Origin of the sequence: Flavobacterium sp. W21_SRS_FM6, assembly GCF_052119645.1 — a bacterium.
Classification (GTDB): Bacteria; Pseudomonadota; Gammaproteobacteria; order Enterobacterales; family Alteromonadaceae; genus Paraglaciecola.
This window is the reverse complement of record NZ_JBGQOM010000001.1, coordinates 403,700-518,111: the sequence shown is the minus strand read 5'-3', so window position 1 is coordinate 518,111 and position 114,412 is coordinate 403,700. Positions and strand designations below refer to the sequence as shown.

The 114,412-nt window shown below is 41.6% G+C and carries 117 protein-coding genes and 1 pseudogene (2 of these 118 cut by a window edge); 52 read left to right on the top strand and 66 right to left on the bottom strand.

The annotated features are described in order from the left end of the window. On the top strand, positions 1-265 hold the final stretch of the coding sequence (locus tag ACEN2L_RS02340; RefSeq protein WP_441741552.1) for a serine hydrolase domain-containing protein. Its footprint begins 908 nt before the window's first position; only the last 265 of its 1,173 coding nucleotides appear in the window; the start codon falls outside the window, past its left edge; the stop codon is at positions 263-265. A 49-nt stretch (positions 266-314) separates the two neighbouring features. Here ACEN2L_RS02340 and speA read toward each other — a convergent pair whose 3' ends face one another. Continuing rightward, complete coding sequence (gene speA, locus ACEN2L_RS02335; RefSeq protein ID WP_306021349.1) at positions 315-2,240, bottom strand: biosynthetic arginine decarboxylase; 1,926 nt, start codon at positions 2,238-2,240, stop codon at positions 315-317. A 113-nt stretch (positions 2,241-2,353) separates the two neighbouring features. Next, positions 2,354-3,694, bottom strand: a complete 1,341-nt coding sequence (locus ACEN2L_RS02330) for a magnesium transporter (protein ID WP_306021350.1) — start codon at positions 3,692-3,694, stop codon at positions 2,354-2,356. Positions 3,695-3,817: 123 nt separating this feature from the next. Between ACEN2L_RS02330 and rimK the strand changes: the two genes are divergently transcribed. From rimK to ACEN2L_RS02310, 4 genes are read left to right on the top strand one after another with little or no spacing between them, the layout of a single operon-like run. Next, complete coding sequence (rimK, locus tag ACEN2L_RS02325; RefSeq protein WP_306021351.1) at positions 3,818-4,723, top strand: 30S ribosomal protein S6--L-glutamate ligase; 906 nt, start codon at positions 3,818-3,820, stop codon at positions 4,721-4,723. Between the two features lie 2 nt (positions 4,724-4,725). Further along, on the top strand, positions 4,726-5,760 hold the full coding sequence (locus ACEN2L_RS02320; protein ID WP_306021352.1) for a succinylglutamate desuccinylase/aspartoacylase family protein: 1,035 nt from the start codon (positions 4,726-4,728) through the stop codon (positions 5,758-5,760). An 18-nt stretch (positions 5,761-5,778) separates the two neighbouring features. Then, positions 5,779-6,231 carry an ATP-dependent zinc protease family protein gene (locus ACEN2L_RS02315; protein WP_441741551.1) on the top strand — a complete coding sequence of 151 codons (453 nt, stop codon included), beginning with the start codon at positions 5,779-5,781 and terminating at the stop codon, positions 6,229-6,231. 22 nt (positions 6,232-6,253) lie between these two features. Next, positions 6,254-7,813, top strand: a complete 1,560-nt coding sequence (locus ACEN2L_RS02310; protein ID WP_306021354.1) for a bifunctional GNAT family N-acetyltransferase/carbon-nitrogen hydrolase family protein — start codon at positions 6,254-6,256, stop codon at positions 7,811-7,813. A 121-nt stretch (positions 7,814-7,934) separates the two neighbouring features. On the opposite strand, the gene ACEN2L_RS02305 is transcribed toward ACEN2L_RS02310, so the two are convergent. The 6 genes from ACEN2L_RS02305 to ACEN2L_RS02280 form a co-directional block, all read right to left on the bottom strand. Further along, positions 7,935-8,153 (bottom strand): helix-turn-helix transcriptional regulator, encoded by a 219-nt coding sequence (locus ACEN2L_RS02305; RefSeq protein WP_306021355.1) that lies wholly within the window; start codon positions 8,151-8,153, stop codon positions 7,935-7,937. Between the two features lies 1 nt (position 8,154). Continuing rightward, a complete protein-coding gene (locus ACEN2L_RS02300) occupies positions 8,155-8,625 on the bottom strand; it encodes a hypothetical protein (protein WP_441741550.1) in 471 nt (156 codons plus the stop codon). Between the two features lie 106 nt (positions 8,626-8,731). Then, positions 8,732-9,169: a nucleoside deaminase gene (locus tag ACEN2L_RS02295; protein ID WP_441741549.1), complete on the bottom strand. Its 438-nt coding sequence runs from the start codon at positions 9,167-9,169 to the stop codon at positions 8,732-8,734. Positions 9,170-9,240: 71 nt separating this feature from the next. After that, on the bottom strand, positions 9,241-10,383 hold the full coding sequence (locus ACEN2L_RS02290; protein ID WP_441741548.1) for an ABC transporter substrate-binding protein: 1,143 nt from the start codon (positions 10,381-10,383) through the stop codon (positions 9,241-9,243). A gap of 152 nt (positions 10,384-10,535) precedes the next feature. Next, positions 10,536-10,928, bottom strand: a complete 393-nt coding sequence (locus ACEN2L_RS02285) for a GNAT family N-acetyltransferase (protein WP_306021359.1) — start codon at positions 10,926-10,928, stop codon at positions 10,536-10,538. An 85-nt stretch (positions 10,929-11,013) separates the two neighbouring features. After that, the gene (locus ACEN2L_RS02280) at positions 11,014-11,499 is read right to left on the bottom strand and encodes a MarR family winged helix-turn-helix transcriptional regulator (RefSeq protein WP_306021360.1); all 486 of its coding nucleotides are present in this window, start codon (positions 11,497-11,499) and stop codon (positions 11,014-11,016) included. Positions 11,500-11,656: 157 nt separating this feature from the next. Here ACEN2L_RS02280 and ACEN2L_RS02275 point away from each other — a divergent pair, with 157 nt between their 5' ends. From ACEN2L_RS02275 to ACEN2L_RS02245, 7 genes are all read left to right on the top strand, one after another. Beyond that, positions 11,657-12,406 (top strand): phosphatase, encoded by a 750-nt coding sequence (locus ACEN2L_RS02275; RefSeq protein WP_441741547.1) that lies wholly within the window; start codon positions 11,657-11,659, stop codon positions 12,404-12,406. Positions 12,407-12,952: 546 nt separating this feature from the next. Next, positions 12,953-13,348, top strand: coding sequence for a DUF3718 domain-containing protein (locus tag ACEN2L_RS02270; protein ID WP_306021362.1), 396 nt, complete (start codon positions 12,953-12,955; stop codon positions 13,346-13,348). A gap of 168 nt (positions 13,349-13,516) precedes the next feature. Continuing rightward, a complete protein-coding gene (locus ACEN2L_RS02265; RefSeq protein ID WP_306021363.1) occupies positions 13,517-13,918 on the top strand; it encodes a MerR family transcriptional regulator in 402 nt (133 codons plus the stop codon). 1 nt (position 13,919) lies between these two features. Continuing rightward, on the top strand, positions 13,920-14,954 hold the full coding sequence (locus tag ACEN2L_RS02260) for an SO_0444 family Cu/Zn efflux transporter (RefSeq protein WP_441741546.1): 1,035 nt from the start codon (positions 13,920-13,922) through the stop codon (positions 14,952-14,954). 189 nt (positions 14,955-15,143) lie between these two features. After that, a complete protein-coding gene (locus tag ACEN2L_RS02255; protein WP_306021365.1) occupies positions 15,144-15,926 on the top strand; it encodes a RhlG family 3-oxoacyl-ACP reductase in 783 nt (260 codons plus the stop codon). Between the two features lie 204 nt (positions 15,927-16,130). Beyond that, complete coding sequence (locus ACEN2L_RS02250) at positions 16,131-17,735, top strand: putative bifunctional diguanylate cyclase/phosphodiesterase (protein ID WP_441741545.1); 1,605 nt, start codon at positions 16,131-16,133, stop codon at positions 17,733-17,735. Positions 17,736-17,933: 198 nt separating this feature from the next. Further along, positions 17,934-18,698, top strand: a complete 765-nt coding sequence (locus ACEN2L_RS02245) for a substrate-binding periplasmic protein (RefSeq protein ID WP_441741544.1) — start codon at positions 17,934-17,936, stop codon at positions 18,696-18,698. A gap of 732 nt (positions 18,699-19,430) precedes the next feature. Here ACEN2L_RS02245 and ACEN2L_RS02240 read toward each other — a convergent pair. Continuing rightward, on the bottom strand, positions 19,431-19,769 hold the full coding sequence (locus ACEN2L_RS02240) for a YggL family protein (protein ID WP_306022392.1): 339 nt from the start codon (positions 19,767-19,769) through the stop codon (positions 19,431-19,433). A 218-nt stretch (positions 19,770-19,987) separates the two neighbouring features. Between ACEN2L_RS02240 and ACEN2L_RS02235 the strand changes: the two genes are divergently transcribed. Next, positions 19,988-20,158 carry a DUF2986 domain-containing protein gene (locus tag ACEN2L_RS02235; protein ID WP_441741543.1) on the top strand — a complete coding sequence of 57 codons (171 nt, stop codon included), beginning with the start codon at positions 19,988-19,990 and terminating at the stop codon, positions 20,156-20,158. A gap of 244 nt (positions 20,159-20,402) precedes the next feature. Here ACEN2L_RS02235 and ACEN2L_RS02230 read toward each other — a convergent pair whose 3' ends face one another. The 7 genes from ACEN2L_RS02230 to mads1 form a co-directional block, all read right to left on the bottom strand. Continuing rightward, a complete protein-coding gene (locus tag ACEN2L_RS02230) occupies positions 20,403-20,840 on the bottom strand; it encodes a cytochrome b562 (protein ID WP_441741542.1) in 438 nt (145 codons plus the stop codon). Positions 20,841-20,984: 144 nt separating this feature from the next. Continuing rightward, entirely contained in the window at positions 20,985-21,605 is a 621-nt protein-coding gene (locus tag ACEN2L_RS02225) for a hypothetical protein (protein WP_441741541.1), read from the bottom strand. A gap of 451 nt (positions 21,606-22,056) precedes the next feature. Further along, positions 22,057-23,691, bottom strand: a complete 1,635-nt coding sequence (locus tag ACEN2L_RS02220; protein ID WP_441741540.1) for a type I restriction-modification system subunit M — start codon at positions 23,689-23,691, stop codon at positions 22,057-22,059. A 1-nt stretch (position 23,692) separates the two neighbouring features. Further along, positions 23,693-24,877, bottom strand: coding sequence for an AAA family ATPase (locus ACEN2L_RS02215; protein ID WP_441741539.1), 1,185 nt, complete (start codon positions 24,875-24,877; stop codon positions 23,693-23,695). After that, positions 24,874-26,181 carry a restriction endonuclease subunit S gene (locus ACEN2L_RS02210; protein ID WP_441741538.1) on the bottom strand — a complete coding sequence of 436 codons (1,308 nt, stop codon included), beginning with the start codon at positions 26,179-26,181 and terminating at the stop codon, positions 24,874-24,876. Before ACEN2L_RS02210 ends, ACEN2L_RS02215 begins: the two co-directional genes overlap by 4 nt. Continuing rightward, on the bottom strand, positions 26,174-29,269 hold the full coding sequence (locus tag ACEN2L_RS02205; protein ID WP_441741537.1) for a type I restriction endonuclease subunit R: 3,096 nt from the start codon (positions 29,267-29,269) through the stop codon (positions 26,174-26,176). The genes ACEN2L_RS02210 and ACEN2L_RS02205 overlap by 8 nt, the downstream gene beginning before the upstream one ends. Continuing rightward, entirely contained in the window at positions 29,262-29,453 is a 192-nt protein-coding gene (mads1, locus tag ACEN2L_RS02200) for a methylation-associated defense system helix-turn-helix domain-containing protein MAD1 (RefSeq protein WP_441741536.1), read from the bottom strand. Before mads1 ends, ACEN2L_RS02205 begins: the two co-directional genes overlap by 8 nt. A 693-nt stretch (positions 29,454-30,146) precedes the next feature. Here mads1 and ACEN2L_RS02195 point away from each other — a divergent pair. The 4 genes from ACEN2L_RS02195 to ACEN2L_RS02180 all read left to right on the top strand — a co-directional run bounded on the left by ACEN2L_RS02195 (position 30,147) and on the right by ACEN2L_RS02180 (position 33,642). Further along, positions 30,147-30,335, top strand: coding sequence for a helix-turn-helix transcriptional regulator (locus ACEN2L_RS02195; RefSeq protein WP_441741535.1), 189 nt, complete (start codon positions 30,147-30,149; stop codon positions 30,333-30,335). Between the two features lie 2 nt (positions 30,336-30,337). After that, positions 30,338-31,831 carry a hypothetical protein gene (locus tag ACEN2L_RS02190; RefSeq protein ID WP_441741534.1) on the top strand — a complete coding sequence of 498 codons (1,494 nt, stop codon included), beginning with the start codon at positions 30,338-30,340 and terminating at the stop codon, positions 31,829-31,831. A 189-nt stretch (positions 31,832-32,020) separates the two neighbouring features. Next, complete coding sequence (locus ACEN2L_RS02185; protein WP_441741533.1) at positions 32,021-32,419, top strand: hypothetical protein; 399 nt, start codon at positions 32,021-32,023, stop codon at positions 32,417-32,419. A gap of 197 nt (positions 32,420-32,616) precedes the next feature. After that, on the top strand, positions 32,617-33,642 hold the full coding sequence (locus ACEN2L_RS02180; protein ID WP_441741532.1) for a hypothetical protein: 1,026 nt from the start codon (positions 32,617-32,619) through the stop codon (positions 33,640-33,642). A gap of 92 nt (positions 33,643-33,734) precedes the next feature. On the opposite strand, the gene ACEN2L_RS02175 is transcribed toward ACEN2L_RS02180, so the two are convergent. The 3 genes from ACEN2L_RS02175 to ACEN2L_RS02165 all read right to left on the bottom strand — a co-directional run bounded on the left by ACEN2L_RS02175 (position 33,735) and on the right by ACEN2L_RS02165 (position 37,138). Beyond that, positions 33,735-34,943 carry a tyrosine-type recombinase/integrase gene (locus ACEN2L_RS02175; RefSeq protein WP_441741531.1) on the bottom strand — a complete coding sequence of 403 codons (1,209 nt, stop codon included), beginning with the start codon at positions 34,941-34,943 and terminating at the stop codon, positions 33,735-33,737. Positions 34,944-35,157: 214 nt separating this feature from the next. Next, a complete protein-coding gene (groL, locus tag ACEN2L_RS02170; RefSeq protein WP_306022388.1) occupies positions 35,158-36,804 on the bottom strand; it encodes a chaperonin GroEL in 1,647 nt (548 codons plus the stop codon). 43 nt (positions 36,805-36,847) lie between these two features. Then, on the bottom strand, positions 36,848-37,138 hold the full coding sequence (locus ACEN2L_RS02165; RefSeq protein ID WP_306022387.1) for a co-chaperone GroES: 291 nt from the start codon (positions 37,136-37,138) through the stop codon (positions 36,848-36,850). 411 nt (positions 37,139-37,549) lie between these two features. Between ACEN2L_RS02165 and rpsF the strand changes: the two genes are divergently transcribed. The 3 genes from rpsF to rplI are packed head-to-tail and all read left to right on the top strand — an operon-like array spanning position 37,550 to position 38,657. Next, positions 37,550-37,948: a 30S ribosomal protein S6 gene (gene rpsF, locus ACEN2L_RS02160; protein WP_441741530.1), complete on the top strand. Its 399-nt coding sequence runs from the start codon at positions 37,550-37,552 to the stop codon at positions 37,946-37,948. Between the two features lie 11 nt (positions 37,949-37,959). Further along, positions 37,960-38,187, top strand: coding sequence for a 30S ribosomal protein S18 (gene rpsR / locus ACEN2L_RS02155; protein WP_306022386.1), 228 nt, complete (start codon positions 37,960-37,962; stop codon positions 38,185-38,187). A gap of 17 nt (positions 38,188-38,204) precedes the next feature. Continuing rightward, entirely contained in the window at positions 38,205-38,657 is a 453-nt protein-coding gene (gene rplI, locus ACEN2L_RS02150; protein ID WP_306022385.1) for a 50S ribosomal protein L9, read from the top strand. A 79-nt stretch (positions 38,658-38,736) separates the two neighbouring features. Here rplI and ACEN2L_RS02145 read toward each other — a convergent pair whose 3' ends face one another. Further along, positions 38,737-39,357, bottom strand: coding sequence for an MOSC domain-containing protein (locus ACEN2L_RS02145; RefSeq protein ID WP_441741529.1), 621 nt, complete (start codon positions 39,355-39,357; stop codon positions 38,737-38,739). 94 nt (positions 39,358-39,451) lie between these two features. Here ACEN2L_RS02145 and ACEN2L_RS02140 point away from each other — a divergent pair, with 94 nt between their 5' ends. Genes ACEN2L_RS02140 through ACEN2L_RS02130 form a run of 3 tightly spaced genes read left to right on the top strand, consistent with a single transcriptional unit; the run spans position 39,452 to position 41,474 of the window. Further along, complete coding sequence (locus tag ACEN2L_RS02140) at positions 39,452-40,018, top strand: RNA polymerase sigma factor (protein ID WP_441741528.1); 567 nt, start codon at positions 39,452-39,454, stop codon at positions 40,016-40,018. Then, a complete protein-coding gene (locus tag ACEN2L_RS02135) occupies positions 40,008-40,502 on the top strand; it encodes a hypothetical protein (RefSeq protein WP_441741527.1) in 495 nt (164 codons plus the stop codon). The genes ACEN2L_RS02140 and ACEN2L_RS02135 overlap by 11 nt, the downstream gene beginning before the upstream one ends. An 18-nt stretch (positions 40,503-40,520) precedes the next feature. After that, on the top strand, positions 40,521-41,474 hold the full coding sequence (locus ACEN2L_RS02130; protein WP_441741526.1) for a DUF4097 family beta strand repeat-containing protein: 954 nt from the start codon (positions 40,521-40,523) through the stop codon (positions 41,472-41,474). 59 nt (positions 41,475-41,533) lie between these two features. On the opposite strand, the gene ispB is transcribed toward ACEN2L_RS02130, so the two are convergent. Beyond that, a complete protein-coding gene (gene ispB / locus ACEN2L_RS02125; RefSeq protein ID WP_306022393.1) occupies positions 41,534-42,505 on the bottom strand; it encodes an octaprenyl diphosphate synthase in 972 nt (323 codons plus the stop codon). Positions 42,506-42,747: 242 nt separating this feature from the next. On the opposite strand from ispB, the gene rplU reads away from it, so the two are divergent. The 5 genes from rplU (at position 42,748) to tpx (ending at position 45,855) form a co-directional block, all read left to right on the top strand. Beyond that, on the top strand, positions 42,748-43,059 hold the full coding sequence (rplU, locus tag ACEN2L_RS02120) for a 50S ribosomal protein L21 (RefSeq protein WP_306022380.1): 312 nt from the start codon (positions 42,748-42,750) through the stop codon (positions 43,057-43,059). Between the two features lie 15 nt (positions 43,060-43,074). Next, on the top strand, positions 43,075-43,332 hold the full coding sequence (rpmA, locus tag ACEN2L_RS02115) for a 50S ribosomal protein L27 (RefSeq protein ID WP_306022379.1): 258 nt from the start codon (positions 43,075-43,077) through the stop codon (positions 43,330-43,332). A gap of 115 nt (positions 43,333-43,447) precedes the next feature. Further along, positions 43,448-44,626, top strand: coding sequence for an Obg family GTPase CgtA (gene cgtA, locus ACEN2L_RS02110; protein ID WP_441741525.1), 1,179 nt, complete (start codon positions 43,448-43,450; stop codon positions 44,624-44,626). A 17-nt stretch (positions 44,627-44,643) separates the two neighbouring features. After that, complete coding sequence (gene folA, locus ACEN2L_RS02105) at positions 44,644-45,135, top strand: type 3 dihydrofolate reductase (protein ID WP_441741524.1); 492 nt, start codon at positions 44,644-44,646, stop codon at positions 45,133-45,135. 225 nt (positions 45,136-45,360) lie between these two features. Further along, positions 45,361-45,855, top strand: coding sequence for a thiol peroxidase (gene tpx / locus ACEN2L_RS02100; protein WP_441741523.1), 495 nt, complete (start codon positions 45,361-45,363; stop codon positions 45,853-45,855). Positions 45,856-46,650: 795 nt separating this feature from the next. Here the strand turns inward: tpx and ACEN2L_RS02095 are convergent. The 13 genes and pseudogenes from ACEN2L_RS02095 to ACEN2L_RS02035 all read right to left on the bottom strand — a co-directional run. After that, a pseudogene (locus ACEN2L_RS02095) lies at positions 46,651-46,839 on the bottom strand (transposase domain-containing protein); the annotation flags it as partial. Between the two features lie 281 nt (positions 46,840-47,120). After that, a complete protein-coding gene (rpoS, locus tag ACEN2L_RS02090) occupies positions 47,121-48,104 on the bottom strand; it encodes an RNA polymerase sigma factor RpoS (RefSeq protein WP_306024176.1) in 984 nt (327 codons plus the stop codon). Positions 48,105-48,172: 68 nt separating this feature from the next. After that, positions 48,173-48,841 (bottom strand): peptidoglycan DD-metalloendopeptidase family protein, encoded by a 669-nt coding sequence (locus ACEN2L_RS02085; protein WP_441741522.1) that lies wholly within the window; start codon positions 48,839-48,841, stop codon positions 48,173-48,175. 203 nt (positions 48,842-49,044) lie between these two features. Continuing rightward, the gene (locus ACEN2L_RS02080; RefSeq protein WP_306024175.1) at positions 49,045-49,989 is read right to left on the bottom strand and encodes a DUF368 domain-containing protein; all 945 of its coding nucleotides are present in this window, start codon (positions 49,987-49,989) and stop codon (positions 49,045-49,047) included. 30 nt (positions 49,990-50,019) lie between these two features. After that, a complete protein-coding gene (locus tag ACEN2L_RS02075; RefSeq protein WP_306024174.1) occupies positions 50,020-50,658 on the bottom strand; it encodes a protein-L-isoaspartate(D-aspartate) O-methyltransferase in 639 nt (212 codons plus the stop codon). Between the two features lie 245 nt (positions 50,659-50,903). Beyond that, positions 50,904-51,950 carry a tRNA pseudouridine(13) synthase TruD gene (gene truD / locus ACEN2L_RS02070; RefSeq protein ID WP_441741521.1) on the bottom strand — a complete coding sequence of 349 codons (1,047 nt, stop codon included), beginning with the start codon at positions 51,948-51,950 and terminating at the stop codon, positions 50,904-50,906. 8 nt (positions 51,951-51,958) lie between these two features. Then, positions 51,959-52,444 carry a 2-C-methyl-D-erythritol 2,4-cyclodiphosphate synthase gene (ispF, locus tag ACEN2L_RS02065; RefSeq protein ID WP_306024172.1) on the bottom strand — a complete coding sequence of 162 codons (486 nt, stop codon included), beginning with the start codon at positions 52,442-52,444 and terminating at the stop codon, positions 51,959-51,961. A gap of 2 nt (positions 52,445-52,446) precedes the next feature. Continuing rightward, positions 52,447-53,151 carry a 2-C-methyl-D-erythritol 4-phosphate cytidylyltransferase gene (gene ispD / locus ACEN2L_RS02060; protein WP_441741520.1) on the bottom strand — a complete coding sequence of 235 codons (705 nt, stop codon included), beginning with the start codon at positions 53,149-53,151 and terminating at the stop codon, positions 52,447-52,449. A gap of 6 nt (positions 53,152-53,157) precedes the next feature. Continuing rightward, on the bottom strand, positions 53,158-53,436 hold the full coding sequence (ftsB, locus tag ACEN2L_RS02055; protein ID WP_306024170.1) for a cell division protein FtsB: 279 nt from the start codon (positions 53,434-53,436) through the stop codon (positions 53,158-53,160). Between the two features lie 122 nt (positions 53,437-53,558). After that, complete coding sequence (locus ACEN2L_RS02050) at positions 53,559-53,759, bottom strand: hypothetical protein (RefSeq protein ID WP_441741519.1); 201 nt, start codon at positions 53,757-53,759, stop codon at positions 53,559-53,561. A 133-nt stretch (positions 53,760-53,892) separates the two neighbouring features. Then, complete coding sequence (locus ACEN2L_RS02045) at positions 53,893-55,665, bottom strand: TIGR03545 family protein (RefSeq protein ID WP_441741518.1); 1,773 nt, start codon at positions 55,663-55,665, stop codon at positions 53,893-53,895. 4 nt (positions 55,666-55,669) lie between these two features. Further along, complete coding sequence (locus tag ACEN2L_RS02040) at positions 55,670-56,173, bottom strand: TIGR03546 family protein (RefSeq protein ID WP_441741517.1); 504 nt, start codon at positions 56,171-56,173, stop codon at positions 55,670-55,672. Positions 56,174-56,215: 42 nt separating this feature from the next. Next, entirely contained in the window at positions 56,216-56,854 is a 639-nt protein-coding gene (locus ACEN2L_RS02035; protein WP_441741516.1) for a LysE family translocator, read from the bottom strand. 178 nt (positions 56,855-57,032) lie between these two features. Here ACEN2L_RS02035 and ACEN2L_RS02030 point away from each other — a divergent pair, with 178 nt between their 5' ends. From ACEN2L_RS02030 to ACEN2L_RS02020, 3 genes are all read left to right on the top strand, one after another. Continuing rightward, positions 57,033-57,173 carry a hypothetical protein gene (locus tag ACEN2L_RS02030; RefSeq protein ID WP_441741515.1) on the top strand — a complete coding sequence of 47 codons (141 nt, stop codon included), beginning with the start codon at positions 57,033-57,035 and terminating at the stop codon, positions 57,171-57,173. A gap of 114 nt (positions 57,174-57,287) precedes the next feature. Beyond that, positions 57,288-57,413: a hypothetical protein gene (locus ACEN2L_RS02025; protein WP_441741514.1), complete on the top strand. Its 126-nt coding sequence runs from the start codon at positions 57,288-57,290 to the stop codon at positions 57,411-57,413. A gap of 59 nt (positions 57,414-57,472) precedes the next feature. Further along, complete coding sequence (locus tag ACEN2L_RS02020) at positions 57,473-57,847, top strand: DUF6768 family protein (RefSeq protein ID WP_441741513.1); 375 nt, start codon at positions 57,473-57,475, stop codon at positions 57,845-57,847. A gap of 28 nt (positions 57,848-57,875) precedes the next feature. On the opposite strand, the gene ACEN2L_RS02015 is transcribed toward ACEN2L_RS02020, so the two are convergent. Next, complete coding sequence (locus tag ACEN2L_RS02015) at positions 57,876-58,484, bottom strand: TIGR04211 family SH3 domain-containing protein (RefSeq protein WP_441741512.1); 609 nt, start codon at positions 58,482-58,484, stop codon at positions 57,876-57,878. A 178-nt stretch (positions 58,485-58,662) separates the two neighbouring features. Here ACEN2L_RS02015 and ACEN2L_RS02010 point away from each other — a divergent pair, with 178 nt between their 5' ends. The 5 genes from ACEN2L_RS02010 to ung all read left to right on the top strand — a co-directional run bounded on the left by ACEN2L_RS02010 (position 58,663) and on the right by ung (position 65,489). Then, positions 58,663-59,721, top strand: a complete 1,059-nt coding sequence (locus ACEN2L_RS02010; RefSeq protein ID WP_441741511.1) for a CYTH domain-containing protein — start codon at positions 58,663-58,665, stop codon at positions 59,719-59,721. A gap of 331 nt (positions 59,722-60,052) precedes the next feature. Then, positions 60,053-62,515, top strand: coding sequence for a bifunctional aspartate kinase/homoserine dehydrogenase I (gene thrA, locus ACEN2L_RS02005; protein ID WP_306024161.1), 2,463 nt, complete (start codon positions 60,053-60,055; stop codon positions 62,513-62,515). Continuing rightward, positions 62,515-63,504, top strand: a complete 990-nt coding sequence (gene thrB / locus ACEN2L_RS02000) for a homoserine kinase (RefSeq protein WP_441741510.1) — start codon at positions 62,515-62,517, stop codon at positions 63,502-63,504. The genes thrA and thrB overlap by 1 nt, the downstream gene beginning before the upstream one ends. A gap of 36 nt (positions 63,505-63,540) precedes the next feature. Continuing rightward, positions 63,541-64,824 (top strand): threonine synthase, encoded by a 1,284-nt coding sequence (gene thrC / locus ACEN2L_RS01995; protein ID WP_441741509.1) that lies wholly within the window; start codon positions 63,541-63,543, stop codon positions 64,822-64,824. A 5-nt stretch (positions 64,825-64,829) separates the two neighbouring features. Next, positions 64,830-65,489, top strand: a complete 660-nt coding sequence (gene ung / locus ACEN2L_RS01990; RefSeq protein ID WP_306024158.1) for a uracil-DNA glycosylase — start codon at positions 64,830-64,832, stop codon at positions 65,487-65,489. A 24-nt stretch (positions 65,490-65,513) separates the two neighbouring features. On the opposite strand, the gene ACEN2L_RS01985 is transcribed toward ung, so the two are convergent. Both ACEN2L_RS01985 and ACEN2L_RS01980 read right to left on the bottom strand, forming a co-directional pair. Continuing rightward, positions 65,514-66,692 carry a GNAT family N-acetyltransferase/peptidase C39 family protein gene (locus ACEN2L_RS01985; protein WP_441741508.1) on the bottom strand — a complete coding sequence of 393 codons (1,179 nt, stop codon included), beginning with the start codon at positions 66,690-66,692 and terminating at the stop codon, positions 65,514-65,516. Further along, positions 66,661-68,118 carry a RimK family protein gene (locus ACEN2L_RS01980; RefSeq protein ID WP_441741507.1) on the bottom strand — a complete coding sequence of 486 codons (1,458 nt, stop codon included), beginning with the start codon at positions 68,116-68,118 and terminating at the stop codon, positions 66,661-66,663. The genes ACEN2L_RS01985 and ACEN2L_RS01980 overlap by 32 nt, the downstream gene beginning before the upstream one ends. Before the next feature lie 195 nt (positions 68,119-68,313). On the opposite strand from ACEN2L_RS01980, the gene ACEN2L_RS01975 reads away from it, so the two are divergent. From ACEN2L_RS01975 to ACEN2L_RS01960, 4 genes are all read left to right on the top strand, one after another. Then, on the top strand, positions 68,314-68,481 hold the full coding sequence (locus tag ACEN2L_RS01975; RefSeq protein ID WP_441741506.1) for a hypothetical protein: 168 nt from the start codon (positions 68,314-68,316) through the stop codon (positions 68,479-68,481). A 155-nt stretch (positions 68,482-68,636) separates the two neighbouring features. After that, complete coding sequence (locus ACEN2L_RS01970) at positions 68,637-68,858, top strand: hypothetical protein (protein ID WP_306024155.1); 222 nt, start codon at positions 68,637-68,639, stop codon at positions 68,856-68,858. Between the two features lie 85 nt (positions 68,859-68,943). Then, a complete protein-coding gene (locus ACEN2L_RS01965) occupies positions 68,944-69,846 on the top strand; it encodes a LysR family transcriptional regulator (protein WP_441741505.1) in 903 nt (300 codons plus the stop codon). A gap of 52 nt (positions 69,847-69,898) precedes the next feature. Continuing rightward, a complete protein-coding gene (locus ACEN2L_RS01960) occupies positions 69,899-70,378 on the top strand; it encodes a TlpA family protein disulfide reductase (RefSeq protein ID WP_441741504.1) in 480 nt (159 codons plus the stop codon). Between the two features lie 121 nt (positions 70,379-70,499). Here ACEN2L_RS01960 and ACEN2L_RS01955 read toward each other — a convergent pair whose 3' ends face one another. From ACEN2L_RS01955 to ACEN2L_RS01940, 4 genes are all read right to left on the bottom strand, one after another. Continuing rightward, positions 70,500-72,728 carry an ATP-binding protein gene (locus tag ACEN2L_RS01955; protein ID WP_441741503.1) on the bottom strand — a complete coding sequence of 743 codons (2,229 nt, stop codon included), beginning with the start codon at positions 72,726-72,728 and terminating at the stop codon, positions 70,500-70,502. Beyond that, the gene (locus ACEN2L_RS01950) at positions 72,725-73,915 is read right to left on the bottom strand and encodes a sugar ABC transporter substrate-binding protein (RefSeq protein ID WP_441741502.1); all 1,191 of its coding nucleotides are present in this window, start codon (positions 73,913-73,915) and stop codon (positions 72,725-72,727) included. Before ACEN2L_RS01950 ends, ACEN2L_RS01955 begins: the two co-directional genes overlap by 4 nt. 89 nt (positions 73,916-74,004) lie before the next feature. Then, positions 74,005-74,979, bottom strand: a complete 975-nt coding sequence (locus tag ACEN2L_RS01945) for a D-cysteine desulfhydrase family protein (protein WP_441741501.1) — start codon at positions 74,977-74,979, stop codon at positions 74,005-74,007. Positions 74,980-75,010: 31 nt separating this feature from the next. Further along, positions 75,011-76,345, bottom strand: a complete 1,335-nt coding sequence (locus tag ACEN2L_RS01940; RefSeq protein ID WP_441741500.1) for a mechanosensitive ion channel family protein — start codon at positions 76,343-76,345, stop codon at positions 75,011-75,013. Between the two features lie 120 nt (positions 76,346-76,465). Here ACEN2L_RS01940 and ACEN2L_RS01935 point away from each other — a divergent pair, with 120 nt between their 5' ends. Beyond that, positions 76,466-76,783, top strand: coding sequence for an EthD family reductase (locus ACEN2L_RS01935; protein ID WP_441741499.1), 318 nt, complete (start codon positions 76,466-76,468; stop codon positions 76,781-76,783). 18 nt (positions 76,784-76,801) lie between these two features. Continuing rightward, the gene (locus ACEN2L_RS01930) at positions 76,802-77,263 is read left to right on the top strand and encodes a DUF2127 domain-containing protein (RefSeq protein ID WP_441741498.1); all 462 of its coding nucleotides are present in this window, start codon (positions 76,802-76,804) and stop codon (positions 77,261-77,263) included. Positions 77,264-77,287: 24 nt separating this feature from the next. Here the strand turns inward: ACEN2L_RS01930 and mdoH are convergent, their stop codons facing one another. The 11 genes from mdoH to ACEN2L_RS01875 form a co-directional block, all read right to left on the bottom strand. Further along, positions 77,288-79,435, bottom strand: a complete 2,148-nt coding sequence (gene mdoH / locus ACEN2L_RS01925; protein ID WP_441741497.1) for a glucans biosynthesis glucosyltransferase MdoH — start codon at positions 79,433-79,435, stop codon at positions 77,288-77,290. Beyond that, a complete protein-coding gene (locus ACEN2L_RS01920; RefSeq protein ID WP_441741496.1) occupies positions 79,411-80,919 on the bottom strand; it encodes a glucan biosynthesis protein in 1,509 nt (502 codons plus the stop codon). Before ACEN2L_RS01920 ends, mdoH begins: the two co-directional genes overlap by 25 nt. Positions 80,920-81,336: 417 nt before the next feature. Continuing rightward, a complete protein-coding gene (gene nspC / locus ACEN2L_RS01915; protein WP_441741495.1) occupies positions 81,337-82,488 on the bottom strand; it encodes a carboxynorspermidine decarboxylase in 1,152 nt (383 codons plus the stop codon). A 94-nt stretch (positions 82,489-82,582) separates the two neighbouring features. Further along, positions 82,583-83,785 carry a saccharopine dehydrogenase family protein gene (locus ACEN2L_RS01910; RefSeq protein WP_306024143.1) on the bottom strand — a complete coding sequence of 401 codons (1,203 nt, stop codon included), beginning with the start codon at positions 83,783-83,785 and terminating at the stop codon, positions 82,583-82,585. Positions 83,786-83,893: 108 nt separating this feature from the next. Next, complete coding sequence (locus ACEN2L_RS01905) at positions 83,894-84,439, bottom strand: ATP-binding protein (RefSeq protein WP_306024142.1); 546 nt, start codon at positions 84,437-84,439, stop codon at positions 83,894-83,896. After that, on the bottom strand, positions 84,436-84,939 hold the full coding sequence (locus tag ACEN2L_RS01900) for an adenylyltransferase/cytidyltransferase family protein (RefSeq protein ID WP_306024141.1): 504 nt from the start codon (positions 84,937-84,939) through the stop codon (positions 84,436-84,438). The genes ACEN2L_RS01905 and ACEN2L_RS01900 overlap by 4 nt, the downstream gene beginning before the upstream one ends. Further along, positions 84,940-85,566 (bottom strand): nicotinamide riboside transporter PnuC, encoded by a 627-nt coding sequence (gene pnuC / locus ACEN2L_RS01895; protein ID WP_441741494.1) that lies wholly within the window; start codon positions 85,564-85,566, stop codon positions 84,940-84,942. It lies immediately after the preceding gene. Continuing rightward, positions 85,566-86,528 carry a Kelch repeat-containing protein gene (locus ACEN2L_RS01890; RefSeq protein ID WP_441741493.1) on the bottom strand — a complete coding sequence of 321 codons (963 nt, stop codon included), beginning with the start codon at positions 86,526-86,528 and terminating at the stop codon, positions 85,566-85,568. Before ACEN2L_RS01890 ends, pnuC begins: the two co-directional genes overlap by 1 nt. A gap of 69 nt (positions 86,529-86,597) precedes the next feature. Next, positions 86,598-87,554 (bottom strand): 1-aminocyclopropane-1-carboxylate deaminase/D-cysteine desulfhydrase, encoded by a 957-nt coding sequence (locus ACEN2L_RS01885; protein WP_441741492.1) that lies wholly within the window; start codon positions 87,552-87,554, stop codon positions 86,598-86,600. After that, on the bottom strand, positions 87,554-88,267 hold the full coding sequence (locus ACEN2L_RS01880; RefSeq protein WP_441741491.1) for a ZIP family metal transporter: 714 nt from the start codon (positions 88,265-88,267) through the stop codon (positions 87,554-87,556). The genes ACEN2L_RS01885 and ACEN2L_RS01880 overlap by 1 nt, the downstream gene beginning before the upstream one ends. Positions 88,268-88,307: 40 nt before the next feature. After that, the gene (locus ACEN2L_RS01875) at positions 88,308-90,359 is read right to left on the bottom strand and encodes an ATP-binding protein (RefSeq protein WP_441741490.1); all 2,052 of its coding nucleotides are present in this window, start codon (positions 90,357-90,359) and stop codon (positions 88,308-88,310) included. Between the two features lie 211 nt (positions 90,360-90,570). On the opposite strand from ACEN2L_RS01875, the gene ACEN2L_RS01870 reads away from it, so the two are divergent. After that, on the top strand, positions 90,571-90,960 hold the full coding sequence (locus ACEN2L_RS01870; protein ID WP_306024135.1) for an MAPEG family protein: 390 nt from the start codon (positions 90,571-90,573) through the stop codon (positions 90,958-90,960). Positions 90,961-90,969: 9 nt separating this feature from the next. Here the strand turns inward: ACEN2L_RS01870 and aceK are convergent, their stop codons facing one another. The 3 genes from aceK to ACEN2L_RS01855 form a co-directional block, all read right to left on the bottom strand. Beyond that, entirely contained in the window at positions 90,970-92,724 is a 1,755-nt protein-coding gene (gene aceK / locus ACEN2L_RS01865) for a bifunctional isocitrate dehydrogenase kinase/phosphatase (RefSeq protein ID WP_441741489.1), read from the bottom strand. A gap of 261 nt (positions 92,725-92,985) precedes the next feature. Beyond that, positions 92,986-93,660 (bottom strand): DNA mismatch repair endonuclease MutH, encoded by a 675-nt coding sequence (mutH, locus tag ACEN2L_RS01860; RefSeq protein ID WP_306024133.1) that lies wholly within the window; start codon positions 93,658-93,660, stop codon positions 92,986-92,988. Then, complete coding sequence (locus ACEN2L_RS01855; RefSeq protein WP_441741488.1) at positions 93,650-94,300, bottom strand: lysoplasmalogenase; 651 nt, start codon at positions 94,298-94,300, stop codon at positions 93,650-93,652. Before ACEN2L_RS01855 ends, mutH begins: the two co-directional genes overlap by 11 nt. Before the next feature lie 132 nt (positions 94,301-94,432). Between ACEN2L_RS01855 and rppH the strand changes: the two genes are divergently transcribed. The 8 genes from rppH (at position 94,433) to ACEN2L_RS01815 (ending at position 103,265) form a co-directional block, all read left to right on the top strand. Then, positions 94,433-94,963 carry an RNA pyrophosphohydrolase gene (gene rppH, locus ACEN2L_RS01850; protein ID WP_306024131.1) on the top strand — a complete coding sequence of 177 codons (531 nt, stop codon included), beginning with the start codon at positions 94,433-94,435 and terminating at the stop codon, positions 94,961-94,963. Positions 94,964-94,969: 6 nt separating this feature from the next. Beyond that, a complete protein-coding gene (ptsP, locus tag ACEN2L_RS01845) occupies positions 94,970-97,258 on the top strand; it encodes a phosphoenolpyruvate--protein phosphotransferase (protein ID WP_306024130.1) in 2,289 nt (762 codons plus the stop codon). Positions 97,259-97,290: 32 nt separating this feature from the next. Beyond that, positions 97,291-98,091, top strand: a complete 801-nt coding sequence (locus ACEN2L_RS01840; RefSeq protein ID WP_306024129.1) for a sulfite exporter TauE/SafE family protein — start codon at positions 97,291-97,293, stop codon at positions 98,089-98,091. A gap of 10 nt (positions 98,092-98,101) precedes the next feature. Continuing rightward, positions 98,102-98,938, top strand: coding sequence for a prolipoprotein diacylglyceryl transferase (gene lgt, locus ACEN2L_RS01835; protein ID WP_441741487.1), 837 nt, complete (start codon positions 98,102-98,104; stop codon positions 98,936-98,938). Positions 98,939-98,964: 26 nt separating this feature from the next. Further along, positions 98,965-99,798: a thymidylate synthase gene (locus ACEN2L_RS01830; protein ID WP_306024127.1), complete on the top strand. Its 834-nt coding sequence runs from the start codon at positions 98,965-98,967 to the stop codon at positions 99,796-99,798. A gap of 25 nt (positions 99,799-99,823) precedes the next feature. Continuing rightward, positions 99,824-100,834: a response regulator gene (locus tag ACEN2L_RS01825; protein WP_306024126.1), complete on the top strand. Its 1,011-nt coding sequence runs from the start codon at positions 99,824-99,826 to the stop codon at positions 100,832-100,834. A 15-nt stretch (positions 100,835-100,849) separates the two neighbouring features. Beyond that, positions 100,850-101,806: a GGDEF domain-containing protein gene (locus tag ACEN2L_RS01820; protein ID WP_306024125.1), complete on the top strand. Its 957-nt coding sequence runs from the start codon at positions 100,850-100,852 to the stop codon at positions 101,804-101,806. Between the two features lie 94 nt (positions 101,807-101,900). Then, positions 101,901-103,265: an AmpG family muropeptide MFS transporter gene (locus ACEN2L_RS01815; RefSeq protein ID WP_306024124.1), complete on the top strand. Its 1,365-nt coding sequence runs from the start codon at positions 101,901-101,903 to the stop codon at positions 103,263-103,265. Between the two features lie 4 nt (positions 103,266-103,269). Here the strand turns inward: ACEN2L_RS01815 and ACEN2L_RS01810 are convergent, their stop codons facing one another. The 4 genes from ACEN2L_RS01810 to rapA form a co-directional block, all read right to left on the bottom strand. Beyond that, entirely contained in the window at positions 103,270-103,602 is a 333-nt protein-coding gene (locus ACEN2L_RS01810) for a hypothetical protein (RefSeq protein WP_306024123.1), read from the bottom strand. Between the two features lie 140 nt (positions 103,603-103,742). Further along, entirely contained in the window at positions 103,743-104,588 is an 846-nt protein-coding gene (locus tag ACEN2L_RS01805; RefSeq protein ID WP_441741486.1) for a DUF3530 family protein, read from the bottom strand. 59 nt (positions 104,589-104,647) lie between these two features. After that, positions 104,648-105,304 (bottom strand): pseudouridine synthase, encoded by a 657-nt coding sequence (locus ACEN2L_RS01800; RefSeq protein ID WP_306024121.1) that lies wholly within the window; start codon positions 105,302-105,304, stop codon positions 104,648-104,650. Beyond that, positions 105,304-108,135 carry an RNA polymerase-associated protein RapA gene (gene rapA, locus ACEN2L_RS01795; RefSeq protein WP_306024120.1) on the bottom strand — a complete coding sequence of 944 codons (2,832 nt, stop codon included), beginning with the start codon at positions 108,133-108,135 and terminating at the stop codon, positions 105,304-105,306. The genes ACEN2L_RS01800 and rapA overlap by 1 nt, the downstream gene beginning before the upstream one ends. Before the next feature lie 400 nt (positions 108,136-108,535). Here rapA and ACEN2L_RS01790 point away from each other — a divergent pair, with 400 nt between their 5' ends. Beyond that, entirely contained in the window at positions 108,536-109,933 is a 1,398-nt protein-coding gene (locus tag ACEN2L_RS01790; RefSeq protein ID WP_306024119.1) for a PhoH family protein, read from the top strand. A gap of 106 nt (positions 109,934-110,039) precedes the next feature. Here ACEN2L_RS01790 and ACEN2L_RS01785 read toward each other — a convergent pair whose 3' ends face one another. The 7 genes from ACEN2L_RS01785 to ACEN2L_RS01755 form a co-directional block, all read right to left on the bottom strand. Beyond that, positions 110,040-111,161, bottom strand: coding sequence for a hypothetical protein (locus ACEN2L_RS01785; protein ID WP_441741485.1), 1,122 nt, complete (start codon positions 111,159-111,161; stop codon positions 110,040-110,042). Positions 111,162-111,178: 17 nt separating this feature from the next. Continuing rightward, positions 111,179-111,610, bottom strand: coding sequence for a hypothetical protein (locus ACEN2L_RS01780; RefSeq protein WP_441741484.1), 432 nt, complete (start codon positions 111,608-111,610; stop codon positions 111,179-111,181). A gap of 202 nt (positions 111,611-111,812) precedes the next feature. After that, positions 111,813-112,652 carry a hypothetical protein gene (locus tag ACEN2L_RS01775; RefSeq protein ID WP_441741483.1) on the bottom strand — a complete coding sequence of 280 codons (840 nt, stop codon included), beginning with the start codon at positions 112,650-112,652 and terminating at the stop codon, positions 111,813-111,815. 154 nt (positions 112,653-112,806) lie between these two features. Next, entirely contained in the window at positions 112,807-113,499 is a 693-nt protein-coding gene (locus ACEN2L_RS01770) for a mechanosensitive ion channel domain-containing protein (RefSeq protein WP_441741482.1), read from the bottom strand. A 57-nt stretch (positions 113,500-113,556) separates the two neighbouring features. Then, positions 113,557-113,913, bottom strand: coding sequence for a hypothetical protein (locus ACEN2L_RS01765; protein ID WP_306024114.1), 357 nt, complete (start codon positions 113,911-113,913; stop codon positions 113,557-113,559). A gap of 74 nt (positions 113,914-113,987) precedes the next feature. Further along, positions 113,988-114,182, bottom strand: coding sequence for a CPXCG motif-containing cysteine-rich protein (locus tag ACEN2L_RS01760; RefSeq protein WP_306024113.1), 195 nt, complete (start codon positions 114,180-114,182; stop codon positions 113,988-113,990). 100 nt (positions 114,183-114,282) lie between these two features. Next, positions 114,283-114,412, bottom strand: the 3' portion of a protein-coding gene (locus tag ACEN2L_RS01755; RefSeq protein ID WP_306024112.1) for a glutathione S-transferase family protein. 530 nt of this gene lie beyond the right edge of the window; only the last 130 of its 660 coding nucleotides appear in the window; the start codon falls outside the window, past its right edge — the gene reads right to left on this strand; it ends in the stop codon at positions 114,283-114,285.

The window sequence follows — 114,412 nt, the reverse complement described above, 5'->3', positions numbered from 1 at the left end:
GCAATATCTCAATGATGCCCATTATGGATTAGGGTGGCGTATTTATGATTTTAACGGTCATAAACTGAATTATCATGGTGGTTGGGTGCAAGGATATCGCGCAGATGTAGCGTTTACGCCGGATTATGATGTGGGATACGTGATGCTAATGAATGCAGAATCTAACTTAATTAATCAATTTAGTGCTGATTTTTGGGCCGCGTGTTTTGCAGCCTTAGAGTTGCAATCTAAACAAATCCAAGGGTCTTTAGCCGCGGCAAAATAGGCCCCTAGTTTCGAACACCTCATATGGCGCAGAAACTAGGGGTAGACGATTAGTCGGTGGTTTTAAGGTAGGTATAGCCTTTTAAGCAGGCTTCATAGAAGTCAGTCCATTTTACCCCTTCTCTAGGGTTTAGCTGCCCCTTAGATACATGGCTGTCAATCATACGCTTCACTGATTGCGCCATCGCACCTGGGTTGTATTGCATAATGGATAATACATCTTCTACCGACGAGCCTTTAACCACTTCTTCAATGTAAAAGTCTTCTGGGTCATCATCATAACTAAATATGTGCACTTCGTTTAAGCGCCCAAATAAGTTGTGCATATCGCCCATTACGTCTTGATAAGCACCGGTCAAAAATAAGCCAAGATAATAATCTTCGTCTTTTTTCAGCTCGTGCATTGGAATAACATCAGCGATTCCATTAGCACTGACAAATTGATCTAATTTACCATCACTGTCACACGTAATATCGACTAAAGAGCAGTTCACCGTGGGTTTTTCATTCATTCGAGTTAATGGAATAACCGGTAATACTTGGTCAATGGCCCACGTATCTGCTGCTGATTGAAACACCGAGAAGTTACACAAATATTGTGATGACAAATCGTAATCCAGCTCTTTCATTTCTTCAGGAATAAAGTCAAATTCCTTCAGACGCTGCTGCAGTACTACCATGGTTTGCCAATATAGCGTCTCAATTTTGCCTAGCTCTTCTAGCGAAATAACACGTAATTTAAACGCAGTAAGTGCTTGCTCTTTCCACTGTGACGCGTCGTTGAAGATCTCTTGTAAGTTGTTCTGGTTTTGAACTTCAGAAGTTAATTCACGCATATTGGTTAATAGCACATGATCATCTTCGAGCGGCGTCGTATCTATCTCCATGCCGTTGGCTTTGATTTCGCCAACGACTTGCGTGACCACACAACTATGGTGAGCGGTAATCGCACGGCCACTTTCACTCACCAAGGTAGGATGAGGTACTTTTTCGAGATCGCACACTTGCTTCATACCAAAGACAATATCAGCAACATACTCTTCCATACTGTAATTTCGAGAAGAATCGCTGGTTGACTTGCTGCCGTCATAATCGATGCCCAAACCACCACCTACATCGACGTAGTTTAATTTAAAGCCCATGTTATATAAGTCGGCATAAATCATTGCGCCTTCTGTAATGGCTTCTTTCACTGCGCGGATATCGGTAAGTTGACTGCCGATATGAAAATGCAAAAGCGTTAGGCAATCGGCCATATCGTTTTCTTGAAGGTAACGGGCAGCTCTGATAATTTCGCTAATCGTCAGGCCAAATTTAGCGCGATCGCCGCCTGAACCTTCCCATTTACCCCGGCCTTTCACTGTCATTTTTGAGCGAACGCCTATCATAGGCTTTATGCCGAGTTCTTTTGACGTTTTGACTAATAGCAGTAGTTCAGAGTATTTTTCGATAACGATAATAAATTTGCGGCCCAATTTATTGCCCAACAAGGCGAGTCGCATGAACTCTTTATCTTTGTAGCCGTTTAACACCGTTAATGATTCTTCATTGGTATTGTAGGCCATGACCGTTAATAGCTCTGCCTTTGAACCTGCTTCTAATCCATAATTAAAAGGCGCGCCTGCGTCAACGATTTCTTCAACCACTTCACGCATTTGGTTAACTTTAATGGGGTAAACACCCATGTATTTGCCTTGGTATTCAGCTTCTTTCACCGTTTTGATGAAAATTTCATTCAGCATCGCTACCTGAGAACGCAAAATATCGTGGAAGCGCACTACCACTGGAAACTGAATGCCCTCGTCTTTGATCTCATCTATAACGGCTTTGAAATCAATGCGAATATCTTTGTTTGAAGGGTCGGGTGTAATGTTTAGATTACCATTTTGACCGATTTCAAAATATCCTGCGCCCCACCGATTAACCCGGTAAAGGTTTTCAGAATCCTCGATTGTCCACTTCTTTTTATTAACCATTAATGTAGTTTAACCCTGAGTTGTCGCATACAAAGTGCGGAATTATAGAGAACAAAACATGACAACGCTATGACCATAAGGGCTTTATCTGTATTGATTCATTCTATTAACCATTAAATCAGTAATAGTGAAGCGGAACCTAGGAAGATAAAAAAGCCAATAACGTCGGTAACTGTAGTGAGTATTACGGAGCCTGCTAGGGCGGGATCAACGCCGATTTTGTCTAAAAATACCGGAATAGCGATACCCGCAAAAGCAGCCACTATCATGTTGATCACTAACGATACGGCTATAATGGCTGATAACCACGGGTTTTCGAACCAAAACGAGGTAATCACGCACACCACGGTTGCCCAAAGTAGTCCGTTGAAAAACGCAACCAGTACTTCTTTATTGCCAAGTGCCCGTAAATTTGAACTCGCCAGTTGTCCGGTGGCTAAGCCTCGTATAGTCAGGGTCAAGGTTTGACTACCTGTTATGCCACCCATGCTTGCCACAATTGGCATCAGTACTGCTAATGCGACCACTTGCGCTACAACCGCATCAAATACCCCGATAACAATTGAGGCGGCAAAGGCAGTAACGAGGTTAATGCCTAACCAAACTGCGCGGCGTCGTGAGCTGGTAAATACCGGGGCAAATAAGTCCTCATCACTGACCTTACCCATATGGGACACTTGTGCTTCGTAGTATTCTTGAAACACATCGATGGCATCTTTTAGGGTAAAGCGGCCTATCAGCCTGCCGTCTTTACTCAGCACCGGTAACATCGATACACCGCTACTTTTCACTGCGTCAGCAGCGTCATACAAATCAAGGTCGGCAGATAAAATACGGTCTGAAAACTCGGCCAATTGCATGACGCTCACATCTTGCGAACTTTTAAATAAGTTATTTAAGTCTATTTGTCCTAGGTAATGATTGGCTTCATCAACTACCAGTATGCTGTCGGTATAAGGGGGCAATAAGGTTTCTTTTATTTCGGCCAGTAACTCGCTGACATTGACACGCTTGTTGACGGTATACACATCATGGTTAATATAACGTCCGAGCTGAGAATCGTCATAATTGAGTGCCGCTTGAACACGTCCTGACTCCTCTGAATTGAGCTTTTTAATTAAGCCTTTAGCAATACGATTTGGCAAGACATCTAATATTTCGACTAAGTGTTCTGCGCTACTGCTACTGACCACGTCTTCTAATTGTTGAGGGCTGAGTAGGGATATTAATTGCTCACGGGAGTCATCCCGCATTGCCGCTAAAATGGGCGCCTTTTTATCTTCTGTTAGGGTTTGCCAGAGATCAAAGCGCAGTACTTTAGGCAATCCTTCAAAGATAAACGCCCAGTCTTCTGGGGTAAATTCACGGGCGATAATGGGCACCGCAATCTCTTCATTCTTAAGTGCATCTAAAGTCCACAAAAAGGCACTTTCGCGTTGCTCTTGATTTACCATCTGAAAGGCTCCATTGCCGCATCTATATTTTCAATCTTACGGTATTTCTCAATCATTAAACTATATAATGGGGTTTATTTTGAATATTTATCGAATACGTAAAGTGTTCGGCGGAGAAATTTTATGCGTATCGCCATTTTGTCTCGTAATGCCAAGCTCTACTCAACTCAGCGCCTCAAGGAGGCAGGTGAGAAGCGTGGCCATATAGTTGACATCATTGATACAATGCATTGCTACATGGATATTACCAGTAGCCGTCCATCAGTTCGTTATAAAGGTGAACCTTTACCAAAATATGACGCGGTCATCCCCAGAATAGGTTCATCAGTGACCTTTTATGGTACGTCAGTCGTCAGGCAATTTGAGATGATGGGAACATTTTCAATCAATGAATCTGTCGCTATTAGCCGCTCTAGAGATAAATTACGTTCTTTGCAATTACTTTCTCGTAAAGGCATTGGCTTGCCCAGAACAGGCTTTGCAAACCATCCGGATAGAATCGACGATTTAATCAAAAACGTGGGTGGTGCGCCGGTGGTCATTAAGTTACTAGAAGGTACCCAAGGCATCGGTGTGGTGTTGGCTGAAACACAAAAAACCGCAGAAGCCATTATCGAAGCTTTCATGGGCTTAAATGCCAATATATTGGTGCAAGAATACATTAAGGAAGCGGGCGGGGCAGATATTCGGTGTTTTGTGGTGGGCGGCAAAGTGGTTGCAGCAATGAAACGTCAAGCCAACGAAGGCGAATTTCGTTCTAATTTGCACCGCGGCGGCACCGCCAGTGTCGTACGTTTATCACCCGCTGAACGCAAAACTGCGGTCGATGCAGCTAAAACCATGGGTTTAAATATGAGCGGTGTCGATATATTGCGCTCAAATAATGGCCCTGTGGTGATGGAAGTGAATTCTTCACCCGGCTTAGAAGGAATAGAAAAAGCCACCGGTAAAGATGTTGCGGATATGATTATTGAATTTATTGAAAATAATGCTCAACCTCATAAAAATAAAACTGTGGGTAAGGGGTAATTTTGACAGTAAACAAATTAATCATCGCAGGCGTTGAGATTCTACCTGGTGAGTCTAAGCAGATTCAGTTGCCCACACCACGTTTGTTCACCGATAACAAAATTCCGATTCCTGTGCATGTGCACAGGGGAAAGCGACCTGGTCCTACTTTATTTGTCAGCGCTGCAATTCACGGTGACGAGTTAAATGGTATCGAAATTGTCGCTCGATTATTGAAAAGTAAGGCCATACAGCGCTTGCGAGGTACGCTCATTGCTGTGCCCATGGTTAATGTTTACGGTGTTTTAAACCAAAGTCGCTATTTGCCTGACCGGCGCGATCTCAATCGCTCTTTCCCCGGATCGGCAAAGGGCTCGTTGGCAGGCCGGATAGCTCATTTATTTTTAACTGAAATTGTATCCAAATGCGATTACGGAATAGATCTTCATACTGGCGCCATTCATCGCAGCAATCTACCGCAAATTCGAGGGGACTTTGCTGACGAAACAACACTAGCCATGGCCAAGTCATTTGGTTTACCTGTATTACTGAATACTGATATTCGCGAAGGCTCACTGCGCCAATGCGCTGCAGATATGGGCGTCAACGTGATTTTATACGAAGCCGGTGAAGCCCTACGGTACGACGAAATGTCGATTCGAGCCGGTTTGAAGGGGGTTATCAATGTGATGCGTGAAGTGGGTATGTTAAACAAACGAAAATCCAGTAAAGAACACAGTATTCAACCTTTTATTGCCCGTCAAAGTGGCTGGGTGAGGGCTTCTGAAAGTGGCTTTGTAAACCACGTCGCACAATTAGGTGATCACGTGCAAAAAGGTGATGTATTGGCCCTAATATCAGACCCTTATGGCAATGAATTGGCCAAAATATTAGCACCAGCTCAGGGGGTAATTGTAGGTAAACAAAATATTCCACTAACCCAAACCGGCGAGGCAATGTACCACGTGGCATATTTTAAGCAGCCTGACTCAGTCGCTGTTGGCCTTGAGTTGTTACAAGATAATCTGGACTTAGCGGAACAGACAATAGTATTGTAAAAATCAAAGAGGGAAATAATGAACGTACTCGGAAATAAACACGTAGTCGGCTCGTTAGAGTTATGTGACTTACCCGAACTGAGTATCAATGATCTAAATGTGAGAGTTGATACCGGCGCAACCACCTCGTCTTTGCATGTTGATAATATTGATGAATTTGAGCGGGATGGTGAATCTTGGGTGAGTTTTGATATTCATCCAGATATTCATCAAGTCAGTAAAATTGTACGCAGAGAAGTCAAGGTTGCCGATGTCAGAAAAGTAAAAAGCTCAACTGCAACACGAGAAAAACGCTTCGTTATTACCACCACGATAGTCATGGCTAAGATGAAATGGCCCATTCAACTTACCCTAACAGACCGGTCAGAAATGAGTTATCTGATGTTATTAGGCAGAGAGGCCATGCAAGGACGCTTAGTTGTGGATCCCGAATTCGAATACTTACTTACCAAAAATAAAATAAATTCATAATCGTTTCTGAGGAAAAATTTTAATGCAAAAAGAGAATGAACAAACTTCCGCCAAGGAAGAGCCGCAACATAGTTTTGAGCTCAGATATTTAGAAATCAGTGATTATCCTGACGTCAAAGAGCTGATGGATACGGTTTATAAAAAAGTGGGTGGTGCTTGGCCCCTTAAAAAATATCAAGCGATGTTAAACATGTTCCCTACCGGGCAAATCTGTATTCAAGATAAAGGAAAAGTCATTGCTTGCGCTTTTTCTGTCATTGTTGATTATGATAAGTTTGGCGACAAGCATACCTATGATGAGATTACCGGTGATGCTTATTTGACCACCCATGATCCCAAAGGCGATGTGTTGTACGGTGTAGACGTATTTGTATCACCTGAGTACAGAGGATTACGAGTGGGTCGTCGTTTGTATGAAGGCAGAAGAGAGTTGTGTAAAAACCTCAACCTTAAATCAATCATGGCTGGTGGTCGTATCCCTAATTATCGCCAACATGCCAAAGACATGACGCCTTATGAATATATTGAAGCGGTAAAATCAAAAGACTTATTTGATCCTATTTTGACTTTTCAGCTGTCCAACGGATTTGAAGTTAAACAGATATTAAAAGCATATTTGCCCGAAGATAAAGACTCGATGGGTTATGCGACCTTGTTACAGTGGCACAATATTTATTATGACCCAGAAGAGCAAAAGCTGTTTGGTGGTCACAGAAATACAGCGCGTATCGGTTGTGTACAATGGCAGATGCGTTACTTCGAAGATGTACCCGCGTTATTGCAGCAGGCTGAATATTTTGTAGACGCCTTGTCTGATTACAAATGTGACGTTGCACTCTTCCCAGAGTTTTTTAATGCCCCATTAATGGGTATAAAACCGGCAGAGTCTTCGATTGACGCGATCTGGAATTTAGCAGCCTACACAGATGAAATTTTGACTGAAATGTCACGTCTAGCGGTGTCATACAATATCAATATTATTGCCGGTTCAATGCCAGTGATTGAAGACGATGAGTTATTCAATATCAGTTATTTATGTCATCGCAGTGGCGAAATTGAGAGCCAATACAAGTTGCACCCAACGCCGCACGAAAAACGTGATTGGATTATGCGCGGCGGAAACAAGCTGCAAGCTTTCGATACGGACTTTGGCAAAATTGGTATTTTGATTTGTTATGATGTTGAATTTCCTGAGTTAGGTAGATTGTTATCCGAGCAAGATATAAAAGTGTTATTTGTTCCGTTTTGGACAGATACCAAAAACGGCTATTTACGAGTTCGTCGCTGTGCGCAAGCTCGGGCAATCGAGAACGAATGTTACGTCGCGATTGCGGGTAGTGTGGGTAATCTACCGAAGGTTGATAACGTTGATATTCAGTACGGACAGTCGGCTGTTTTCTCTCCCTCTGATTTTGCATTTCCTCATGATGCGATTGTTTCAGAGACAACGCCTAACACAGAGATGACGCTTATCGTCGACCTTGATTTTGATAAATTAACTCAACTTGAAAACGAGGGTTCGGTTCGAAATTATTTAGACAGACGTCGGGATTTATACCGCGTTGAATGGATTGGGGATTAGTAGTAAGTAAATACTTGCTTACCTTTAATTTCAATAAAATAACCCACTATGCAGTGGGTTATTTTTTATTTGATATTTAAGCAGAATAAATACCCAAAAAGGTAAGCCGGAAAACGCCTCATTATTTCGGGTGATATTGAAAAACTTCTTCGATCGATTGACCAAATATTTCGGCAATTTTAAACGCTAATTCTAATGTTGGTGAATACTTACTTTTTTCGATAGCCATGATAGTTTGACGAGTAACCCCCACCAGTTCTGCCAATTCCTGTTGTGTCATTTCATTGGCAAAAAAACGCAGTTCTCGGATCTTGTTACTAATGGGTAAGTCGACTGCCATGTTAGCGACCTCGACGATAATAAAATATCAAACTGATAAAACGTGCAACTTCAGCCAAGATAAAACTGAGTAATAAGATGTGCGCTGTTAACATCGGAATTTGAATCGAATTTAGCTCAGCAGTAAAACTGGGATTGTATTCAACGATGACAATTCGACCTAAGGTAACAAATACCCATATCACCAAAACGACATAACTAATACGATGGCTTTTATCGTTAAAAATTTTATCTCGTTCGTCGTTGCCTAAGTTTGCTTCGCGGTGATGAGACACGGCCAACAAAGATTGAAAAATAATTTCTAGCATAACAATGATAGTGATGATTTTAATCGCAAGAGATAGAGCGTTGTCCAACGCTACTTCTACAGGCAAGCCAACCAAACCAAGAATGCCATAAAAGTAATAGCCAAATACCCCTATCGTACTGATGAGCGAGACCCAAGCGCTTTTTTCTTTTAACGACATATCCATGACTTCATCTTTTTATCAATGATACTATTGAAGGTAATGTAACATGGACTTGATGTTAAATAAAGCTAACATTAAGTATGGTCAATTTGTCATTTAGTTTGCTTTATTACTCACCAATGTCTTCATTCCACAGCTCAGGTTTATCACTAATAAATTGTTTCATCAGCTCGATACACTCAGCGCTATTTTCAACTTGAACCTTAATTCCTCTTGATTGCAATAAGGCTTCTTCACCTAAAAACGTGATGTTTTCACCCACAACCACATGAGGAATGCCATACAACATAATCGCCCCAGAACACATTGAGCAAGGCGATAAAGTGGTATAAATGATGGATTCTTTATAGACTGAAGCAGCTTGGCGGCCCGCATTTTCTAGGGCGTCCATTTCGCCGTGAAGTGTAGGGCTACCGGACTGAACTCTGCGATTATGGCCTCTGCCAATAATGCGCCCTTTATGCACGAGCACTGAACCAATAGGAATGCCACCTTCTGCTAAGCCAAGTTTGGCTTCATCAATAGCCGCTTGCATAAACTTATCCATTACTTTTCTCCTGGGGTATTGCTTAGTATTATTGCTCTTATTTGCGGCTTCACATTAGCAGCGTTGATGAATTAGGGAAATACTTCAAACCTAACTTTTTCAAGTTGGATGAGGGTAGATTCGATATCTGGTTTACTTAAAAAAGCATCGATGATTGGCATTGTTTTTTCAGCAAATTCGCTTTTGGCATCCCTATCAAAAAATTGTGAAATACCGGAAGAGTTAGCAATAACATCATAGGCTTTTTGGACAAGTTCGGAGTTGTTCACCTGAGCAAATTTATTGGGCGAGATGATGCCCAGTGTCTGGTTAAAGCGCTGCTGATTTTCACTTTTAGACGCAAATTTTAAAAACGTTTCTGCGAGCTGTTTTTTGTCGCTTATGCTCGGGATAAGTAATACATCCAAAGGCACTTCTTCAAAATACTCATCTTGTTTTCCGTCAAATAAAGGAAATTTGAAAAAACCTATTTCGGTTGATTTAGCTTGGGGAAAATCTTGAATAGCGTAGTTGCCGAACATCACCATGCCCGTCATACCACGGAATAACGGAGCGATACCCTGTTTCCAGTCATATTGTTGATGATCACTAATAAAGTATCCGGCCTCTATTAATGTCTTTAATTTAGTAAAAACATCTCTGACTTTTGGCTCTAAAAAGGACGATTCACCCCTTAAGAGTTGCTGATGATAATAGAGGCCGTTAATTCGTAAATTGAGGTAGTCAAACCATGCGGTAGCTGGCCAATTGCTTTTGGAACCAATAAAGATAGGCGGCACATTATTCTTTTTTAATGCCGCGCATACCTCTAAAAACTCCGTCCAGGTGTTAGGAGCTTCTATGCCTAATTTGGTAAATAAAGCCGTATTGTAATAAAAACCAATCTGATAATAAGACATGGGTAAGGCATAAATTTCAGCTTGTAATGAAACTGACCTGACAACGGATTGATCAAATACTTCTAATAACGCGTTCTGATGATAGAGTTCGGTTATCGCAGTAACCTCTCCCTGTTTAATGTATTCAAAAAGCCGTTCTCCAGCATGCCAATAAAGCACATCAAAATGTTTATTAGCCAAAAAAGTAGGGAATTTCTCTTTATATACTTCACTGGTAAAAGCCGTAACAGATACGTTGATGTCAGGGTAGGCCGCTTCAAAATCTGATATTAAAGCGTAATTTGCCATGCGTTGTGCGCTGTTAGAAATAGACAACGCAATCCTCAATTCTTTAGGAAATACGTCAGCACAAAAGATGAACAAGAATAAAACCATGGAGTAACGAATAACAAATTACCTCTATTGAATTCGCACAGATACATTATCTATTGCTTGCTACACTGTCAAAATTTATTAACAAAACAAGATCAATTTTTTGCTATGTGCTTCATGGCGACATTGCATCTTTGGTAAGCTTTACCGTATTTCTCCATTATTTGAGTGTCATGAACAAAACCATTTTTTTCGTATAAATGAATAGCCGCCTCACATTTGCTGTTTGTTAATAAAAACAGCTGATTAAATGCGATAGCTTTAGCCTGATGCAGGATATGTTGTAATAATAATTCACCAACCTTTGCACCTCGAGCTTTTTCTAATACACCCATCTTGGTTAACTCAAACACCCCCTCGGCTTTTTTGTATAGCGCGCCGGTTCCGACTACGCCTAAAGCTGGGTGCTCGGCAAACCATATGAAGCCTCCTGGCTCAATAACATACTGTTGTGGGTGGTTGAGCACCTCTTTATCGATATCCTCCATGACAAACATCTTTTCAATCCATTGCTGATTGATTTGTTGAAAGTAAGGGGCAAGCTCTGGGGTGAAAGGGTGGAAAATTAAAGGTTCAGAGATTGGCATCGTAAGCCTCAATAGTTCGTTGTTTCAGTGTCTTTTTTTTCATCGCGTTTTCGCATTTTTGCAGTGCCAAATATAAATCACTACCCTCTTCTTGGCTTATTTCTTTGGCTGCTGTCTGTACTGCCTGCCAAATAGGTAGCATCGTCTGTACTGTTGTCATGCCAAGTTCACTGAGCGAAATAATTCTACGTCTAGCGTCTTTATGACAGATCTCGATGTTGATTAAATCCCGTTGCGATAGTTGTTGGCAGAATTGAGTAATAGCGGGTTGTGAAATTCCCAGAGCGCTTGCCGCCTCAACGACGCTGATTGGTTGCTGCTTATGCAATAAAGCAAGCATAGTAAACCATCTAGGTTGCACGTCTAAACCAAAATGCTCATATATTTCAGCTGCTTCACTTATAAAGCGCTCGCTTAATCGCTTGAGTCGACTTCCTAGTGCTAACTCATTTAATTCATCAAAGAAATCCATGTTTGTGCTCACATTAAGTAGATAAGTATTTATATAATCACTTATGTTATTTTGCAAATGCAATTTTATAAAGTAATAAGATCTTAATTTAACCAAAGCTTTAAAAGCTTGATAAAGTAAGTTATCAAACGACAGTCTGTTTAATATCGAGGGCATTATGAAAATTTTAGTGGATACTCACGCCCACACAGTGGCTAGCACTCATGCTTATAGTACCGTAGCTGAATATTTTCAGCAGGCAAAATTGAAAGGCTTGGAAATGTTTTCAATTACCGATCATGGTCCACAAATGCCTGACTCTCCGCATCCATGGCACTTTGGTAATCGCCATGTCTTACCAAGAATGGTTGATGATGTGGTGATGTTACGAGGAATTGAAGCGAATATTATGCCCGAAAAAGGCGGTTTAGATATTCCTACCGGACTTCATCCTTATCTAGATTTTGCCATTGCAAGTTTTCACGAGCCAGTTTTTGCGCCATTAAATAAAAAAGCGCATACCGCGGCAGTAATAACAACTTTTGAAACGGGTCAATGCCAAATATTAGGACACCCAGGAAACCCCAACTTTCCGATAGACTATTCTGAAGTGATACGAGCCGCAAAAGACAATAATGTCCTCATTGAAATTAATAACAGCTCATTTTGTTACTCTCGCCAGGGGAGTGAACCTAATTGTTCAAAAATTTTGGAGCTGGTGGATCAGCTTGACTGGAAAGTCGTTTTTGCCAGCGATGCCCATGTTGCCTTTGATGTGGGTAACTGCGACCGTTCAGTCGCTACAGCGGTAAAAATTGGCTTTCCGTATGAACGAATTACCAATCGGAATGCCCGTAGCTTTTTAGCGTTTTTAGCTGAACATAATAAAGCTGTCACCATGGAGCTGAGTAATTGGGTAAATAGCTAACAGTGTTGTTTATTGACGACAGAATATGGCTTGCTCATACGATACCTTTTATATTTTTAAACTAATTATCAATTAAAACAGTTGATTACATAAATGGCACGACTATAGCTAACGACTAAAAATACCCAAGAAAGGTTTTTAGAGAATAAGTGAGAGGCCATCGTTATGTTGTTTATTTTATGTGGAATGATTGCAGTTACCTTTTTGGCCGTGTTTAAACGGACACATTTTACAAAAAGTCTATTAAGTGCAGCCGTTACCTCCATGTGTTATCTCAGTGTAGCGATTTTTATTGTGGTAACGTTTATTCATGCGTTAAAAAAGTCATTAAAATAGGGCACCACATGTGCACGCTTGTCTGCTATTTGCGTCACTAAAAATTCGGTAAGTTATCCTATTTAGGCAGCATTATTTTGTAACAGGTCCGCGGTATCTTGCATTACTTATAAAATTAAATACCTGTGTATAGGTGTGGTTATATTTTAATCAATTAATTTGGATTCTAATGCGCGAGTTGAAATTCACCCCATATCTCGTAGGTACCCCATGTTGAAAATAATGAAAGTGTCGATGTTAATGAGTGTTGTCTCTTTGGCTTTTAGTCATGCGGTATATGCTGACATTAACGCCGATCTACAAAATATCTGCACTATTGTTAAAGCAGATGACAAAGACGAATTACGCAAAAAAATGAAGAAAGTAGAAAGTGATCATAAATTAAAGTTACAAGATTATTACTCGGGTATTTCATGTAGCGGCGAAAGCTTAATTCGTACAGCTTTACTGAACAATGCGGTGGAGTCAGGCACGTTGATGATCAAAAAAATGCCAAAAAATCAGCTGTCCTCACCTGAATCTGACGGTAAAACGCTCAGTGACTGGGTTGCTGAGAAAGGTCTGACTGGCTCACCCATTGCATTAGAATTGAACGCTCGTATCTAGAAATAACCTGTGTTTTAAGTATTTTGCTAAGGCCTCTTATAGAGGCCTTTTTTATATGACTCTATTAAGCTCGACTGCCGAGATATCGATGTTTTAAAATGCTTGACCTTCGAGCATACTCTAAGGTTTATGATGGTCTTCACAAAAACTCTATCAGTGTAATTAGTAATGAAAATTAGTGAGCTTGCTAAAAAAGTCGGGATAAGTGCCCATACCTTACGATATTACGAAAAGGCAGGTTTATTGAGCCCTTCTCAACGAAATCAAAATAATTACCGTGAATACACGCAAGAAGATGTTGCTACAACTAAGTTTATTTTAGCCTGTAAAGAAAGTGGTTTTAGTTTGGCTGAAACCAGCGCCCTCTTAGCGATTAAAGATAACAAAGATCAGCATGCTTGTGCTGAAGCAAAGTTAATTACGCGCAATAAAATAGAAGAAATCTCTCAACAAATAAGCCAATTAAAAAACATGCAAACGACCTTAATTGACCTCGAGAAATATTGTTGCGGAGGCCCTGAAAGTGCTGAATTTTGTACGATTATTTCTACGTTAGAAGGAGATAGTTAAGATGTTTGTCGAAAATTTTGTTCAGCTTTTTATTGAGTCAGCGCCTTATCTATTGTTGGGTATGCTAATTGCGGGAATAATTCACCAGTGTGTACCTCCTCGTCTGATTGAAAAGGTGCTGGGTGAAAAAGGCTCCGTGTTTAACGCTGCTATTATTGGCGCACCGTTACCACTTTGTTCTTGTTCAGTCATCCCGGTTGCTATGGGCATACGTCGTAGTGGGGCAGGCAAGGCCAGCACTGCCAGTTTTTTAGTCGCGACCCCAGAAACAGGTGTTGATTCAATCGGCATTACTTATGCGTTGATGGGACCGGTAATGGCTATTGCTAGACCTATTGCCGCTATATGTTCAGCTATTGTTGCTGGCATGATGATCCAATGGTTTGGTGTCTCAGACACTCGGCCAGTTAAAAAGGTAGAGCCTCAAAAAAGTAGTTCATGTTGCAGTAATAAGCCGCCCGCAAAACCGACTAAATGGGAGCAGCTGAAGTCGGTATTTACCTTTGGTTTTGGTCAATTATTGCGTGACTTTATGGTGTGGTTACTAATTGGATTATTTTTTGCTGCCGCAGTGACGACATTTGTACCCGCTGGTTTTTTAGCACAATATGGTCAAGGCGTTTTAGCAATGTTAGTGGTGGTGTTGATTTCAATCCCTATGTACGTTTGTGCAACTGCTTCCACTCCTATCGCTGTAGGGCTTTTATTATCGGGGATTACGCCGGGTGCCGCGCTTGTTTTCATGTTAACTGGACCTGCAACGAATATCGCCACTTTGATGGTAATTCGAAAAGAGTTAGGTAATCGAGAGCTGGTCTTATATTTAGCCAGTATCGTGTTGAGTGCCTTAGCCGCTGGCCTCATATTAGATTACCTGTTTGAGCTGTTTTCATGGCAGTTACAATTGAATATGGGCGAACACAGTGAAATGGTCAGTACTTTATATCAGTTTAGTGCCCTTGTCTTAGCCGGCCTTATTTCATACCAGCTATACAAACGTTGGATGCCATCACAAAAAGCCTGTTGCGAACATTAAATGGAGTGGTTTGTGCTCACTGAAACTCTCTCAGCCAGCTAATTTGTTTGGCTTTGAGTGCATTTCAACGGCTAGCAAGGCCGGGAATGCAAAGTGTATAAGCGACGGGCAGGCTGACATATCACGTTAATAAATAGCGCAATTAAGTTATCTTTTGTTAGTCTAAAAAGCTCAAAAGGAGAGGCTGGTATGATCGATACGTTATTTTCTATGCAGGATAAAGTTTGTCTGGTTACAGGCGGTTCACGAGGTTTAGGAGCCTATATTGCTCAAGGTTTTTTGCAAGCCGGTGCAAAACGGGTTTACATTACCGCTCGAAAAGCCGAAGCCTGTATGACTGCTGCACAAGAGTTAAGCCAGTTTGGTGAGTGTATTGCATTGCCTGGTGATATTGGCACTGCTGAGGGCTTAACGCAGCTAGTCGAACAACTTCAGCAACGTGAAACTCACCTCGATGTATTGGTGAATAACGCGGGCACTGCGTGGGGAGCACCATTTGGACAGTTCCCAGAGAAGGGATGGGATAAGGTCATGGACTTGAACGTGAAAAGTCCTTTCTTTTTAACCCAAGCCTTAAGCCCTTTATTAGCAAAAAATGCGTCGACAAACGATACCTCATCAGTCATTAATATTGGCTCAATAGCGGGTATTGTTGGCAATGGCCTAGATAATTTTAGTTATGCTATTTCTAAAACCGCTATTCATCAAGCAACACGCATACTAGCGAATGAACTGGCAGCAGCTCATATTCGGGTTAACGCCATTGCTCCCGGACGTTTTTATTCTAAAATGACCGAGTTTTTGAGTGAAGATAAGGCTGCGTTTGAGGAGGAATTGCAAACGATTCCTATGCGCCGTTGGGGTAAAGCGAGTGATATAGCGGGGGTTGCAATCATGCTTGCCAGTCAGGCGGGGGGATTTATCACTGGCCAAATAATTCCGGTAGATGGCGGTACTACCTTGGTTAACTAAGAGCTGACTCACTTCATTGAACCATGTTTTTGTTCAAGTATTGCGCATGTTAGGCACTTGGTTTAAGTAAAATTGAGTGGGCTAACTAGTCTGCTCTGTTTTTGCTATTGCTTCTTTCAAATCTCGACTACATTACTTCTACTACGCTTTATTAGCCTGTCGTTAATAAAGCATAAATAGAGCCCGAAGTAAGAGGTTGCCCCTGTGTTGCATGTGTTTGCTTTGTCGATAATTTTGCTTGGTACTATTTTGTTATTGTTCAGCCTTGGTCCGGTTAACCATATTTATAAGACAGATAATAACGCAGGGTGGCGTGTGCTGCGGGCTTTAGTCCTGTTTTTTATTGCGGGTTATCTTGGCGTTTCTTATTACTTTTTTCTGCAGTCGAGCCTTAATGCTGCCGATGTAATGGTTTCTACCATTATGTTTGCTGGAGCCTGTTTCGTTGCTTTAGTGGTTCGCTTTAGTTTATCCAGCTTAAATAAACTTGAACAATCTGCTGCCGCTGAGCGTAGTAATGCCTTACACGATAGCTTGACGGGTTTGCCCAATCGAAAGTTTTTGATGGATTGCTTACAGGAGCACATCGATGCACGACGGTACTTTAGTCTTTTAATTCTGGACCTTAATCGATTTAAACAAATAAATGATGCATTAGGTCATTATGTTGGCGATTTATTATTGATTCGAGTTGGACAAAAACTTAAGCAAGCGCTTCCCTCTGATATACAGCTCTTTCGTCTTGGTGGCGATGAATTTGCCATTGTTTCAACGAAAGATGAAAGTGCGCATACCCGCCACATTGTTGATATTATTCATCATAGCTTAGAAACAACCTTTGAAATTGAAGATTACGAATTAAGTGTCAGTGCCAGTATTGGGGTAACCCATTTCCCTGAGAATGGTCAATCTATCGGCGTGTTGTTGCAGCAAGGCGATCTTGCGATGTATGCCAGTAAAAAACACTCAAATTTATATACTGAATACGATGAAAGTTTGGAAAGTGGGGCCGCAGAGAAAGTCCATATCGCCGCTCAATTAAAAGAGGCAATCTCCTTAGAAAAATTTGAATTGTGGTATCAACCTATCATTGACCTTTCAACGAATAGCATCCACGGAGCAGAGGCTTTACTTCGTTGGCCACAAGCAGACGGTAGCTATATTGCACCAGATAAATTTATTAAAGTTGCGGAGCAAAGTGCACTCATCAATCGCATTACTGAGTGGGTTATGCAGCGAGTGTCTGAAGATATCGAATCCTTTAGCGGATCTGGCTTAGAACTTTGTATTCATATCAATTTATCTGTTAAAGACTTACAGGATCCAATGATTGTGTCTAAGGTACGTAAGGTGTTGACAAAACATGCCATGAAAGACCATAAATTGATGTTAGAAGTGACCGAGAGCGCCATGATGACTGATATTGCTCAGGTCAAAAATACTATGCAGCAAATTTCAGAAGCCGGTTTAGTGTTTAGTATTGATGATTTTGGTACAGGTTACTCTTCTCTAGCCTTGTTACGAGATCTTCCGGTAGGACAAATCAAAATCGACCGCTCCTTTATTCGCAATATTGCCAACAGTAATGCTGATCTCGCCATTGTTAAATCAACGATTTATTTAGCTCAAAATCTTGGCTGCAACATTGTTGCCGAAGGCGTTGAAGACGCAGAAACCGCAAATTTGTTAACAGATTTAGGTTGTGATTTTGTCCAAGGTTATTACTACAGCAAGCCACAGCGAAGAGATGACTTTGTTTACTTCGTGCAACAATATGACCAGCAGAGCGCAGTATTGTTAGTAAAATGATAAGTTAAGCCTTATGAAGCAACACCGCTAGCTCTGCTCTTTTCTTATCCTCATAAGCTTTACACCATAAATGTTATTAACCCGTGTTAGTTAATTTATGCTTTAACTATATGCAGATTTAGGGTACATCTAGCTATTTCTTGATTTCTAAAACCATATACTTTTACGCTTTGCCAAACAACACAAGGCAACTTGATTTTGAAATACTATTTTAGCGCTTGCTTGGGTTCTGCATTGTTGATAATTGGCGATGTATTTGCTACGCGCCTTACTATAGTTACGGAACATTTAGCACCCTTCCAAATCGTTGATAAAACGTCTATCAGCGGACTCTCTACCGAAATAGTAGAGGCAACGCTTCGAGCCTCTCCTTATCAATATACAATCGATGTTCACCCATGGTCATTAGCCTTTAAACGTGCGGTTCAAGAACACAATACCTGTATATATTCCTTAGCTCGTTTACCAATCCGTGAAACTCAATTTCAATGGATTGGCCACATTGCGAGCGCCACTAGTTCGTTTTACTCCTTAAAGCGGCGCAAAGACATTCCCCTGGCTAGTGTTGAAGATGCCAAAAAATTTAGAACCGCGGTTATTCAAGACGACGTCACTCATCAATTTTTACTATCAAAAGGGTTTGAAGAAAACAGTAATCTCTATGCGACGAGTAACTATGATTCCTTGTTGACTTTATTAGAGGTTCCCAGCCGCAATATAGATTTAGTGATCATTAATGATGATTTAATTCGCTATCGTTTGAAGCGCAGTGAAGATATTCAACAATATCAAAATTTACTTGAAATTGATGAGCTTCAGTTAGATTTTCACCTAGCCTGCAGTATTGATACTGACCGAGACATAGTAGAAACCTTAAGTGCCTCAATGCAGGATTTAGAACAAAACGGCACACTGCCCAATATCCGCAATAATTGGCGATCTAAGTTGGTGGAACAGCCTTGAAACTCCAAATAGTGGCTATTTGTTGCCCGCTTAACTGATTCTTGATTGCTGACTGGCTTATGGCTGGGGTGAAAAGACAGTTTTGCTGAAATACCACATCAAACCGCTTAAATAAACCCCTTCCACAATAGAAGCTTGATACGCCTCAACCCATTCAGGATCGTGAACAAAAATTTTTACCATTTTGTTGCGCTTCGGCTTCACTGTTATGTTCCGTAGTGTAAATAAGCGTGTCACTCTGGGGTTCACTAGGGGGATCCAATAAGCGACTACTGTCATACCAAAACGCTCAAAAATGTTATGGGTGTGCTTTCTAAACCGGTTTTTGTAGAGCGGCTAAATTGCTTTCATAGGTGTGGTAAGCTCGTAACTCATAGACCTACTGGGACTCTGCAGCAGATATAAATGAATTTTCGGTGAATAACATTAAGGCGATTAAGGTGTTGGGTAAGTTGCGTGTGCATATTGAAGGTGAGCGCATAGTTGGAGCCCCTCTTTAAACATGACAAAAATGTACGTCAATGAAGTGTATAGAATTTAGTGATGACAAGAACGCATTTTATATTCAAGGGTGTTATGGGACTGAATTGGTAGATGTTTATATTAAATCAAAGTTAATGATGGATAGAATTACAGCGGGGTATGGTATTAAAGCGGATAACCCTTGAGGCATTGGACTCGATATCAAACTAACGCGACTACGCAATAACTTAATATCGACTCCACACAATTTTACATTTCGTAGAATGCGTCTACCAAAGACCCAACCTTTAAGTCAGTGACAATGGCATGAGAACTTAACAGTGCTTCAATATCCGCACGGTCTTTTTCTGTGGCATTACCATAGCGATCAGCTGATGTTGCTGAACCTTGAAACGACTTGCCATCGTTTTCAAGGGTAATATAAAGATGTTGTTTATCAACAAACGCTGCAAAGCTTGTAAAAAATTGTTCGTAATCAGCGCCTGATGAGCTGGTTAAGGTGAAGCTAAATTCAAACCCTAAGATAGCAAACTCTTCCAAATAAAGTTTCTTTCTTAAACGTCTGTTTCTGATAATGGTTTCTGACATGTTATTACCTATAAAAAATAAAAAGAGTAAATCGGCCACTGATTCTGAAAGAGAGTCTACCAGTTGGGGCGCGAATGGCGCGCATACTACCAGCTTTTTAAAATTTGTCCTGAAGTAAAAACTGCAGGCGACAATGAATGGGCTATAATGGCGTCAAAATTGGGAAGAGTCGTTTTATCCCAAATTCAGTGTTTTGCTCTCAAAAATAAGATATGTCCATGAACAGAAAAAAGAAGTTAACCCAAATCCACAAACAGCGCATCAAAGCAGCAAAAGCGAAAAACAACCCTGCCAAAAAGAGCGCCTATATCTCTAAAGCTGAAAGGGCAAAACTAGCGGCATTGGCTGAAGAAGGCGAAGAAGACGCTCAAGCAACACGGAGTGAATAATCGTTTTTCACATGAACACTTTGCTCAATTATCCTGATTAATCGTATCAGCGAAGCGTCAGTGTGTTGGTGCAGTAAAAGTTAACTCTCTAACCTGATTGGCATAGATTACAAGGAGCAGAATGTTACTTAGCTCTTAATAAGATAGGCCACGATCAAAACGCTTTGTTGGTTAGTTGCATGGCTATACGTTTTTTTAAACCTAGCATAAAGGTTTGAGAGGATAAAAAATTAAAAACAAGTTTTTAACCACGGCCAAAAATTAACTGCCAAATACTTGGACTACGTTCTTTATGGTACTGTTTTTTTAACTCATCCACTTTTTCTAACCGCTGTTTTGCACTGGTGATATCACCGTTTGCTAAGCTTGCTTGGACCAAATCCAGTTGCAATTGCACTTCAGCTAAGCCTTGCTGCAATATTGATTGTCGCTTGGCGTCAAATTGAACTAACTGCACTGACGCAACGAGTTGCTGTAGCTGGATGACCAAGCTCAACATTGTATCAGTTTCGGTTGCGAGCATTGCCTGCCTATAGGTTAATGACATGGATTTCATTGTTGTTTTAACACTTTTACTCGCCGTTATTTTTGCTACCGGTTCTTGAGCATAAACGTGACTGCCGTACGACAGTGTTCCCCACAACATTACGACAACAAGGCTTATGAATTTTAACAAGGACATTTTAGGTTCCATTTTTCCAGGAGGACGCGCAGCTTAGCATAAATGTGTGGATTATTTATCTGCAGTTATACTAAGTTGTCAGCGCGCTAATTAAGGTGATTACTGCTCTTACCCTTCACTATACGTGAGTTTAACAGGGTTGGATTATTTCGGTTTGTCTTGTGATGCCTTACCATTTTTCTCATTACCGTATTTACCCTGTGCCCCCGTAGAAGATTGGCCAAATTTATCAAGAAAAGCTTTCACATGATGTGTGCCTAATCCGCCAGCAAAAGCAATAAGCCATTCGGCGTAGGGAGTCAACGTAGCAGGCATGTCTGTTACCTGAGCGGTAGAGCCTGAAGTAACAACCACTAGTCCTGTTTTTAACGCAAAAAACAGGATAACACCTGTCAGTCCACCTCCAATGATCTGCATGATATAACCTAAAAAATCTATTGCCATGGGCGCATTAGAAATATCTTTTTCACGATGATATTGGTTAAATTCTTTGGCGATAAATACGTGGCAGTGCATTGCTCCGCCCAGCAAACCTAAACAAAAAAGCTGTTGAAGAAAGATAATAGTGATAGCGCGATCATCTTTTGCCACAGAGTTATGAATTTCAACTGACTGATATAAAAGATGTAAAAAGTATTTTAGACCATAGTAATAGGCAAGGAGTATGACGACGATCGATAGAAAAAAATGAAATTGCCCCCAACGCCAATGACGGGTGTCAGGATCTTTAGGCGGTGGCGTTTGTAGAGAAACCGATTCACTCATCTCAATATCCTTGATTATTTAGCAGTTCACAAAGAGTATTGCAGGGAACGCTAAATTTTCAATTGACTCTCTTTTGTAAGTTAAAAGTGCACGAAAATGCCGGCCGATAGGTTAAAAAGAATTAACATGGCTGTCCTGTAGTCGAAACATGAAATATTGTATGGCGAACAAGTGCTCGCAGCACAGTCTATTACCTTGCCGCGAATCCATACAAAAAGCGTCGCAGCTAAAGCATCTCGCACAAAAGCAATGCTCATTTTGTCAGCAATAAAAAACCCGCCGAAGCGGGTTCCTTATTCTTCACTGCAAAAGCAGCTGAGATCTCAAAGCTGGGCTTTGGGATGAATGATTTTACATCATGCCGCCCATATTTAACTTAAGTGATTGATATACAATTAAATTAAAATAATTTAAATATTGGGTACCCTACTTTATACCCCTAAGGCATGAATTATGACTTATTTTTTAATGAACTAGTAGGCAACAGATCCAGTCCGAGTTCCTTTAAATACGAATTATGCTCATCTAATGCCTTAGATATATCTTCTTCAATATTTGTCAGTTGCTCATGCACTTCTTTCAAATCGACTTTAGCCTCGGCAACTGCGGTACTCACATATCTTGAGATATTAAGATTAAATTCGTTCTTTTCAATTTCTTCTAAGCTAACTCGACGTGCATAGCGATCTTCTTCTTTACGAAATTGATAGGTATCAACGATCTTGTCAATGTCTTCTTCTCTCAATTGGTTTTGACGTTTCCCGCTGCCAAAGTGTTCACTTGCATTTATAAAAAGAACATCATCATACTTTTTGCATTTCTTTAGAACTAAAATACAAACTGGAATACCCGTAGAGAAAAACAAGTTTGAAGGTAGTCCAATTATTGTATCAATATGCCCATCTTTCAGTAATTTAGTACGTATATGGGCTTCGGCACCTCCTCTAAACAGTACACCATGAGGGAGTATAATTGCCATAGTTCCTTCATCACTTAAGAAGTGGAAACCGTGAAGTAAGAATGCAAAATCGGCAGCAGATTTAGGAGCCAAACCGTGGCTTTTAAAGCGGAAGTCATCCCCTTGTGCTTCAGTTGGTTCCCAGCGATAGCTGAAGGGTGGATTTGCGACTATCGCGTCACACTTAATCTTTTTAGCGGGATTCATCTCATTGAGCATATCCCAGTCATTGAGTAGGGTATCGCCGTGGTGAATATCGAACTCAGTATCTTTAACGCCGTGCAGGAGCATGTTCATTCTGGCGAGGTTATAAGTTGTTATATTTTTCTCTTGTCCGTATATTTTACCAATGCCATCAGCGCCAAGACGTTTACGAACGTTCAATAGTAATGAACCTGAACCACAAGCGAAATCCATTACCTTATCAAGCTTTTTCTTCAACCCTGTTGCAGGCTCTTGGCTATCTAAAACCACGATGCGCGACAAAATATCGGAAATGGGCTGTGGAGTATAAAATTCCCCTGCTTTTTTACCTGAACCAGCTGCAAACTCACCAATAAGATACTCATAAGCATCCCCTAAAATATCGGTGTTTGTTGAAAACTGAGCGATTCCTTCAGATATTTTTTGAATAATAATGCATAGTTTAGCGTTACGGTCTGCTGGCTTTTTACCTAGTTTTTCTGAGTTAAGATTTATCTCCGAAAACAAGCCTTGAAAACTGCTATCAAAGCTGTGGTTTTCAATATATTTAAAGCCCGCCTCTAACGTTCGCAGCAATTCATCATCTTGCTTACGCGCCATTTCAGCGATACTTGCCCATAAGTGGCTAGGCTCAATAACATAATGTAATTTACGGCGCATTTGTTTTTCAAAAAAGGCTTTATCTTGATCAGACAACGCTTGGTAAAAAACAGAAAGTGGTGCACGTTTGTCGTCCTCACTAAGTTGAGGATAATCCCTACCTAATTCCTTTTTCGCTGCTGTTTCATAATTATCTGATAAATAGCGTAAGAATAGAAATGACAGCATATAGTCACGGAAGTCATCAGCATTCATTGCCCCACGTAAGCTGTTGGCGATACCCCAAAGAGTAGCGCCTAATTTGTTTAGTTGTTCTTGTGTCATGTTAGTTAGTCTCTGCTAGCTGTTCTGTCTGCTCTTGATGGGCTAATGGTTCTTCTTGCGCTTCAGCCTCTGGAAACAGCTCTGGATTAAATCGGTAGTTGTTTAAAAAATTATTTAAAATACGTCGAAAATGGCCTTTATTTTCATCTGTCATTTCCATAGGTTCAAATAGGGAATAGTTACCATGACTCAAAATATTGATTATTCGCGCATGTAAAACACCATCGGGATCATCATCCCCTTGTTCTATACAGGCTGAAAAGTTTTTAAAACCATGGAAAGTCGCCGTTTTTTCAAGAATGCTTCTCAGAATGTTGAAGTGGTAGGTAAATAAACCACCGGATTCAGATGCTTGATATAACTGCTCTAATAAAGCTACATGATGAAAAAATGGGGTTGAATTGGTATAACGTAATTTATAAGCCTGAGTAGCTTTGTCAAAGCTTAAAAAATAAGGTTGGAGTTTTTTCTTTTCATTAAGCTCATTCCACATAACATTGAAAAACAAAGTGTGATGAGAAGATATGACTGTTTTAATTGTGCCATTCGCATTTTTAAGTAATTGAGCTAGATGACAGGCTACTGCTATTGCGTTGTTGTCATCCAATGATGATATCGGATCATCAATGTAAAGGTATTTGACCCAATCATAGGCTTCTTGTTGGTCAACAGCTAATTGAGCAACAGCTAAGAAAAAACACCAGATAAAAATATTCTCTTCACCACGAGAGACTTTAATATGCTCGACAATTTCTGCACCTGCTTCACCAGTTATTTCCCGTGTAAAACTCACAACTGAATTTTGATAATCAATAATAAAATCGAAATCTGCATAGCGACGTAGAAGCGGCCGAATACGATTTTCCATTTCTAGTTCTTGTAGGCCGTTAAAAAATCGAGAGTCTTGATTAAGTTTCAATACTCGTTGTTCGTCATTTTCTAAATCGTTATCCCAACGGAAAAGATCTTCAGTAAACGCATTAAAATAAAGAGTATCGCGGTTGTCGTCTTGTTTACCAATATCTTTAAACGCCATTGATAAACGAGTTTTACCTGTGCCATTATAAGCAAATAATAGAACTTGATTAATAGTTAACGTCTTGTTTCCACGTTGAATTCCATTGTCCAAAACATCTCGTAATTGAGTAGAGACTGCATCAAGGGAAGAAAAATTCAATTCATTCATAATTTCACCCCATCTATAGATGGAAAAAGCTGCTGTACTATGCCTATTTTATAGGCTTTTAAAGCCTCTACTTTTTTTGTTTGGTAACTTACAAGATAAACAATGGAAGACAGACAATCTGCAATTCTTTCTTGTTCTTTAAGTTTAGGTATTTTTATTCTAAATTTTAGAAGTTCTTTCACAGCTATATTAGCTTGATTAGCGTTGCCACGAGAAATAGAAGCAATAAATTTTTGGTATTGTGTTGTATTTATATTTGAAAACAAAAACCTACCATTAACGTTTTCCTTCATCTCTAGCTTAAGGAGATTCTGATTTAAAAGACCTTGATTATCTGAAGATATATACACACCTCGTCCGACTGCTGAATCAAGTAAATCAGGCCTAGAACCCACAGTTGTTATAATAATTTCTCCTTGTCGTAATCTATACCTTTTATATTGGTCAGCAACTTTAATAGGGGCAAATATTTTTTTATTAGCTGACTTAATATAATCGGTGCCTAAGTCAGATACACGAATGATTCGAATTCCTTTGTCTGTATAGTTTTGAGATTTGAATGCAAAACCTTTTGTATATGTAGCTACATCCTCTAACGTTTTCTCATCCCAGTCGCCGTCATTTAGAAATTCCGGGAAACGATATTCAGGTACAAGTTCATTTTCTGCTGGAAAAAGCTGCTCCATTAAGCCTTTTTTGTGATTATTATATTCTTCAAGTTTTTTAGTTTGCGTTACGATCAACTGGTCGATAGACAATAGAAAGTCAGCTATTTTTTTCTGTTCCTTTCCATCAGGTTTTGGAACGGGCATAGCCATAAACTCACTAGCCGAAATACTCATCCTGTCATGGCGAGCACCTGTATTGGAGATTGCTCGCAAGTAATGATGCCATTTGGATGATTTAAAATATTGTTCGTAAAAATCACTATTTTTATCATTAAAGCTGAAAACAGTGTAGAGAGGAGACATAACTCCTTTTCCAATTTTATTTGTTGAGATTGGCCCTACTGGAGCTGCGGTTGATATACGAGGATTATAAACATAATCATTTTCCTCAACTATGTAATACCCTTGTAAATTACCTTTAACAGCAATGTCTTTTTTAAAATAGTCCTTTTGATCTAAAATTCCATCGACAGCTGAATTGGTTAAAACACGAACAATTTTTTCATCAGTATTTTTTGTCGTTTGTCTTCTGGCAATAGATTTCAGCGGAACTATTTCCCAATCAGGAAACTGCGAACCATCATCCTTTTTAAATCTCAGTTCTGGAGGAGGAATCGTTACTTTTTGATTACTCATATGCTGCAAGCCCCGAAATTTCGCGCCCTTGGGCTAATTTATGTAAGTGTGGAATGAGATCTTCCATTAATGCCCGTTCTGCTGTTCCACGCTCTCGCCAACTTAAATTTAGTGGTTCAAGTAAGTCTGTTAAGTGGTCACCATCAAAAATCATGCGGTGCATTATGCTTTCAACGAAAGTTTGGAGGCTTTGTTCCTCCAATCCGTGCTTTATAGCAATATTTTTTAACTCATTAGCAGACTTATTTGCTTTAAATTGTTGGTAACCTTCGCGAATTTGTTTCTCATTCAGCGCTACGTCAGTACTTAGGCTATTGATATAGTCAATAATATCGTCACGCTCTTCCATTAAGTTTGCGTTGGCGCTGATCATATCAATCAGCTCTTTACGGGTCATTTTTTGTTTACTTGGAGCTTGGGTAGAGTTAGCAATTAATCCAACAATATAATCATAATCAATCACTGCTGAAGCAAAGAGTACAAACTCAAAGTCTAATTGCTGAACATCATCAGGTGTATCCTCATTATTTTGATCTTGTTTACGTTTAAGCTCTTGAGCGATTTCTAAGTATTGCCCTTTAAAACCACACAAAATATCTACTGGCAAAGCTTGTTCAATTACTTGGTGTTGCTCTTTAGTAAGTTCCGTATATTGATCAATTTGAGTCTTGAGTTTTTGTACCTCTTTAAAGTGGTTGATAAAATCAACCTTGGCGGCATCGCCTTTTAAGTTGACCACATCAGATGGCGCACACCCTAAGCCTTTACCTTTCATAAAGGTATTTAACTTCTCAACTGCTGCTTTATACTTTTCAACTACAACAGGCGCTGGATCGACTAGCCAAATTTCTCTATCTTCATTTTCAGGAATATGGCCTGAGAAACGTGAAATAGCTTTGTCGACCTCGTCTTCTTGACCGCGGAAGTCTAAGATATTTCCCCATGGTTTGCTGTCGTTTAATACTCGATTAGTACGAGAGAATGCTTGAATTAAGCCGTGGTATTTAAGATTTTTATCCACATAGAGGGTATTGAGATATTTTGAATCAAAGCCTGTAAGTAGCATATCGACCACAATCACAATGTCGATTTTATTTTTATGAGGGTAATCGGTATTACTGTATTTTTGGTCTTTAATACGTTGCTGTACGTCTTGGTAATATAGGTCAAACTCATTGATGGTGTGATTTGTACCATAATGATTATTGTAGTCAGCTAATATAGCTTTCAATGCAGCTTTTTTCTTTTCTGGCTCAACTAGGTTGTCAGCTTTCTCTTGTGGCAAGTCGTCTTGCAGTTGTTTGATGTCTTTAACATTTTTTTCTACCGTTTTGACATCTGCACCTTTGGCATCGCTATTATAAGACGATTTGTCATCTTTTTCTTTTGGCGGAAGTGCTGGGGGTGAGAAAACACAAGCAATATTAAGAGGTTTGTAATTTTCATCTTCTGCTTTTTTTTGCGCTTGTAACAGCTTAAATTGCTCAACATACTCAATAGCATTATTAATCGATGCGGTGGCCAATACAGCGTTAAAGCGACGGTCACTAGTAGCAGCATCGTGTTTGGCAATAATTTCTTTGACTACAGCTTCTGGAGGTGGCGTGACTTTTTTAGGTTTCTTCTTCTTACCATTTTCATTGTTTGTTTTTTTATCATTTTTCCCAAAGTAATCAATATGAAAACTTAAGACGTTTTTATCTTCTATGGCGTGAGTAATCGTATAAGAATGTAGCTCTTTTTCAAAAATGGCCTCAGTGGTTACATAAGATGCTTGCTTCCCATCTACTTGGATATAATTTGAGTTCTCACTGAATATCGGTGTACCAGTGAAGCCAAACAACTGAGCTTCTGGGAAAAAGCTTTTGATAGCTTTATGGTTGTCACCAAACTGTGAACGGTGGCACTCGTCAAAAATAAAGGCAATGCGTTTATCTCGAAGTGGTTCGAGACGCTCCTTAAACGTTTGTTTGCCTTCTTTAGTTTTACTTTGGTTACGCTTGCTGTTTTCGTCTAGTGCGAGGCCGAGTTTTTGAATAGTGGTGACTATAACTTTGTCGGCATAGTCTTCAGAAAGCATGCGTCGCACAAGTGTTTCTGTATTGGTATTCTCTTCAACGCAACCTTCTTGAAATTTGTTAAATTCTTCTCTGGTTTGACGGTCGAGGTCTTTACGATCAACCACGAACAGGCACTTCTCAATATCTGGATTGTCTTTTAAAAGCGTTGATGCCTTAAAGGATGTGAGCGTTTTACCTGAACCAGTTGTATGCCAAATGTAGCCGTTACCTCGGTTTTGATGAATACAATCTACAATGGCCTGCACTGCATATATTTGATAAGGGCGCATCATTAGCAGTTTCTGCTCTGATTGCACTAGTACCATGTAGCGACTAATCATTTGACCTAATGTACATTTAGCTAAAAAGGCGTTGGCAAATTTATGTAAATCGCCAATTTTTTCATTGTCTTCTTTAGCCATTTCGTAGATTGGTAAAAAGCGCTCATCGGCATTAAAACTAAAATGCTCATTTCTGTTATTCGCAAAATAATAAGTACGGTGTTCATTGCTAACAATAAATAATTGCATGAAACACATGAGCGTATTGCTATAACCGTTACCGATATCACTTTTGTATTTAACTATCTGCTCCATAGCACGGCGCGTAACAATTTGATGATTTTTTAACTCAATTTGTACGACCGGAACACCGTTAATAAGCAAAATAACGTCGTATCGATGGTGACTGTTGTCAGTGTTTATGCGTAACTGATTAATGACTTCAAATTCATTTTTACACCAATCTTTGATGTTAACTAATGTGTAATGTAACGGAGTTCCATCTTCGCGCTGAAAATAGCCTTGCTCGCGCAACGTTTGGGCGGCGGTGAACACATCGGCTGTCACTATTTCATCACGCAGACGTGCAAATTCAGCGTCAGTGAGTTTTACATAATTTAGTGCTTCAAATTTTTTGCGGAAGTTTTCTTCAAGTGCAACCTTATCGCGAATGTCTTGACGGTAGGTATATTTGAGGTCTTGAAGCTTGGCTATTAGGGCGTCTTCGATTTGTTGTTCTTTAGTCATTGATATCGTCCTTAGTTACTTTTTGTTTTTCTATCCATGCATTAATATCTTCGCTTTTGAAACGCCAAGATCCGCCTACTTTAAAGCCCGGAAATTTGCCTTCAGCGGCCAATCTATAGGCTGTTTTTTCAGTTAGCTTGAGGTATGTAGCTAACTCTTTGAGAGTAAGTATCTCGTCAGACATAATGAGCCTCCTGTTGCCTTAGTTGTAGGTTATGAGAAAATTAGGTGATAAACAAGAAATATGAGGATTGAAGCCTTTAAAAGATATACTTTATTATTGTGGATTATCATTTTGATTTTTTATCACAATGATCATCACTTTTGCTGATTGTCTCGCCAGATATAGTGAGCCTCTTGGTGTATTAGATGTAGATTATGAGAAAATTAGGGGTTAAACAATAAATATGAGGAGTGAGGTCTTTGAAAGATATACTTTATTATTGTGGATTATCATTTTGATTTTTTATCACAATGATCATCACTTTTGCTGATTGTGTCGCCAGACATAGTGAGCCTCCCACTGTATTATATGTGGATTATGAGAAAACTAGGGATTAAACAAGGAATATGAGGGTTGTGGTCTTTGAAAGATATACTTTATTATTGTGGATTATCATTTTGCTTTTTTATCACAATGGTCATCACTTTTGCTGATTTAGTCGATTAATGCTCGCCCAAAACCCCACCAAACAGCCTACTATTCTCTATCAAAATGATAAGGCTTTCTGCTGAAAAAATCATATTCTTCATCCTAGCCTGTAAAAATATCTTCATATATTTCAATGCATTGCACCCTATTTCTTATCCTAGCGTTACCTTTCCTGTCAAATCGTCAATTATCTATCCTGAGTTTCAAAACATAAAGGAGTTAAATATGAAACTAGATAATGATCGTTTACTAACTGCCACGGAAGTGCAAGATTTTCTCAATATCAGCGAGACATCACTTTGGCGAAAACGCAAAGATTCGAAGTTTCCTCGACCATACAAGCTTGGTGGAAATGCTTTGAGATGGCGACGTGAGGAAATAGCTCACTGGCTCGAAAGCCAGAGAGAGGTATAGATATGTTTAATCGATTTTGGTCACGATTCTTCAGTAGCGAGAGTTCTGATGAAAGTACGACGTCAACAAAAAACTCAAAACCTGATGACAAAAATAGCGGATCAGAAACTGAAATGACCGAGACATCGAACGAAATAGACTTTCAGCTTATGCCAACTGGCCTTAAAAAGCTTTTGAATAAAGTCGACCTCAGTCATCCTCCAGGTTTGGCCGGTGACATTTGTGAAGATTTAGCAACACTGGAGTATAGAGCGTTACCAAACCTTCGTCCTGCGGCGGCAATGATGATCTTATCCTCTGTCGCAAGGCAAATTGAAAACCCGCCGTATAAGCTAAACCTATATGTCATCTCAACTGCATTGACTGCTAGCGGAAAAGAAGCACATCAAAACTATTTAAAGCAAGCGTTGATGGACCTAGGGCTTGACAGCAAGCTGCACGACACACCTAGGTCTGACAAAACAATTATGTTTGATTTACTTTATTCTGAGGGTTGCTCTATCTACGTCCTAGATGAAGGTCATGTTCTTTTTAGAACAGCTCTATCCTCACGAGCTTCGACATTCGAAAAGAATATGGCAGACCTCTTGCTTCAACTCAAAACAGCAAAACAGTATCGACTTTCCGGAAATCTCAAAAGAGAAGTGCAGGAACAACTAATTGCAAGACTTGAAAAAGCAGATAAAAAGAAATCTAACACCGCTTTTCAACCCGAAGACAAAGAGAAACTGAAGAACCTTTTGGAGCTTACTAATGAATGTATATACGACCCATTTGTTAATCTTATCAGCTATTCAGTTCCACAAAATGTTGCTTTTTTGTTCTCCAAAAAAGAAATCGAAACAGGCCTACTTGGCAGAATAATATTTGTCAGAGGACCATCTAAACGTGCTCCACTTCGAGGACATGACAAGGTGGTACGACCTTCAAAAGATATTTCTGAAAGGCTAAAGGCTATTTCTACAGAAAACTTGCCAACCGAAAGTTTGGCGGCAAGAACGACGCTTCATACAATTAAAGAATACTTGGAGTGCGACGAAAATCGAAACCATGGTATGTATGGCGCAATATTCGCAAGGGGTTACGAACAGATTCGTGTAGTAGCAACATTGCTTGCACTAGAGAGCAAAGAAATTGATCAGTCCATGGTCATTTATGCTTTTAAACAATTCTTAAACAGTCTACATGAATGCGAGACACATCTCTCGACGCAAAGTAAAACAAGCATAGAGGAAAGCCAAAAGCTAGTTGAACTAAAAGTACGAGAGTATTCAGAGCGTCACGGTTCTGGTTCCTTTGGTGTAATTCGAAACAACATTTTCAAATGTAGTGCGCCAATACGAAAACTAGAAAATAACCAAAAAGACTTCCTGTCTAATACGCTTCAAAAATTTGCAGATTTGGGTGTGTTAATAAAGGTTGGTAATAATCAGTATTTGCACAAAAGCTGCATATCTGCCAAAAAACTGAATACCGCAAAAAAGCAGAGCACTTGAGTTGCATAGAACCAATATAAAAGCACCAAATGAGATAGGCTTTAGCCCACTAAAACCTATTAATATAGGTCGCGAGCGGTGGGTTTGCTTCGCAAAGAAAAAACACTGAAGACTTGTTGGGTATTTCGTAAATTATGATAAGTTTTTAATAGAAACAATGGATTTAATAAAAAACAAAGGATGGAATCTATGAATGCAATATCATTGAATGACCTTTCTACTAAAGCGAAAGCTACTAACGTAGAAGCGTCGAAAAGCATAGCTTTGGGAATACTTAAATCAACGTATTCAAAATGCCATGCCAGTTACGAAAAATGGATAGAGAATAATAGACAGGACTATCCTTGGGGCAATGAACAAGACTTCCACAGTCATGTTCAGATTGAGCATCTATCAAACTTGGTTGCTGAAGTCAGTAGCTTTCCTAACATTACAAAAGAACAAATATATTCAAATGCGCTTTGGTTTTCATGGCCTGACCAGGAGATTCTTTTAGCGCCAATGTTTGATAGCACTGCTGAGTTTGAACGTTTGATACGATCGCTTCAAGACATATACTGGGAGGTAAACAATAATGGCAGCAATTAGTAATTTACACTTCCTCACGGAAAATGAGCAGTTGAGTATTCGACAACAAGAAACGACTATGTGCCACTACTGTGAATTTTCAACAGTGTTTCAAGTACTCAATCAAGATACAGGTGACTTTGATACGCAAATGCTCGTATGCAATGAGGGTCGAGAAATCCACGGGCTTATAGTCGACTGTTCAAGTCTTAAACGCGATGAAAGATTGGAATAGCAAAATGATTCCTAATTCAAAAAATTTTGTTGCCGTTAAAAGTCGTTATTATAAGTATGAACCTGCCGTTGCCGTGCTCGACCACGCTCACCATTTGAGAGTTGGATTTACAAAATCACCAAATGTAAGAGTAGAGCACACGTCGTCAAATGTCGGGGTATATGCAAAAGGCGCGGCAACCCCTATCGAAGCGCTAAACTTAATGTATTGTCAGTATCAAAAGGTAACGGGCAAAAAGCCACGATCAGACTTTAACTGTTTATTTGAACATATCGTTATTTTCAGTGAGTCACAATATTACGAACTTGAAAAGAAATATGGGCATAAGAAGGCGAAAGTTTTAGTGCTGAATCGACTCAAAAAATATGCTCAAGCGATTAAAAAACGCTTTGGCTTTGAGCCTATTGCGATTGACTTTCACCTTGACGAAGGTCATGTAAACGATGAAACAGGGACGTTCAAACGTAACATTCACGCACATGTTCAATTCTTTAATTACGATTTTAGCAACAAGATTGCTCCGCTTAGAAAGCTCATAAAAAAGGGAAAAAACAAAGATGGCAGGACAAATCAGCTCAATCCAAATTTTGAAAAAATGCAAGATCTAGCAGCGGAAGCATTTCAAGATCTTAATTTCACTCGCGGCCAATCTAAAAACATTACTAATAAAGAGCATTTGTCAAAAGAGCACTTTGTAAAACAGAAGCTCACTGCTTTAGAAAAGAAATCCGTAGACATCGGCAAGACTAATGAAACTTTAAACGCAGAAATTTCAAAAAAACGAGAAATAGCAGAAAATCTCGCGGTTGATGTAAATAGACTTCAACAGCATTTGAATTCGCTTTCAAAAAATATTAAACAGCTACTGTCCTTGAAGCTGGAACTACAAAAAGCTATTAAAAATCAAAGTATGGTAGCTATTAAAAAGATTTCATTGAAGGCTTCTCAGTTTTTGAACAGGAATGTCATCAAAGCAGAGAAACACAAGAAACAGACTCAAACACTCTAAATTCTCCAAAGACTCTAAGACTTTAAAAATAGAGCATTTAGAGTGTTTAGAGGGCTGGCAATCAATAAATAAAAACCTACGCACTAGTCAAATCAAAGATTATCCTTTAGCTCATCCAACAAATCTGACCAATGTTGCATCATCTCACGCCGCTGCGGCAGATATTTAGCGCGGTTGTATGATTGACGTGTTGTGTTACCTAAAAGATGAGCGAGCTGTGTCTCTACTACGTCTTCGGCATACCCCATTTCATATAAATTGGTTGATGCAGTAGTTCTAAATCCATGAGCACTCATTATCTCTGCATCATATCCTAACGCCCTAAGACGGTTTGCAAGAACATTCTTGCTGAGCGTTTTTCGAGTATCGTTTTGATTAGGGAAAACAAACGAAGAATAGCCAGTATATTTCTTAATTTCTTCAAATTGATATAACATTTGTTTAGACAAAGGAACAAGGTGATCGTTTGCTCTATTCTTTATTTTCTCGGCAGGTATTCTTATTAAATGATCATTTAAATCAACGTATTCCCACTTTAGTAAACGAACCTCTCCAGGCCTTAATAAAAGTCGCGGGGCTAATTTAAGTGCTTCAATTGAACAGTAATTCCCTTTATTATTATTATCGACATCGTAAATTAGCTGCGCAAGATCACCTTTAGATGTAATTGCTGAATAGTGCTGCACCCTTGGTAGCGCACCAATTAGATCGGTCAATGGAAAGTTTTCCGCTGGATTATTTTCAGTATACCCTTTTACTTTCGCATATTTGAAGACCCGATTAATCATCGACAAAACGTCTGGTGCTTTTCTAACGAATCCTGATTCTTTGATTTTATTCATGATATCGTTGATATGTGTACCATTGATTTTTTTAATATGAAGTTTATTAATTATCTTGGTATCTTTCGAAATCCATCGCTTTACTTTGTCCGCGTGATCTTCAGACCATTCTTTTGAATTGTAAACCAGTCGCCACCATTCCATAGCAATTGGCTCAAAGAACATTTCGATCTCAACAACCATGCGTTTGCGTTCTTTTCGTTTTTCCATTGGGTTAATACCCTCTCGCAAAAGTGCTCTGGCATCTTGCACCATTTCTTTGGCTTTACTTAACGACACAGTAGGGTATTTTCCAATCGCCATTTCTTGATGCTTTGAGGCATACTTGTATCGAAAACGCCACAATTTGGAGCCGTTCGTCTTTACTAATATAAATAGACCATCGCCAATCGACTTTTTGACTTGTTTGCGATCTGTCGGACAAACTAGGGCTTTGATTTGTTGATTCGTAATTGACATGTAGGGGTACCATAGTGGGGTATTTTTAGGAATATACCGAATTTTTAATACCAATAATAGAGTGGTACCCCCACTTATACCCTCATTGTTTTGAAATTTAATGCAAGAAGATGAAATTAGTTGCAATCAGCAAAATAAGAAAAAAGCCCCGAATATCAATATAAACGGGGCTTATGAAACTTAATGAAAAACTATGAAAGGTATTAAGGGCAGTTTACATCATGCCGCCCATGCCGCCCATTCCACCCATGCCGCCCATATCAGGCATTGCAGGGCCTTCTTCTTTTGGCGCGTCGGTGATCATACACTCGGTAGTAATCATCAAGCTGGCAATAGAAGCCGCGAATTGTAATGCAGAGCGAGTTACCTTAGTTGGGTCAAGGATACCCATCTCAATCATATCGCCGTATGTATCGTTACCAGCGTTATATCCGAAGTTACCAGTACCGGTCTTAACGGCGTTAGTCACAACAGAGGCTTCAGCACCTGCGTTAGTCGCGATTTGACGCAAAGGCGCTTCCATTGCACGTAGTGCTAATTTAATACCTAGTGTTTGGTCATCGTTGTCGCCTTTGAGGTCAGCAATTTTAGCTGCTGCACGTACTAGGGCTACACCACCGCCGGCCACTACGCCTTCTTCTACCGCTGCACGAGTTGCGTGCAGTGCATCTTCAACGCGGGCCTTTTTCTCTTTCATTTCAACTTCAGTGGCTGCGCCAACTTTAATTACTGCAACACCGCCAGCTAATTTAGCTAAACGTTCTTGTAGTTTTTCTTTGTCGTAGTCAGACGTTGATTCTTCGATTTGTGCGCGGATTTGAGCAACACGACCTTTAATCGCTTCTTCTTCACCGGCACCATCAACGATAGTGGTATTGTCTTTAGTGATAACGATACGTTTAGCGGTACCTAAATCTTCCAAAGTCACTTTTTCAAGCTCTAAGCCGATTTCTTCAGAAATAACCGTACCGCCAGTTAATGTCGCGATGTCTTGCAACATGGCTTTACGACGGTCACCAAAACCAGGAGCTTTTACTGCAGCTACTTTAACAATACCGCGCATGTTGTTTACCACTAGGGTAGCAAGTGCTTCGCCTTCAACATCTTCAGCAATAATTAATAAAGGCTTAGATGCTTTAGCAACCGCTTCTAAAGTAGGTAACATTTCGCGAATGTTAGAGATTTTCTTATCAACCAATAGGATATAGGGAGAATCAAGTTCTACTGTGCCGTTTTCTTGATTGTTCATGAAATAAGGAGACAAATAGCCACGGTCGAATTGCATACCTTCAACAACGTCTAATTCGTTTTGTAGGCTCTGGCCTTCTTCAACAGTGATAACGCCTTCTTTGCCTACTTTATCCATCGCTTTGGCGATAAGCTCGCCCACTTCTGAATCTGAGTTAGCTGAGATAGTACCTACTTGAGCAATAGCTTTGCTGTCGGCGCAAGGTACAGACAATAACTTGAGCTGTTCAACAGCAGCGATAACGGCTTTGTCGATACCACGTTTAAGATCCATTGGGTTCATACCTGCAGCAACAGATTTTAAACCTTCAGTTACGATAGCTTGGGCAAGAACAGTCGCAGTAGTGGTTCCGTCACCGGCTTCATCATTTGCTTTAGACGCCACTTCTTTAACCATCTGTGCGCCCATATTTTCAAACTTGTCTGCAAGTTCGATTTCTTTGGCTACAGATACACCGTCTTTAGTGATGGTTGGTGCACCGAATGACTTGTCTAATACGACATGACGACCTTTAGGGCCAAGGGTTACTTTTACTGCATTGGCTAAGATATTAACGCCAGCAAGCATTTTATTGCGAGCATCTTGTGAAAAACGAACTTCTTTAGCTGCCATGTTTAAATTTCCTCTGAATTCTGTTTAACGGGTTAGTTACTGATTATTCAACGACAGCAAGAATGTCATTCTCGCCAAGGATAAGGACTTCTTCGCCATCCATTTTTTCAGTTTTCACACCGTAACCGTCATTAAAAATAACGATGTCACCGACTTTAACGTCTATCGCTTTCACGCTACCGTTGTCTAAAGTACGGCCATTACCTACCGCGATTACTTTTCCGCGAGTTGATTTTTCAGCAGCAGAACCGGTAAGCACGATGCCGCCAGCTGATTTGCTTTCTTGTTCCTGACGTTTAACGATCACGCGATCGTTTAAGGGACGAATTGCCATTTTCAAATCTCCTGAAAATTCCAATGATTAAGTTAATTTTTACCTCGAAAACTCGAGAGTTGGGATGAACAACTGAAACTTCAATTGTTCGAAAATTTATATAGAACTTTGTTCTGGGAGCATAGATGGGGATAGCCCAGTTGAACACAAGGTGTAGTCATCAAAAAAAATGTACTTTTGTTCAATAAAATGATTAGTTTCTCAAATTTATTGCTGATGGCAGAGGATGAAGTCGTTTTTTGGCGTTTTTGCGCCAAATATTGGTATTAATGTCGATTTGTACTAAATAAGTCTTGTCCGTGTTGCCCGCTTTATGTACAATCCGCGCCGCTTAAAACAGCTACCCTAATTAAGTTCCTTGTCTCAATACAGTTTGGCTGTGCTGTCGAGACTACAACCGTGAGGAGCAATATGATGCGTCATTACGAAATCGTATTCATGGTTCACCCTGACCAGAGTGAACAAGTTCCAGGTATGATCGAGCGTTATACCGGGATTCTGACCCAAAATGGCGGTACTATTCACCGCAAAGAAGATTGGGGCCGTCGTCAGTTGGCTTACCCAATCGACAAACTACACAAAGCGCATTATGTCTTGATCAATGCTGAAGCAACTGCTGAAGCGATTGAAGAATTAGAGACTGCTTTCCGTTTCAATGACGTTATCTTGCGTAACCTAGTTATGCGTACCAAAGGTGTTGTTACTGAACAATCTCCTATGGCTAAAGAAGAGCGTCGTGAAAAGCGTGAAGAAAAGTCATACGACAAACCTGCTCATTCAGAAGCCAACGCTTCTGAAGATGAAGAATAAGGAGAAACAATATGTCTCGTTTTTTTAGACGTCGTAAGTTCTGCCGTTTTTCAGCTGAAGGTGTTGTTGAGATTGATTACAAAGATATCGCAATGTTGAAAAACTACATCACTGAAAGTGGTAAAATTGTACCTAGCCGTATCACTGGAACTAGCGCTAAATATCAGCGTCAGTTGTCAACTGCTATCAAGCGCGCGCGCTTCCTAGCTTTGCTTCCATATACTGATTCTCACAAGTAATCGCTGAGGTAGCAAAGATGGAAATCATACTACTAGACAAAGTTGCCAACCTGGGCGGCTTAGGTGACAAAGTCACTGTAAAATCAGGCTACGCACGTAACTTTTTGTTCCCAAAGGGCAAAGCGGTTCCTGCTACTAAAGTCAACGTTGAGAAATTTGAACAACGTCGTGCTGAATTAGAAGCAAAAATTGCTGAGCAACTTTCTGCTGCACAAGCTCGTGCTGAAGCGCTTGCTGAGTTAGCTGAAGTTACCATTGCAGCTCCTGCCGGCGACGAAGGTAAGTTGTTTGGTTCAGTGGGTACTCGTGACATCGCTGACGCTATTACAGCTGCTGGTTTTGCCACTACTAAAGCTGAAGTTAAATTACCTAACGGTACTTTACGTGAAACAGGTGAGCACACTGTAGATTTACAGTTGCACTCTGAAGTTACTGCAAGCATCAAGATTGTTATTATTCAAGAAGCTTAATTATTAAGAATCTGAATTAGTTTCGATTTATGAAAACACCGCCATTTGGCGGTGTTTTTTTATGAGCGCTTATTCAAACTCAAAGCAGTTTATGCAGCCAGTCTGGATCAAGTTCTGTGGCCTGTTTTATCTGTTCGATGAATATCGCCGTTTTGGGCTGAATGTCTATTTGGCTTAAAAAATACCGAATGCTCAACTTGGCTTGAGGGCGTTCAAGCAGTTTGAATTCATCGTCAATACTGATTTGTCCGTTTTTTAAGACTCTGAAGTACCAGCCGCTTAGTTGATACTGCCTTATAAATAACTGCAGTTTAGGCTGCTTGAATTTTTCATCAATTTTCCAGCACGGGATTCGCGGGCCGCTAACTTGTAAGATCACTGTGCCGACTGCATAAAGATCACCGATACAAACATTGTCTTCGTTCATCTTTTCAACAACGATATTTTCTCCTATTGAGCCCGGCAAAGCTGATTTATACAGTAAAGGAAACCGTTGAATGATTCTTTGGTAGCTCTGTAACGAAAACTGATGTAAAGCGCGTTCAGGGCCACCATGAAAGCGTTTATCGACTTGCACATCATCGATGATGCCGAGAGTGTTCACTTCAACAACATCACGAGGTTTTTTATAAATCCCTGTAGGGCTTAGTTTGGGACCAATTGAGTGACGTTTGCCACTATATAAACCTAAAACTTTCATTAAATTGCTCGATAGATATTTATTTTTTCTGTTTTTAAACCTTTTAGGTTTACTCTGCGACTTACTTAACAACCCACATAATGAAGATGAACAATTGACGTCACAAGGAAATGTTGTCTCCGCTCAGCATAAGTTTGCCGCCAAGGACGAATTGGACTTAATTACTGCGGTGAAGGCGGGCGATAAACTGGCCTACCATCAGTTGTATAAGCAATATATTGGTCAAGTGTATGGTCTGTGTTATCGCTTAACCGCTGACAAGATGTTAGCAGAAGACGCTGCCCAAGAAGTGTTTATACAACTGTGGCGTAAAATAGGCAATTATCAGGGAGAGAGTCGATTTTCAACATGGCTGCATACTGTAACCAGCAATATTACCATCTCGTATTTGCGAAAACAGCGAGGGTGGTTTAGTCGCATGTTGAACTTCGAAAGTGCAATCGAAAACAGCCAAGTAGATGAAGGATGTAGTAGCTCGGTAGACATTGAAAGGTATATTTTGCGCTTACCTCAAAGGGCTAGAATTGTCTTTGTATTACATGCTATTGAGGGGTATCGACATGAAGAAATTGCGCAAATGACCAAGATGGCCGTGGGGTCGAGTAAGGCACAGTTTCATCGCGCAAAACATTTACTAGAGGGCTGGATGAGTGAAGAGTAATCTAGATTTTGAGCTTAAGCTGGCTGAAAAGCTGAGGTGTGTCGCAAAAGAATCGCTGCCAGAAAGGGATCTGTGGCCAGGTATCGAATTAGCGCTGGTCGATCAAGCCGTTATAAAAGAACCTGCAAATCGTTTTAATAAGGTATCGCTGATAGCTGCATCCGTGCTCGTACTGAGCTTCATTGCTTGGAGTACATTCGAACAATTCAATAGGCCGTTGAACGACAGTGTATTAGTGGCAAATCTTAGCGAACAGCACCAGCTTCAAAAGCAAGCATTGTTGGTGCAAGTTAAGGGTCAACCTGCTTTGACACAAAACTGGCAAGAGCAACTCAAAGTATTAGATAAGGCCGAGCTTGCTATTAAAGCAGCATTAAAAAATGAACCTAATAACATGGCGCTGCTGAAGCTATTGCAAAATGTATATCAACAACAAATCAATTTGATCGAACGAGTTCACTCACCGAAGTGGACCCAAATTTAACGGTATTTAGAGGTTAGGATGATGAAAGTATTTTATATAGGGGCAGCATTGCTGAGCCTCAGCTTTGCAGGGCAGGCTAGCGAAAAAGTGGAACAAAGTATGGACGTTGACGCCCGGTCTTATGTGAAGATAGAGCATGTTAATGGAGAAGCGACTATACAGAGCTGGGATAAAGATGAAGTGAAGGTGATAGGCACGCTAGGTGACCGAACCGACAAGTTTATTTTCGAACGTAAGGGTAACGACGTTTTCATTAAGGTAAAAGTAAAAAACAGCAGTGGCTGGGGAAAATGGAGCTCTGACGAAGGCGATGACCTGAAAATTTGGTTACCCGTCGGCAGCACACTCGATTACAGCTCAGTAAATGCGGATGTTAAGGTTACGGATATAGCGGGCGGCTCTAGCATTGAAACGGTAAATGGACGAATCGATGTTAAAAATTTAAGTAGTAGAGTCAAGCTGGAGTCAGTTAATGGCAATATCGATGCGCGTAAATTAAAAGGTAATGTCAGCATTGAAACCGTAAATGGTAATATTAAATCCGGCAGTGACTCTGGTTCTGAAGATAAATATGGCACAGTAAATGGCAATATTGACGTTACCTCAGACAGTGAAGATATTCGGGTAGAAACCGTTAATGGCAACGTAGATCTCAGCTTAGGTAAGATACGACAACTGAATATTGAGTCAGTCAATGGTGCCATAGAGTCAGCTATGACTCTGATGGATAGTGGCGAAGTCAATGTTTCTACTGTAGGTGGCTCTGTAGAATTAGCGTTTCAACCGATAGTCTCAGCGCGTTTTGATATTCAGGCGCATGCCGGAGGAGGGATCAGCAATAATTTATCATCAGATAAGGTACAAAAAGATAAATACGGCCCCAGTCGTTGGTTGGAATTTAGCCTTAATCAAGGCAAGGCAAGTGTGAATATTTCAACAGTCAGTGGACGAGTAGAATTAAATAAGAAATAAGGGCAATAGAGCTACCTAGCGACACGACTTAATCTGCAAGGTAGCCCTTATTTTGTTTGTTAGGCAGCTCTTTCAACCGAAATATGAGCTAGACCAATTAAGGCCTGTTTGTAATTTGATTCTGGCAAGGGTGCTAAGGCCGCAACGGCTTTATCGGCAGCATTTATTGCTTGTTTTTTCGTGTATTCCAGAGCACCAGTGTCCTGCATGGCCTGCATGATTAACTCAAATTTATCCATGCCGTTACCCGTTTCAATGGCTTCTCTAATCATGGCGCTTTGGCCTTTATCGCCATGCCACATGGCATAAAGTAATGGGAGTGTGGGTTTACCCTCGGCCAAATCATCCCCCACGTTTTTGCCCATATCTTCGCTGTCTGCGGCGTAATCTAATATGTCGTCCACTAGTTGAAATGCAGTACCTAGATATTTGCCGTAGTCTTGCATAGCAGTTTCAATTTCTTCATTTTGATCAGTGAGTACCGCGGCCAATAAGGTTGCTGCTTCAAATAAGCGTGCGGTTTTGCTGTAAATGACTTGCATATATTGTGCTTCGCTAGTGTCAGGCTCATTACAGTTCATTAGCTGTAATACTTCCCCTTCAGCGATAACATTGGTTGCATCGGATAGAATTTCCATCACACGCATACGCTTTAGACTGACCATCATTTGAAATGAGCGGGTATATAAAAAGTCACCTACTAATACGCTTGCCTGGTTACCAAAGACGGCGTTGGCTGTTTCTCGGCCACGTCTCATGGTCGACTCATCAACAACGTCATCATGTAACAAGGTAGCAGTATGAATAAATTCGATAATTGCCGCCAATGTATGATGTTGATCACTTTGAATGTTTACAGCGCGCGCGGCTAATACTGTTAACAAGGGGCGCAGTCTTTTTCCGCCGCTGTTAACAATGTAAAACCCTAATTGATTTATTAAGGAAACATCTGAATTAACTTGCTGTTGAATTAATGCATTAACCGCCAACATGTCTGACTGGGCTAGTTGGTGGATTTCTTCTAATTCCATACTCAAAATAGAGTGCTCACTTTGTGCAATTGCTAGTAGAATAAGCGACGGATTTTACAGAAATTAGCCTGAGTATCCAGCACCAGTTTCACCCTAAAAATCAATAAGTTTGCGATTCAGAAAAAATGACGTAAATTTAACCAAATAAATTGCAATAGGGGCTTGCTTGAAAATACCCCATCACGTACAATTCGCGCCCTGTTTTTGAATATAGCGTTATGAAACGCAGAGCGGAGTTAAATATGTACGCGGTTTTCCAAAGTGGTGGTAAACAACACCGTGTGGCTGAAGGCCAAACCGTTCGCCTTGAAAAAATCGAAGTGGCTCCTGGTGAGTCAGTAGAATTCGGTGATATTTTGATGGTGAGCAATGGTGACGATGTTAAAATTGGTATGCCTTTTGTTAATGGTGGCAAGGTTACAGCTGAAGTTGTAACTCATGGTCGTGGCGATAAAGTTAATATCGTTAAGTTCCGTCGTCGTAAACATTCACGTAAACAAATGGGGCACCGTCAGTGGTTCACAGAAGTGAAAATCACTGGCATTAGCGCTTAATAGGAGTTCGCAGAGATGGCACATAAAAAAGCTGGTGGTAGTACAAACAACGGCCGTGACTCGGAAAGTAAACGTCTTGGTGTTAAGCGTTTCGGTGGTGAGTCAGTTTTAGCGGGTAATATCATTGTTCGTCAACGTGGTACTAAATTCCACGCTGGTACTAACATGGGTATTGGTAAAGACCACACTTTATTTGCTTTGTCTAACGGCAAGGTACAATTCGAAGTTAAAGGTCCTAACAACCGCAAATTCGTAAGTATTGTTGCTGAATAAGTAACGTTTGCTACACGTTTTGAAAGGCCCCGCTGTAGCGGGGCTTTTTGTTGGAATCAGATAAATTATCTATACTGGTTTCACCTTCGGTAATTAATTGAGTATTGAGTAAGTAATGAAATTTGTAGATGAAGCGATTATTCGTGTAGAAGCCGGTGACGGTGGTAACGGTGTTGTCGGATTCCGTCGTGAAAAATATGTGCCTGATGGTGGTCCTGACGGTGGAGACGGTGGCGACGGTGGCAGTGTCTATTTAGTTGCAGACGAAAACTTAAATACCTTAATCGATTACCGTTTTGAACGCTTCCATCGCGCTGAGCGCGGTAAAAATGGCGCAAGTGCAAATTGTACAGGTCGCGGTGGTGCTGATCTTGAATTAAGGGTGCCTGTTGGTACTCGGGCTAGTGATTTAGAAACTGGCGAAGTTTTGGGTGATTTGACACAAAACCTACAACGTATGAAAGTAGCGCAAGGTGGTTACCATGGTTTGGGCAATGCTCGTTTTAAAACCAGTACCAACCGTGCGCCGAGACAAAAATCGAATGGTACGCCGGGCGAAATTAGACAGCTAAAATTAGAACTGATGTTGTTAGCTGATGTTGGATTACTGGGAATGCCAAACGCAGGTAAATCAACCTTTATTCGCAGTGTTTCAGCAGCTAAACCAAAGGTTGCTGACTATCCATTTACTACCTTGGTACCCAACTTAGGTGTGGTTAGATTGGATTCTATGCGCAGCTTTGTTATTGCTGATATTCCTGGTTTGATTGAAGGTGCTGCAGATGGTGCTGGTCTTGGTATTCAGTTTTTAAAGCATTTAGAGCGCTGTAGGGTCTTGTTGCATATGATCGATTTGTTGCCTGCAGATGGCTCAGATCCAATCCACAATGCTAAAGCCATAGTTGCAGAGTTAGAAAATTATAATCCTAAATTGGCAGCTAAACCACGCTGGTTAGTGTTTAACAAAATCGATTTGTTACTCGAAGAAGAAGTTGAAGAGCTCATTCACAATATACTTAGTGCGTTAGAGTGGGATGGCGAATATCATCAAATATCAGGAATTCAAAAAGATGGCACCTTAGAGCTGTGTCATAAAGTCATGGACTTCATCAGTGCTTTACCTGCTGAAGAAGTAGAAGATTTAACTGAAGATGTTGGCTTTAAGTGGGACACATACCATCAAGAAGCGATGAACAAGCCTTACACTGATTTTGATGACTTACAGGACGACCTCGATGACGATGATGACTTTGACGAAGACGATTATGACGTTGAAGTTATTTACAAAAAATAAAGTGTAGAGCGTTGACGATGATAATTTCCATGATTGTAGCGATGGCTAAAGAACGGGTTATCGGGGCAAATAACAAGATGCCTTGGCATCTTCCTGCCGATCTTAAGCACTTTAAAGCCATTACATTGGGCAAGCCAGTCATTATGGGGCGTCTTACTTATGACTCTATTGGTAAAGCACTGCCAGGACGCCTAAATATTGTTATTACTCGTGACGAAAACTTACGTCTACACGATGCCACAACAGTTACCAGCACAAAAGCCGCTTTAACGGCGGCTAATGGGGCTAAAGAAGTCATGATCATCGGTGGAGGTAGCATTTATAATACGTTTTTACCTTTGTGCAGCAGACTATATCTTACTGAAATCGACTTAGCGGTAGAGGGGGATACTTTCTTTCCTGACTATCTAACGTCAGCGTCATGGCAAAAGGCCTCGGATGAGGTGTTACCAGCAGATGAAAAAAATCCTCATGATTGTCGATTTATTACCTTAGATAAATTGGCTTAAATTACTCTTCAAATACGTAGGCTAATGAGCGCCTGCAAATATTAAAGAAAAGTTACATTGGAAAATTAAGTTACGTGGCTTTTAACTGCCCTCCTTGATTTACATTCAAATGCCCACACAACATACTTAGGCATAATTCACAGATAGCTTTTTTATCTGGTTTTTTGAATTCGGGCGCTGTCATAATTTGGATAGTGCTTCTACATCGATATAAAGGAGATCTAAATGACTACAGTAACATTAAAAGGTAACACATTTGAAACAGTGGGTACCTTGCCTGCTATTGGTACTAAAGCACCTGATTTTAAATTAGTAAAAACCGATCTTTCGGAAGTGAGCCTTGCTGATTATGCCGGTTCTAAATTGATCCTTAATATTTTTCCGTCGGTGGATACTGCCGTTTGTGCGACTTCGGTACGAACCTTTAATAAAAAGGCATCAGAGTTAGAGAACACAAAAGTGCTATGTGTATCTGCTGATTTACCCTTTGCATTGGCCCGCTTTTGTGGAGCTGAAGGGATTGAAAACGTGACAACGGGTTCAAGTTTTAGAAGTGATTTTGGTGGCAATTATGGTGTTGCTTTTACCACGGGCCCTTTGACGGGTCTATTATCTCGAAGCTTAGTGGTGATTAACGAGGCAGGCGAGGTGATATTCACTGAGCAAGTTGCTGAAACAACTGAAGAGCCTAATTACGAAGCGGCTATCGCAGTACTGTAGTTTTACCCGATCAAAAGCCTCTTTAGAGAAATGCCAGTCAGTTAAGCTGACTGGCATTTTTTATTTTTGTTGAAAGGGTATTTCGATGGTTTTCCCCACCTTCAATAAGCCCTGACTTCGCATTGCTGGGGCTGTTTAAATTGCCTGATTGTAAGTAAGCAATCCTCCCCTTAATTCATGCTCTGTCGTATCTGGGCGTTTACTTCTCAGGGGATACATACTGTTCAGCAGGGTTTGTTTCATTTCTCTCGAGCCGAGTGTAATTTTCCAGCGGTAAAAATACAATTCAGCCATGTCTTCACTTGGAACATACATTGGGTCGAGCATTGAGATTAAAATTTGATACGTTTTCACTTTAATGATTTTCGTGACTGCGGCGTTAATCGAATAAGTATGTTATTCGGGCTTAGTTTCTGTATCACCTCACACTGATGGTCTTTTCGGGCGGGTATCACCCAATGCCTTTGATAACCTGTTTACTGCCAACGATGCAGTCGTCCTAATGAATAATTTCCTTGTCAAATATCGTCAACGAGATATCTGACATACGTTCAACGAGTTGCTCTGCCAATACCTTTTCATTGGTTCGAAAATCAGAAATGCACTGTTGATGAGTTGCTGACTGGTGATTTTCATATGGCAGACCATACGAATTTTAGGAAATATATTGTCACTGGCTCCATTACTCTGTGCTTTCAACGTTTTATGATTTTATGGTGTATCGTTTGTCCGTCAAACGGGGCCATCAAAGGCCAGTAAGTTGAGTCCTGCCCATGTTTCAAACTTATCACTTCGTTAGTGTCGTTTCGCCATCACCAAGGATACTTGTTTCACCGCTTTATAGCCTACACGTTGTCTGCCTTGTTCTATCGCACAGAGCGCATTTAACGGCTTTTTATCTAGCAACATGATGTTAATTTGGGTTGAAATATCCCATACAGTGCACCGACGAAATAAGCTCATACCAATGATTGACCATAAGACCGTTACTAAGGGTTAACGGCGCTTTTTAATCGTCGCAACTCCTGCATGTTGAAATCCTTGTTCGATTACTTTTGGAGAGAGTATTTCGGCATACTTGTCGAATGTATGGAAGGTATTAGAAGCGTTGAGGGTGGTGGTTAACTCGTGAGCAAGTTGCAAAAAAAATCCTATGACCTGTGTTCATAGGATTTTTATCTCATTATGCCGATCGTCAATGTATTTTACTTAACTGAGCGGCATTACTCTGTAGAGGCTTTTTTAATCACTGCTGACCAATCAACTTAGCTGAGAGTATCAAACAGAGATTCAAGGTTAAGCCCTTTATGGCCTAACATGTCTCTCAGTCTACGTAATGCTTCAACTTGAATTTGTCTGACTCTTTCTCGGGTTAAACCAATTTCAGCTCCAACATCTTCAAGTGTTGATGGTTCATATCCTAATAAGCCAAATCGTCTTGCAAGTACTTCACGTTGTTTGGGGTTTAAGTCTTCAAGCCAGTGAACGATATTAGCGCACATATCTGTTTCTTGGAGTTCTTCTTCTGGCCCGTGGCCACGTTCATCGGCAATAACATCCAATAAGCCTTTATCACCATCGCTACCAATTGGGGTGTCTATTGAGCTTATACGCTCGTTTAACCGCAGCATTTTTACTACATCAACCACAGGCTTATCTAAGGACGCAGCGATTTCTTCAGCGCTTGGTTCATGATCTAATTTTTGCGCTAATTCTCTGGCTGCTCGTAAATAAACATTAAGCTCTTTGACTACATGAATTGGTAAACGAATAGTACGCGTTTGGTTCATGATAGCTCTTTCAATAGTTTGTCTTATCCACCAAGTTGCATACGTTGAAAATCTAAAACCTCTTTCAGGATCAAATTTTTCTACAGCCCTAATTAAGCCGAGATTTCCTTCTTCAATTAAATCTAATAGGGCAAGACCGCGGTTATTGTATCGACGGGCAATTTTAACGACTAAACGTAAATTACTGACTATCATTCGTTTACGTGATGGCTCATGGCCTTTGAGCGCTTTACGGGAGAAATAAACTTCTTCTTCGGCGCTAAGTAGAGGGGAAAACCCAATTTCTCCTAAATAGAGTTGGGTGGCATCTAGATTTTTAACAATGTCTTCTTGCTTTAGCAGTATATCTTCTAACTCTGTGTCCTCTTCTTTCTCTGCTTTGCTAGGGTCAAACTCAATTAAAGCCTCAACATCATCTAGGGCTTCTACATCAACTAACTCGACTTTTTTTTGATTCATTACGGTGCCTCCTGAAAAACTATTGTTGTTACTAATACATCTCCTTGATTCCTTATAATTATTTATTGTTATTTTCTTTTGGGTAAAAATTGCAAAGGGTCAATTGATTTTCCTTTGTATCTTACTTCAAAGTGAAGCTTAACCGTATCGGTTCCACTTTTACCCATGGTGGCAATATTTTGCCCAGACTTAACCCATTGCTGTTCTTTAACTAGAATTTTGTCATTGTGAGCATAAGCCGTTAAGTAGGCATCTGAATGCTTAATGATGACCAAATTACCAAAACCACGTAGGGCATTTCCGGTATAAACCACTTTACCATCGGCTGCAGCCAAAATGGGCTGACCTATACTGCCTGAAAAATCTAAGCCTTTATTGCCTGCTTCTTTAGCTGAAAACATATTTGTAATCGCGTTAGAAGTAGGCCAAATCCACGCTGATACTTGCTCAGGAAATTCACCGACAGGAGGACCACTGGCACCTCCGTTAACATTTTTTTCACTTTTACCATACGCCTGCTTTGCGGGAGGGTCAACTGGTTGATTTGACTTTATTTTTGAGGTCTGACCACGCGGGAGGGCTTCGTTTGCTTTAGATGTCACCTTTTGTTTCGTAAGGTTAATTATTTGACCCGGGTAAATGTTGTATGGAGGTGCAATATTATTGAGTTTAGCAAGATCGCGATAATCGTTGCCTGTGTGCCAAGCGATAGAAAACAGGGTCTCGCCTTTTTGCACGGTATAGCCATTTCCTGAAAAAGAAGAAGCCTCGTAGTCCCTAAAAGTCTTCCCTTGGTATATTTCTACTACTGGGGCTGGTTGTTTTCTACTAGAGCAGGAAATGAGAAGTAGTGCCAAACAAAGCAACAAGAAACCCTGACTGAGGTTGCCCATATTAGATTGTTTAAACAAAGGTTTGAAGCATAGCATTTTTAAGACAATCACGTTTGAGGTGTGGTTTTATTTCCAAAGCGTTCAAGCAAAACGACAGCCAATACACCTAAGGTGATTAATCCAAGTGTAAGGAGCAAATAAGCAGGCTGTTGGGTATTGGCTTCAAAAGTATGGGGTAATACGTTTTCTTGCACCAATGGAATCACTTTGCCATGGCGATCAATAACGGATTCGATGGTTATTTTCCAAGGCCATACTTTATTAAGCGAGCCCAACATGAAGCCGCCCAACAATGCCAGAGTTTGCGTTTTATAATGTTGAAACATCCAACTTAGAACGTGTGAAAAGCTAATTAAGCCGGCGACACAACCTGCAGCAAAACAGCTCAATGTGACCAACTGAAACTCTTTGATTGCATTCATCATTGGTGCATACATACCCAGCAGTAATAATATGAAACTACCCGATATGCCTGGTAATATCATGGCGCATATCGCTATCATTCCAGAAAAAAACACAATTAGAGGAGTTGACTCTATGTGCGTTGGCGAAATCATCGTAATCCAAAAAGCGCCTAGCGCACCTATTATAAATGCGATGATAGTGGGTACTGACCAGCGGTCAATGTGCCGTATAACCGACCACACACCTGCTGCTATTAATCCAAAAAAGAATGCCCACAGTAAGGCTGGATAATTATCTAAGAGAAATACCACAAGGCGAGAGATGGTAATCAGACTTACAATGACACCGCCAAATAGCGCCAGTAAAAAAGCACCGTTGATATGTTTCCACGTCGCGGCGATACCTTGAGAAATTAAAATTTTAGGTGCGCTGCTACATTGCTTTAGCGAAGTGATCAGCTCTTCGTAAATACCTGTCATAAATGCGATGGTACCGCCGGATACGCCAGGCACTGCATCGGCAGCGCCCATTAACACACCGCGGGCTGTTATTCCCGCATAATCTTTAGTTGTTCTGTTGTTACTCATGGTGTTCCTTGCGTATTGGCGCTGTTAGGTTTAAATAATATTTCCAGGTACCAAAGGAACAAAGCGCACTGCTTCTATTATTTGCGTTTCAAATGATTCTTCGTGTCGAGTGACACATTGCAACTGCTGATTTTCTTGGCCGACAGGGATGATTAATCTTCCGCCTACGTTCAACTGAGCGAACAGTTGTTCTGGGATCCTGCTCGCCGCGGCAGTCACGATGATAGCGTCAAAGGGGCCTTTACTCGCCCATCCTTGCCAACCATCGCCATGTTTCATCGAAACGTTATGAAAATTTAGCTGATTCATCCGGCGTTTTGCTTGAAATTGTAGGGTTTTGATCCGTTCGACCGAATAAACTTTTTGAAATAGCTGTGCTAACACTGCGGTCTGATAGCCAGAGCCAGTACCAATTTCTAATACATTTTGTGGACTATTTTGTGACTGTAAAAGCAATTCTGTCATACGGGCAACAATATATGGCTGTGATATTGTTTGACCTTGCCCAATTGGTAAAGCAGTATTTTGATAGGCTTTATGGCGCAATGCATCAGGGATAAATAACTCCCTCGGAATATTGGCAATAGCTCCTAGCACCTTACTATTGCTGATACCCTCTTGGGCTATGAGTTGGGCGAGGCTATCACCCTTGCGAAACGTGGCTCTCATGTTTATGGCTGTTCCAGAGTCAAATATAGGTTAAATTTATTATTATTATTTTGTGTGAAAATCCGTTACCTAAACACGATGTGTTTAGCGCTTTATACATTGTTATGTTTGTCGACTGAAAGTGCAATCGAACTAGAATCATGGCACAGGGAATAATATCCGCTTATTGGTGTCCTTACTCGAATATTCGCTAAGATTGCTTAGCTTAAAACAAGAATGCCAATACTCAAAGTGACAGCTCGTTGCTAATCAACTTCATAGTGCTGTTTAATATCCACCAACTCTCTAATCACCGAGGTGGCAAAGGCACCAGCGGGTAAATCAAAACTAATATGCAACTGATTGTCTTCAATCGTCCATCGCATATCATCAGGTAATAATCGTAAGGCACGTCTTTCTTGTTTAAGGCCAAGTTTTTCGAGCATCGCTGTTTGCTCAGGGTAACGGTTTGCGATGTTCTGTTCATATAGACCCGCTTTAACGAGTGAGGGTAGTTGTCCCTGTCCCCACAACGGGGCTGACAACTGAATGTCTCGACTTGCTATACGCTGAACAATCACCTCATCAATGTTTTGAGCACAAAAATAGCTGGCACTGCCGGATAGAAGCATAACGTCACCGTCCATAGCCTGACTAAATAATCCATCTTCAATGCGGTGACTCACAAATTCATTAAATAACCATGAGCGCAATGCCGAAATAGCCATCGAGCGTTTATTGCGATTACGAATTTCTTCGCCGGCTAACATTTTTTCTGCCAGCACTAAATTTCCACCTCGGGCATCATAACGACTATCGCCGAAGCGCTGTGCGCCATAATAATTAGGAACACCGTGGACCGAAATATAGAGTAGGCGCTCACTTAGTTGTCGGGTGTCAGTGATATTGCGTACCACAATGTTAAATCGATTGCCCTTAAGTACCCCTGTTCTAAGCTTTTTATCATGCCGAATAGCCTTAAGAACCGCGGCACCTTCTACTTGCAATTGAGACCAGTCAAACTCTGCCTTGCCAGGTTTGTGCACGCTAAACCATTGTTGTGTCACTGCATACTTATCTTTACGTCCTGCATAAGTTACATCGCGTAAAGGTACTCTGGCAAATTTAGCTATTTCTTCTGCCAAAAAAGCAGTGTTTAAGCCGGTTTTTTGCACCCACAAATAGATGTGTTCACCTTGTCCAGTAGGTTCATATCCTAATTTTTCGGTAACTTGGAAGTCTTGTAGTTCAACTTTCAATTGTCCGGTAGCTTGGGGAGCAGGCATTAAATATTGCCAATGCTGAGTTTGCATTAATTCGCCTAGATTGAATGATTGACTATTAAAGCGACTGCATACGCCGCAATACCTTCTTTGCGGCCAGCAAAACCGAGCTTTTCGGTTGTAGTGGCTTTTACATTGATTTGCGAGGGCTGCGACTGTAGGTCACTGGCAAGATGATGAACCATGGCATGGATGTGAGGCGCCATTTTTGGTGCTTGAGCAACAATGGTAATATCCACATTGCCAATAACATACCCTTCACTTAGCATTAACGCTATGACTTTGCGCAGTAAATTACGGCTATCAACACCTGCTAACGCCGGATCAGTATCAGGGAAGTGGCGCCCGATATCGCCCTTGCCTAAGGCCCCCAACAGTGCATCGCACAAAGCATGAATCGCTACATCGCCATCTGAATGGGCCAGTAAGCCTTGTGCATAATCGATTGATACACCACCAATTATAATTGGGCCTGAACCCCCAAATTTGTGTACGTCATAACCATGACCTATACGCATATTCATGTTTATTTTGCTTCCTTGAGTAATTGGCTCAAATAAAATTCTGCTAGTAACAAATCTTCATGTTGGGTGATTTTGATATTGGACGCTCGACCACTGACGAGCTTTACTTGACCCCCAAAGTACTCTATCGCCGAAGCTTCATCAGTCATACTAATTTGCATTTTCTGCGCCTTACTGAGAGCGCTGGTCAGTATTTTTAAAGGGAAGAGCTGCGGGGTTAAAGCGTGCCAAAGATGGTCTCGTGATTCTGTTTTGACCACTAGATGCTTTGGATTACCACGTTTCATTGTATCTCGAACCGGTGTCGCTAGTATGCCACCAACTTGGCCGTGCTCGGCTAATTGTAACAAGGCGCTAAGATCATCATGATGCAAACAAGGCCGTGCTGCATCATGCACCAAGACCCAAGTTTCATTGCAATTTACCGCCGCCAAGCCAGCTAAAACTGAATCACTGCGCTCGTCGCCGCCTATCACCGTGGTGATTTTAGGAGATCGAGCAATGTTAAGTTCTTTAAAATAGTGGTCTTCGGGATGCAATACAACCACGACCTTAGCAATTTGCGGATGAGCCATCAAATTCGATAAGGTGTGTTCGATGACCGTTTTTTCTGCAATAAACAAATACTGTTTGGGTACCGCTGCCCCCATTCTTTTACCGATCCCTGCGGCAGGTACGACTACCGTAAATGTTGAATTTAACGTCATGGGTAATTAATTTTCAGCTGGTAAAATACGATAAAATGTTTCGCCTTGTTTGATCAAACCAAGATCGTTGCGCGCTCTTTCTTCAGCAGCTTCAAGTCCAATTTTAAGATCTTCAATATCGGCTTTTAACAAACTGTTGCGTTGCGTGAGATTAGCATTTTGTAAGTCCTGTTCACGTACCTGTTTTTGCATACTTAAATAATCTGGAATACTATTTTTGCCCATCCACAAGCGGTACTGCAGCATACCAAGAAGGCAAAGTAACAAAATTGTTACCCATCTCATGACTTTGTCCTCCTCGTTAGCGAATAGAGCTATTATGCCGAGCTTTTAAACGATCCTCCAGTGAAACGGACTACAGAAGACTCGTAATGGGTAATAATCTATTATTTTGTGCAAAAATGCGTTTAACTAATATTAATCCGAACGTCTTTTCTAAGTAAAATAATTAGGTATATCAATGCAATAGGGGGCAAGAAGGCAAGTATAAATCCTGCAATGGCACACCAAACCGGATTGTTAAATTTTGTGGTGGCTATTTTGTAACTCACCCATGTCACGGCAACAACAAACACAGCAAAAAGTACCCCAAGCACCACACTAAACATCTACTACTCCCTAGTTAAGCTAAGTTGTTCTAATGGTGGATAGACATATCATTTAGCACACAAATGTTTTACTGGCACTAAAAGCGCTTGGTGCATCATCCGTATAGCGCGCACCAAGGGCAGTAAAAGTGCTTCAGTTACCAAATAATTTCCCTTTCAATTTATCTTTCAGCTTATCCTCAAGCTCATTCTTTTTATTGTCAACCACACTGTTCATTTTTGAATTTAACATTTCTTCTAGGCTTCCCATGTCACCCTCTGCAAGGTTTTCCCAGTCTAACCATTCACATAATTGTGCATCTTGAGTCCCCAACGCGCTCTGCATCTGAGCGTTCAACTTAGCCTTCAACTCATCTAGTTTACCCTGTTCTTCTTTACCAATGTTGGTCAACAAGGCACTACCGAGTTGTTGATTCAGGTCAGAACTAAAAGATAAATCTAAGTCTCCTATTACGCCTGCAACATCTGTATTGAGGGTTAATTGGGTGAGTTGTGCCAAGGTGTTAGCAATAATATTGGTTATCTTATTACTACCTTGTGCTTCCATGCTTAAATTGGCTAAATTGATTACGCCTTCACCACTTAGGGTATTTTGGTTTACCTTAACGTTACCTTTACTAGACACTATGCCTGCAAGCAATTTACTGCTTAACTTATCTTGATTAACTAAATCAATATTGCTGAGTTTTAGCCCTGCTAACTGCCAACTTTGCTGAGCGGAAACGCCACTGTCTTTTAGCCAAAAATCACCATCTAATTTAAACGATTGCCATAAACTGCTCTTGTCTGAGTCTATTTTAAACGTGGTCGCACGGCCAATGATGTCGTGTTGATATGTAATGTTGTGCCAAACGCTTAGGATTGTTTCTTGTTGCCAGCTAATAGAAATGTCGGCATTTTTTATCCATAGTTCGGGTAAGCCGCTGCGGTCATCAAAACTAACCCAGCGTCCAGCTGAAACAGCCTCTTCTGTTTGCTGTTGCTCTTTGCTTTTTAACATAGGTGCGACAATATCAAATGCCGCTAAACCGTACTCTGTCCACTGTGCCGCTTTTTCTCCAAACACCAAGGTAGTTACGTCATTTATAGCACCCGCATCGCCCGCAACTAGTGATTTTAGTTGTTCATAATCTTGTCCGGGTGCCGCTTTTAACTGCGCTATTTTGGGTGAAAGATCTTGTTTGGCTGCACTTACTGAATTTTTAAAATCACTCAAGACTTGTTTGTCAACTTTGATTTCTTTTTTCAATAAATCGAATTTTTCTTTGGCAGCTAATAATTCTGCAGGGTCCTTGTAATTTGTTTTAGACAGCACTTCGATTTGTTTTTTGTACTCCCCGAGTTTGTCTTTACTGGGTAATTTTTGGTACTCACCAGCTATCGTGTCTTTGTGTTTTTGATAGGCCGCTTGGGCTTCTTCAATAGCACGAGTGGTTTTTAGGGGGGAACGAGCCAACACTTCGTCAACACTGGGTAAATCGGCTTTGCTTGGGAATAATTCTTTTAATGCCGTTTTGGCTGCATCAGCACTATTCACTCTGAAAACTTCACCTTCTGACGCCCGTTCAGTACCAAACTGAACACCACTGACAATAAGATTATCAATAATCACTTTACGTAAAAGTAGAGGAGACAATTCAATATCTGCACTAATTTTAGCGGCCTCTAATTGATTGCTGGTAGGTTTATTCGGATCCGTAAGTTGCACGCCAATCAAACTAATGCCAAAAGGTGAAAAGCTATGTTCAGCACTGCTGATGTTGACCTCAGCTCCAGTCGCTACTTCTAACCCTTTTTGGGCTGCAAGTTTTATCCAAAAATCAAAAAAAAGTATGATGATGGCAGCAATAAGGCCGGTAATAACAAAAAAGGCGATTAAGCCTGGCCATCTGATGATATTTTTCATTACCTTACTCTCCTAATCCCTGATATAGACGATAAAAATTGCTGCCTTTTATAAACTGTACAAGTTTAATTTTATTCACCCACACCATGACCTTTTCTCGGTATTTAACCACCAAGAACTGACTTATTAGCAATATAAAGGGCGATAACAATAGCGCTACAATAAGGCTACCTAATGTGAGGGTATGGTAAAACTGAGTTAGTTGGCCAACGGTATTGCTATAAAACGCTGTCCACATCGGGGTCAAGCTCTCGGCAGTTAATAAAGACTCACCTATCGAGGACATAAAAGCATCTAAGGGTAAGGTAAAAATTGAAAACAGCGCCCAAGCAACCAAAAAACTCGAGAGATTGACTCTAAAAAATAGCACCGAAAATAACAGAATTAGGCTGTGTAACCCTAAAATTGGCGTTAGCCCCATAATCATGCCTAAGGTGAAACCAAAGGCGAGTTGCCAAGGACTTGAATCTGAATTTAATGCTTTAAACAGTTTGACTAGTAAGCCCATCGTTCTCTCCTTGTAGGGGTAAAGACTATTGCGGGGTGGATCTTAGTGCATCATTATTTCGTCAAACACAATAAATCCGCCGATGGCGAATAACAATAGTGCAGACAAACGATTTTGCCATTGTTGAGATTTAGGATGAGTATTCATCCAAGCTCCTATTTTACCCGACAATGTTGCCACACAAAGGTCGCACAGCAAACCAATTACCGCATAAATGACGCCCAAAATAATCAGTTGTAACCTTACATTGCTCTGTTCTGGGTTAACAAATAACGGTAAAAACGCAATAAAAAATAAGGCTGTTTTAGGATTTGTTAGCTCTACAACCAGGCTTTGTTTAAAAATAGCGTTGTTGTTTAGTCCCTTGAGCTCTGTCGTGTGTTCAGTGGCCGGTCTTGCCAAGCGTATATACTGAGCTGCTAGGTAAACAAGGTAAGCGGCCCCAAACAGTTTAACTGAGGTATAGGCCCAAGTTGAATACAAAAAAATAGCGGCTAAACCAAATGCACTAGCAATAACATAGATGAATGAACCAAGCGCCATTCCGGTCGCAGCGACAACACCGGCTTTATGACCCTGACTTATGCTTCTCGCCATAATATATAAATTCGAGGGGCCAGGTGCGATACAAAGTAAAAAAGCAGCCAAGCTAAACGTGGCTAATGTTTCAAATGAAGGCATAGTGGGTGTTACAGCTGAGTTGAGTGACCATTAAAAGCGCGCCACTTTACCTAAGCCAAGGTGAATGTCAATTTACTGCATATTACCTATTCGATAGTAGCGATTTTAGGTTTATTTTTACGTCACAAGAGCCTTTGCTTGATTCAGTTCGCCTTTGGCATATAAAAAAGGAAAAACCATGTTACAAGCTGAACTCGACATGCTGGTATTAAGGGCACAGCAAGGTGACGAACCGGCTTTTTTGCTGTTATTTGAACACTATCAACCTGACTTAGTACAGTTTGCTTACCGTTTGTTGCGTGCGCATAGTATGGCTTAGGATGCGGTGCAAAATGCCTGGCTTTCTACCTTGAAAAACTTAAGGGCTTTACATAATCCTGTGGTGTTTAAAAGTTAGATCTATCGGGCGGTTAGTTGGTCAGCTAGTGATTTATTGCGGCAAGACCATATTCAGCTGCAACGCAGTTCTGCAATTGTTGTGGATGAGCTGGTGGCCGAGCAAACAGTCAATAATGATGAGTTGACCCAGGCTTTACAAGGCTTACCTGCCGATGAGTAAGGTTAAAACCCGTTTATTTCGGGCCAAAGCAAAATTAAAAGTCACATTGGAGAATACAGATGAATATTGATGACAAGATCACCCAAGTCTTAGAGGCAGAAGAAAAGCGCCTAGAGCCCATGTTATTGGACAATAAAGGTTTGTTCAGTCGATTACTGCCCATTTATCGAGGTGGCATGCGTCGTTGGGTCTGGTTGGTAAACGGCCTCGCTTTGTTAACCAGTGCTTTAATGTTGTGGTCAGGCTACGAGTCTTTTGTGGCACAGCACGTTAATCAGCAGGTGTTTTGGGGAGTATGTTTAATCGTCACTTTGCAACTGCAAATTGGTTTAAAAAACTGGTTGTTTATGGAAATGAATCGAGCGTCGATGCTTCGAGAGATTAAGCGTCTTGAAATCGCCTTGTCTGCTTATTCCTTCAGTAATAAGGTTTAAGGCGCGACGAAAGAGGCGCCTACCATTCTTACATCCAGTTGTCGTTCCGACGACGTTTTTTGGGTAAATAAGTGATTACAATCCCAAGAATAAGACTGATAACGGCAACGATCCCGCCACGAGTAAACCATTCTATTTGAGCGGTTTGGTCTTGATCAGCTAACTCAATACTCATCTGCTCGTTTTGACTTTCGATTTCGGTTAACTTGCGTGCCAGTGTCGTATTTTGAGATTGCAGATCTGCAATTTGCTGATTCAACAAATCGTTCTCAGTGCGCTGTTGCTTTAATGCTGCGTTTGCATCTTGTAAATTTTGCTGCAAACTGGGGATCTGCTCTCTAACACTAGGTGTTTTGTTGATAAATTCGGCGTCTACCCAACCGGTACGCTGTTTGTCGTCAATAATTTCAATAAAACCATTGTCTCTGTCTTGCTGAAGCATAATTACGCGACTGCCAGCAACTACTGAGCCTAAAATGCGATAATTACGACCAGGGCCAGCGTGTAAGAAGGTAAATAAGTCATCCGAAATATATCGAACTTCACCTTCGCTATCATTGGGCTCTTGGGCACTAACGAAATTGCCAAAAAATGACACACTTAACATAATAAAAAATAACACTAGCTGCTGACGCATAATCTTAAAACTTACCTTTATAATATGAACAAATGGTATTGCCTGACTTAGTGAAAGGCAAGCTTACATTAAAATACTAACGTTAAATGCTCTAATCAGCGTATTTTGTGCACAGTTTACCCTTAAAGACGCTTTATCAAGCAAAGCATTCATCAATATTGGAGATTAAATACGCCTTATGGAAGTTGAAATAGAGTTAAAGCTAAATACTCAAGCCGAGGCAGGGCCCATTATCGCCAAATGGTTGCAAGGACAAAGTAAAATTAAGGTTGAGCACCAAGAAATCGAGTTAAGTAATAGTTATTTTGACACGCCAAATCGCGATTTTAGGAAAAATGATATGGGGTTGCGTATTCGTGGTTTACAACATGTATATGAACAAACCTTAAAAACGGCAGGTAAGGGTGTGGCTGGTTTGCAACATCGTCCTGAATACAATGTGTCTTTGGGGCTATTCGAAACAGAAGAGCCGAGTTGTCCCGATTTACATTTGTTTCCAGCTGATATTTGGCCAACTGGCTTTCATCTTGAGCACATCCAACAAACCTTAGTCTGTCAATTTTCTACGCAATTTACCCGCGAACAGTTTTTATTGACTTGGCCTGATGAGACTCAAGTTGAACTAGTATGGGACTGGGGGCTCGTGCAAGCTTCGGGTTTAAGCGATCCCATCAATGAGATAGAGCTAGAACTTAAAAAAGGTAAAGTAGAACGTCTTTTCAGTTTAGCGAGGCAACTGGCCGATTTAATGCCTTTAGCAATAGGTTTGCAAAGCAAAGCTGCCCGAGGTTATCGTTTGATAGACATGGCCTCAGCACAGGCCCCTGCATTTTTGAAAACGCAACAGACTCTGAGCAATGCGGAAGAACTTAACCAAATTATTCCTGCCTTGTTACCTGACCAACTAGCCAAAGTATTAGAGCAATGGCAAAAAATGGATTTGAGTCAGGATCACAATTTGTTAGGCCGTAGTGTTGAGCTAAGCGAGTTATTGGTACTGTTAAGGGTCATTGTTAAACGGCTAAATCATGCTAATCATAACGCCGTGCTGCAGCATTGTTTGCATCATATGTGCGCTTTTCAGGATGAACTGAGCAAAAGACAACAGGCTGTAAGCGCCTGTAAGCCAGAAAGTATACAGCAAGCAGAGGCCAAACAAGCATTGCGTGCTTTTGTCTTAGGGAAATCGATGATTTTGTTGCAACTGGATATGATGCAATGGCTCAGTGAAGCTTGAGCAAAAAGGGGATTTCAGTGCAGCGTTTATGCCGCTAATCAGACATGCATGCGTAGCTGAGATCAAAACAAGCATAATTAATAACCAAACAACTTGGTTTGCCAGTTGACATATAGACGTCTATACGGCAAATTGCGCACATGAAAATAAAAATAATACGCACCACCGGCATGATGATTATTACCACCCTCTCAGAGGTGGTCGCTGGCTAGTGCACAAGCATTAAACAAAAAAGCCCGCGACCTAAAGCGGGCTTTTTTGTTATTGGATGTCGTAAAAATGAAAAGTGCCTATCGCTAGGTATTGGTTAAATAAGTCAAGGAGCAAATAAATGAAGGTGTTGAAGTTTGGTGGGTCATCTTTAGCTGATGCTGAAAAATACTTAATGGTGAAAGACATTAGTATGGCCTGCCACAAAGAAAGTGGCGCTGCGGTTGTTTTATCTGCTCCTAAAGGTGTGACCAATGCCCTGTCATTGTTATGCGACGAAGCAGCCCTTGGTAAAGATTATGGTGAGTTATTCGCCAAATTGAATATGGTGTTGTTCGGCATCTTAGATGAACTTCAAGAGCGCATTCCCAATATTAATCAAGCTAAGTTATCCGACTATGTTCAGCAAATATTACAAGAGCTTAATCAAAATTTAGAAGGCTTTGCCCTGTTAAATTGCGCCCCTGAATCGGTTGTAGCTAAAATTTTGAGTATTGGCGAATACGTTAGTGTGCATATTTTTAGTGAGATACTCACCGCGTTAGGACAACAAAATCAGATTATTGACCCGGTTGATTACATTATCGCTGAAGGTGACTACTTAGATAGCATCGCTGATGTGGCTGCCAGTAAGGCGCGTTTCACTGATGTAGATAGCTCTGGTGATATTGTGCTGATTATGCCAGGTTTTGTAGCAGTTAATGTAGAAGGCGAAAAAGTAACCTTAGGACGTAACGGTTCAGATTACTCTGCAGCCATACTTGCTGCTTGCATTGACGCACAATGCTGCGAAATTTGGACTGATGTAGATGGCGTTTATAACGCTGATCCTAATCAAGTCGAAGGGGCGGTATTACTTGATAAGTTGACTTATCAGGAGGCCATGGAACTCTCTTATTTCGGCGCTAAAGTATTGCACCCAAAAACCATCGGTCCCATTGCTCAGCACCATATTCCTTGTTTAATTCGTAATACCCTCAATCCTAGCGCCCCCGGCACGTTAATCAGCAATGAAGCCAGTACAGTGTGGACAAGTGTTAAAGGCATTTCACATTTAGACAATATGGCGATGTTTAATGTTGCCGGTCCTGGCATGAAAGGCATGGTGGGTATGGCCAGTCGAGTGTTTGAGGTGATGTCAAACGCGAATATTTCAATTAGTTTAATTACGCAATCCTCTTCTGAATACAGCATCAGTTTTTGTATCCATGACAAGGACGCTAATCGTGCTTTAGCCTTGTTGGAAGATTCTTTTGCCCTTGAACTTTCGAATCACTTACTTGACCCGATCGAAGTAAGGCAGAAATTGGCAATTGTGACATTAGTGGGTGATGGTATGCGTCACACCAAAGGCTTAGCCGCTAAGTTTTTTAGTTCATTAGCACAGGCGAGAGTTAACAATGTTGCCATCGCGCAAGGTTCTTCAGAACGCTCTATTTCTACGGTAATTGAAATGGATAAAGCTAAAAAAGCGGTAAAAATTGTACATCAAAACTTTTTCTCAAATTTACACACTATTGACGTGTTTTTGGTAGGTTGTGGCACCGTAGGTAAAGAGTTACTTGGGCAAATAGCCAAACAACAACCAGCATTGTTAGATCGCAAAATTAGCGTAAAAGTATATGGTATTGCAAACAGCAGAAAATTGTTACTGCAAGAGGGTGGCATTGATTTAACAGGTGCTTGGGCGAGTGAATTAAGCCAAAGTGCGCACACATTTACCTTATCAACGTTGCAAAAGTTTGTAGAAGACAACAGTTTGGTTAATCCGGTTATTGTAGATTGCACTAGCAGCGAGTTGATCGCTAATCAATATCCTCAAATGATGTTAGATGGTTTTCACGTCGTTACACCAAACAAAAAAGCCAATACCGCCAGCACCGAGTTTTATCAATTATTAAGGGACACTGCGCAACAAACGAATCGTCAGTTCTTATATGAAACTACCGTAGGTGCGGGTTTACCGGTTATTGATAATTTACAAAAATTGATTTACGCCGGTGACGAATTGATTCGTTTTGAAGGCATTTTATCTGGTTCATTATCTTTTGTGTTTGGTAAGCTCGAGGAAGGCTTAAGTCTTTCGCAAGCAACTGAAATAGCAAAGAAAAATGGCTTCACTGAGCCTGATCCTCGTGATGATCTAAGTGGCACTGACGTGGCTCGTAAGCTACTTATCATGGCGCGTGAAGCAGACCTGAAATTAGAGCTTAGCGACATTAAAATTGAACCGGTATTACCCAACTTCTTTGATGCAAGCGGCTCTGTAGACGAGTTTATGGCTCGCCTTCCTGACATAGACAGCTACTTCAACGAAAAAGTACAGCATGCTAAGCAACAGGGTAAAGTACTGCGTTATGTCGGCTCAATTAGTAAGGGAAATTGTGTTGTTTCTATCGAGGCCGTTGATGCGAGTCACCCCCTGTATATGATAAAAGAAGGGGAAAATGCCTTGGCTATCCATAGTCATTATTACCAACCTATTCCCTTTGTAATAAGAGGGTACGGCGCTGGTGCTGCGGTTACCGCTGCTGGCGTATTTGCTGATGTATTACGTACTATGCCGTGGAAGCAAAATATCTAATGAGTAATTCAATAATACAACACACATCTCTGACAGCCTATGCGCCTGCCTCAATTGGTAATGTCAGTTTAGGTTTTGATTTATTAGGCGCCGCATTGAAGCCGATTGATGGAAGCTTATTAGGTGATGAAGTCAAAATAGAATCAGCTGAGCAATTTGAATTAACCGTCGAGGGACGCTTTGCCGATAAGCTTCCCGCTGACCCTGCCAGTAATATCGTGACCCAATGTTATCACCATTATTTACAGTGTTTGGTCAATAAAGGTGTTGATGTCGACGCGTTGCCTAAAGTGGCAATGACATTGTATAAACACTTGCCGATCGGCAGTGGTTTAGGCTCGAGCGCCAGCTCAATTGTTGCTGCGTTTCATGGTTTAAATCAGTTTTTTACTGATGTATTAGGTACGACCCCGTTCAATAAAAGTGATTTATTGCTGATGATGGGGGAGTTAGAAGGGCAGATTAGCGGCAGTGTGCACTATGATAACGTTGCCCCTTGCTTTTTAGGTGGATTAACCCTGATGTCTGAGTACAAAGATCAGGTCGCCTTGCCTTTGCCGTCTTTTAACAATTGGTATTGGGTGTCATGTTATTCAGGTATTACGGTGTCAACGGCAGCTGCACGAGCTATTTTACCTAAAGAAGTGCCCATGGCCATAACCATACAATTTGGCCGACAGCTGGCGGTATTTGTTGATGCATTATATCGCCAAGATGAAAACTTAGCGGCAGCGATGATGACGGATGTCATAGCAGAGCCCTATAGAAAGTCGTTATTACCCCATTTTGATGAATCCCGTGAATTTGCAAAGCAGCAGGGTGCTCTGGCTTTTGGTATATCAGGTTCAGGCCCTTCGGTTTTTGCTGTGTGCGATTCATTAGAAAAAGCTACAATTATCAACCAATGGTTGGCGGATAATTATATTCAAAATGACACTGGCTTTAGTCATATCTGCCAGTTAGACCAGCAAGGTGCAGTCGTTTATTGACTCCCTGCTTTTAAAAAAAGATAAGGTAATTAAATTTTGGAACTCGAAAATTTAAAAGATGCTGCAGATACAGCTAGTTTTGCAGAAGCAGTAAAAAAAGGTTTAGGCAAAAATCAGGGTTTATTTTTCCCTAAAAAATTGCCTACATTTGATGATATTGAAACGTTGTTGGCGAAGCCTTTTGTTGAGCGCAGTGTAGAAATTCTGAGCACACTTATTGGTGACGAATTACCTAAAGAAACCATTCAAGGTATTGTGGAACGGGCATTTGTTTTTCCTGCGCCATTAGTCAAGGTCACTGACAATATTTTCAGTTTAGAGTTATATCACGGTCCAACACTGGCATTTAAAGATTTTGGTGGTCGTTTTATGGCACAGTGTTTAACTGAAATTGCCAAAGGCGAAAAAATCACGATTTTAACTGCCACCTCTGGTGATACTGGTGCTGCAGTGGCTCATGCCTTCCACGGTATCGAAAATATTGATGTGGTGATTTTGTACCCCAAAGGCAAAATCAGTCAGCTGCAAGAAAAACTGTTTACCACACTGGGCGACAATATTCACACGGTGGCAATTGATGCCGATTTTGATGCATGTCAGCAATTAGTTAAAACCGCGTTTGATGATGCAGATGTGCGAGTTGGTTTACACCTTAACTCGGCGAACTCCATTAATATAAGCCGTTTAGTGGCTCAGGTTTGCTATTACTTTGAGGCCTTATCGCAACTAAGCGCCGAACAGCGCGAAGATGTGGTGGTTTCCGTACCGAGTGGAAACTTTGGTAATTTAACCGCTGGGATGATTGCTAAGGTAATGGGATTGCCTATCAGTCACTTTGTGGCAGCAACTAACCTCAACGATACCGTGCCTCGTTATCTAAAAACCGGCGAATGGGATCCTAAGGCTACCGTCGCCACGTTGTCAAATGCCATGGACGTAAGTCAGCCAAATAACTGGCCTCGCATTGAAGCGATTATTGAACAAGGTTATTTAGATAAATCTGTGCTTAGTGGTGATACGGTTGACGAAGAATATACTCAAGTGGCTATGCGTCAATTAGCGCAACTGGGTTATGTGAGTGAGCCTCATGCAGCGATTGCCTATAAAGCCTTGGTGCGTCATTTGGAGCCGGGTCAAACGGGCATTTTCTTAGGAACGGCTCACCCTGCTAAATTCCGTGAGACAGTTGAAAATGTATTAGGACAGCCTATTAGTTTACCGCAACCTTTAGCGGAGTGTGCTGGCAAAGAGAGCTTCTCTGTTGATTTAGCGAACGACTACGAGGCTTTAAAAGCACATCTCTTTGCACTTTTAGGCTAAGTTACATGGCGACATGGGAAGCGTTATTAGCAGCAGAAAAGCAGCACGCTTATTTTCAGCATATAATCACCTATGTCGCTGCGCAACGAGCAGCTGGAAAGTGCATTTTTCCAGCGCAAGCTGATGTATTTAACGCATTTAAAGTCACTGAAATTAACAAGGTCAAAGTCGTTATACTAGGACAAGATCCTTATCACGGTCCTAAACAAGCACATGGTTTAAGTTTTTCAGTTTTACCTGGCGTTAAGCCACCTCCTTCCTTAGCGAATATCTATAAAGAATTGCTCAACGACGTAACAGGTTTTGCTTTACCATCTCATGGTTATTTGCAGTCTTGGGCAGAACAAGGAGTGCTGTTATTAAATACGGTCCTAACAGTAGAGCAGGGTAAGGCGCATTCACACAGTAAAATTGGTTGGGAAAGGTTTACCGATAAAGTGATTGAGCTACTCAATGAGCACACCTGTGGTACGGTATTTTTATTGTGGGGCAGTCATGCTCAGAAAAAAGGGGCAGCGATAGATGCGAACAAACATCATGTACTGCATGCCCCGCATCCCTCACCCTTGTCAGCGTATCGCGGTTTTTTTGGCTGCAAACACTTCTCACAGACTAATCAACTACTGCTTGAACAAGGTAAATCAGCCATTAATTGGCAAGTATAACGGCTACAAATTTTAAAGTTCTGCTTAACGTTTGTGAATAATCACCGCGGTACGTAAACGCTCTTTTCCAAAACAAGACATGCTATAGAAATCTTGTTTCGCAATGGGAATATGTTGACAATCTAAAGACTCAACGTCGTGATCATCAGGGTCAGGATCATGAACATACAAATAGTCTTCATCAATTTCTGTGACACATACCCAATGTGGCGCTTTTTTGTCGTCCAATTGATAGGTGCTAATTAAACTAATGACACTGGCCCCTTGTCGAATATGAAATTCAAGATCTTCGGGGCTGACATCTGTAAAACGAACCTCAATATTGGCCTCTTCTACTTGACTACGGAACTGGTGTTCGACGGCTTGCATGATGTCTTTTTTGTGTTGACTGCGTACTCCCCCAATAAATAAGGGACCGGTGAGATTGACGTAAACTAGTACTTCAAAGCCTCTTTTGTTTGCCGCTAAGGCTAGGCCATAAGGATGGCAACCACCGTGGCCTGAGGTCATGTAAATGGTGGTAGCTTCTCGCCAAATATCCAGTTCAAGCGCTTGATTTAAGTTAACTTTCTCATCAATTTTAGCCATGGCCATCATTAATGAAGACGGACCACAAGTAAACTCTGTGGTTTGTTGATACCAAGGATACGATGTTAGTTGTTGCAACGATTGCTTCTGGCGTACGTTTTTTTGCATGCGCAAGGCATCAGTATTGTCTTCATAATAGGCTTCATAACTACCAAAAATTTTGTAGCCGAGCCCCTTGTACAAATTAATCGCGGTTTCGTTATTTTTTGCCACTTCTAAACGAATAAACAATTTACCGGCTTCTAAGGTTTGTTGTTCCAGGGTAAGCAACAGCCTTTTACCGATGCCTAGTCCTCGAATCTCGCTATCAACCGCAATGGAATACAGACGCGCCAAATGCGTTCCTTTACGCATAATGATCAGGCCATATGCCACCACAACTTGCTTAATCAAGATCACTTGAAACACACAGTTAGGTGCCTTCAGCCAATGTTGAAAACTGCGTTTACTAAGACGGTCGCCGGCAAAACAACGATTTTCCAATGCCATTAATTGAGCCAAGTCCGAGTATTTTGCATCTCGGACTTCTATCGTTTGGGTAGGTGTTACCACCTCAGCCAAATGTTGGTTGAGTGCTTGCAATCTAGCGGCCTCGGTATTCAAGGCGATCTGCAAACTCTTGCATGATGACACGATATAGCTCGTCACCTAAATACTTGTCTTCAATTTTACTGTCTAGGTTAGGGTTGTCATTGACTTCGATAACGTAAACTTTGTCATTAACTTGTTTTAAGTCAACACCATACAAGCCATTGCCAACAATCTCACAAGACTTAATCGCAGTGGCTAATACTGCTCGAGGGACTTCAAAGGTTGGGATCGTTTCAAAGTTACCGGCATTGTTGCGCTTAGAGCCATGGTTATAAATTTGCCAGTGGTTACGCGCCATAAAATAACGACAAGCATAGATCGCACGACCGTTTAGTACACCAATGCGCCAATCGTATTCGGTATACAAGTACTCTTGAATTAGCACTAAAGCCGATTGCTTAAGCATCATCTCTAACTTGCTGGTTAATTCGCTTCTGTCCTTCGCTTTAAAAACACCTAGCGAAAACGAACTCTCTGGCAACTTAAGCACGATAGGGTAACTAAACTCCGTCTCCAAGCGGTCAATGGTCGCAGGGTCAGATTTAGACACAAAGTGCGTTTTAGGTGCAGAAATATTGTGGTAGCTAAAAGCATCGTGCAAAAACACCTTATTGCAGCAACGTAAGATAGACGTAGGATCGTCCATCACCACCATGCCCTCTTTTTCACCTTTGCGGGCTAATTCATAGGTATGGTGCTTGATCGAGGTTGTCTCACGAATAAATAACGCGTCATATTGGTATAACTGAGCACTTTGTGCGGCAGTAAATACTTCGGCATTAATCCCCACTTTATTGGCTGCTTTTATAAACAACTGAATTGCCTTGGCATCGCTTGGCGGTGTTTTTTCATCAGGGTTGACTAATATGCCCATATCCCAGCGAGCGCGCTTCCGACCTGGAGGGTTACGCCACACTTTTAAAGTGAAATGTTCTAAGCTGGCAGTAAATTGGTCCCAAAGTTCAGGGGCAATTTCATTCACGCCAATCGCACTACAAATAAGTTGAGTTTGATGCGCATCGCGAGCAACAGACAGCTTTAAAATAGGCGCCGGAAACTTTTCAAAAGCGAATTTAGCTAACTTGCGTAGCGATTCGTTTTTTGTCCAGCCGAAAAATACCAAGAATTCTTTTTCGTCAGCACTGATCACCGCAGGTATTTGACTTTTGCTTAAGGGAATTTCGACCCATTCTTGATCTTTAGGCGGCATTAACGACAAGTCATTAATGGTATTTACGCTGGGTAATACTTTATGTTGGCGAGCTTCGGCCAGCAAGGAGCAGTAATAGCCTTGGCTTAAGTATTTTTCCGTATCGCACAAGTTAATAATACGAATTTTAGGCTCGCCGGCTTTTGGATATTCAGCCAGATATTGCTCGAAATTAACAATGGTTAATTCGCTATCAGGTAAGTTGAGTGGATGGTCGACAACAACTAAGGTTTTAAACATGGTTTACCTTTTTTAATGCAGATTAGAGGCTGCAAATAGAACAACAGAAATTTGCGCGAATACTACTCTTATTAAGCGTAGCAATATGCAGGTAGTTGAACAAAATTTTTTCATCATGACGTTCAATTTATTTCACTTTGCTTTTACGCACAGTGTTTTAGAATCAAGTGGTGTTAGCAACCTTTGATAAATGTTATGGGCAAAGATAATCGCGTTAGTTTAGACGAATTTGATGAAGATGATTTTGATGCTTCAGCAAAAGATAAAAAATCCGCTAAAGTTCGAGCAGAGCTTGAGAAAAAACAGCGGGAAAAAAGACAAAAGAATATTGAGTCAAAAAATAAACACCTCACAGCCGAGTAGCAATTAAACGTTTCACCGTTTTTTCTATTTGATTGTTTTGGTGAGTTTTGAGTGCTCGGGTATAAGGCGCATCAACAGGTAACTGTTTGATGCGCCTTTTGTGTAAATGGCCAAAATTTTTGGCTTATTTGGTGTTTTTTTATTGCGGAGAAAGCATGAAAACTGTTGCATTATTGTTTGTAGGGTTATTAAGTTTTTCTTTGTATGCCGACGAAAAACCAGCGGCCGACGAAGCTTTGTTGAAAGAGTTAAAGCAGTTCTGTACAGAAATGGCAGAAGACGATGGTATTGCGGCAGATAAACTAGCTGCTTATCTACTCAGCTGCGTTAACGAAGAACTGGAGTCAGAAGGTTATGCTCCAGTGAAGAAGTTGTAAGACTGATTCTAAAATACTGAACAATACTTAACGTGAGCAGAGTAATTCAGCATGTTAAGTATTGTATTTCAGGCCTATTCAAGGTATGAATTACTTATCAACTCAGCAACAAGCTTTATCTATGGACGTGCGTTTCCTTGTTACCTTTCTTGAAGTGGTGAAAACACGCCATTTTGGTAAGACAGCAGAAAATCTTTATCTTACTCCTTCCGCGGTCAGTGCTCGAATTAAGCAGTTAGAAGAGTACTTCAACAGTCCTCTATTTATTCGCAATCGTAATAGCATCCAACTTACGGTAGCAGGCCAAAAGTTAGTGCCTTTTGCTGAAAATTTAGCCGCGACCTTAAATGATGCTGTTAAAGCTATCAATAATTTTAATGTACAACACATTGCATTAGCCGGCACACCTAATGCATGGGAGTTGTACCTAAGCAACGCCTTAACCTGCATCAGTGAATACTTTCCGGCATTGACCGTGCGAGCTGAAATCATGACCAATGATTTATTGTTGCGCCAATTGCATAACCGCACGATTGATTTAGCCGTGGTAAGTGAGCCCCTCAAGTCTGAGCAGATCGAAACGTTACCCTTATTAAACGTGCCGCTTGCTCTTTATGTTAAGCAGTTTGGTGAAGAGGACCTTGAGTCTATGGCCAAACGTTATATTAGTCTAGATTGGCACGGTAAGGCTCGTGAAGAGGTTGAAAAGCTTTTTCCTAAAGCCAAAGAGGCGAAATTTAATACCAGTTCCATTCGAATCGCCTTGGATTTATTGTTAACTCAAGGGGGCATGGCCTTATTACCAGTTACCATTGCCGAAGAGTATGTGCTCAAGGGTCTTTTGACTAAGTTAGACGATTGCGGTGAGTTTAATTGCTCACTCCAAATTGCTTTTTTGAAAGAAGTTAATCATGTTGGTTTGGCCGAGTTCATTGAATTTTTATTGAACCTTCCAAAACAAGAAGAGGTCCTTGCGCTAAATCACTAGCACTCATGCTGGCATTACTGCATTTTAGCGCTTGTTAAGAGAGGAATACCTAATGCGTGTGGTATTTTTATGCCTATTGCTCGTATTGATCTGGGGCTGCCAATCAACGAACGGCCAGGTCGCTCAAGAAAAAATAGCAGTGGGTGAACTAAGTTCTGCCGAATTATTGTCTGCCTATCCCGCTTTTGAGGCTGAATACCGCGCTTACCAACCCACTGCTGCAGAGCTATCAGCAGCGGCGAAGTTAAACGGCTTAAAAGTAGTGGTGTTGTTTGGTACTTGGTGTCATGACAGCGAGCGAGAAGTACCTCGCTTACTTAAATTGTTTGATCTTGTCGGGCTAAGCCAAGACAATCTGCAGCTTATAAGCGTTAATCAAAATAAACAGGAGCCCAGCGGTCTGTATCGACGTTTGGATTTACGCTTCACTCCCACCATTATCCTATTTGATGGGGACAAAGAATTAGGCCGTATTATTGAGAAACCAGATAACAATATTGCTCAGGACTTAGCCGCCATACTCGCTAAGTAAGGGCTTGATTCGGGACACGAGCTTTATTCATTTAAAAGGAAATCTACGCTCCAGCAAAGCTAACATTCATGCATTGAACCTAAGCTTCTGATACATAGGCGATAGACGTCACGCGACTTGCTTATTTTACTATTTCGGTGCGCGTTAAGAAATGCCTCAGTACCGTGTACAGTTCTTCTAATTGAGTGGGCTTACCCAGTACTTGATCGGCGCCTATCGAAAGATAGTGACTCACATCGCGTTGACTCACATTTGCGGTTAGCATCACGATGGGCTGGTCCATTCCTTGTGCTCTTAGTTGTTGTATTGCCGTGACGCCGTCCATTATTGGCATTTGTACATCCATCAAAATGAGGTCGGGCAGGAAGGTTTGGTAAGCTTCTAGGGCTTCTTCTCCATTATTAACCAAACAAATCTTTGCTTGGGTGTCTTCTAGCATTAGTTTGATTATTTCTTGGTTAATCATATTGTCTTCAGCGATCAAAATGCGTTTGTCTTGCAAGTTAGGAGGCCTTTCATCTTTTATTTGAACGCTTGGTTCAGGGTGTGTGACGACCACCTGTTGAAGCTCAACATTAAAGGTAAAACATGAACCAACACCAGGCTCACTGACCACCGAAAATTCGCCGTGCATAAGCTCCACAAGTTTTTTACAAATAACGAGCCCTAAGCCTGTTCCGCCAAACTCTCTGGTGGTTGAAGCATCAGCCTGTTTAAACGGGGTAAACAACAATTTCAGTTGCGATGGGCTAATGCCAATACCTTGATCGCTGATACTGCATTGCAGAAGATGACGACCTTCTTTAAGACAATAGTGTGCCTCAAATGAAATGCATCCTTTGGCAGTAAATTTAACGGCGTTAGAGAGCAAATTATACAAGATTTGGCTTATTCTAAGGCTGTCGCTCGACCACAGCATATTGAGTTGTTCGTCAATACGCACATTAAACACGAGGCCTTTTTCTTGACAGTTTGCGCGGCTTAAATCACACACATCTTCTATTAATAGTTTTGGATTGAATGCTACGTGTTCGATTTCTAGTTGCTCGGCTTCAATTTTTGATAAATCAAGAATATCGTTGAGGATACGCATTAAATTGCCACCTGACGTAATTGCCGTATCCAGCATTTTAGCTTGTCGAGGATCAGTTATTTGCTGCTCTAATAATTGCAAAACGCCAAGGACCCCGTTCATAGGTGTGCGTATTTCGTGACTCATGTTGGCCAAAAACTGCGATTTTAATTTGTCTGAACTTTCGGCTTTGAGCCGCGCTTCTTGCAAATCAAATATTTGATTACTGATCTGCAGCGCCATTTTTTTTAATGCGTCGTGAATCTGGTGAAACTCTATAAAAGGATTCTGTTCGGCAGGAAGCTTGTAATTCCCTTTTGCGATTTGATGGCTAAGTTGCACCATTTCTCGAATAGGCGTATTAAGTTTTTGCATCCAAACCCGTAAAAAATAATAAGTCACAACAAAGATAATCAATAGCGCTAACAATGTGACGGCGATATTCTGATAAACGGCTAAGAAGTAATTGGACGTTTGGTGATAATTAATGACACTAAGTGGCATTGGTCGATCGTTTATCCAAATAGGTAGCTCGAGTAAAAACGGATTGTTGGCATAGGTTTTTGTTTCAACATCAATGGTTGAGAGAGTCTGTTCTCGACTACTCAGTACGTTGTATTCTTGTGATGATAAATCCGTACTTTTTGTCGAAGATACCTGTAATAACTGTTCTTGTGATAGCACCACAAATAGCATTGAGTTGGTTTCCATCGGGTTAATAATGGATTCGGTCTCTCTTTGTAAGCGGGTGATAAATACAAGATGCCCAGTATCAAGGCTGGTGGAAGTCTGTTGCAGATTGAGCATTGCACCATCAAAATAATGCAGTTCAGGAAGGTTAGAGGCATGGTGTGTATTCGCCAATTTCCGTTGCACAATTTGCTGAAGTTCGGGGGATTTAGCGCGCAGTGTTACTAGGGGATAACCTGATACAACAAAGCCTTTTTCATCCATAATGAAGGCACTTTCTATACCATCATAGTGCTGTACAAATTGTTGTAAGCTTTTATCAACAAACTGCGAATACAAAATATTTTTTGCTACTTCAGCGAGCCCTTTATTCTGGCTTAGCTCGATAGTTGCGTATTGATAGCGGGTTAACTTTCCGTTGATGTCTGAAGCGACGGCATAACCCCTTGACTGAATCGCATTTTTCATCAAGGTGGTTTCAGCTCGGTAAGCCATTATTAAAGAGTAAGAGATCACCAAAATAATAGGGATCAGAATAAACAAGCCAACTTGCCTAAATAACAAATGGATGAAGGGAATCTGTTTCATCGTGCATCACTCGCCGTCGTTTGAGTCGACTCTTCGGCTAGATGCTGCATAAGCTCTGTTGCTTGTTTGGCATCAATAACACCCGCAGCATACCGTTTAAATCCGATGGATATCGCTTCCCATACTACGGCCATCTTAAAATTATTGGGCATTGGCTCTGATTGGTTAAGCAAATCAATAACAACTTGAACATTGCTACTGGCTTGCATTTCAATCTTGTTCAATACCAAGGAATTGACCGGTAGAGCATTGAGCTGATGCCACAACGCTTGTTGCACTTCCTCTGTTTGCATAAAATTTGCTAATGCCAATAGGGCTTCGCGCTTATTACCTGTTAACGAATGGTTTAGAAAAGCCAATACATGTGAGGTGAAGTAAGATCGCATAGGCTGGCCGTTAATGGCTGGCAACGGTGCAATCCCCAACTTACTGCCAAGACGCGTGCTAAGTTGTCGAAAGGACCAAAATCCGGAAATTAAATAGGCATTTTGCTCTCGCTCAAATTTGTCGATACCACATTGATAGTCACATTGTTCATCAACGACACCTGTAACAGCCAAGTTCCAATAAAATTGAATAGCCCTCTGCATTTCGGGGGTGTTGAGCTGAATCTGTTCTCCAATTAAGGGCAGTGTTTGCATGGCAGTAATAGTGGGGATAAACCAATACATTTCGTTAAAGCTCCACGCTATAATGCTATTACCTTGCTTTATGGCTTGCTGCTGCGAACGTAATTCGGGCCAATGAGTGGCCGGGGATGTGACCATACTTTTGTTATAATACAGTACGAGGTGATTGCCTGCGATAATGGGGATACCAAGATACTTTCCATCTACCATAGCGCTTTTTTTGAATCGCTCGCCAATATTTTTGTTTAATACACTCGGTTTAATTTCACTTAGTTGCAAATAAGGAAGACCAAGAAAATCACCTGGAATCAAGGCTACATCAGGTAAATCTGTATTAGCATGCTTTAATAACTGTGCCTTTAGGTCCGCGTTGTCAAAAATACGGGTGTTGATCTCGTATCCTGTTTGTTGGGTAAAGGTGTTCAATATGTCGAGTAGGGCGGTGTTTTCATGTCCGATAACAATCGATATGGTTTGCTTGGAAGCGGCAAAGGTATGGGTTGACGACAACACCGTGACCATTGATATGATGAGTAAGGGGAGACAATACAAACGCATGTTTATCTTTCAACTTCGCAATAAGATGGCCCTAGCCTAACACAAAATTTCTTAGCGCTGTGTAGAGGAGAAGATTGCACAAGCCGCGCCTAGGTTAATGCGTCAGCATAAGCAAAAAGGGCGGGGTTACCGCCAGTATGCCAAAAGAGGACCTTAGCTGATGCGGGTATCTGGCCACTCCGAACAAGATGGATTAGACCCGCCATAGCGCGGCCAGTATATACGGGATCAAGTAAAATTCCCTCACTTTGGGCTAGTAGACTAATGGCTTCTTGTTCTGCGCTGCCTACCACGCCATAACCTTGACCGATATAATCATCGCGTAGGTCGAGGTCATGCAAGTCAAATCGCTCGGCTAAATCGAGCTGCTGTGCCGTTTCATTCGCAATATCGACAATAACTTGTTTGAAAGGTTTGTTGGCATTTTCGTCTTTGTCTATATTAATTCCCACGATTTGGTAATCTTGTTGCACTAGGCTCTTGCCAACCATCATGCCAGCGTGGGTTGCACCAGAAGATGAGGCAAATACGATGTGGCTAATAGAGGTGTTTGCCAACTGCTGTTGTAATTCTTGCATGGCGTTAACATAACCCAGGGCGCCTACTTTATTTGAGCCACCATAAGGCACCACATAAGGTGTTAAGCCTTGCTGTTTTAGGCGTGCAACGAGGTCAGGGATGCCTTCTCCTTTTCGGTTTTCACCTTGCCAATGAATGGTACTGCCTAGCAAATAATCCAGCAATAAGTTGCCATTTACCTTGGAAGGTTTGTGGCCACCTAACAATAAATGACAGGGTAATGAAAGTAAGGCTGCTGCGGCCGCTGTTTGACGACAATGATTGGACTGTATTGCGCCAGCGGTAATAATGCAGTCGCAGCCTTGGCTGACTGCCTCTGCTAGTAAATATTCTAGCTTACGGGTTTTATTGCCGCCCATGGCAAGTCCAGTCAAATCGTCACGCTTAATGTAAATGTCAACTGCGCCTAACGCAGCGCTAAAATTGGGTAAAGCATGAAAAGGCGTGGGGAAAAAACCTAGTGCTTGTCGATTAAACCGTTGCATAAGCGCTCTCATTTAGCATTAGTACGCTACTCTATTGCGGGTTATTATTGGATATGGGTTTAGCCATTTGCTCGGCGTTTAGAATTGTCACTTCACGTTGCGGGAATGGCATATGTATATCATGGGCTTTGAGGGTTTCCAAAATACTGAGCATTAAATCTCCCCCCACCCGGTTTTTGCCGTCATCGACACCTTGCATCCAAAATTCTACAAACATATTGATGCCAGAATCGCCGAAACTGTCAATTTCACAGTCTGGACGTTCTTCAAAAGGTACGTCCTCACCGCTAATCACTTGTGGGTGCTCCGCAACGACGACTTTGATTATTTCCACCATCGCTCGCACGTCGGTTGCATAGGGTACTGAGAAGTCAACTCGATAGCGCTGTTTGGGATCTTTGTGAGTCCAATTAATAAATTGAGACGAGATAAACATTTCATTGGGTACCACGATATCTTTACCATCGTAGGTCTCTAGTACGGCGTAGCGCATACGAAACTCTCTGACAAACCCCTTGGTGTTATCATCCAATTGCACATAATCACCTACCGTCAATGACCGGTCTAATAAGATGATGATCCCTGAAATGAAGTTTGAGGCAATCGATTGCAAGCCGAGGCCAAGGCCCACGCCCACCGCGCCGCCAAATACTGCCAATGTGGTCAGGTTTATGCCCATTACGTTGAGTAAAAGCAAAAATACGACACAAAATAGGGCGACCTCAAAAAGTTTAGAAAACACCTCTCGAGTAGGAACATCAAGATGTTCTTGTTTGCGAATAATGTCCTTACCCAGGCTACTTGATGCTCGGCCCAACCAAAAAAGTAAGGTGCCAAAAATTAGCACACGTAAGACCCCATAAGCTGACACACTTACGTTTCCCACATTTAGCGAGACATCTTCAAGCTCAGCAATAAAAATCGGTAAATAGCCTAATAAGTGCAAGATCAGCGTTGGTAAACCTACCCATCTAAATAAATTTGCGGCAAATCGATGGGTAACAAAGGCCTGAATGCAAAAGTGGAAAAACAGGATGACCGCAATAAAATAAGCGGTATTAATGACCCACGCGGTGTGCGCAGTGTGGCCGCTAATTTCAGTGGATACCCGTAACATGATGATGGATAACAAAGGATAAATAATGCCGCCTAAACGAAAGGCCAGTTTATGTAAAGGGTGGGCGGTCTCTGGCGGTTGATGATTTGTGACACCGATGTGATTGCGGATTTTTTTTGCTAACAAAAAGGCCAAAAGGTAAACCAATAAGACGATAGCAATTTGTAAGTATGTAAATGGCGTGCTGAGGGTTTGTTGCACTAATAACAAGCTGTGCTCAAAATATTGTTTAATCAGATCAGTGTTCATCTTTTCGCTTACTTTGACATCTTTACACCATATTACTACGTCATTGAGGCATAATCATGTTTAGAATACTCAGTGATACATTGAGTAAACGCATTCACCCAATAATCCACAGGAGTCAATATGACCAAGGCTAGTTTACGCGTACTTTACCCTCATCCCACCGACGCAGAAAAATTTGACCAAGACTATCAGCAACATCTTGCCTTATTTCATGAAAAGACCAAGATACCTAAAGATAAACCGCCGTATACCGTGAGTAAATTCCATGCTACTCCTTTGGGAAATGCGGCGTATTATCAAATGTTTAGCTTGCCATTTGATTCGATGGAGGCCTTACAACAAACAATGATGAGTGCAGAGATGCAATCAGTGGCTGCTGATGCGGTTAAAATTTCCACAGGTGGTCAACCAATTGTGCTCATTGCAAGTGATCAGTAATTATTGAAGGTAAGCTGGGTGAAAGATTCTGTAGGTGTCTTGCGCAGCATCGCGATTCTGGAAGGAACGAAGGGCTGCTTAGCTTTTATGGTTGCTATTGGCTTACACACCTTAGCGGGTGAAAACGTGCAAAGTATTGCAGAAAGCTTAGTGCGCCACCTCCACCTGAATCCCGCAAGTCACTATCCACATATTTTGATTGAAGCTTCCAGTCAGGTTACATCCAGTAATATTCGTCTGATTGCTGCTGGTGTACTGTTGTATACCCTTATCCGGTTTATAGAAGCGTATGGTTTATGGCATCAAAAGCGGTGGACTGAGTGGTTTGCTTTAGTTAGTGGTGGAATTTACATTCCGTTTGAAATTCGAGAAATGTACCAGCATGTTAACCTTTTCACGCTCGGCGCATTTAGCCTAAATGTGCTTGTGGTGTCATACCTTGTGTGGCTTATATTTAAGCCACACAAAGAAAAAGATTAAGTATGATGAAATGAACAGTCGGTGTTAGGCGACAGAACTCATGTCGTTTACCGATTTTAATTTTAGCAAGGAAGTAAATGAGTCGTGATGGGATAATAAAGCCAGCTTCTCTTTATCCGTCATCCAGTTTAACGCTTCCAGTTGAGATTGCGCATCAGCAATTTTATATTCAGCGCTAATTTTATCGATAGGCGGATATCCGCGTTTTGGTGCCGGTGGTACTTGCGTCATTGAAAAATGCGACGCCCACAATGGTTGTTGTTGTAACAGTTGCTCAAAACTTAACTCGTGAGTGACTTTAGAAAAGTCGTCCACGTATTCGTCACGTTTATGCATTATTTCCGGTACATCAACTTCTTCTGGGATAGACAGCAAGCCACAAAATCTCAAAAATTTGGCTAACCACTTACTGCCACTTAAGGCAGAAAGTGGGATCGAAAATACCAGTCCTACCAGCGTTGGTGCCAACCAAAGTAATAAGGGGGGCGAGTAATAGTACAATACTGCAGTCATGACCAAGCCAATGAGCGTATGCCAAATATGTTGGCCAAATAATTGAGCCCACGGTAGACCGTTATATTGCCTTTGTTGAGTCGACCAACCTGAATCCCTACCTCTGAAAATATCAAGAATGTGCTTACTGTGGATCAGCATAAAAATAGGCGCATACAAGACTGAAAATATGATTTCAACACAGGCGCCCAGAATCAGCCTGATGATCCCTAAGGGGCGACGTAAAGAGGGAGTAAATATCGCGCGGGTAATACCTAAAATTTTCGGTACTAATAAGATCCCCATAGTAAAAACAAACAGTTGCACCATGCGTTCAGAATCAAAGACCGGCCAATGGGGAAACAAGCTCATTTCATCGGAAAAATATTCGACGTTAATGTAGTGAATTTGAATAGCCATCACAATACCAATCATGATTAAGGCAAACCAAATAGGCGAGGCCATATAGCCCATAATCCCAGTTAACATATGAAAACGATTTGGCCAGCGTAATCCTTTAGCCGACAAAACAGCCAAATGCTGAATATTACCTTGTGCCCAACGTCTATCGCGGATTGCCACATCAGATAAACTAGGTGGACTTTCTTCCCATGAGCCTTTCAGTAAAGGCACCATGCGCACAGACCACCCCGCTCTGCGGATAAGCGCGGCTTCAACAAAATCATGAGATAAAATGTCGCCGCTGAAGGGTTTTTGCCCACCTAAAGTTGGTAAACCTGCAGCTTGAGAAAATGCACTGACTCGGATAATGGCATTGTGACCCCAATAGTTGCCGTCATCGCCTTGCCAAGCTGTTATGCCGTTAGCCACGATAGGGCCATAAATTGTGCCAGCAAACTGCTGAAGGCGAGCAAATAGTGTATCGCCGCGATACAGACATGGCAGCGTTTGAATAATGCCACTACGCTCATCTGCGGCCATCTCTTTCATTAACTGAACTAGAGTGTTTGCACACAATAAACTATCGGCATCAAGCACTAACATATAATCATAACGACCGCCCCAGCGACTCACAAACTCATGCACGTTACCGGCTTTTTTAGCTTTGTTGTCAAAGCGGCGGCGATACCAAACCTGCATCTGGCCTTGGAGAGCTTGTTGAAGTTTTTTTACTGCAGCGGTCTCTTTAAGCCATACATCAGGTTTATTAGAATCAGAAATAATAAAAATTTCAAATTGTTCACCGAAACCTTGTGCAGCTAAGGCTTTGCCCATACTCAATAGTGCTGCGCAAGTTTGCGCGGCGTCTTCATTGTAAATAGGCATAAGCAAGGCCGTTTTTTTGCCGCTCAGATCACTGTCTATTTTACTGTAGTCTTTGATAGGGCAAATAAAACCTGCGATTGCACCGCAAGCGGCCAGCGCAATCCACACGAAGGTTAGAGCAAAAAAGCCAACCATTAACCACTGCAAAAAGGTTACGTCGACTTGAGACACGATCAATATCATCTGATACGTAGCAAATATCGTGAGGGCGCTTGCACCACCAAAGGTGATTAATCGCGCTAACCACGTTGACCAAGACTGCGCTGCATATTTCACCTTTTTATGCTGAGAAAAATCTTGTGGTGGCATATGCAAGGGGCATTCAGTCGGGATGGCTCCTTGGGATTCTTTGTTGGCTTCATCCACGGTTAACGGTTCCATCTGTAAAGCCATGTTTCACCCCATGCTTTGTCTTTTGATGATAATGATACGCGCAGTTCTGAAAGATCTTCTCTGCCTGGTTCAAACTTAACAACCACACGGTATAAACCAGTTTTATCCATAAATTTCTGAATTGTACCCACTATTTTGCCGGTACTGGCTGAGGCGCTTACCACCACATCATCGGGTAAATTCAACGAGCTGTAGTCGATAACAAAATCTCTGACGGTCTCACTGCCTAGAGCTTTACCGGTAGCGGTAGATAAGATGCGCCCCCCCTTATCTTCCAAAGCAAAAACTGAGCCCCAAGAAATTTTATATTGAAACGAATAAGCACGATTTGCTTTCATTGGTTCAGAGGGTTGCCAAAAAGCGACAATGTTGTCGTGAATTTCTGAGTTGGTAGGAATTTCGACTAATTCAACGTGGCCTGGACCCCAATTGCCAATAGGCTCAACCCAGGCAGAAGGTCGCGCTTCATAATGGGCTTCCATATCCTCAAAATCTGTAAACTTGCGGTGACGTTGGAATAAACCAAACCCTTTCAGTGTTTTATCACCAAAAGCTGAAACTTGTAATTTGCGTGGATTAGTTAATGGACGCCAGATACGTTCATTTTGACTATTGATCATGAACAAGCCGTCTGAATCATGCACTGCTGGTCTGGTGTCGTCAAAACGAGTGCGGTTAACCCCATTGTATAAAAACATCGAAGTTAAGGGGCCAATGCCAAAAGAATCAATTTGTTTTCTTGGATACAAGGCACTGTTCACTTCGATTTCGGTATTTTCGCCAGGCGTGGCTTTAAAGGTAAATGCACCAGTGAGTGACGCGCTTTCTAACAGAGCATGGATCACGATAGACTGACCTTGTTCTTTAGGCCGTTCAATCCAAAACTCAGTAAATACTGGAAATTCTTCACCAGTGGGCTTTGCCGTGTTTACTGCCAACCCTCGGGCTGATAAGCCATACCAATTGTCTTTACCTAAGCCTCTAAAATAGGTGCCGCCTTGGTACACCAAAAACTCATCCCATACATCTGGTTTATTGATGGGCGTGGTCAATTTAAAACCAGAATACCCTTCAGCTTGCGTTTCTTTGGCCGCTTTTTGTTCTTTGTCGTAGTTAAAAATATCACTGGTGTACAAAATGCGCCGAGATGTGCCGCCCACCACTAAATTCAATTTAACCGGTGTTTTGAACAAGAAGCCTGGATGCATAGGGCTGAGACGAAAATTACGATCTTCATTTTTCCACACGCTTGCACCACGTTGAAATTGGATTTTTCGATAGTCATCATAATTTAAATTATTGAGTGGGCTGTCTGGTGCTAATTTAGGCTCAACAAATTCTTTAGCAGCAAGCTCTTTGGCTTTTTCTTCAAGCCACTGGCGGTTAAATTTATGAGTGGGTCTGTCGTCTTGCGCAAAAGTCAGGGTCGATGTAAGTAAAACAAAGACGCAAAGAAGCACTGTTTGAATGGATTTGCTGATCAAAATAAAGGTTCCTAAATTATGATTGTGAGTAATCTGCGTGAGTGATGGTGATCTTTACCTCTAAGGCACAAAACCAACACAGGTATCTTTAGCTTTGCTAAGCACAAGCTATACCACTTTTTATATTTCTTTTTTAACGGTTTAACACTGCGTCGCTAAGCAGCAACGTAATGGGGCTGTCCAATAGGGCGTTAGAGGGGACAATGTCAATAAGACTGAAAAATAACGCTTTTTTAGATTCTCGCTGCCATAAAAATAGTACACTTTGTCTCTAATTGGCTACATAGAATCGTCGCAAAACGTCAACGTTTAACAGGCCACACACCTGCTTTTAACACTTTAAATTGCTTTGAGTTTATTCGCGGGTAAATCTTACTGAGTGACTCTCCTGTCATAAGTAAAATTTACCCAACGAAGCTAGGACAATTTATTTTTGAAGTCCTCGTAGGTGAATTTACGCACTAATTCAAAGCTACCGTTTTTGCGTAAAATGCCAATAGAGGGATGCTCAACACCGTTAAAAAAGGTTGTTTTCACCATGGTGTAATGGATCATGTCTTCAAAGATTATTCGTTCACCAATTTGCAGCTCATGGTCGAAACTGTATAGGTCGATTGCATCACCGGTTAAACAAGAGTTTCCGCCAAAGCGATAAGTGTGGGCTTTTTCTCCGGCTTTACCCGCCCCACGAACTTCAGGACGATAAGGCATTTCGAGTACATCAGGCATGTGTGCCGTTGCTGACATATCGACAATGGCAATTTTGTCGCGGTTTTCGACTATATCAATCACTTCACACACTAATGGACCCGTTTGCCACGCCACAGCTGAGCCAGGCTCTAAGATCACGTTTAAGTGTGGATAACGAGCCTTAAAAGCTTTTAATACGCCGATAAGATGTTCAACATCGTAGCCTTTCTTCGTCATCAAATGACCGCCACCAAAGTTGATCCATTTTAACTGGCCAAAGTACTGAGAGAATTTCTTTTCAACTGCAAGAATAGTCCGTTCGGTAGCAAAGGAGTCACATTCACATAAGTTGTGTATATGAAAACCTTCTATACCAGTTAAATCTACACCAACGAGATCTTTAGCTAGAATACCAAAACGTGAACCCGGCGCGCTGGGGTCGTACAATTCGGTTTCGGCTTCGCGGTGCTCTGCGTTTAAACGAATACCTGGCGATACATCAGAGGCCAAAATTTGTTGTTTATAACGCTGCCACTGACCAAGGCTATTAAATGAGATGTGGTCAACTAAGTCTACTAACTGATCGATATCTGCAGGTTTAAAGGCCGGCGAAAAAGCATGCACTTGTTTGCCTATGGTTTCTTTACCTAATCGTGCTTCCCACACCGCACTGGCAGTTGAACCTTGTAGATATTGTTTGACTAAATCGAAGGTAGACCACATGGAAAAGCCCTTGAGTGCCAAAATGATTTCGACACCACTTTCGTCCTGTACTCGTTGCATTAATTGTAAATTGGCTTCGAGTTTAGCTTCTTCACACACATAGCAGGGCGAGGGGATCGCAGGGTTTAACATCGGGTCGGCGGCATCAACAGTCATTTATATGTCCACTTTAATGGTGTAATTCATTAAAAATCAAAGGGCAGGGTCACTGAATGACGCTGCCCTAATTGCTTTTGCAAAAAGCGTTAACTTACTTTTTAAACGGGCTCTGTTCTACTTCAATGACATGCCATGGTAGGCCGTGTACATTGAGTAATTCCATAAAGGGATCAGGATCAAATTGCTCCATGTTCCACACACCTGCTTTTTTCCAAGTACCATTTAACATTAAAGCCGCGCCTATCATAGCAGGTACGCCTGTAGTGTAAGATACGGCTTGAGCGCCTACTTCTTCATAACAAGCAGCGTGGTCACAGTTGTTATAAATAAAGATAGTCTTTTCTTTGCCATCTTTGATACCGGTAATATAAGTACCGATACAGGTCATGCCTGAGTAGCCTTCGGCTAAGGTGCCAGGGTTAGGCAATACCGCTTTCAAAAACTCTAAAGGTACGATTTGCTGACCTTGGAAATCGATAGGCGCAATACTGGTCATGCCTATGCCTTCTAATACACGTAAGTGAGTTAGATAAGCTTCGCCAAAAGTCATCCAAAAACGGGCACGTTTCAGTGTTGGAAAGTGTTTAACGATAGATTCTAATTCTTCATGAAACATCAAATATGAAGCGCGTACACCGATGTTTTGATAATCCAGGTCTTCACGTACGCTCAGTGGATCGGTTTCTTTCCACTCACCATTTTCCCAAAAACGACCACGTTGGGTAATTTCACGAATATTGATTTCAGGATTGAAGTTAGTGGCGAAAGCTTTGCCGTGATCACCCCCGTTACAATCGACGATATCTAAATAATGGATTTCATCAAAATAGTGTTTGGCTGCATAAGCGGTATAAACGTTAGTCACGCCAGGATCAAAGCCACTACCTAATAAAGCCATTAAACCAGCTTTTTCGAACTTTTCTTGGTAAGCCCACTGCCAAGAATATTCAAATTTAGCCACATCTTTAGGTTCGTAATTTGCTGTATCTAAATAATGTACGCCAGTTTCTAAACAGGCATCCATGATGGCTAAATCTTGGTAAGGTAAGGCTAAGTTTACCACTAAGTCAGGTTTGACTTGCTCAATTACCTTAACCACTTCACTGGCGTGATCTGCGTCAACAGCAAAGACCCCTTTGATGCGGTCTGCGCCAATTTCTTTTTGTAGCGCTTCGCATTTTGACACGGTGCGACTTGCTAAGTAAATTTCGTCAAAAAACTCAGGTAAACGCGCACATTTTTTGACAGTTACAGCAGCAACGCCGCCAGCACCAATGATCAATACACGAGACATAAGATGATCCTTTTAGTTTTTAAGATATAAAAAACGCGCATGCTATCAGTAAATTTGTAGCATGCAATAGCTGCAATAAAATAGGTGGTTTTATTGGCTATTTCCAGTTTAACCACGGGATTGTTGTAGTGCTTGATTATGACATAGTGATGTCATCACTGCATTGATTCTCTGCTCTACCGAGCCCGATACGATAATATGTGGGATGTGTTTTTCTATTAAATAGGCTTTGATAAAGGCTTGAAATTCATGTCTGTTAGCGTCCCCAGAGCGTTCCCACGTATCGTCGTAGGGAATTTCATCACCGCATAGCACAACGAGGTCGTAACGCTGCCATGATGCTTGCGCAAGTTGCTCAAGTTCAGGCAAGGCGTCGCCATGATAATGCAGGGCAAAGTGCCACGTCGTAAACGCATTGGTATCACACAATAACACGTCATTGGCCTTGTCGAGCGCTTCGTCTTCCCAGCGAACTTGAGTTTGCGCAATATGCAATAATTGCTCAGGACTTAGGCGTCGGTCTACTTGATGTTCTAACCAATACTCTCGACCATATTCTGCCACGGTGAGGGTGTGAAGCTTTTTGGCTAGCGCTTCACACAGGGTGGTTTTTCCGGTGGATGGTCCGCCGAGGAAAACGATTTTTTTTATCATGACTCTACTTTATGATTGAAAAGTGTGATGGCTCTAGCGTTCATTAAATCATTGAATACCAGTGGTGACAAAAAGTCCTGATACCTCGGCAGGTTATCTCTGATCATGCTTGCGCTAATGGGGACCTGTAATCTGTTGCAATCGACTTGGACATTCCTACAGCTAAAAGCTTTACTAATGTGCTCACCATAAGGTTCACTACTGAAAAAACTATCGAAGCGGTATTCCGCCAGTAGTCCCAATAAGTATTGCTCTTGGCTGGCGATTATCTCGGGGGTATATCCGGTTTCTTTTGGGCCATTAGAAGCCAAAACTAGATCCACCTGCGGATAAAGCCGTGCAATCCACGATGCTCTTGTCCTTACATCACATTGCGGTAATTCATCACAGGCATAGATCACCACTACTAACCTATCAACGTTAGCTAGGGCTGACTCGATGAGAAACTGATGACCCTTATGTAAGGGGGCAAATTTGCCGAGGGTAAAGCCTGCTGTCATTTATGCTGGCGCTGCATTCGATACGGTATTGGTGGTATTTCGCCAAGATGTGTACCATTGTATTTGCCCAATAATCGCCATGACTAAAAAGCACAAATACAGCAGCGAGGTTGGGTACAATTGCTTGTGCCAATATATGCCTATGGCAACAATATCAACAACAATCCAAAAGGCCCAATTCAATAATTTTTTATGTGACAGCAACCACTGTGCGGCCAAACTTGCACATGTTGTAAAAGCATCAGGGTAGGGAAGGCTCGCATCGGTATTATTGTTCATGAAGTAACCCACTATTATTGTTCCAATAATTACCGCACCCATCCACGATGTATATTCAACGGTACTTCCGCGATTGACGATAACCTCTCCATGCTCTTGTTGTGAACGACGCCAGATAAACCAGCCATAAAATTGAAAGCCGATATAAAACAGCTGCAGTGCCATATCAGAATACAGTTTCACATCGTAAAAAATCCACGTGTAAATTGAAACTTGAACAAGGCCAAAGGCAAAGCTCCATATACTGCGTTGAATAAGTAAATAAACACACAAAAAGCCTGCAACCGTCGCTATCCATTCAAGTTCTGAGGCGCCGGCAAAACCTTGAAACCATTCAGTAAAATTCATCAGTTTTCATTCACAGGAAATATTTGGATTGTATCTAAAAAAGGTCCATTAGAACCTATTGTTCCCCCTAGCACATAGATGTTTCCATTCAAAATGGTGGCTGCATTGTGACGACTCGCCTCCAAGGTAAAAGGAGCGAGTTGCCAAGTGCTGGACGTCGCATCAAAAACGTAAGCACTATTTAAGTTTGTGTAATCGCCAAAGGTGTAGATTTTACTTTTGCTGGCGACGGCTGAATGGGCGCTCAAAGGCTGAGGAAGCTCAGCAAGTTCAGTCCAACTATCGAGTGCTAAATCATAACGGTAAAAATGACTAGAGGGCGTTTTACCGTTAAAACCGCCAACGGTATAAATATGTTCACCTAGTACAACAGCTCTAGTACTTTCTTTGTCAGGTAGGTCTGCGCCTTTTTTCCAACTATCATTGTTAATATCGTAAATGGCTACCGTATTGGTAGGGACAAGTTTGTTGCGCGTTTGACGAGACCAGACCCCGCCACCGCTGACTACTATTTTTCCATCAAGAAGAACCGCACTGCCAAAGCGCCGTGGAACGGGCATCTCACCAATTATCTTCACTTCTTGAGTGCGAATGTTATACACCTCGACTAAAGGTTGGAGTCTGCTACGATTTTTCCAATTAGAGACGCCGCCAAGCACATAAATTAAGTCAGCACCATCCCACACCGCTGAATGATATCGCCTAGGTAACAGTTTATCTTTTAATTGCGTAACAGATTGAGTAGCAGGTTCAATAATCACGATATCTCTTGAAAACCCCTCTTTATTTGCCCCACCAAGGACAAATATATGTTTACCATTGTTGGCAACAGCATGGCCGTAAAGTGGCGTAGGTAAACGCAATGTAGTGTTTGTTGGTGATGGGGCTTGAGACGCGCAGGCTGTTATTACTAAGGTTAAGACGAATAATATAATGGCGTGAAATCGCTGACGTTTGAGCATGATGTCTTCCCTGAATGATTTTTAAAAAGTAGGTGGCTAGCTTACAAGGACAAAGGCAAATTTAGCAAGTCACAAAATTGATGCACGCTGCCCAATTGCGCGGCTACCTTGCAATCCGCCAGTATGCAAAATTAACAAGCGACTGCCTTTGTTGAAATAATTTCTGTTGATTAAGTCTTTCACCGCATACATCAGCTTACCACTATAGATAGGTTCAATTTCAATGCGTGTTTGGTGATAAAAATCGTTGCAAAAATCCACGAGTTCGTTAGAACGTTTAGCATAGCCACCAAAATGATAGTCATGGCATATGCCCCAGTGTTGATAGGTTTGTGGTAGCAAAGCCTGCACGTGTTCTTCCAAATAACCTTGACCTTTTAACGCGGCAATACCCAGAATATGAGTTGCGCTGTGTGCGGTGGCTTTGATTAGCCCTGCCAATGTACCGCCACTGGCAACTGGCGCGATAATATAATCATAATGTTGGTCTAATTCGCTGATAATCTCAGCCACACCTTGCAAAGCCAATTTATTTGAACCGCCCTCTGGAATGATTAAAGCATTTGGGTACTGTTGGTGCAACAGAGTCAAATAGGCAGGGGACTCGCGCTGTTGATAGGTTATTTTATTGACATATTGAATATCAGTTTGCCACATTTGTAGATCGTGCAACATAGGGCTGGGATTAGCCGAGTAGTCGCCTCGCACAATCGCAGTAAAACGTATGTTGAGCCGGTGACAACAAAAGCCTAATGCGTGCAGATGATTAGAAAAGCCACCACCAAAACTGACGATGTGGAGTGTTCTGCTACCCAATATTTGCGCTAGCGAATATTTCAGTTTTCGCCATTTATTGCCTGAAATAATAGGGTGTAGCAAGTCATCTCGCTTGATAGAAACGCTAATGTTATGTGAGTTTGGCCAAGCTAAATCTAGACTGTATTGAGGTGATGCCTCTTTGACCTCTAACGTGGCGAAAAGCTGGGCTAAGTTTCTGGTGGATGTGATCAATGTTTTTCTTTCCACTAATGCACCAACATATACCCTAACATGCCTAGTAAAAAGCCAAACACCGCTCCCATGGGAGGAAACCAATGTTTTTCCAGTTTTACTTGAGGAGCAATGTCTTGAAATATGGAATACAAAATGCCGCCAGAGGCAAATAACATGATGGCTGAGACAATATGGTGGTAATCGGTTAACCACACATAACCACTTACTCCTGCAATAGGCCCTAATAAGGCGAGTAAGGTAAACACAATTAAAATCTTTGCTGGACTAAACTGAGGTGAGGAGCGCAACTCGCGGTAGGCATTAAATCCTTCAGGAATGTTTTGTAGGGAGATTAAACCAGCCAGCAGATAACTGCTAGGGCTATCAAGTGCGATGGCTGCACCAAGCGCAATAGATTCTGGAATAAAGTCAGCTAACATCGCGGCCAATTGGCTGGCAGGCGTATTGGTTTTTCTTAACCAAATATCTAAGCCCATAAAAGCGAAGCTCCCCCCTAAAAAATAGAGTGTTGCCTGTGTCATAGATACGTATTCGATGCTTTCAGGCACTAACACTAAGCCAACCGCTGATAGTAAAGCGCCGCCACCAAATGCCATGACACCGTGGCGAAACTCTTGCGCTAGCCAATCAGATTGAAAATGTTCAAGTTTGGCCAACAGTCCGCCCAAGGGCATGCCTAAGCCGGCCAACGATGTGACTAAAATAACCATTAATAATGAAGACATTGTTTGACTACCTTTAACAAGTCAGTGTTTTTGCGCTTGGTTACGCAAATCTTTGCAGCAGGGCATGAAGCATGTCTTGCTCAATGGGTTTGCTCAAATAATCACTCATACCACAGGCGAGGCATTTTTCTTTTTCACCAGTAAGGGCATTTGCAGTTAGCGCTACAATGGGCAAGCTGGCAAGAGGTTCGGGTAATTGTCGAATATGCTTTGTGGCTTCATAGCCATCCATGTTGGGCATTTGACAATCCATCAACACTAAGGAATAAAACCGGCTTTGTTTTGCTTCATGCTGCAAAATGGCTAAGGCTTCAAGGCCATCAGCAGCAATGTCAAATTCGATTTTATGTTGTTTCAACATCTCACCCACCACAACTTGGTTAATTTCGTTATCTTCAACCACTAATACTTTCAATTGGCTAAGCGTTTTTGTTTGGTGGATAAGGCTAGCTTTAGTCTTATTGATCTGATTTGTTTGTGGCAAGGTGACTTCAATCGATGCTTGAAACACACTGCCACCATCAACAGCACTTTGCACGGTCACATCGCCATTCATTAATTTGCATAAGTGTTTGGTGATAGACAAACCCAGACCAGTGCCACCAAATTTTCGAGTCGTTGACACATCCGCCTGATTAAAAGGTTGAAATAAGGTGGCGAGTTGCGCTTCGCTTATGCCAATGCCGCTGTCTTTAACGGTAAGCGTTAAACGAGCCTTTTCAGTATTTAATGGCGTTAGTTGAACATGGATATCAATACCACCTTGATGCGTAAACTTGATGGCATTAGAGACTAAATTAGAACATATCTGCCTCAAACGAGTTGGATCACTGAGGATGATCATATCATCGCTAATGTTAAAGTCCTTGCTCACCTTGATGGATTTATCCCCTGCTCTTGGCATAAAAACATCAATGCAGCTATTGAGTAAGGAATGTAGCTTAATTGGAATAATTTCTAAATTTAGCTTACCTGAGTCAACCTTTGTAAAATCTAATATGTCGTTAACGATGCCAAGTAAAGACAAGCCGCTGTCTTTGGCCAAATTCAAAAAATGTTGTTGTTTTTCGGTCAGTGGTGAGTCTTGTAATATCTGTAACATGCCTAGCACCCCATTGATAGGCGTGCGAATTTCGTGACTCATATTGGCTAAAAACAAGCCTCGTGCTTCTAGTGCTAAGCTTAATTCTTTATGCCGATTTTCGAGTTGTTCACGATAATAAACCTGCTCGGTAATATCTTGAAATGCGCCAATAAGCCTCACGCATTGGCCATTTTCTAATTCAGCCCTACCTTTGCTCGCTACCCATTTTGTATTGCCCTTGTGTGTGATAATTTCAAATTCGCCAGAAAAGTGCCCGCCTTTTTCAATCGCCCTGTTGACTAAATTACTGAGGCGTTGACGATTCTCTCCTTCTTTGTAGAAATTGATTGCCGAGCTCAATTGCGGTTCATAATCTGAGGGTACTTCATGAATTTGTTTGGTCACTTGTGACCAATACGCTTTGTTAGTAATTAAATCCACTTCCCATGCGCCAACGCCAGCCAGTTGGCCCATTTGTTCGAGTATATGTTGCTGACGGGCCATCTTTTTTTGCTGAGCCTGCAATAGGGTGATTTTTTCATGGCGGGCTATTTCATTACCAGCCCAATGAGCTAATAGTTCGATAAAATCATGCTCTTCTTCACTAAAAGGGGAGGTACGAGGGGTGCTTGAAGAAAAATTAATGGTGCCAAAACGTTCTCCCTCAACTAGCAGTGGGGCGCCTATATAACTCTCTAAGCCAAAATTTTGATAGCAAGGATGTTGGGCAATGCGACTTTTGCCAGCGTGATGAAACGACAGGGCCTCATTAGTTGCAAGGGTATGAACACAATAGGTATCGCATACTGGAAACGTCGTACCTAGAAGCAGGGCATTGTCCGGTGAAACAGCATGACGCACAGTGTAGACCTCACCGCTTATTTCACTAATGATACCGAGCTCTAATTTATAATAGCTACTGCCTAGTTGCAGTAAAGATTCCATTTTTTGCGAGAAAGATAAGCTATTGTCTGAGGTGATTTGATACAAACGTTTCAAATTCAGCATGTTACTTTCATTCCTTTCATTCTTATCTTACGTATCGCTGTTTGCGACGAATAATAGCGCTTGTTTCAAAGACTTGGGACTATAACGTTTTATCAATATGCAGGAAAGCGACGGTCTTGGGTAAAACGGCGTGAATACAAATTTGCTTTCAATTCTGCTTGGGCTAATTCATCATGCGTTTTTACCATTTTCGGAACGCTGGAGGACCATTATGACCCTCATATTAACTTGCTTGCTCATTGCGACCATCATGCCTATTTTAGCTAAAGCCCCTTTAGCGTTGGCGCAAAATAAGCAACAAGGCGGCTATGATAACCGCCATCCTCGTAGTCAACAAAATGCTTTGCTTGGTTTTGGTGCTCGGGCTAAAGCCGCCCATGAAAATTGTTTTGAAGCCTTGATCATGTTTATGCCTGGTGCGTTGGCATTAATCGCACTCAATCAAGTTGGGCCCATCGCACAATATTTGTGTGTAGCCTTTGTCGTGGCGCGCATCGCCTATTTATTATGCTACTGGTTTAACTATCACCTTGTTCGCAGCATCTGTTGGAGCGTCGGTTTTTTCTGCTCTGTAGGGCTGTTGATACTGGCTTTAATTTGATTCCCGCTCCTACAAAGTTGAATGCGTTAGGGTTTGATTGATCAGTCGTTTTGCTTCTGAGTAGGGCCAAAAATATTGTACTTCTCTGGTTTTGGCCTTTTCTTGGGCGCCTAACCAAAACGCTTGTGTCATCAAATCCCCGTGTAACTCTTTGAGTAATAGTTTAAGGTGTTTTTTACCCACAATAAAATGTTCAAATTGTTCGGGGAAGACGTCTGTTGGTCCTACAGATAAGGTGTCGAGTGCATATGGGTCGTCAGAGCGGGGCAATAATCGAAACTCTCTTTCGTGCATGTAACAAATCTCATCGTAATCATAAAATATTACTCGGCCATGGCGGGTAATTCCAAAATTTTTGTGTAGCATGTCACCAGCAAAGATGTTGGCTGCGGCGATTTGTTTAATGCACAAACCCAGTTCATCAATGGCGTGGCGTATTTTATCGGGGTCGGTCTCTTGCTCTAAGTACAGATTCAGCGGGGTCATCTTACGTTCTATATACAAATGTTTGATGATCACAGCCTCTGAGGTGACTTCGATGCTACCCGCGCATTCTTCTTGGAGTTCTTGCAATAAGGCAGGAACCATCCGATTTAAGGGTAAACGAAAATTCATATATTCGTGTGTGTCGGCCATGCGGCCCACCCGATCTGTCATTTTGACCAGTCGATAGCATTCCTTAACCCGCTCACGAGTGACTTTTTTGCTTTCGGGAAAGTGGTCTTTAATAATTTTAAATACCACCCCGTAAGATGGCAGATGAAACACTGACATCACTAGTCCTCGTATGCCAGGTGCAAAAGTAAACTGATCGTCGCTGTGATCCATGTGTTGTAAAAAGTTACGATAAAAAACGGTTTTGCCGTGTTTGTATAATCCAAGGGAAATGTATAATTCGAAATGTTTTTTGTTAGGAAGAAGCTCATGCAAAAATGCGACAACTTCTGCAGGATGTTGAGTATCGGCCATAAAATAGGCGCGGGCAAAACCAAAAATAACACTGAGATCTGCAGGCTCTAACAAAATAGCGTCAATTTGCAGTTGCTTTTGTTGGTCTAACATTAAGGCAATAACAAAAGGGATCGTTTGCTCAGGCATGCAGATTCGGCCCACCAAATAAGCAGATTTACTGCGATAAAATACCGGCTTTAACATCTCAATAGTATGAATGCTGGCAAGTTGTTGGCGGCTTAAATGTTGTCGAATCACTTGCTCTACTAAAGCAAGATCATGTTCTTTGTGAGCAAAATCAAGGTTAAATCGATACGTCTTAAAAATATCGTCTAACAGGTTTCTAACCGTGCCGGTGGTATCAAAACTGTTAACCACTTTTGCACGATAATGACCGGCTAAAAAACAGCGGCTAGGCAAGATAAACATCACAGAATTATCGATAACTTGATGTTTGAAAATCCGCCCAATTACAGAGTTATAAAAGGTTTCCGCTAATTCAAATTGAGGATGTTCATCGAGCAGTTTCAAATAAGCACTTTTGAGCCCTTGCCAAAACGCATGGTTTTGTTGCAAGGGGAAGACATGGTGGTAGATATCACTCACTGCAGCTGACAAACTTTGTTCGTAGATAGTGATACGTTCTTTTACTGCTTGCTGAGTGGCCTGCCATTCGCCTTGCTCGAACCGTTGCTGAGCACCGCCGGTGATTCGACAATACCACCGAAAACTTTTATCAAAACCAGTGAGTATTTGATACGCCACCGTGGCGGTTAGGATGTTTAAATCGGTTTTGTTGGTGACTTCAAGCATGTCGTTAACCTTATTATTGTGCACTTGGCGATTTGACTAACCAAAGGCAGTGGCTACTGTGTGCCAGTTTTTAGCCGACAATGCTTGTTGGTTGACATAACCATATAGTAATTCAAGGTATTGTCTAACTGTGTGCATTAATTGTTATATTCACTATCATCATGACCTTATATAAGGGCTAACAGCTCATTCGGAGGCGTTGATTTGCCTAGCGTCGTGTAAGGTCCTAGTACATCAGGCTCTGATAGATTATCGAAAAGTCTAGTTAAACACCGCAGATAAAATAGCGTGAGTAAATTCTTTACGTAAATAAAACCCGCGAGGTCGTGTTTGGATCACCGAGCCATGTGGACCAATGGCGTCGGTTAAGGCTTTGCCATCTGCAGCCTTGGGTCTCAGTTGCAGATATTGCCCATGACGTGCGGTAATTTTTTCGATTTTACCCAGGGCGATATACTCCATTAATTCTTCCCAGTCTTGGCGCAACTGTTGCTCTTGTTGCGCATTAGCCGTCCACAAAAAAGGCGTGGCGATCATGCGATCTTTAGGGGCGACATCTCGTCGGCCATCAATCGGCACCCACAGCACTTGGCTAAGCTTATTTTTAACGTTGCAATTGTGCCATTCTATACCGGCTATTTGGGTTAAATGGGCATAACAAACGTAGGTGGTTTCTAAGGGTTTGCCTTGTAAATCGATGGGGATGGTTTTAAGTTCAATCCCAAGGGAGGCAAAATCTTGTTGGCTTTTAGAGCCCGCGTTGGCGCCTAAATAGAGTTCAAGTAATTGACCTGTCCAGCCCTTTTCCCTTTTAAAATTACTTGGCACTTTGACATTAACCATACTTGCCAACTCGCCTAAGGTTAGTCCCGCTATCTGTTGGGCACGTTCTAATAACTCCTCACGGTCTCGAGGTGGTGAACTACTAAATAACATGAGTTTTCTCTTGTTTCATGCAGCCAGTAAATAAGCAGTATTGCGCCACATAGTAGGTTGACATAACTAGCAAGTGTTCTGCTGGCAGGGCGATGACAAACTTATTTAGAGCGATCAAACTGTCTGAAATAACAAACAAATAAGCACCGCTTAGCAAATATAAACCGTGGGTTTGGGCAAAAATGGCCAATAATGCCATTGCACTAATAATAAGCATATACACTATGACAGGTAGTTTGAGTTGTGCGGTTTGGGGCAACACAACATACAGAATAATAACCAATATCCCTATCAAAGGAAGCGCCTTTAGCAGGTTTCGTTGAGTAATTTGGGCCCAAGGAATAAAACCAATGGCGTAGCACAGGTGAGCGATAGCGAACGCTATTAAGCCAAAAATAAAACGGTTATGTAGGGCACTCGCTAATAATATATCCCCAGTAGCACTAGCAATTAATGCCAGTGTTAACCACAGACGTATTCTTCCTTTGGGTCCTTTTATTGTCATGATGGCTAAAAACAGGATAGGCGCTGCTTTGTGCATGGCTTGCAAAGGATAATGATAAAACGACGCTGCAATTATGTAGCATAGGGCCAATAGCCAATAAAATAGCGGGATGAGACGGATATGTCTGATATTCATTTATATCTCTTAGCTAACAAGTTTGCAGAAATAATCATCTAGTGTCTGTTTGACGCGTTTTATTCCTTTGAAAGCCAAGTAGTTTATGGAAGAATGCCAGACATTAAAAGAATAGAGTTCTTGGGAGTCTAAGTGATTGATGCCGAAGGATTCCGCGCCAATGTTGGCATAGTAATTTGCAATGAACTAGGACAAGTATTTTGGGCAAGGCGCTATGGACAACATTCTTGGCAGTTTCCGCAAGGCGGAATCGATGAAAATGAAACTGCCGAACAAACGATGTATCGCGAACTCCATGAAGAAGTGGGCTTAAAACCAGAAGACGTAAAAATCCTGGCGGTAACCAAGAATTGGTTACGATACAAATTACCGAAACGACTAGTAAGACAGGGGAGTAATCCAGTCTGTATTGGGCAAAAACAAAAGTGGTTTTTGTTACAATTGACCTGTAAAGAAGAAGACGTAGATCTACTACATTCAAGCCATCCTGAGTTTGATAATTGGCGCTGGGTGAGTTTTTGGTATCCCGTCAGAAACGTGGTGTCGTTTAAACGGGAAGTGTATCGACGTGTGATGAAAGAGTTTGCCCCAACGGCAATGCCAGAGACAGCGAGTATTGGCCAAACCCCAACGAGTAAACCTAAGCGTCGACGCAAGGCATAATAGACTATGTTGAAAACGTTAAAGCGAATTGTACAGGAAGTTAATCAAGCGCCTAACTTAGATGAGGCGTTGACGTGTCTTGCAAATCGTTTAATCGAAGCGCTTAAAGTCGATTCTTGTAGTATTTATCTTGCAAATTACGACCAACAACATTTTTTACTCGTTGCTACCCAAGGCCTAGCCAAAGAGGCTATTGGTCAAGTCACCATTGGCTTTTCTGAAGGTTTAATTGGTTTTATTGGGCAACGTGAAGAGCCCATAAACCTCAAAGATGCGCCTTCCCATCCTCGTTTTAAATATTATGCTGAAGTACAAGAAGATCATTTTCATGCTTTTCTTGGCGCGCCCATTATTCATCAACGTAAGGTGCTCGGGGTTATTACCTTGCAGCAGAAAAAGAAACGACGTTTTAGTGAAGACGAAGAAGCGTTTCTGGTTACCCTAGCCACCCAACTCGCGGTGCAAATTGCAAATGCAAAAGCGCGAGGCTCGGTACATCTACTCGAGCAAAATGTGCCTAAAGATTGGCAAAAATCGCTTAAAGGAGTGCCTGGTTCCTCGGGCTTAGCAGTCGGTATTGGCTATGTCAGTAACCTACTAGTAAATATTCGTAACCATGTGCCCACTCGCAACATGGACGCAGCTAAGCAAATATTGCTGTATCGCAACGCGGTAAAACAAACACGAGAAGATGTCAGTGTGCTGTCACAGCGCATTCAAGGGGAAGTGCCCGATGATGTGCAGGCCATCTTCCAGCTCTATCATCATTTATTGGATGCCAACAGCCTAGGCCGTGAAGTAGAGCAAAAAATCAATGCAGGTTGGGACGCCCCTAGTTCGCTAAAAATGGTGGTTGAAACCTATATTAGTCAGTTTCAAACCATGTCTGATCCTTATATGCGTGAGCGCGCAGTGGATGTTGAAGACATGGGAAATCGTGTATTGGCGAATATTCTTGGCATCGCAAGCGGCAAGGTCATTGAACGTCAATACCCTGAGCAGGCCATTTTGATTGCAGAGGAAGTGACGGCGTCAATGCTGGCCGAGTTTCCAAGCGAAAAACTGGTGGGTATTATATCCATGCGTGGCTCAACCAACTCTCATGCTGCTATCATGGCCAGAGCAATGGGTGTGCCGGCCGTTATGGGCTTGTCTAACGTGCCTTTTTCCTTACTCAATGAAAAGGACATACTATTAGACGGTTATACCGGTGATGTGATTGTGTCGCCCAGTGCCACCATACGTCACGAGTTTGGATTGTTAATTCAAGAAGAGGCAGCACTCACAGAGCGAATTCACTCACAAGATAGTTTACCGGCGATTACCGTGGATAACTGTTCAATGAGTCTGTTGGTCAACGCTGGCTTATCACTTGAAGCAGAAAAAAACGATAATCCCTACTCAGATGGCGTAGGCTTATTCCGCACTGAAATTCCTTTTATGATGCGTGAACGATTCCCCACCGAACAAGAACAAGTAAAACTTTACCGGACGTTATTACAAAGCCAACCTTCGAAACCTTTTACCATGCGAACGTTGGACGTGGGGGGAGATAAACCCTTACCCTATTTTCCAATTAGTGAAGAAAACCCTTTCTTAGGTTGGCGTGGTATTCGCTTAACCCTTGACCATCCCGAAATATTTTTAGTGCAAATTCGGGCTATGTTGCGTGCAAGTATTGGTCTAGATAACCTCAACATTATGTTGCCGATGATCACTTCGGTAAATGAAGTGAAAGAGGCAAAAAGATTGTTGGCCCAAGCTTTATTTGAAGTGTCGGAAGAAGCTGCCGAATTGGGTGAGAAAATTATAAAACCCAAAATAGGCGTGATGCTTGAAGTCCCTGCAGTGATTTATCAGCTACCCCAATTGGCCAAACACGTGGACTTTTTCTCGGTCGGAAGCAACGATTTAACACAGTATTTATTGGCGGTGGACCGCAATAATGCACGAGTCGCCGATCTATATGACAGTTATCACCCTGCAGTACTCACTGCTCTATATCATATTGTGCAACAAGCAAATGCTTTGAACGTACCGGTTACGGTGTGTGGCGAACTTGCAGGCGAGCCTGCGGGTGCCGTACTGTTGTTGGGCATGGGATATCGTAAACTCAGTATGAACAACCATAATTTACTTAAAGTTAAATGGGTGGTGCGTAATGTCAGTTTGCAGCAATCTGAGTTGTTATTACACAGAGTATTGACCCTTGATAATCCCAAGGAAGTGCGTCAAGAAGTGAATCTTTATTTAGAAACAATTGGTTTGGGCGGCCTCGTACGAGCTGGCATATAATGCAGATAAAATATAAGTATGCAGGTCAATAATTGGACGTAGTAATCACTATATTTTTCTGGTGTTTAGCGATGGGGGCGGGGGTTGGATTTCTGGCTGGCCTTTTAGGCATAGGCGGTGGTCTTATTATGGTGCCTGCCCTAGTTTATTTATTCATGAATAAACTAGGGCTTGATATTTCATTTGCCATGCCAATGGCCATTGCGACTTCACTTTCAACCATCATGTTTACCGGTTTGTCCGCGTCGTTCGCGCATTATAAATTGGGTAATTTAGACCGTTACATACTCAGCTACAGCGGTGTGAGTATGGCCATAGGGGCTATCGTTGGCGCTCAATTTGCCAGTATGATCCCCGGTGAGTTGTTGAAAAAGATATTTGCTGTTTTGGTGATTGCCATAGTTATTTATATGGTTTTTGGTAAACGTAAAGCCTCTGCTCAAGAGGTGAGTAAAGGCATTTTAAGCGGCATTGGCTTGGCTACGGGGAGTTTGTCGGCCTTAATGGGGATAGGCGGTGGTGCCATTCTAGTGCCGTCCTTAGTGTGGTTTAACGTTAATATTAAACACGCTATTGGCTGCGCTGCATTTTGTGGTTTAGTTATCGCAGTATTTGGCTCCTTAAGTTTTGTACAAGCGGGTTGGCATCATACAGACTTGCCACCATTGTCATTTGGCTATGTTTATTTGCCAGCGAGTTTGGGGATTGTGTTGCTATCGGTGTTTACGGCCTCTTGGGGTGCCAAGGTAGGGCAAAAATTAGATACGCAACTTATAAAGAAAATTTTTGCAGGATTTCTGATACTCGTCAGCCTGCGTATGTTGTTAGGATAAGTAAAAACCAATGAATGATAGTTATTTTGTTTTTCCCCATATTGATCCGGTTATCGTTAGCTTAGGACCCATCAGTTTAAGATGGTACGGGCTAATGTATTTAGTGGGTTTTGTTGCTGCATTTTGGCTGGCAAGTAAACGATTATCTCGCACTAACTGGAGTAAAGATCAGCTCAGCGACATGTTATTTTGGGGATTTTTGGGCGTCATCTTAGGCGGTCGTGTCGGCTATGTGTTCTTTTATCAATTCCCTACTTTTTTAGAAGATCCTCTATATTTATTTAAAATCTGGACCGGCGGAATGTCTTTCCACGGGGGCTTGATTGGTGTGATTTGTGCGCTGTGGTTATTTGCTCGCAAAACGCAGAGTCATTTATTAACGGTTGGTGATTTTGTCGCGCCGTTAGTGCCTATCGGTCTGGGCGCTGGACGTGTTGGGAACTTCTTAAATGCTGAGCTTTGGGGGCGCACCACTGACGTTCCATGGGCGGTTATTTTTCCTAATGCAGGCAATTTACCTCGTCATCCATCTCAGCTTTATGAGTTTGCTTTAGAAGGCGTAGCTTTATTTATTATTCTATGGTTATTCTCAAGTAAACCACGCCCGAGGGGCGCTGTAAGTGGGCTGTTTTTACTGGGATATGGTGCCTTTCGTTTCTTAATTGAGTATTTCCGCGAGCCTGACCAACATCTGGGTTTGTATCATGACTTTATTTCCCGTGGGCAAATTTTGTCATTGCCGATGATTATTACCGGACTTGCCCTAATTGTGTGGGCTTATCGATACAATGCCCATCCAGAGCAAGCCCTACCAAAGACAAAGATAAATAAGAACGTAAAATCTTAGTTCGTTAAAAATGTAGAGACTCAGATATGCAGCAATATTTACAACTAATGCGCCATGTACTTGATACGGGCACAAAAAAAGAAGATCGCACCGGCACCGGCACCCTGAGTGTATTCGGTTATCAAATGCGCTTTGACTTGAGTCGAGGTTTTCCGTTGGTGACGACCAAAAAGTGTCACTTACGGTCTATTATTCATGAGTTGTTATGGTTTCTTAAAGGAGAAACCAATATTGCCTATTTAAGCCAGCACAATGTAAAAATTTGGGATGAATGGGCAACTGAGGAAGGTGAATTAGGCCCTGTTTATGGTAAGCAATGGCGCAGTTGGGAAGGGGTTGACGGCCAAGTTATCGACCAAATTAGTGAGTTAATAGAGCAAATAAAGCATAATCCTGATTCTCGACGCCTGATTGTCAGTGCGTGGAATCCCAGCGTTCTACCTGATACTCAATTTTCACCAAAAGAAAATGCCCAGCAAGGACGACAGGCTCTACCACCCTGTCACACAATGTTTCAGTTTTATGTTCTCAACGGCAAGTTGTCTTGTCAGTTGTATCAACGCTCTGGCGACGTGTTCCTTGGTGTGCCATTTAATATTGCAAGTTATGCCTTACTGACTATGATGATTGCTCAAGTGTGTAATTTGCAGGTAGGCGATTTTATTCACACATTCGGCGATGCACACTTATATGTTAACCACCTTGAGCAAGCGACATTACAACTAAGCCGAGAGCCATTTCCCTTGCCCAATATGGTGATTAACCCTAGTATAAAAAATATTTTTGATTTTACGATTGACGATTTTGAGCTACTAAATTATCAATCGCATGCTCATATTAAAGCACCAATCGCAATTTGATTTTTGTAAAAGGTAATACAGTCATATGACAACACCCGTACTCATTTGTGATGATTCTGGTTTTGCCCGCAGGCAAATGGAAAGATCAATTCCCGATGGTTGGGATGTTGAAATTAGTCATGCTGAAAATGGTTTGCAAGCCTTAGAATTCATCCGTGCTGGTAAAGCCGATGTAATGTTTCTTGACCTCAACATGCCAGTGATGGATGGTTATGAAACCATGCAAGCCATACGTGATGAGGATTTACCAACCCTAGTTATTGTTGTTTCTGGTGATGTGCAACCTGAGGCTCGAGTAAGAATGATGGGTATGGGTGCGATCGATTTTATTCGCAAACCTATCGACAATGGCAAATTAATAGAAATTCTTAACCAATATGGTCTTTATTCGGGTGAAGCGATTGCCAGTCATCGCGCTGAGAGCGTGCCTCAATTCCAGATGGAGTCTCGCGACGAAAGCTTAGACGCTTACAGAGAAATGGCCAATGTCGCAATGGGGCAAGCGGGTGAAAGTTTGGCCAAGATGCTAGGCGAGTTTATCAACTTACCCATCCCCAATGTTAATTTAATCACTAATAATGAATTGCATATGGCCATTACCGATATTCAGCGTAATGAGCAGGTATCAGCCGTTTCTAAAGGGTTTATCGGCTCAGGTATCAATGGCGAAGCCCTAGTTATTTTCAATGAATCTAATTTTGCCAATATGGTGAAATTACTCAAATATGATAAAGGCACCAGTACCGAAAAGTTAGAACTCGAAGCGCTTATGGACGTATCAAATATTTTGATTGGAGCATGTCTTAATGCGCTTTCTGAGCAACTGCATGTCACCTTCAGCCATAATCACCCGATCATATTGGGGCGGCACTGTGATTTAGACGACATTCTCAAAAGTAATATGAAAAAACAAGACAAGATATTGGCGATTGAAATTGCTTATTCAATAAAAAGCCAAGATATAAACTTTGATTTACTCTTACTATTTCCAAATCATTCGATTGATTTGATTCTAGATAAATTAGTTAAAATTTAATACTGAGGAGCAGTGATGGCCATTGATTCAAGCTTAGCAGAAATGCATTGGAAACATGACCTGCTAGGTTCTATTGAAGTCGGTATTGTTGTACTTAATAAAAATTTTGAAGTGCAGGTATGGAACCAGTTTATGGAAAACCACAGTAATATTGTGCCTGGCTTCATATTAGATAAAAGTATTTTCGAGTTTTTTCCTGAGATAGATGAACAGTGGTTCAAGCGCAAAGCAGAGCCTGCTTTTAAATTACGCTGTCCGGTTTTTGTGATTTGGGAGCAACGTCCCTATTTGTTTAAATTTGGTACCATTCGACCCATTACTTCACAAAGTGACTACATGTACCAAAATATCACTATTTTTCCACTCGCTTCACTCAGTGGTCAAGTAGAGCAAATTTGTATACTGGTTTATGACGTAACGGATGAAGCGGTAAATCGTCAAGGTATTCAAACACTCAACAAAGAACTAGAAAAAATCAGCCGAGTGGATGGTTTAACTGGTTTGTACAATAGGCGGTATTGGGAAGAACAGTTTGATTTAGAGTTTAAACGTGAAAAACGTAATGACCATCCCTCTAGTGTAGTGATGATCGATATCGACCACTTTAAGAGAGTAAACGATACCTATGGTCATCCTGCTGGTGACGATGTCATTCGCTCATTAGCGCACATCATTAAAAAAGCAACAAGAGAAACCGATGTGTGTGGGCGTTATGGCGGTGAAGAGTTTGCTATTTTGTTACCTGATACGCCAGTGGCGAATGTAGAATTTTTGACTGAACGGATCCGTCGCTTAGTTGAAAAATACACAGTTATCCATGAAGAACATGAAATTAACTTTACTATTAGTATTGGTATTGCAGGTTTTAATGGTGAATTTAAGAGTCATACCCAATGGCTTGAAGCTGCTGACCAAGCGCTTTATCGAGCTAAGGCTTCGGGTAGAAACAAGGTAGTCGTTGCTGGTGAATAAAGCACCAGCTTCACTTGTGCGTAATCGAATAATTGATTGAATATAATCAGTGGACGTGATCCAATAGCCTTATGATTTTTTATAGATTTTTCCTGTGATCCACACCTTTAAATCCACTTTATTGTGCTACAAAGATAAACGTCTCCTTTTCATCTTTTTATTTGGTATAGCCAGTGGTTTTCCTTGGGTTATGATTGGCTCAGCCTTATCGGCTTGGCTGCAAGAATCCGGTTTAAGCCGCTCTTCTATTGGCTTATTTGGCTCCATGTTTATTGCTTATTCGATTAATTTTATGTGGTCGCCATTGTTAGATAGAGTGAAACCGCCGTTTTTAGGACAGCGACGGGGCTGGATACTAAGTACTCAAATCCTTATTATTCTGGCATGTATAGGCTTAGCCGTCATTCCGGTGAAAGAGCAGCTACTGCTTGCTGGACTGATTGGCTTTTCATTGGCCTTATTCTCAGCCACTCAAGATATTTCGATTGATGCCTATCGTATCGACATCATTAAACCAGAAGAAAAAGACACGCTTTCTGCCGCCTCCGCTATGGCTACGGCAGGCTGGTGGACCGGCTTTGGTGGCTTGGGGGCAATTCCTTTTTTTATTGCTGATTTACCTAATTGGCAATGGTCCGAAATTTATTTTGTCTTAGCTGGAATTATGGCGCTTTTAGCCTTGGTGGTATTGGTTTCTGAAGAACCGGTGACAGATCGAGAATATCGGCAGCAGCTTGCGGCTAAAGCTTATTCTGAATGGCAAGCTGCTAGCGGAGCGTTACTCGATACTAGGCAAAAAATGCTTAATTGGTTATTAGTTACCTTGGTTGAACCCTTCCGTGATTTTTTTCAACGGAATACCTTTAAGTTAGCTTTTTCAATTTTGATGTTTATCTTTTTATTTAAAATAGGTGAAGCATTTTTAGGCAGAATGAGTATTGTTTTCTACAAAGAATTAGGCTTTTCTAATAGTGATATTGGTAGCTATTCAAAGCTATTAACCTGGTGGATCACGATCGTATTTTCGGTGATCGGTGGCATGGTGAATATTCGTTATGGGATATATCGAGGTTTAATGGTCAGTGGTATTGCGATGGCTGCAAGTAATCTAATGTTTGCTTTAATGGCCCAAGTTGGCCCTGACAAAGCGCTGTATGCAGCAACGATCTTTGTAGATGGATTCACAGCTGCTTGGAGCTCGGTGGCCTTAGTTGCGTTTATTTCTTTGTTATGTAATCAGGCTTTTTCCGCTTCGCAATATGCCTTGATGGCATCGCTTGGAGTATTAGGCAGGACGTTTATGGCATCAAGCAGTGGTTTCTTAGTAGACTGGATGGACGGCAACTGGAGTGCATTTTTTGTTTTGACCGCAGTGATGGTCGTCCCGAGTCTTATTTTCTTGTGGACCATCCGTGACCATATTGGACGTTTAGAGCGTGGCGAATATCACAATCGCTAAGGGGTTAAGGTCTTATTCCAATGCAATCCATGGGGAAGGGATATTTTTTCTGGCCTAACAAGGCATCTACGCAAGTCATTAATTCATCTCGTAAGAACAAATCAGTGAGCAAGGTTTCTTGCGGCCAATAGTGAATTTGATGCATAAGGTGCCAAAATACGTTTTCATTTTGACCGTATGGCAGGTGTTTACCTTGTTGAATTTGCGCCCATTCTTCCATGGTATCCCAAAAGAATAAATCGAGTTCTTCATAGACAATTTTGTAGTCTAAATACGCATTGACAAAGTAGGCCAATTGCTTAGATTTATTTTTGATGAAGCTGTGGACGGTTTGCACGAGTCTTTTAGTTCAGCTCTTTTGAGTTAGATGCGAGTAATTATAGTTAAGATTCTAAAGGTTTGTCGAAGTTTGACAGTGTAAAGATTGTGTAAACTTTATGTATTTGAAATTTAATAGCATTTTTTGATAAATATTGCTCACCAGCCCATGTGACTTAACCAACCGTAAATTTCTTTACTAATATAAGGTGCAGCGCTATCCATTGCGTTAAGACCAATGATTTTTCTCTGTCGATAGTGCAATTTTAGCGATCTAATGGTTGCGACTTTGCGTTTTTGAACGGTAGAGGCACTCCAGACGTTGTCCCCATCACTGTAAAAATCTAAAACCGGCATAGATGTACTCGCTAATTGTTTGGCGAGTTTTTGATTGGTTAGTCTATCAGGCCAATACGGCTCGATGACGACCATCGCGTCGGGTGAGGGGAGGCTTTGCTCTGCGTATAGATGGATGAGACTGGCTGCACTAGTCCCCTGAGCAATAACCAGAATAAACCCTGGATATTCTTTGGCTTTTTCAATTGCCGCTAGCATGGTTACCGATAAACGTTGTAAATGTTCATCCAAGGTTTGTTGAGAGAGGTATTTGCCAGAATCTTTAATCGAAGGAAGGGAAGACGTACTGTCTGTCACGGGCTCGATATTTTCTCGCGGTGTAAGAAACTGCGTGGGGGGGCTAGGCACTAACATAGTTACCCAACCAAGTTCATTTAGTTCTGATACCAAAGGGCTTAAGCCGTGTTTGCTCGTTAAGGTGGTATGACTCTGCGTAACTAAAATAGCGACTCCTCTAGCAATAGCATTGGTGTTTTCTTGCAGCATCACTAGAACATATTCATCGCCCACTTTTAGCTTTATATATCGATCGCTAAAAAATTCTCTTTCTAAGTCTAGGGTGGCTAACACGGATGGGTTAACTGCGGCTGTCACAGGCACACACATCAAGCAAGCTAAGAGAATTACTACTGTTTGATTAAATGCCACACGTGTTCGCCCTGACTAACCTTACACTTATATCGTACCCCATAGCACCAGACTTTAACTTAAAATGGAACTGGGCTGAAAAAGCGTTGTTTTATTCCATTGCTTGGGTGATTAAAGCTCAGATATTTGGCATGTAAGTGAAGACGTGAGGCCAGCGAAAGTGCAGTAGGGTGTGCGTACAAGCGATCGCCAATAATAGGGTGACCAAGACTCAACATGTGCACTCTAAGCTGGTGGGAACGCCCAGTGATAGGAAACAGTTCAATCCTTGATGTGTCCTTGCCCTTACTGAGTACTTGCCAACGAGTCAGTGCTTTTTTGCCTCGTTCATGATCCACCATTTGCTTAGGGCGATTCGGCCAGTCACAGATGAGAGGAAGATTCACCTCCCCGGATTCTTCTGATGGCCAGCCGTACACAATAGCTTCGTAACTTTTTTCTGTTTGTCTTAATTCAAATTGGCGAGACAAGTGCCGGTGCGCAGCTTTATTCATGGCCATAAGCATAATGCCAGATGTGGCCATGTCTAAACGATGAACAATACTTGCGCTTGGAAATACACGCTGCACACGAGCTTGCAGTGAATCAGCATGTTCAGGCGCTTTACCGGGTACACTCAGCAGCCCTGAAGGTTTATCAAGTATCACGATATCGTCATCTTGATAAATTATCCTTAAATAGGGCGAGAGTGGTGGTTGGTAGTTTAGTAGCGCCATTAGGGGTTATTGACGACCAAGCGTACGGCTTCCAAATTCAGTTTAGCACTTGTAATTAAGTGAGTCAGGCTGCCTATCTGTTCTTCTAGATGGCTTATTTCTTCAGGCCTAATCGCTGGATTCACTTCACATAAACTTTGTAAGCGCGCTAATTCATCGCCAAGTAAGGTTTGCATTTGCTGTTGACGTTCAGTCTTAATTTCTCCTGCCAATTGCTCTGCTTGTACTTGGGCCGTTTCTAATGCACTAACAACCTGTGTGCGGAGAGCATTAATCAGTTGCACACCCATTTTAGGCCGTACAGACTCAATTTTAAAAAACGACTTATCTTCGTTTTCTAGTTTGGTATTAATACAAACTTTAATGGGAGTTGGTGGTAAAAAACGCGCTAACTGCATGGTTTTTTCTGCCTTGGCCGAGAGGACAAACAAACATTCAAGCCAATATGCACCAGCGGGTAGCGATCTATCTTGGCACAAGCCAACAGAACTTTTACCAATGACTTCGGTAGTTAACATGTCCATCGCATGAGTGATCATGGGATGATCCCAGCTGAGAAAATGGGCGTTTTCGATCCGAGTAGCCGTAGTGCGCTCGTACGTAACGGTCATTCCCTCCTCATCTAAACCGGGAAGCGGACTTAACATGGTTTCCGTCGGGCGAAGTAAATAGCAACTTTCGTCTTTTTCTTCTTGTAATACACCAATTGCATCAAACAACTTTGTCATAAATAACTCAAGAGTTGGAGACTCTTCGGCATTTAAGATGCGAGCCAAAAATTGTTCTACACGACCCTGGCCAGAAGAATTAAGCTCTAGTAATTTGTCACGTCCTTGCTCCATTTTTAACTTAAGTGTTCTATGCAGTTCGGCGGTTTGATTAATCAAGTGATGACATTGCGTTTCATCCTCAGGGTTTTGCAAGCAATTCAACAAGGCTTCTTGGGTTTCTTCGTAAACTATCATGCCGCTGGGACAAGTTTGTTCAAAGGCATTTAAGCCTTGATGATACCAATCAAGTAAGACTTGCTGAGCGCTTTCTTTAAAATACGGCACATGGATGCACACATCGAACTTTTGTCCTATTCGATCTAAGCGTCCAATTCGTTGTTCTAATAAATCGGGAACGCGTGGCAGGTCAAATAAGACCAAATGATGGGCGAACTGGAAGTTACGACCTTCACTACCAATTTCACTGCATATCAGTACCTGTGCGCCTTCTTCACTTTGAGAAAAATAAACGGCCGCTTTGTCTCGTTCAACAATACTCATGCCTTCATGAAAAACCGTTGAGCGTATGCCCGTTTTAATGCGCAAAGCCTCAGATAACTGCATGGCAGTGGCAGCATTCGCACAGATTGTCAGGACTTTTTCGCCCTTTAATTCTTTGAGTTTATCGGCAAACCATACAACGCGCGGATCAACATCCACCCAACTGTTCACTACATTAGGGTGACGCTCTGGAGTGAGGTGCAACTGCAGATTATTGGGTTCAAGCGCTAATAGCATTTGATATTCGAGTGGCTGACTTAAGCCATAAGACAGAAGTTTTCTGCCAGGAAAGCCAGCAACTCCTGCGCGACTATTTCTAAACAACATTCGCCCAGTACCATGGCGGTCGAGCAGGGTATGCAGTAATTTGGTTCTTTGCTGGCGATCCGCTTGATTGATGTTTTCAAGCATGCTGCTATCAGCAAACTGGCTGATAGCCGCTATGTCATTAGCGCTTAAACTCTCACCACTTAATAAGGGCGTGATGGCTTGCGCTAACTGGCTATATTGCTGTTCTTCATGAACAAAACGTTGATAGTCGTGAAAACGCGCAGGGTCAAGCAGGCGTAAACGAGCGAAGTGGCTTTCATGTCCAAGCTGGTCTGGCGTCGCGGTTAATAGCAAAACACCTGCAGTGGCTTGAGCTAATTCTTCGATGACTTGATACTCTTGTGACGGTTGCCCCTGTGACCATTTAAGGTGGTGCGCCTCATCGACTACCATTAAATCCCATTGAGCCGCTAAGGCTTGTTGATAATAGCGGCTGTTATGGGTTAAAAAATCCAAGCTGCAAATGACTAATTGCTCTGCATCGAAGGGGTTACTTGCATCTTCTGACATCGCCTCGCAACGTTCTTCGTCAAACACTGAAAACGCTAAATTGACCCGACGTAACATCTCGACCAACCATTGATGCACCAAACTTGATGGCACGACTATTAACACTCGTTGTGCTCGTGCTGTGAGTAATTGTTGGTGAATGATCAGGGCAGCTTCAATAGTTTTACCTAACCCTACTTCGTCAGCAAGCAGGACTCGTGGGGCATGTCTACGCCCCACTTCTGAAGCGATGTGCAACTGATGAGGAATTAAATCCACACGAGCGCCAACAAAGCCTAATAAGTCCGATACACTATGATTAAATTGATGTTGTAAGCATTGCTCACGTAAGTTAAACCATTTTGGATGATCAAATTGACCATTAAACAAACGCTGCTCAGGCTGGCTTAATTGAAAATGATGGTCGATAAATGTTTCTTTCAGCGCAGCAGCGTGTTTGTTATCGAGACGAGTTCCATAATAGGTAAGTTGGCCATCTTGCTCGGTGATGCGTTCAACTAATAGTTCCCAGCCTTCATGGCATTTAACGGTATCACCCGCTTCAAATTGAATACGAGTAAGAGGGGCTGACTGCGCTGCATATACTCTTGTTTCACCCGTTGCAGGGAAAAGTACCGTAAGCGTGCGATTGTCGAGCAGAATGATCGTGCCTAACCCCAGATCTGACTCAGTGTCGCTCAACCAACGTTGTCCCAAAGCAAATAGTTGTTGTTTCGCCATCGTTATTACGGTTTCCTGTCTAAATGAATTTTCTGTATTGTTGTGAATATGATTATGGCAGCAGTATGGCAGATTTGCTTAAGCAAGATGCACGACGCCCATTTTGTCACGCACTGCGCCGAGTGCAGCGTCATATTGTATCAAATTAAAATCGACTTACGTGCTGATCCGTTATTTTTTCCTAAAAATTAATAGGACGATGGGTGGAAAAGTTGATGAATATGGAGAAAAAGTGGTTTATTGTTGATTTACAGCTGAGCAATAAATCAAAAATTGTTCAGACTGTAGACTAGTCTGTGAGTGAGGTTTGCGAGGTTCACGGTTAGACTTTTGTCCGATCAAATCTGCAGCCAACCATGCCTACCACAGATATTCAAGCCTCATTGATGTGGAGATACGGATGCCAAAAAAAGCAGCACTAGATTCAAAAATTTATGTGTTAGATACCAATATACTCCTTCACGAACCACTCGCCTTTTTATCCTTTAAAGAAAATGACGTTGTTGTACCCATGACGGTGCTCGAAGAGCTAGATTATATTAAAGATAGTAAAAAAGACGTTGCGCGAGATGCTCGCGTATCAATTCGCGCGATGGAAGATTTGCTACACGATGCCACGCCAGAGCAAATGGTCGATGGCGTGTCAATGAAAGGCCTAGGAGCAGGCGACACGGCGCCTTCGGGTAGCCTTTCAATCTTTGTTGATCATGGTCTGCCTATCGACAAACACGTGTTTACCAGTAATGAAAATGACAATCGCATCATCAATAGTGCCCTGCATTTACAGGCGGAGTTTGCACCTCGTCAAGTGGTCTTAGTTACCAAAGACATCAATATGCGACTCAAAGCAAAAGGTGCAGGTTTGGCTTTAGTTGAGGATTACCGTACCGACCAACTGATTAGTGACATTAAGTATCTATCAAAAGGCTACCATACCTTCTCCGGTCAATTCTGGAATCAAGTCAAGTCGGTCGATAGTCGTACCGAAGGGCGCGATACCATCCATACCATTGAGCGAAAAGTATTACCTGAAGCGTATGTCAATGAATTCTTAATTGATGAAGAAGGTAAGTTTGCAGGCATAGTTGAGTCGATGACTGACGAGCATCTTGAAGTATTGGACCTCGGAGTTGACCGTTTGATGGGACGCAGAGCTTGGGGCATTACACCGAAAAATATAGGCCAAGCGATGAGCTTACATGCCTTGCTCGATCCGCATATCGATTTGGTGATTCTAACGGGTCCTGCAGGTAGCGGTAAAACCCTGCTGGCATTGGCTGCCGCCTTGGAGATGGTGGTAGAGAAAAACATGTACGATAAGATTATTGTCACGCGTAGCACACCAGAAATTGCCGAATCTATTGGTTTTTTACCGGGTACCGAAGAAGAAAAAATGGCACCTTGGCTTGCAGCTATCACTGACAGCTTAGAAGTGCTGCATAAACATGATGAAAATGTAAAAGGCTCCATGAGTTACATTATGGAAAAAGCCAATATTCAGTTTAAGTCAGTCAACTTTATGCGCGGGCGAAGCATTCAAAACGCCATCGTGATTTTGGATGAGTCGCAAAATTTAACTGCCTCTCAACTCAAAACCATCATTACCCGATGCGGTGAAGGGACCAAGCTTATTTGCTCTGGTAATTTAGCTCAGATAGACAGTAACTACTTGAGCGCTGTTACATCTGGATTGACGTATTTAGTCGAGAAATTTAAGAATTTTTCGGGTAGCTCCACCATTAACCTAGATGGCGTAGTGCGTAGCCGCTTAGCTGAGTTTGCCGAAGAACAAATGTAAGTGGATGGGATATACGAATCACTATTACTAGGTCGGGGTGCATTAAGTGAGATTTACAAAGGGTCTGATACTTTAAACACGTATCAGACCCTATTATTAGGGCTACCTAAAATATGTAGTTAATGGCAAAACGAACGGCCGTTGCATCTCTAGTATCATCCAAATCATCACTACGTTTGCTCACATCCGCTTTTAATGCCACATTCGTGTCTAAGTCATAACGCACACCAACTGACGTCACGCTATATTCCTCTATAAAAATACTCTGTAATCCAAAACTAATATCCGTTGCAATAGGTAAAATATCTGAAGGCAATCCGATCAACTGCTCAGTGAACTTAGCTGGCTTATTAGAATCCTGACTTTCGTATGTTATGGATGGTGTCCATTTACCTTTACGCATTCCGGCCGTAACATAATAAGAGTCAACTTTTGGACGAAATGAATTTTCCGTCTTAGCCTGAGTATATTCCCCACTCACAAACCAATCATACTTATCCACCTCTATACCCACACCTGCAAAAGTACCTGTGTCATCTTTAATTTCTAAGTCGCTGGCCAGTTGAGGCAAACCTAAATTCCTAAGCGTATCAAATGCGTCCTCTAATTCAGGGCTAGAATTAACAAGGTTTATTCTTCCATATACCCCTCTCACTTTAAACCAATCTCTAACTAGCTCAGCACTAAATATGCCAAGGTTAGATGCTTTAGCTTTAGCCCCCTGAAAATCTGCTGAAAAGCCCCCCAAACCTAACTGCAAATTGTATTCCCAATCGCCAGAGTAACCACTATAGTCAAAACGCACGCCATCCATGTTGGCAAAAGGCACATCATAAATAACTCTAGGCGCATTTACCCAGTGATAGGAATACCCCACATCACTTGAAGTAGAATAACGAAACAAAGGCTGGCGTAAACGCCCTGCAGAGACAGATAAATTATCCGTTGCATGGTAAGTAATATAAGCCCATTCAAAATCAGGTTCATAATCATTCTTTCCTCGAGCGACTATTTGCCCTGTGGCCGTCATCTTACTGTTGATGTCGCCACTCACTTGTACGGCAAATAAGCTTTCTGAAGTAAAAGAAAAATCATCATCATAACCATACATACTGTCATCAGAGCTAGTAATACCACCAATTAGGTTGGCAAAACCGTTTATACGAAGTTCAGCTTGAACGCTTGTTGCAAGTAAAGAAAGAGAACCTATTAGTATTAATTTTTTCATTTTAGATGCTCCTGAGATTAGTTAAGTGGGATTGCTTTTACATTTGCGGTAACTGCCGAACTATCCACATAGCTAATGGCATCTTGGTTGTCAGCCACCAACGCGATGGCCTCTGCATCATTTTGCACTTCTTTTGGAGGGATCCCTTTGCCAGTAAATACCAACTTGGACCAATAGGCTGAAACTTGAGCAGAGCTTCGTCCTAATACTGTTGTATCAAAATCTGTACGACTAGGGGAATCTGCGATTTGGTTGACGGGAATGGCTTCTTTGCCATTTGAAAATTTACCTTCTTTACCCAAAAAAATGCGTTGTGCAACTTTTGCGTCTATTGCAGAGTCATTATTGGGATTGACGATAATAACGGTTTCAGAAAGAGCGGAAAAACTAACAGACAGAAAAACACTTGAACTGAGTATAGCCTTAATTAAAGCTTGTTTTTTTAACATGTCACGACCTTATAAGATTTGTGAATTCGCATCCATGCTAAGGAGTTGTTATTAAATCTTAGTCGATTAAGTTAAATTAGCGAATTGTAAGAAATAACTTTAGTATAGGGCTGGGTACGTAGGTATTTAAATTCATACCATTTGTCTATGTTCTTGGTTATTTTGCGCAAGGGACTGGGATAAAATACAAGCTAAATGCAGGTTAGGGTACTTGCTCGTAACTAAATAACCTACTATTGATCGCTCGTTCACTCGATGCAGCGACAGTGCCTAGGGGCATGAGAGCGGGACCCGTTGGCTCCATAAGTAAGTAGTCAGAGCCACCAAAATTGAAGGTTTGTTCATTGTTTCTGTGAGGAAGGCTGATACCTAATAAAGCGTGTTGTGGCAAATACACCATAACTAATTTTATTTCTGGCAATAGAGAACGAATCAAGCCTGCTGTGAGAACGGACTTACTATCACAGTCGCCAATATTTTCTCTAATAAGAGCAAGCGGCGGCAAAAAACCTGCACCATTTGAGCTCATTCTGTCTTCTAATTCGTTATAGGGAATGCTTTGAACCCAGCTTAAAAGTAAGTTTACATATATTCTACTTTCACTATTAGGCGGGAGTTTTTCATATATCGCTTGTGCAATCGGTAATAAAGGGGCTTTATTTTCGTTTATGTATCGTAAGTGATCGGCTTTCACCGCTTCTTGACCAAGATGGGAGTAAAAACGGGTGTAGTAATGGTCATGTAAATACTTGTCAAACGCTTTCTCCTGGCTTTTCGCCATGGATCCTTGCCATTTTGTTAAAAGCTTAGGTGAGCGACTGCTGACTTTAACGTTAATATCTTGAGTGCTTCGTTGGATTTCAATGCGAGCCTCGCGTGGGTCGATTAACCGTGCAGCTTTATGTAGCTCGATAAAGACGTATTGTTGCGCTAATTCGGGCACGTATCGTTTATGAACTTGTTTGGCGTTTTGTTTGTTCGCTAAATCAAAGGTGAGGTTTTGTGTTTGAGAAAAGCTATCAATCCATTGATAACTAAACATTGTTTTTTGATTTTCTTTGGCCTTCTTAAAACTTACTTGCTCAGCAAACACCTGATAATGGACAGTAAAGAATAGGATGGCGCTTATTTTTGCAATCCACCGAACACAGCAAAATGAGCTTGTAGTAGGCGTCAAAAAAAAGCGCGTAAACGCATTATTCTCTCGGTTTTTGCGTTGGGCTGCTGCGGTGGTTTGTTTGTTCAATTTCCAACATATCATGTTTATTCGTCGCCAGGCCTTCATCCGCGGTTTGATGTTCACTTGCCTTAGGAATAACTAAACTATCGGTAATTTTACCTAAGGCATTAAGTTTTCTGTCTGGGTTAACAAAAACCGGACGGGCTAATAATAAATTATTAGGATAGACCACATGCTCATTAGTGCTGGTGGTGAGTTTGGTATTTAGTAAACCCAACTCTGCAATATAGCCTTCTATATAGTTATCTGCATCAATCACACGAATATAATTGCCACGGCGAAAGGAGGTATGAAACAACAGGATAAAAAAGGATGTTACGTTACTTAAGATAGACCAACTAGCAAAGAGGGCGACCCCTAACAGGGTTATGATCGAAGTAGAAAATATTAAAAGGCCACTAAAATCAATTCCCCAAATGAGTAAAACGACCGCGATAGTCACAGTGGCACATACTAGTCTGACCATGTGATAGGCTTTTGCTACTTGTTCACTTTTAAAGCCGCTGTCATCGGTTGATTTAGTCAAACGAGGCAGGGTGATACGAGTGACCAAGACATAACCAACCAGCGCTAAGCATGTTGCCAACAGATTGGTTCTGTAAGATGCGACCCAGTTAAGGAAGTCGACTAATATGGTTTCAAATTGCATTAAGGACTACAGATAAATTTACTTGAGGCTAGTTTAATACATAACGCAGGCTAGCAACTAATTGAATTGTTTTTGCCGTAAAAGTCCAAGATTGTATTCCACATCAATTACAGGAATAAAACCTGCTGGCGTTGCAAGGTTGACGTAGCCCTGTACGGTTTCAACTAATAAATCACCAAAAGTTGCAGTTCGAAGCAAAGGTTGGTTGAGCACTTCAGGCAAGTTGTCAGCCATAACCCAAGGAGATATGCCGCCTGCGGCAGCAAAAGCGAGGTCCAACTCAAAACTGTCTATTTTAGTGGCAAAGTCATACAGGGCTATTTCTTTAGTGACGAGTTTGAGTAATTCACGCTCGCCGTTCACTTGAGTTAACCGGGTTTGAAGTTCAGGCGGGGCGTAATACATTGCGATCATAGTAAAGAAATAGCCTTGTTTATTGGTACGCAAGCGAATTGAGCATCAAAGCAACACTGGGTGGCACTATCATGCTACTCGCTGTCAGTCATAGCAAGAATATTAAACTGATCATGTCTCCCAAGGGTCACGGTTATTTCGATAGGACTACAACAAATTTGACAATCTACAATTTGTTGTTGGTTGAGATCGTTATCGGGATCAACCTCTATATCATTGATTTCCATACAATAGGGACAGCTAAACTCTGCATTAGTGGTCAAACTCATTTTATATCCTTTAAATTTGAGACGTCTTTGCCGATATTATTACGGCACAAACTCAAACATAGACCAAAAATACGGATAAATTTAATTTATTTCTGTGTAATTAACTCAGGCTCGCAATATATTCTTTAAAGGCAATATTGCCTGCTTTGCGCTCTTCGGCAATTTTTTGGACATGTGGATTTTCGGTCAACAAAGCCATCAATTCGTGGGCGCCCGGCGCAAGCGCTAAC

Excerpts from the sequence above, each read along its gene's own strand:
- speA (WP_306021349.1), bottom strand. The coding sequence starts at position 2,240 with ATGGTTAATAAAAAGAAGTGGACAATCGAGGATTCTGAAAACCTTTAC.
- ACEN2L_RS02330 (WP_306021350.1), bottom strand. The coding sequence starts at position 3,694 with ATGGTAAATCAAGAGCAACGCGAAAGTGCCTTTTTGTGGACTTTAGAT.
- rimK (WP_306021351.1), top strand. The coding sequence starts at position 3,818 with ATGCGTATCGCCATTTTGTCTCGTAATGCCAAGCTCTACTCAACTCAG.
- ACEN2L_RS02315 (WP_441741551.1), top strand. The coding sequence starts at position 5,779 with ATGAACGTACTCGGAAATAAACACGTAGTCGGCTCGTTAGAGTTATGT.
- ACEN2L_RS02310 (WP_306021354.1), top strand. The coding sequence starts at position 6,254 with ATGCAAAAAGAGAATGAACAAACTTCCGCCAAGGAAGAGCCGCAACAT.
- ACEN2L_RS02305 (WP_306021355.1), bottom strand. The coding sequence starts at position 8,153 with ATGGCAGTCGACTTACCCATTAGTAACAAGATCCGAGAACTGCGTTTT.
- ACEN2L_RS02300 (WP_441741550.1), bottom strand. The coding sequence starts at position 8,625 with ATGGATATGTCGTTAAAAGAAAAAAGCGCTTGGGTCTCGCTCATCAGT.
- ACEN2L_RS02295 (WP_441741549.1), bottom strand. The coding sequence starts at position 9,169 with ATGGATAAGTTTATGCAAGCGGCTATTGATGAAGCCAAACTTGGCTTA.
- ACEN2L_RS02285 (WP_306021359.1), bottom strand. The coding sequence starts at position 10,928 with ATGGAGGATATCGATAAAGAGGTGCTCAACCACCCACAACAGTATGTT.
- ACEN2L_RS02280 (WP_306021360.1), bottom strand. The coding sequence starts at position 11,499 with ATGGATTTCTTTGATGAATTAAATGAGTTAGCACTAGGAAGTCGACTC.
- ACEN2L_RS02275 (WP_441741547.1), top strand. The coding sequence starts at position 11,657 with ATGAAAATTTTAGTGGATACTCACGCCCACACAGTGGCTAGCACTCAT.
- ACEN2L_RS02270 (WP_306021362.1), top strand. The coding sequence starts at position 12,953 with ATGTTGAAAATAATGAAAGTGTCGATGTTAATGAGTGTTGTCTCTTTG.
- ACEN2L_RS02265 (WP_306021363.1), top strand. The coding sequence starts at position 13,517 with ATGAAAATTAGTGAGCTTGCTAAAAAAGTCGGGATAAGTGCCCATACC.
- ACEN2L_RS02260 (WP_441741546.1), top strand. The coding sequence starts at position 13,920 with ATGTTTGTCGAAAATTTTGTTCAGCTTTTTATTGAGTCAGCGCCTTAT.
- ACEN2L_RS02255 (WP_306021365.1), top strand. The coding sequence starts at position 15,144 with ATGATCGATACGTTATTTTCTATGCAGGATAAAGTTTGTCTGGTTACA.
- ACEN2L_RS02240 (WP_306022392.1), bottom strand. The coding sequence starts at position 19,769 with ATGTCAGAAACCATTATCAGAAACAGACGTTTAAGAAAGAAACTTTAT.
- ACEN2L_RS02235 (WP_441741543.1), top strand. The coding sequence starts at position 19,988 with ATGAACAGAAAAAAGAAGTTAACCCAAATCCACAAACAGCGCATCAAA.
- ACEN2L_RS02230 (WP_441741542.1), bottom strand. The coding sequence starts at position 20,840 with ATGTCCTTGTTAAAATTCATAAGCCTTGTTGTCGTAATGTTGTGGGGA.
- ACEN2L_RS02225 (WP_441741541.1), bottom strand. The coding sequence starts at position 21,605 with ATGAGTGAATCGGTTTCTCTACAAACGCCACCGCCTAAAGATCCTGAC.
- ACEN2L_RS02220 (WP_441741540.1), bottom strand. The coding sequence starts at position 23,691 with ATGACACAAGAACAACTAAACAAATTAGGCGCTACTCTTTGGGGTATC.
- ACEN2L_RS02215 (WP_441741539.1), bottom strand. The coding sequence starts at position 24,877 with ATGAATGAATTGAATTTTTCTTCCCTTGATGCAGTCTCTACTCAATTA.
- ACEN2L_RS02210 (WP_441741538.1), bottom strand. The coding sequence starts at position 26,181 with ATGAGTAATCAAAAAGTAACGATTCCTCCTCCAGAACTGAGATTTAAA.
- ACEN2L_RS02205 (WP_441741537.1), bottom strand. The coding sequence starts at position 29,269 with ATGACTAAAGAACAACAAATCGAAGACGCCCTAATAGCCAAGCTTCAA.
- mads1 (WP_441741536.1), bottom strand. The coding sequence starts at position 29,453 with ATGTCTGACGAGATACTTACTCTCAAAGAGTTAGCTACATACCTCAAG.
- ACEN2L_RS02195 (WP_441741535.1), top strand. The coding sequence starts at position 30,147 with ATGAAACTAGATAATGATCGTTTACTAACTGCCACGGAAGTGCAAGAT.
- ACEN2L_RS02190 (WP_441741534.1), top strand. The coding sequence starts at position 30,338 with ATGTTTAATCGATTTTGGTCACGATTCTTCAGTAGCGAGAGTTCTGAT.
- ACEN2L_RS02185 (WP_441741533.1), top strand. The coding sequence starts at position 32,021 with ATGAATGCAATATCATTGAATGACCTTTCTACTAAAGCGAAAGCTACT.
- ACEN2L_RS02180 (WP_441741532.1), top strand. The coding sequence starts at position 32,617 with ATGAAAGATTGGAATAGCAAAATGATTCCTAATTCAAAAAATTTTGTT.
- ACEN2L_RS02175 (WP_441741531.1), bottom strand. The coding sequence starts at position 34,943 with ATGTCAATTACGAATCAACAAATCAAAGCCCTAGTTTGTCCGACAGAT.
- groL (WP_306022388.1), bottom strand. The coding sequence starts at position 36,804 with ATGGCAGCTAAAGAAGTTCGTTTTTCACAAGATGCTCGCAATAAAATG.
- ACEN2L_RS02165 (WP_306022387.1), bottom strand. The coding sequence starts at position 37,138 with ATGGCAATTCGTCCCTTAAACGATCGCGTGATCGTTAAACGTCAGGAA.
- rpsF (WP_441741530.1), top strand. The coding sequence starts at position 37,550 with ATGATGCGTCATTACGAAATCGTATTCATGGTTCACCCTGACCAGAGT.
- rpsR (WP_306022386.1), top strand. The coding sequence starts at position 37,960 with ATGTCTCGTTTTTTTAGACGTCGTAAGTTCTGCCGTTTTTCAGCTGAA.
- rplI (WP_306022385.1), top strand. The coding sequence starts at position 38,205 with ATGGAAATCATACTACTAGACAAAGTTGCCAACCTGGGCGGCTTAGGT.
- ACEN2L_RS02145 (WP_441741529.1), bottom strand. The coding sequence starts at position 39,357 with ATGAAAGTTTTAGGTTTATATAGTGGCAAACGTCACTCAATTGGTCCC.
- ACEN2L_RS02130 (WP_441741526.1), top strand. The coding sequence starts at position 40,521 with ATGATGAAAGTATTTTATATAGGGGCAGCATTGCTGAGCCTCAGCTTT.
- ispB (WP_306022393.1), bottom strand. The coding sequence starts at position 42,505 with ATGGAATTAGAAGAAATCCACCAACTAGCCCAGTCAGACATGTTGGCG.
- rplU (WP_306022380.1), top strand. The coding sequence starts at position 42,748 with ATGTACGCGGTTTTCCAAAGTGGTGGTAAACAACACCGTGTGGCTGAA.
- rpmA (WP_306022379.1), top strand. The coding sequence starts at position 43,075 with ATGGCACATAAAAAAGCTGGTGGTAGTACAAACAACGGCCGTGACTCG.
- cgtA (WP_441741525.1), top strand. The coding sequence starts at position 43,448 with ATGAAATTTGTAGATGAAGCGATTATTCGTGTAGAAGCCGGTGACGGT.
- folA (WP_441741524.1), top strand. The coding sequence starts at position 44,644 with ATGATAATTTCCATGATTGTAGCGATGGCTAAAGAACGGGTTATCGGG.
- tpx (WP_441741523.1), top strand. The coding sequence starts at position 45,361 with ATGACTACAGTAACATTAAAAGGTAACACATTTGAAACAGTGGGTACC.
- rpoS (WP_306024176.1), bottom strand. The coding sequence starts at position 48,104 with ATGAATCAAAAAAAAGTCGAGTTAGTTGATGTAGAAGCCCTAGATGAT.
- ACEN2L_RS02080 (WP_306024175.1), bottom strand. The coding sequence starts at position 49,989 with ATGAGTAACAACAGAACAACTAAAGATTATGCGGGAATAACAGCCCGC.
- ACEN2L_RS02075 (WP_306024174.1), bottom strand. The coding sequence starts at position 50,658 with ATGAGAGCCACGTTTCGCAAGGGTGATAGCCTCGCCCAACTCATAGCC.
- truD (WP_441741521.1), bottom strand. The coding sequence starts at position 51,950 with ATGCAAACTCAGCATTGGCAATATTTAATGCCTGCTCCCCAAGCTACC.
- ispF (WP_306024172.1), bottom strand. The coding sequence starts at position 52,444 with ATGAATATGCGTATAGGTCATGGTTATGACGTACACAAATTTGGGGGT.
- ispD (WP_441741520.1), bottom strand. The coding sequence starts at position 53,151 with ATGACGTTAAATTCAACATTTACGGTAGTCGTACCTGCCGCAGGGATC.
- ftsB (WP_306024170.1), bottom strand. The coding sequence starts at position 53,436 with ATGAGATGGGTAACAATTTTGTTACTTTGCCTTCTTGGTATGCTGCAG.
- ACEN2L_RS02050 (WP_441741519.1), bottom strand. The coding sequence starts at position 53,759 with ATGTTTAGTGTGGTGCTTGGGGTACTTTTTGCTGTGTTTGTTGTTGCC.
- ACEN2L_RS02045 (WP_441741518.1), bottom strand. The coding sequence starts at position 55,665 with ATGAAAAATATCATCAGATGGCCAGGCTTAATCGCCTTTTTTGTTATT.
- ACEN2L_RS02040 (WP_441741517.1), bottom strand. The coding sequence starts at position 56,173 with ATGGGCTTACTAGTCAAACTGTTTAAAGCATTAAATTCAGATTCAAGT.
- ACEN2L_RS02035 (WP_441741516.1), bottom strand. The coding sequence starts at position 56,854 with ATGCCTTCATTTGAAACATTAGCCACGTTTAGCTTGGCTGCTTTTTTA.
- ACEN2L_RS02030 (WP_441741515.1), top strand. The coding sequence starts at position 57,033 with ATGTTACAAGCTGAACTCGACATGCTGGTATTAAGGGCACAGCAAGGT.
- ACEN2L_RS02020 (WP_441741513.1), top strand. The coding sequence starts at position 57,473 with ATGAATATTGATGACAAGATCACCCAAGTCTTAGAGGCAGAAGAAAAG.
- ACEN2L_RS02015 (WP_441741512.1), bottom strand. The coding sequence starts at position 58,484 with ATGCGTCAGCAGCTAGTGTTATTTTTTATTATGTTAAGTGTGTCATTT.
- ACEN2L_RS02010 (WP_441741511.1), top strand. The coding sequence starts at position 58,663 with ATGGAAGTTGAAATAGAGTTAAAGCTAAATACTCAAGCCGAGGCAGGG.
- thrA (WP_306024161.1), top strand. The coding sequence starts at position 60,053 with ATGAAGGTGTTGAAGTTTGGTGGGTCATCTTTAGCTGATGCTGAAAAA.
- thrB (WP_441741510.1), top strand. The coding sequence starts at position 62,515 with ATGAGTAATTCAATAATACAACACACATCTCTGACAGCCTATGCGCCT.
- ung (WP_306024158.1), top strand. The coding sequence starts at position 64,830 with ATGGCGACATGGGAAGCGTTATTAGCAGCAGAAAAGCAGCACGCTTAT.
- ACEN2L_RS01980 (WP_441741507.1), bottom strand. The coding sequence starts at position 68,118 with ATGTTTAAAACCTTAGTTGTTGTCGACCATCCACTCAACTTACCTGAT.
- ACEN2L_RS01975 (WP_441741506.1), top strand. The coding sequence starts at position 68,314 with ATGGGCAAAGATAATCGCGTTAGTTTAGACGAATTTGATGAAGATGAT.
- ACEN2L_RS01970 (WP_306024155.1), top strand. The coding sequence starts at position 68,637 with ATGAAAACTGTTGCATTATTGTTTGTAGGGTTATTAAGTTTTTCTTTG.
- ACEN2L_RS01965 (WP_441741505.1), top strand. The coding sequence starts at position 68,944 with ATGAATTACTTATCAACTCAGCAACAAGCTTTATCTATGGACGTGCGT.
- ACEN2L_RS01960 (WP_441741504.1), top strand. The coding sequence starts at position 69,899 with ATGCGTGTGGTATTTTTATGCCTATTGCTCGTATTGATCTGGGGCTGC.
- ACEN2L_RS01955 (WP_441741503.1), bottom strand. The coding sequence starts at position 72,728 with ATGAAACAGATTCCCTTCATCCATTTGTTATTTAGGCAAGTTGGCTTG.
- ACEN2L_RS01950 (WP_441741502.1), bottom strand. The coding sequence starts at position 73,915 with ATGCGTTTGTATTGTCTCCCCTTACTCATCATATCAATGGTCACGGTG.
- ACEN2L_RS01945 (WP_441741501.1), bottom strand. The coding sequence starts at position 74,979 with ATGCAACGGTTTAATCGACAAGCACTAGGTTTTTTCCCCACGCCTTTT.
- ACEN2L_RS01940 (WP_441741500.1), bottom strand. The coding sequence starts at position 76,345 with ATGAACACTGATCTGATTAAACAATATTTTGAGCACAGCTTGTTATTA.
- ACEN2L_RS01935 (WP_441741499.1), top strand. The coding sequence starts at position 76,466 with ATGACCAAGGCTAGTTTACGCGTACTTTACCCTCATCCCACCGACGCA.
- mdoH (WP_441741497.1), bottom strand. The coding sequence starts at position 79,435 with ATGGCTTTACAGATGGAACCGTTAACCGTGGATGAAGCCAACAAAGAA.
- nspC (WP_441741495.1), bottom strand. The coding sequence starts at position 82,488 with ATGACTGTTGATGCCGCCGACCCGATGTTAAACCCTGCGATCCCCTCG.
- ACEN2L_RS01910 (WP_306024143.1), bottom strand. The coding sequence starts at position 83,785 with ATGTCTCGTGTATTGATCATTGGTGCTGGCGGCGTTGCTGCTGTAACT.
- ACEN2L_RS01905 (WP_306024142.1), bottom strand. The coding sequence starts at position 84,439 with ATGATAAAAAAAATCGTTTTCCTCGGCGGACCATCCACCGGAAAAACC.
- ACEN2L_RS01900 (WP_306024141.1), bottom strand. The coding sequence starts at position 84,939 with ATGACAGCAGGCTTTACCCTCGGCAAATTTGCCCCCTTACATAAGGGT.
- pnuC (WP_441741494.1), bottom strand. The coding sequence starts at position 85,566 with ATGAATTTTACTGAATGGTTTCAAGGTTTTGCCGGCGCCTCAGAACTT.
- ACEN2L_RS01890 (WP_441741493.1), bottom strand. The coding sequence starts at position 86,528 with ATGCTCAAACGTCAGCGATTTCACGCCATTATATTATTCGTCTTAACC.
- ACEN2L_RS01880 (WP_441741491.1), bottom strand. The coding sequence starts at position 88,267 with ATGTCTTCATTATTAATGGTTATTTTAGTCACATCGTTGGCCGGCTTA.
- ACEN2L_RS01875 (WP_441741490.1), bottom strand. The coding sequence starts at position 90,359 with ATGCTGAATTTGAAACGTTTGTATCAAATCACCTCAGACAATAGCTTA.
- ACEN2L_RS01870 (WP_306024135.1), top strand. The coding sequence starts at position 90,571 with ATGACCCTCATATTAACTTGCTTGCTCATTGCGACCATCATGCCTATT.
- aceK (WP_441741489.1), bottom strand. The coding sequence starts at position 92,724 with ATGCTTGAAGTCACCAACAAAACCGATTTAAACATCCTAACCGCCACG.
- mutH (WP_306024133.1), bottom strand. The coding sequence starts at position 93,660 with ATGTTATTTAGTAGTTCACCACCTCGAGACCGTGAGGAGTTATTAGAA.
- ACEN2L_RS01855 (WP_441741488.1), bottom strand. The coding sequence starts at position 94,300 with ATGAATATCAGACATATCCGTCTCATCCCGCTATTTTATTGGCTATTG.
- ptsP (WP_306024130.1), top strand. The coding sequence starts at position 94,970 with ATGTTGAAAACGTTAAAGCGAATTGTACAGGAAGTTAATCAAGCGCCT.
- lgt (WP_441741487.1), top strand. The coding sequence starts at position 98,102 with ATGAATGATAGTTATTTTGTTTTTCCCCATATTGATCCGGTTATCGTT.
- ACEN2L_RS01830 (WP_306024127.1), top strand. The coding sequence starts at position 98,965 with ATGCAGCAATATTTACAACTAATGCGCCATGTACTTGATACGGGCACA.
- ACEN2L_RS01825 (WP_306024126.1), top strand. The coding sequence starts at position 99,824 with ATGACAACACCCGTACTCATTTGTGATGATTCTGGTTTTGCCCGCAGG.
- ACEN2L_RS01820 (WP_306024125.1), top strand. The coding sequence starts at position 100,850 with ATGGCCATTGATTCAAGCTTAGCAGAAATGCATTGGAAACATGACCTG.
- ACEN2L_RS01800 (WP_306024121.1), bottom strand. The coding sequence starts at position 105,304 with ATGGCGCTACTAAACTACCAACCACCACTCTCGCCCTATTTAAGGATA.
- rapA (WP_306024120.1), bottom strand. The coding sequence starts at position 108,135 with ATGGCGAAACAACAACTATTTGCTTTGGGACAACGTTGGTTGAGCGAC.
- ACEN2L_RS01790 (WP_306024119.1), top strand. The coding sequence starts at position 108,536 with ATGCCAAAAAAAGCAGCACTAGATTCAAAAATTTATGTGTTAGATACC.
- ACEN2L_RS01785 (WP_441741485.1), bottom strand. The coding sequence starts at position 111,161 with ATGAAAAAATTAATACTAATAGGTTCTCTTTCTTTACTTGCAACAAGC.
- ACEN2L_RS01780 (WP_441741484.1), bottom strand. The coding sequence starts at position 111,610 with ATGTTAAAAAAACAAGCTTTAATTAAGGCTATACTCAGTTCAAGTGTT.
- ACEN2L_RS01775 (WP_441741483.1), bottom strand. The coding sequence starts at position 112,652 with ATGTTTAGTTATCAATGGATTGATAGCTTTTCTCAAACACAAAACCTC.
- ACEN2L_RS01770 (WP_441741482.1), bottom strand. The coding sequence starts at position 113,499 with ATGCAATTTGAAACCATATTAGTCGACTTCCTTAACTGGGTCGCATCT.
- ACEN2L_RS01765 (WP_306024114.1), bottom strand. The coding sequence starts at position 113,913 with ATGATCGCAATGTATTACGCCCCGCCTGAACTTCAAACCCGGTTAACT.
- ACEN2L_RS01760 (WP_306024113.1), bottom strand. The coding sequence starts at position 114,182 with ATGAGTTTGACCACTAATGCAGAGTTTAGCTGTCCCTATTGTATGGAA.